Here is a 111,549-nt window from a genome sequence, read left to right as displayed (position 1 = left end):
GGCCTGCGGATCGCCTATGTCATCAATTCCGTCGAGGGCGGCGGGGCGGCGTTTCCGGTGCCGCGCATCTGCGCGGTGCTGCGCGACAACGGCGCGGAGGTGCGAATTCTCGCGCTGACCCGCCGCGACGGGCGCGCGGCGGGTCCGATCGAGGCGGCCGGGTTCGAGCTGCGCGTGCGCCCCGGCGGCCGCGGCGATCATCTCGCCGCCCTGCGCTGGCTCGATGCCGAGATCGCCGACCTTCGCCCCACCCATCTGTGGACCTCGCTGAGCCGCGCGACCCTGCTCGGCCAGCTCGTCGGGCTGCGGCGCGGCCTGCCCGTCGTGAGCTGGCAGCACGCCGCCTGGCTCAGGCCCGCCAACCGCCTTCTGCTGCGCGCCACCCGGCGTCTGAGCACGCTGTGGATCGCCGATTCGCAACAGGTGTTCGAGCTCACCCATGTGCGGCTCGGCGTGCCGTATGAGCGCCTGGTGTGCTGGCCGATCTTTGCCGCCGACCCGGATGCGCCCCGCGCGGCGCCCTGGCGCCCGGGCGAGGTGGTGCGCGTCGGCAGTCTCGGCCGGCTGCATCCGGTGAAGGGCTATGACCTGCTGATCGAGGCCCTGGCCCGGCTCGCTGACGGCGCGACCCCGTTCGAGGTGGTGATCGGCGGCGATGGCGAGCAGCGCGCCGCCCTGCAATCCCTCGCCACCGTGCGCGGCGTACGCAACCTCCGCTTCGCGGGCTTTGTCGAGGACACGCGCGGCTTCCTCGCCGGGCTGCATCTGTATGTGCAGCCGTCGCGCTCGGAAGGCTTCTGCGTCGGCGCGCATGAGGCGATGGCCGCCGGAGTGCCGGTGCTGGCTTCGTCGGTCGGCGAGCTTCCACATTCGATCATCCCGGGCGCGACCGGCGCGCTGGTTCCGCCCGGCGATCCCGTCGCGCTCGCGGCGGCGCTCGCCGGCCTGCTCGGCCGGCCGGAGCATCTGGCGGCGATGGGCGAGGCGGGGCGGACGCGGGTGCTGGAACGCGCCAGTGCCGCGGCATTTGCCGACACGGGCGCGGCGATCGTCGCGCGGTTGCGCGGCGCCGGTTGAACCGCCGCGTCCACCCGCTCGCCTCCGTCAACACCATCGCCGATCCCGATCGCGGGCGGACGTTTCTCAACATCGCCAGCGGCGTGGGTTCGCTGGCAGCGGCTGCGCATGCCGCTCGCATCGCTGGCCAGACCTGCATCGAGGGTTCGACCGTCGGCTTCCGGCGGCTCGACAGTCTTTCGCAGCTCCCGCCGCCCTCCTGACCCTCAGGGCAGGGCGCCCCTGAGCGCTGCACGGTGCACCGCCTCCGCCGCACGTTCCGAAGACGGCGTCTCGGTCAGGTCGAAGCTGGCGGCGAACAGTCTCTCCTGCGCCGGCCGCCAGTCCCCATGCAAGGCAAACGCGCGGTCGAGGGCGGGGCCGAGGGCGGCAGCACCCTCGATCACCTCGCCGGCCTGCCAGTGCCGGTAGTCGCGGCTGTCGCGCCAGGCGGTGCGGTGGCTGTCGATGAACAGGCACGGGCGGGGCGTGCGCAGGAACTCGTAGACCTGCGAGCTGACGTCGCCGAGATACAGATCGGCGGCGTTGGTGTAGCTCATGTCGGTGCTCGACGGGCTGCCGAGGTCGACGTGGATATTGGGTGCGTCACGCACCGCGCGGGCGATGCGGCCGGTCAGAGCCAGGCCCGGCGGGTCGATCGACAGCACGGCGCGCCGCGCGAACAGCATCACATGCGGCGCGAAGATCAGGTTGAGGTGCGGGTTGGCCACGAACCAGTCCAGAACGCGCCGCCCGTCGCGATACCATGACGACAGTTTCGGCGAGGGATGCGGGTTGTAGAGCACCACCGGTCTTGACGGGTCGGCGAACAGGCGCTCGCGCAGGGATGGCGCGGGCGGAAGATCGAATTTCGGGTAGCCGACGACCGAGATGCGGTCGGCCGGCACGCCCGCATCGGCGATCAGCCGGGCACGGATCTTCTCCCCGGCGGCCAGCACGTGATCGAATCGCGCGCTGGCGCGGTTGAAGCCGTTGGCGCGGTCGCCGGCGCCGTGGCGGGTGTGGATCAGCACCAGCCGGTCGAGCCGGTAACGGGTGTGCAGGATCGCCGACGTCTTCTCCGCCACCACCAGCGCATCGAGCGCGCGGAACCGTTCGAGCTGGTCGCCATAGATGCCGAGCTTGCGGATCGGCAGCAGCCCATCGAGTGCTGCGGCCAGCGCGCGGGTCAGCGGATGGCGCAGTTCGAGCCGCTCGACCGGTACCGTGGCGCCCAGCCGCCGCTGCAGGCGCGCGATCTCCGCCTCCAGTGCGGCACTCGTCGCCAGCAGCCGGATCTCATGCTCCGGGTGCAGCCGCGCGAGGGAGGCGGCCACCGGCAGGCTGTGTGCAACCTGGTGGAGCTGGTCGTGGTTGAAGAGGAAACCGATCTTCATCGCGCCTGCGATGCGGGCAGACGCGGCGCAACGCAACCTCGGGCGGATAAACGCGGTGTCATGCTTCTCACGTGATCCTGAAGCGACAGGACAGGGTCCGAAGACATTAATGAGTTCGGTGAACTAACCAAAGAAGGGGTTATCATGAGTCGCAATGTCGCCCAGATGATGGTCGAGACCCTGGCCGGTGCGGGTGTGCAGCGCTGCTACGGCGTGCCAGGCGATACGCTGAACCATTTCACCGACGCGCTGCATGCGAGCGCGATCCGGTTCGTGCATGTCCGGCACGAGGAAGTCGGCGCCTTTGCCGCGGGCGCCGAGGCGCTGCTCGCCGACCGGCTGACGCTGTGTGCCGGCTCCTGCGGACCGGGCAGCCTGCACTTCATCAATGGATTGTGGGAGAGCAACCGCAACCGCGCTCCGGTGCTGCTGATCGCCAGCCAGATCATGCGTGACCAGCTTGGCTTCGAGTTCCCGCAGGAGGTGGATTTCCGCTCCGTCTACAGGGCCGGCACCGTTTTCTGCGAGGAGATCCGTACGCCGGCCCAGGCGCAGCGCATGACGGTCATGGCCGCCCAGGCGGCGGTGGCGCGACGTGGCGTGGCAGTGCTGATCGTGCCGGCCGACATCTTCAGCGCCAAGGCCGAGACCGATCTCGACTACCGCACCCATTTCGCCCGGCCGGTCAGCATTCCGCGGGCCGACGAGCTCGATGTGATGGCGGAGATGCTCAATTCCGCCGGGCGGGTCACGATCTATGGGGGCTCGGGCTGCGAGCATGCGCATGACCAGGTGGTCCGGCTCGCCGATGTGCTCAAGGCGCCGGTCGCGCGGACCTCGCGCGCCAAGGATTTCCTCGAACACGACAATCCGTTCGACGTCGGCATGACCGGCATGATCGGCACCCAGGGCGGGCTGCATGCGGTGTCGTCGTGCGACACCCTGCTGCTGCTGGGCTGCGATTTCGCCTGGACACAGTTCTACCCGTCGAAGGCGAGGATCATCCAGCTCGACCTCGATCCGACCCATCTGGGCCGCCGCCATCCGATCGATCTGGGGGTGTCGGGCGATGTCGCGGCCACGATCGAGGCGCTGCTGCCGCGTCTGCAGGCGCGCACCGATCGCGGCTTTCTCGACGAAGCGCTCGATCATGCGGCCCGCGCCCAGCACAAGCTCGAGGAGCGCGCGGTGGAGGGTCATCGCGGCGTGATCCATCCGCAATATCTGACGGCGACGCTGGCCCGCCATGCCGACCGTGACGCGATCTTCACGGCCGATGGCGGCTCGCCGATGGTCTGGCTGCTGCGCCATGTCCCGGCCAATGGCCACAACCGCACGCTCACCAGCCTCAGTCACGGCACGATGGCCAACGCGATGCCGCAGGCGCTGGGCGCGCAGGCGGCCTTTCCCGGACGGCAGGTGATCTCGCTGTCGGGCGATGGCGGGCTGAGCATGCTGCTGGGCGACCTGCTGACGGTCATCCAGGAGAAGCTGCCGGTCAAGGTGGTGGTGTTCAACAATGGCTCGCTGAACTTCGTCGAGCTCGAGCAGAAGGTCGAGGGCCTGCTCGACAACTACACCGATCTCGTCAATCCGGATTTCGCGAAGGTGGCGGCGGCGATCGGACTGTGGAGCCGTCGCGTCGAGGATCCGGCCGATCTGGACGCCGCCGTGGTGGCGTTCCTCGCCGCCCCCGGACCGGCCCTGCTCGATGTGGTGACCGACCGCTACGAGCTGGTGATGCCGCCCACGGTGCAGGCCGCAGAGGTCGCCGGCATGGCGCTCTATACCGTCAAGGGCGTGCTCGGCGGTCGCGTGCGCGAGGTGGCGGGGCTGCTGGGCGGCGCCCTGCGCACCTGAATTGCCGGTTGCTGGACAGCCTCGTCGGCTGGGCGCAGACAGGCCGCTCCCAGCCCCAGCTTCCGGACCCTGACCCTGATCGCAGACCCGGCTACAGTGAGCCCGCCGCGCTCGGACCTGCGTCGGGTGCTGCGCAATTTCGGCAAGCTGCTGAGCGGCAAGGCGCTGGCTGGGATCCTCAGCCTGTGCACGCTGATGATGATCACGCGCAGCCTGGGTGCCACGGGCTACGGCGTCCTCACGCTGATCAGCGGCTATACCGTGCTGGTGGGCGACCTGATCGCGCTGTCGGGATTTCATGCCGTGGTCCGCTACGGCTCCGAGGCCCGCGCCCAGGGCGATCACGGCCGGCTGGTGCGTCTGCTGCGCTTCGCCGCGGGGTTGGAACTTGGTTTCGGGGCGGTGGCGGTGGCGGTGGCGGCCACGCTCGCGCCCCTGGTGGGGCCGCGGCTGGGCTGGTCGACGGTTGCGGTGTCGCTGGCCGTGCCGTTCAGCCTCGCCGCCCTGGCCGGGGTGCGCGCCACGCCGCAGGGCGTCCTGCAGATTGCCGGGCGGTTCGACCTGATCGCCTGGCATCAATCCGTGCAGCCGCTGGTGCGGCTGTGCGGCAGCGCGCTCGGCTGGGTTCTTGGCTGGCATCTGGCCGGGTTCCTCGGGGTGTGGCTGGCGGCCGCCCTGGCCGAATGTGCCTCGATGTGGCTGCTGGCCCTGTGGGTGCTGCGGCGGTTGCGGCCGGAGGCGGACGGGGCGGCCCGCGGCCGTGGTGCCGCGGGGGGCGTGCGTGGCGAGAATGACGGGCTGCTGCGCTTCATCATGGCCGCCAATGTCGACCAGACGCTCCAGGACCTCGCCCCGAACCTCACCCCGCTGACCGTCGGCTGGATGCTCGGGCCCGAGGCGGCGGGGCTGTTCGCGCTGTCGCAGCGTGCCTGCAACGTGCTCCAGCAGCCGGCGGTGCTGCTCGGGCAGGCGATCTTCTCGACGCTGGCCGGGCAGTCGGCGCGCAGCGAATGGGGCTCGCTGGGCCGGCTGGTGCGGCGCAGCGTGCTGATCGCGCTCGCCGCCTCGGTGCCGCTGCTGGCGGTGTTCGGCCTGTTCGGCCGGCCGATCCTGCATCTGCTCGGCGGACGAGGGTTCTCGGCCAAGCCGGAGCTGCTGATGCTGCTGGCCGGCTCGCGCGTGCTCAAGCTGGGGGCGAAGCCGCTCAGTGCGGGGCTGGTGGCGATCGGCAAGCCGGGCCGCTCGGTGCGCATCTCGGTATTGACCGATCTCGTGCTCTACCCGCTGTTGCCGCTGCTGCTTGCGCTGACCGGGCTGGTGGGCGCGGGCTGGCACAGCCTGATCCAGGATGCGGGTGCCTTCGCGCTGCGGGCGACCAGTTTCCGGCGCTGGCTGCGGCGCATGCCGCCCGGCGACTCGGCTCGGCAGGACCCTCGCGCCCCCTGCGCCGAATCCCCGCCGGATCAGGCGAATGTGACCGAATTACGTCATATTTCTTGACACGTCGGGTCGGGGAGAACATCTGAGGGCCGGGAGAACATGATGTATCACCGTTGGCTGACCGATGGTCGGAGCTTCAATCTCGGCCGGATGTCCCTTCGCGACCTCTGGGTTGCCTACCTCACCCATCCTGCGGTCCATCTCTATGTCGCGCTGACGGTGATCTGCTGCGCGCTGGCGGTGCACCTGCATCCGTCGTGGCTGCAGACGGCGATCGCGGTCGGGGTGACGCTGCTGGCCTATCCGCTGGCCTGGTACCTGATCCACCGCTACATCCTGCACGCGCGGTTCCTCTACCGGTCGCGTCTGACGGCGGCCCTGTGGAAGCGCATCCATTTCGATCACCATCAGGATCCCAACCGGATGGACGTGCTGTTCGGCGCGCCGGTGACCACCCTGCCGACGATCATCGGCATCCTGGCTCCGATCGGCTGGCTCATCGGCGGGGCAGGGGCTGCGGCGGTCGCGGTCGCCACCGGGCTCGCCACCACCTGCGTCTACGAGTTCTGCCACTGTGTGCAGCATCTCAACTTCAAGCCGCGCTCGCGCCTGCTGCGGCGGATGAAGGAGCTGCATCTCGCTCATCATTTCCACGACGAGGGCAGCAATTACGGCATCACCTCGTTCGCCTTCGACCAGATCCTCGGCACCTATCGCGCCTCGCCCAAGGGCACGCCGCGCTCGGCGCATGTGTTCGATCTCGGCTACGACCTGGCGGAATCGGTGCGCTACCCCTGGGTGGCGCGGTTGACGGGCGCGCCCCCGCGCAGCGGGCCGCCGAGCCGGGCGCGCGCCTCCACCCCAGCCCAGGCCACGCGGTCAACGTGATGCCAGCTCCTGTGACAAGCGGCCTCACCGCCCTGGTCCTGGCCGGGCAGCGGCCAGGAGACGACGGGATGGCCCGTGCGCACGGCGTCGCGCTCAAGGCGCTGATCGAGATCGCGGGTACGCCGATGATCGCCCGCGTGGTCGCCGCCCTGCGCGCCAGCCCCTCGGTCGGCCGCATCGTGATCGCCGCGCAGCAGGTCGAGGCGCTGCGCGCCGTCCTGCCCGAGACAGACCGCATCGTGCTGCGCGAGGCTGAGGCCACCCCGGCCCGCACGGTGGGCGCGATCCTCGCCGAGACCGGTGCACCGCTGCTGGTCACCACCGCCGACCATCCGCTGCTCACCGCCGAGATGGTCGAGAGCTTCGTCGCCGGGCTGCCGGCGGGCGCGGACGCCGCCGCCGGCCTTGCGCGCGCCGAGATCATCCGCCGCGAGCTGCCGCAGACCCGGCGCACCTGGCTGCGTTTCGCTGATGGCGACTATTCCGGCTGCAACCTGTTCCTGCTCTCTACCCCGACGGCGTCGAACGCCGTCGCCTTCTGGCAGCGTCTCGAAGCGCGGCGCAAATCGCCGTGGCGGATGGCGCTGCTCGCCGGGCCGGTCACGCTGCTGCTCTATGCCAGCCGCCGCGCCACCCTCGCCACCATCCTGCGCCGGCTCGGCCGTCGCGCCGGGGCCCGTCTCGCCGCCATCGACCTGCCGTTCGCACGCGCCGCCGTCGATGTCGACAAGCCGGCCGATCTCGCCCTGGTCCAAACCCTGCTCGAACCCCTGGTCGAATCTTCCCTGGAGCACGCCTGATGTCGCTGCCTCTGCCTTCCGGCAACTCGATCCCCCAGCGCAAGGGCGACTTCCCGACCATCCTCGCAGCCCTCGACTACGCCGCCACCGGCGAGACCGGGCTCGACTTCTATGACGTGCGCGGCAACCTCGGCGCCTCGCTGTCCTACCGCCAGCTCCGCGACGATTCGCTCGACCTCGCCCGCCGGCTGCTCGGTCTCGGTCTCGGCCGGGGTGCGCGCGTCGCGTTGGTGGCGGAGACCAGCCCGGATTTCGTGCGCGCCTTCTTCGCCTGCCTCTATGCCGGGCTGGTTCCGGCACCGGTGCCGCTGCCGGCCGCCCTCGGCGGTCGCCAGGCCTATCTGGCCCATATCGGCAAGCTCGCCATCGACTCGCGCGCCTCCGTGTTGCTCGCGCCGGCCACCGTCGCCGCCTGGTTCGAGCCGGTCGCCGAGAGCATGGGCCTGCGCCTGTGCGGCACCGTCGCTTCGCTTGCCGCCGTCGAGCCGTCCACCGAGGCGTTGCCCGTGGCCGGTCCCGACGATCTCGCCTATCTGCAGTTCTCGTCCGGCAGTACCCGCTCGCCGGCCGGTGTTGCGGTGCTGCAGAAGGCGCTGATGGCCAATGTCGCCGGCATCCTGAGCCATGGCCTGCGCATCCGGCCCGGCGACCGGGCAATGTCGTGGCTGCCGCTGTATCACGACATGGGTCTGGTCGGCTTCCTGCTCGCCTCGTTGGGCGGGCAGATCACGGTGGATTTCCTCGCCACCCAGGATTTCGCGCGCCGCCCGCAGCTGTGGCTGTCGCTGATTTCCGACCGCCGCGCCACCATCTCCTACAGCCCCTCCTTCGGCTACGAGCTGTGTATCCGACGCGCCGAGCAGGTCGCAGCCCTGGGTCTCGACCTGTCCTGCTGGCGCGTCGCCGGCATCGGCGGCGACATGATCCGTCCCGAGGTGCTGCGCCGTTTCAGCGCGATCTTCGCCGGGCACGGTTTCGATCCGCGCGCCTTCGTGCCCAGCTACGGCATGGCCGAGGCAACGCTCGCGCTCACCTTCACCCCCGAGGGCCAGGGGCTGGAGGTCGACGAGATCGATGTCGATCGCATGGAGCATGACGAGATCGCCGTCGTGGCACACGGTGCGAGCCGCCGGCGCCGCAAGGTGGTGCTGTGCGGCACGCCGATCCCCGGCACCGAGCTGGAGATCCGCGATGCCGAGGGCCGTCCGCTCGGCGAACGGCGCATCGGCCGCATCTACGCCCGCGGCCCCAGCCTGATGGCCGGTTACGACGGCCGTCCCGAGGAGACCGCCGCCATCCTGTCGCCCGAGGGCTGGCTCGATACCGGCGATCTCGGTTACCGCCTCGCCGGCCAGCTCGTCATCACCGGTCGCGCGAAGGATCTCATCATCATCAACGGCCGCAACATCTGGCCGCAGGATCTCGAATGGTCGGTCGAGCAGGCCGTGCCCGAAATCCGCTCGGGCAAGATCGCCGCCTTCTCGATCGAGGACGAGGGCGAGGAGGTGGTGGTCATCGCCGCCGAGGCGCGCCCGTCCGCGGGTGCGGCCGAGGAACTCGAGCGCACCATCGCCGGCGCGCTGCGCGCCCAGCACGGCATCGCCGGCCGCGTGGTCCTGCTGCCCCCCGGTGCACTGCCCTACACCTCGTCGGGCAAGCTCAGCCGCACCGCCGCCCGCCAGCGCTATCTGACGGGGACCCTGCTCCCCGCCATCGAACGCGCCGCCTAGCCCGTCGGGGACTGCGCCCGGCACGGCCATCTCGCGCGCGCGTGCTTTGCTTCCGGTGCTCACGGCCATCAAGGCCGCTCCGCTCCGGCTCTCGCACGCATACCTCAACTGACCATCCCGGACACACTCCTCCCCAACGGGCCCCAGACGGTGCATGCCCGGACCGGAAAAAGTCGTGCGGACTGTGTCTGGAGGGGTCAGATGGCGTGAGGCCTGCGAGCATCGGCGCGGAGCGGCCTTCATGGCCGTGAGCACCGAAACGCAGTACGCGCGCGAGATGGCCGTGCCGGGCGCAGTCCCCAACGAGCCCAGACGGTGCATGCCCGGACCGGCAAAAGTCGTGCGGACTGGGGCTGGAGGGGTCAGATGGCGTGAGGCTTGCGAGCATCGGCGCGGAGCGGCCTTCATGGCCGTGAGCACCGAAGCGCAGCAAACGCGCGCCAGATGGCCCCTCCAGGCGCAGTCCGCCCCGCCGCTCAGGAGCGGGTGGCGTGAATGGTATAGCTGCAGGTCAGTCCGGCCTGGGCGTTCATGCGGCCGGAGGTGACCGTCTCGGTGCCGAGCAGGGTGGAGCCGGTGATGGTGCCGGCGAGCAGGCGGCTGGTATTGGGGCCGCCGAGGACGAAGCGGCCGTCTGCGGTCAGCGGGCCGGTCATCTCGTGTTTCGCGTGGTGGTGGTGCAGGCGCACGATGCCGTTCTCGACATGCAGCGTGATCGGCCCGGTGCCGGCGGCGCAGCGCGGGTCGGGGGTGTCGCCCATGGCGACGCTGCCGTTGTAGGTGCCGTTGAACATCGCGGTCGCGGCAGGGTTGCCTTCGCCGGGATCGACATTGGGGTCGTCGATCGTGCAGCCGGCGAGCAGTAGCAGGCCGGCGAGCAGGGGCGGGCGGACGCTCAAATCTCGCGCGCGGCGATGGCGGCGACCGTCGAGCAGGCGGCAGCAAGCGCCATCAGCAGGATGCCGTCGAAGATCAGGCCGCCGGCGGTGAACACATGCCCGCCGAGATCGATCGATGCCGGAATGGCATGGCTGGCGGTGGCCAGCATGTCGTGCACCTGGCCCGAATCGGCGGATGCCGTATCGACGCTGGCCGCGCCATGGCTGGCCATACCGAGCAGATGCGGCAGTGCCCACCAGCCCGCGCCCAGCACCAGCAGCACCGGGGCAGCGAGTTCGGCAACCTGCTGGACCAGGTAGAAACAGAAATGCGCCGTGCCCCAGAGCGCGATGCGGCCACCGGCGCCAAGCCGGCTGGAGAGAGGACTGCGCGCAGAGGAAGGCCGCGAAGGACGGTCGTCGTCTCGATAGGGGGACAAGCGCGGGGTCACCTTCCGTGTCAGGCAGCCCGACCGCACTACGCCAGCGCCTGCTCCGTGGCAACCTCGGCACGCCGCGGCGCGTCCACCTCGCCCGAGGCCCAGGTCAGCAGGCTGAGGAAGGTCTCGGCACAGGCCCGCCAGGAATAGCCCTCGGCGAAGCGCCGGCAGGCGGCGCGGTCGGCGGTGAGTGCGGCGAGGCAGGCCTCGCGCAGGTCGTCGCGATAGGCGCCGACATGCTCGGTCGCAGCCGAGAGCGTGTCGGCCGGCCCGGGCGTGTCGTAACAGGCGACAGGCGTGCCGCAGGCGAGCGATTCCAGCACCACCAGGCCGAACGTGTCGGTTTTCGACGGAAACACGAACACGTCCGCGCCTGCATAGGCGGCAGCGAGCGCGCCATCGGACAGCGAGCCGGTGAAACGCACGCCGGGATATTTCGCCTTGAGACCGGCGAGCTGCGGACCGCCGCCGACCACGACCTTGGAGCCGGGCAGGTCGAGGTCGAGGAATGCCTCGATGTTCTTCTCCACCGCCACGCGCCCGACATAGGCGAAGACCGGGCGGGCGAGGCCTTCCGCCGGCCAGTCGCGTCGCGGCTCGGGGGTGAAGCGGGCGAGATCCACACCGCGCGACCAGGCCGACAGGTGGCCGAAGCCGCGTCGCGTCAGGTCGGCGCGCAGCGAGGCAGTGGCGACCATGGTGGTTTCGGCGGGCGCGTGGAAGCGGCGCATCCAGGCGTAGGAAAGGGCGACCGGGAAGCCGGTGCGGGCGTGGATGTACTCGGGAAACAGGGTATGGAACGAGGTGGTGAAGCGGCGCCGGCGCCGGCGCGCCCAGCCGCGCGCGGCCAGGCCCAGCGGACCTTCGGTCGCGATATGCACCGCATCCGGCGCGAACCCTTCCAGTAGTGTGGAGAGCCGCCGCCGCGGCGCGAGCGACAGGCGGATGTCGGGATAGGTCGGGCAGGGGAGGGTGCGGAAGCGGTCGGGGCCGAACACCTCCACCACGTGGCCCATGGCGCGCAGTTGCCCCGCCACCGTGTCGAGCGTGCGCACGACGCCGTTGATCTGCGGTTTCCAGGCGTCGGAGACGATGGCGATCCGATAGGGCGCGGGGGCGATGACGTCGAGCATCAGGCAGCCTGCGCTTGGGCGGCGAGCGGTGCTGCCGGACGGCGGCGAGCGACGAAGGACAGTCGGTTGCGCTCGGCCCAGTCGATCAGTTCGAGACGGCCATCCTCGTGCTCCACCAGCGCGGTGCAGCTTTCCACCCAGTCGCCGTCATTGATGTATTCGATGCCGTCCACCACGCGCATCTCCGGATGATGGATATGGCCGCAGACCACGCCGTCGAGCCCGCGCCGGCGCGCCTCGGAGGCGAGTGCGGTCTCGAAACGGTCGATTGCCTTGACGGCTTCCTTGACCTGCCGCTTCAGCCAGGCCGACAGCGACCAGTATGGCAGGCCGAGACGGCGGCGGGCGAGGTTGAACCAGCGGTTGGCGGCCAGCGCGAAGGTGTAGGCGCTGTCGCCGAGCAGGGCGAGGACGCGGGCGTAGCGCACCACGGAATCGAATGCGTCGCCATGCACCACCAGCAGGCGGCGGCCATCGGCAGTGGTGTGCACCGCCTCGTCGCGCAGCTTGATGCCGGCGATGTCCAGCGGCATCCACTTGCGGAACATCTCGTCATGATTGCCGGGCAGGTAGAATACCTCGGTGCCGGACCGGGCCAGCTTGAGGATGCGGCGCAGCACGGCGTCGTGATGCTCGTCCCAGTACCAGCTCTTGCGCAGCCGCCAGCCATCGACGATGTCGCCGACCAGATAGAGCGTGTCGCACTGCACGCGGGAGAGAAAATCGGCAAGGAAGTCGCTGCGACAGCCACGGGTGCCGAGATGCGTGTCGGACAGGAACACGGTGCGGTAGCGGGTGGCTGACAGCGCGAGCGGATCGAACCCCATTTCCCTGCCTCCTGTCTTGCCGACCCGTGGTTGAGAACTGGAATCGGACAATTCCCGGCCGGCAGCGCCGCTCATAGCGAAAGTAATGATGAAGAAACGTGACGTTTTGGTGATGCCACACAACTGTCATCATCAAACGGCGGGTGGCGGTCCATAGATGGCGCATGCTTGTGATCTACAACCCGACAGCCGGCCGTCGTCGCGTGCGCCGGCTGTGGTCGGTGCTCGACCTGCTGATCGGCCACGGCGTGCGGCTCGACGTGGTGGAAACCCGCCATGAGGGCCATGCTGCCGGGATCGCCCGCGAGGCGGCCGAGACGGAGCGGGGGCGGCTGGTGGTGGCAGCCGGCGGTGACGGTACGGTCGCCGAGGTCGCGGCCGGGCTCGCAGGAACCTCAACCCGGCTCGGCATCATCCCGCTCGGAACCGCCAATGTGCTCGCCGCCGAGCTCGGCCTGCCGTCGACACCCAAGGCGGTGGCGGCGATGCTGGCTGGCGGCCGGGCGCGTCGGCTGTGGCCGGGACTGTGCGAATCCGATGCCGGACGGCGGCTGTTCGTGCAGATGCTCGGGGTGGGATTCGATGCGCACGTGGTTCATCACGTCTCGCGGCCGGTCAAGCGCGTGCTCGGCAAGGGCGCCTATGTCTGGCAGACGCTGCGCGAGCTGCCGCGCTACGATTTCGAGCCGATCGCACTGCGCGCCGACGGGCGCGAGTTCACCGCCGGCAGCGTGATCGTCGCCAAGGGGTGCCGCTATGGCGGACCCTACCGGCTCGCCCCCGAGGCCGATCCGTCGGCGCCGGGTTTCGCGGTGGTGATGTTCGAGCGCTCGGGGCGTGGCGCGGCACTGGCCTATGGCGCCGCGCTGCCGCTCGACCTGATGACCCGGATCCCCGGCATCCGTCGCATCCGCGCGCACGAGGTGGTGATCGATGCGCGCGCCGGACTGCCTGCCCAGGCCGATGGCGATGCCGCCGGGGCGACGCCGTTGCGGATCACCGATGGCGCCGCCCCGATCGACGTTCTCGTTGCCGCCTGACCCCTGCCGCTGACATAACGCCCCAATCCCGACGGAGCCGACGATGTCCGAAATCGCCGCCAACGCCCTGCCTGCCCGCCAGGCGCGAGGCGCACACAACCACCCGCTGAGCAGTCGACATCGGATCCCGGGCGGAAAATGGGTGTTCCTCGCCGTGCTGCTGGCGGGGCTCGCCTATCTGGTGCATGGCATCCATGCCGCCATCGCCTCGTCCGGCCAGGCGCCGATCGCCACCTCGGCGCTGGTGCTGCTGGGCATCGCGCTGGCGATTGCGCTGGGCTTCGAGTTCGTCAACGGTTTCCACGACACCGCCAATGCGGTGGCGACCGTGATCTATACCCGCTCGCTGCCGCCGACGATCGCGGTGGTGTGGTCGGGACTGTTCAACTTCCTCGGCGTGCTGACGTCGACCGGTGCGGTGGCCTATTCGATCGTCACCCTGCTGCCGTTCGATCTGGTGCTCAACGCCGGCGGACATGGCGGCACGGCGATGATCTTCGCGCTGCTGCTGGCGGCGATCATCTGGAATCTGGTCACCTGGGCGTTCGGTATCCCCAACAGCTCGAGTCACGCGCTGATCGGCTCGATCCTCGGTGTGGGCCTGGCGAACCAGCTCCTCGCCCCGGCCGGCGTGCCGACCGCCTCGGTGCCGTGGGATCAGGCGAAGAAGGTGATCTACTCGCTGCTGCTCAGCCCCCTGATCGGCTTCGTCGCCTCGGCGGTGCTGCTGCTGGTGCTGCGCGCGCTGGTGAAGATCCCGAGCCTCTATGCCGAGCCGCATGGCGAGCGGCCGCCGCCGGGCTGGATCCGCGGCCTGCTGATCGCCACCTGCACCGGCGTGTCCTTCACGCACGGTTCCAACGACGGCCAGAAGGGCATGGGCCTGATCATGCTGATCCTGATCGGCGCGGCCCCCACGGCGTTCGCGCTCAATCGCGCCGTGCCCGACAGCGCGGTGCCGGCCTTCATCGCCCATACCGAGGCGGCCGAGAAGGTGCTGCTGGCCCACGCGCAGGGCCAGGCCCTGCCAGACGCGGCGCGGGCGCGCGAGACCATCGCCGACGCGCTCAAGACCGGCGGCGAGGGCGAGGCCCCCAGGCCCGCGCTGGATGCGCCCCAGACATTCGCCGCCGCGGCCGCCCTCGCGCACGAGATCGAGGATCAGGTCAGAAGCTACGGCTCGATCGCGCATCTGCCGGCCGAGACGGTGCCGAACATGCGCAATGACATGTATCTGGCCTCTGAAACGGTCCGCAAGCTGCCGGGCTCCGGTGCGGCCTTCACCGCCGGCGAGCTCGGCACGCTGAAATCGTTCCGCGGGGGCCTGGAGAACGGCACTCGTTTCATCCCCGTCTGGGTGAAGGTGGCGGTGGCGATCGCCCTTGGCCTGGGCACCATGGTCGGCTGGAAGCGGATCGTGCAGACGGTGGGCGAGCGGATCGGCAAGAAGCACCTCACCTACGCACAGGGTGCGACCGCCGAGCTGGTGGCGATGGGCACGATCGGGCTCGCCGACAATTTCGGCATGCCGGTCTCCACCACCCATGTGCTGTCGAGCGGTGTCGCCGGCACCATGGCGGCGGCCGGGGCGGGTCTGCAGGGCTCGACGCTGCGCAACATGGCACTCGCCTGGGTGCTGACCCTGCCGGTGGCGATGCTGCTCGCGGGCGGTCTGTTCACGGCATTCCGACAGGTGATGTGACGGCCGGCCGCACGGCGGCGGCGATGGTGGCCGCGTCCAGCAGGTCGGCGAACGCGGCGATCGGCCGCGCCTGGCCGATATGGAAACCCTGCACGGTGCCGTGGGACAGCGCGCGCAGCGCCTGGAGCTGCGCGTGGGTCTCGACGCCCTCGACGGTGACCGACAGGTGCAGCGCGTCCGCCATGGTGTGGATCGCGCCGACGATCGCGGCGATCTCCGGATCGCGGTCGATGCCGATGACGAAGGCGCGGTCGATCTTGATCTTGTCGAAGGTGAACTGTCGCAGATAGCTCAGCGACGCATAGCCGGTGCCGAAATCGTCGAGCGCGATCCTCACCCCCAGGGCGCGCAGCCGCTCGACGGTGCCGGTGATCGCCGGGCCGCTCTCCATCAGCATCGATTCCGTCACCTCGATCTCGAGCCGGCAAGGCTCGATGGCGGTGGCGTCGAGCACGTGGCTCACCTCGTCGCAGAAGTCCGGCTGGCGGAAGTGGATCGGCGAGATGTTGACCGCAATGCCGAGGTCCGGCCACGCGCTCATGTCCCGGCAGGCGCGCATCAGCGCCCATCGGCCGATCTCGCGGACGAAGCCGGTCGCCTCGGCGATCGGGATGAGCTCCGACGGGGTGACCCACCCCTCGCCGGGCAGGTAAAAGCGCAGCAGCGCCTCCGCGCCGACGATGTGCCCGGTCTGGATGTCGACGATCGGCTGGTAGTGCAGGTCGAGACGGTCGCAGGCGAGCGCCTCGCGCATCGCGCCGTCGAGCATGCGTCGGCGGTGCACACGGGTTTCGAGCGCCGGATCGAATCGCGCCCACCGGCCCTTGCCGCCCGTCCTGGCGCCGTACAGGGCGAGATCCGCGCGATGCAGCAGGCTGGCGGGATCGTCGGCATCGGCGGGCGCGAGGGCGATGCCGACCGAGGCGCCGACCGTGAGGCTGAGCCCGTCGATGGCGAAGGGCTGGCCGAGTGCCGCGAGGGTGCCGTCTGCCAGGCGTTCCGCCTCCCGGGCGCAGGTGATGGGGAGGATGAGGGCGAACTCGTCGCCGCCGAGGCGATAGGCGGCGCAGGCCGGGTCGAGCTCGCGCAGCCGGTTCGCCACCGCGGTCAGCAGATGGTCGCCCAGCGTGTGGCCGTGGCTGTCATTGACGGCCTTGAAGCCGTCGAGATCGACGTAGAGCAGGGCGAAGGGCCGGGTGGCGCAGGCGTGGCAGGCCACTTCCATCGCATCGAGGAACGACGAGCGGTTCGGCATCGCCGTCAGCGTGTCGTGGCTGGCGAGATAGCCGATCCGCTCCTCGTCGCGCCGCATCTGGGTGATGTCGGAGCCGACGCCGCGATAGCCGGTGAAGGGGCCGTCCCGGTCGCCGGCGGGGCGGCCGGACAGGCGCCACCAGCGCAGCTCGCCGAGCGCGGTGCGAAGCTCGAGCGCGACATCCGAGAAGGGCTGGCGGAGTGCCATCGCCGTCACGATCGGCGCCGTTGCGGCCGCATCCGTCGCTGCGGCGGCCAGCAATCCGGTCAGCGTGGTGTCTTCCGGCAATGCGGCAACCGGCGCGCCGAGCATTGCGGCCATGCGGTCCGGCGCGATGCTGAGGCGGCCGCGCTCGTCGGTCTCCCACAACCAGTCGCTCGCCTCGAAGTGAAAATCGCGCAGCAGCAGGCCGATGGTCTCGTTCTGGACGAGGACGGTCGCCTTGCTCAGCTCGCGCTGGAAGGCGAGCACGCTGAGGCGGTGCGTGAATGTGGCCACCAGGGCGGCGTAGAGAACCAGCAGGATGGCGAGATACAGGCCGAACGGTTGCGGGCAATGGGCCAGGCCGAAGAAGCTGCCGCAGACGATCGGTGCGATGAACAGGCTCGACGCGTGCAGGATCGTGCCGATGACGTAGGTGTAGGCGATGACGCCGGTCGCGATCCCGACCACGACGAGATCGTATCCGACGGAGGTGCTGTCGAAGAGCACGGCCGGGATCGACGCCCAGGTGAGGCCGAACGCGGCGCTGAGGGTGCGGAAGAACACAAATCCCCGGCGCAGTCCTCGCAATACGGGGGGTGTTCCAGATGGCAGGCGGGTCAGGCGTCGGTAGTGGTTGGCGGCGATCAGCGCAATTGCGACGAGGATCGCCATCGTGACGTTGAGCCCGATCAGGTAGGCGGCCGAGGAGCCGCCCCTGAACAGCACGGCCGTCGCAAGCGTGGTCAGCAGATAGGACGGCGTGACCATCATCGTGAGCTGCGCGGTCTCGCCCAGGAGTCCGGCATTGGCCTGCTCGACAAGCCGACGGTCCGGCGGCGCTCCCTCCGCCCGCGAACTGTGAAAGGTGTCAGCCATGATCGCGGACGTGACCACGCGTCGGGGCCGGCCAGCCGCCGACGGTTGCTTGCGACACCATGTGGCGGTCTCCCGCCGGTTTTAAATTCAATGACATCGTCTCAATTTTACGACCTCGTGGCCACAGCAACGGGGTCCGGATCAGCGGGTGTTCCGAAAAAACTCTCGGTCCTGTGGCGATGTCCGCTTCATCCACTCATATGCATGGTCGGTGCAAGGGGTTTCGCAGCCGGCATCGCACGATAGGCAGTCCGGGCGGCAGGGTTTAGGCTGGGCGACGATGATGGCCGGCTGCCGGCCACGCAAGGAATGGTGACGTCAATGGATACCCTGCCCGATACCCAGGTCGCGATCGGTGCCGCACGCCTGCCGGATGCGGCCGAGGTGGCGGCAGCCGACCGGGCAGCGCGGCACTGGTCGAGCAGCGAGATCGGGCGTCTGCGGCCGGGCAGCGACGCGCATCGCCGCGCCATGTGCCGGATGTTTCACGAGACCTTCAACCCCTACAAGCCGTCGGTGATCGACTGGCCGAAGCTCGACGCGGAGACGCTCGAGAAGGTCACGTCGCTGCCGATCTGGGACATCGCCGTGCAGACCGAAGGCAAGGCGCGGCTGCGCATGGCGGCCTATGCGCGCTCGCTCGCCGATCCGGAGCTGGCCGGGGCGATCGGGCTCAACGGCTGGGAGGAGGGGCGCCACAAGGAGGTGCTGTCGCGGCTGGTCGAGGCCTACGGAATCAAGCTGGAGCCGGAGCCCGAGTACCACGAGCCGAGCGATCCCGAGCTCGCCTACATGATCACCGGCTACAGCGAGTGCATCGACAGCTTCTTTGCCTTCGGGCTGTTCGCGCTCGCCGAGCGGTCCGGTTTCTTTCCGGCCGAGCTGGTGGAGACCTTCGAGCCGGTGATGCAGGAGGAGTGCCGCCATATCCTGCTGTTCGCCAACTGGCTGGCCTGGCACCGTCGCCGCATGCCCCTGTGGCGGCGGCCGTGGTTCGAGGCGCGGGTGGCCGCGGTGTGGGTGTTCCTCGGCCTCGAGCGCATGGGGCTTGCCCGCGGCATGGGCGATGCCCAGGGGGCGGCAGAGGGGCACGACAACAACTTCACCGTCACCGGGTCGAAATCGGTTTCCGACGAGGAGATCGATGTCGCCGAGCTGATGGATCTGTGCCTGTCGGAGAACGACCGTCGCTTTTCCGGCTACGATCCGCGTCTGCTGCGGCCGACCACCATGCCGAACCTGGTGCGCTTTGCCCGCCGCTTCATCCGCAGCAAGGCCGAAAAGCAGCAGGCCGCCGAGCGACGTGCACTGCGCCGCCGTCGCGCGCCCGCCGCCGCCTGACACAGGGACAACGAGAGGACCATGACGATGCGCCACATTCCCAGCCCGGTGCGTGACGCCGAACGTGGCGGTGACTCCGCGCAGCTGCCGAGCTGGGATCTCGGCGACCTCTATCCGGGCCCCGACAGTGCCGCGCTGCGCGACGATCTCGATGCCGCCGAACGCGATGCGAAGGCATTTGCAGAACGTACCACCGGCCGGCTCGCGGAGCTGTCAGGCGTGGAGCTCGCCGCAGCGATCGCCCAGTACGAGCGCATCGAGGAAATCCTCGGCCGCGCCGGCTCCTATGCGCAGCTCACCTTCTCGTCCGACAACGAGAATCCCGAGAATGGCCAGTTCTACCAGCAGATCACGGAACGGGTGACATCGATCAGCACCTATCTGCTGGGCTTCTCGCTGGAGCTCAACAAGCTCGATGACGCCACGCTTGAGGCCAAGCTCGCCGAACCGGCACTGGCGCACTGGGCGCCGTTCCTGCGCGACCTGCGGGTGTTCCGCCCGCACCAGCTTTCCGACGAGATCGAGCGTGTTCTGCACGAGAAATCCGTCACTGGCGCGGCCGCCTGGCAGCGGCTGTTCGACGAGACTGTCGCCGGCATGCGGGTGCGCATCGGCGACGAGAAGCTGACCGTCAACGATGCGCTCAACCGACTGTCCGACAAGGACCGTGCGAGGCGCGAGGCGGCGGGGCATGCGGTGGGCGAGGCGTTCGCCGCCCAGATCAAGACCTTCTCGCTGATCACCAACACGCTCGCCAAGGACAAGGAAATCGTCGATGGCTGGCGCGGCTATCCGCGCCCGACCTCGGCGCGCAATCGCGGCAACATGGTCGAGGACGAGGTGGTGGATGCGCTGGTCGCCGCCGTGCGCGCCGATTATCCCCGCCTGTCGCACCGTTACTACGGCATGAAGGCGCGCTGGCTCGGCCTCGACAAGCTCCAGCATTGGGATCGCAACGCCCCGCTGCCGGGCGATGGCGACGCGCCGATCTCGTGGAGTGCGGCGCGCGACCATGTGCTGGGCGCTTATGGCGGCTTCTCGCCGGAGCTCGGCGGACTGGTGCAGCACTTCTTCGACCATGCCTGGATCGACGCGGCCTTGAGGCCGGGCAAGTCGGGCGGCGCGTTCGCCCATCCGACCGTGCCGTCGGTGCATCCTTACATCCTGATGAACTATCATGGCCGCAAGCGCGACGTGATGACGCTCGCGCATGAGCTCGGCCATGGCGTGCACCAGTTGCTGGCGCGCAGCCAGGGGTATTTCATGTCGGGCACGCCGCTGACGCTCGCCGAGACGGCGTCGGTGTTCGGCGAGATGCTGACCTTCCGCGCGCTGCTCGATGCCGAGACCGATCCGGCACGGCGGCGGCTGATGCTGGCGGCCAAGGTCGAGGACATGATCAATACCGTGGTTCGCCAGGTGGCGTTCTACCAGTTCGAGACGCTGGTGCACGAGGAGCGTCGCAAGGGTGAGCTGCTGCCGGAGCGGATCGGCGCGCTGTGGCGTCAGGTGCAGACCGAAAGCCTGGGGCCGGCCTTCGAGTTCTCGCCCGAATACGACGTCTTCTGGGCCTATGTGCCGCACTTCGTCCACTCGCCGTTCTATGTCTATGCCTATGCGTTCGGCGACTGCCTGGTGAATGCGCTCTACGGTGTGTATGCGTCGGGGCATGAGGGGTTCGAGGCAAAATATCTCGACATGCTGCGCGCCGGTGGCACGCTGCGCCACCGCGAACTGCTCGCGCCGTTCGGACTGGATGCCTCCGATCCGGCCTTCTGGCGCAAGGGGCTCGACGTGATCTCCGGGTTCATCGACGAGCTCGAGGCGGAGAGCTTTTCCTGACATGGCGGAGAAGAATTTCTCGCGCGGCTCCGTGTTCGGCGAGCTGCGCCGCTTCGCCCGCACCTCCGGCGCGGTGGGCGGCATCGCCGCCCGCATCGCCGGCGAGCGTATCGGACTGAAGACCGACCGCGCCGCCCATGCCGACGATCTGCGCGCGGTGCTCGGCGGCCTCAAGGGCCCGCTGATGAAGGTGGCCCAGCTTCTTTCCACCATTCCCGACGCGCTGCCGCCGGAATACGCCGCCGAACTCGCCCAGCTCCAGGCCAACGCGCCGCCGATGGGCTGGTCGTTCGTGCGCCGCCGCATGACCAGCGAGCTCGGGCCCGACTGGCCGGGAAAATTCGCGCAGTTCGGGCATGAGGCCGCCGCCGCCGCCTCGCTCGGTCAGGTGCATCGCGCCAGACTGGCGGACGGCACCGATCTGGCCTGCAAGCTCCAGTATCCCGACATGCCGAGCACGGTGGAGGCCGATCTGCGCCAGCTCCGGGTAGCGATGTCGATCTATCACCGCATGGACAATGCCATCCAGCACGACGAGATCTACAAGGAACTCTCCGAGCGCCTGCGCGAGGAGCTGGACTACCGCCGCGAGGCCGCGCATCTGCGCCTGTATCGGCTGATGCTGGCCGACCATCCGCAGGTGAGCGTGCCGGAGCCGTTCGAGGCGCTGTCCACCGGGCGGTTGCTGACCATGCGCTGGCTGGACGGGCAGTCGCTGAGCGCGCGTCTGGCCGAGGACCCGTCGCCCGACAGCCGCAATGCCATTGCGCGCGCGCTGTTCACCGGCTGGTATGTGCCGCTGTATCGCTACGGCGTGGTGCATGGCGACCCGCATATGGGCAATTTCCAGGTGCGGGCCGATGACGGTCTCAACCTGCTCGATTTCGGCGCCATCCGCATCTTCCCGCCGCGGTTCATCCGAGGCGTGATCGACCTGTTCTGCGCCATCCGGGACAGTGACGACGAACGCGCCCACCAGGCCTATCTCGACTGGGGATTCACCGATCTGTCGCGCGAGAAGATGGACGTGCTCAACGAATGGGGACGCTTCCTCTACGAGCCGCTGCTCGACGATCGCGTCCGCCGCATCCAGGAGAACGACGATCCGCAGTTCGGGCGTGCGGTGGCCGAGAAGGTTCATGCCGGGCTCAAGCGCACGGGGGGGATCAAGCCGCCGCGCGAGTTCGTGCTGATGGACCGCTCGGCGATCGGTCTCGGCAGCACCTTCCTGCGCCTGCGCGCCGAGCTGAACTGGTCGCGCATGTTCCACGAGCTGATCGAGGGGTTCGACGAGGCGGAGCTTGCCGCGCGCCAGACCGCGGCACTCGCTGCCGCGCAGGTGCCGCCGCCGCTCGGCGCAACCTGAGACGGACACTGGCGTTGACCGCCACGAAGCGCGGGTGGCGGGGGCGGTGATGAGGATCTGGTTTGTCCTGTGTCTTGCTGCTGTCTGCGTGCAGGCTGCCTCGGCCCAGACGCTCACCCGCACCACGCGAGGCGCGTGGACCGTGCAGACGGGCCGCGACGTCTCCCACGGTCAGGTGTGCGAGGCGGTCGCCATCGACCCGGTGCACAACGCCACGTTCGGCATCAACGGTTTGTATAACGGGCACACCGTGTTCGCGGCCAGCGCGCCGGGCTGGGAGCGCTTCGATCAGCGCCATCAGCGCGTTCTTCTGGGCCGTGCACAGGATGTGCTCTGGCAGGGAGAAGCGGTCGGCCGGGGCAATGCGCTGCTGGTGCGGCTGGGCTGGCCGGAGGCCAAGGCCGTGCTGGCGAAAGTCCAGACCGGCGACCATTTCGAACTCACCCTGGCCGGGGCGCCGTCGCCGGCAATGAGCATTCCGACCGACGGGCTGTCTGACGCGATCGGGCTGGTGCAGGCCTGCATGTGGAACACCGCCAGCACCGAGGATCGGCGGGGTCTCCAGGCCTATCTACCGCTGCCCTGAGACCCGCCGTGTCGTCAGCATGCCGGGCTGCGGGCGGCTACAGGCGTCCGTAGCCGAACGTGTCGCGTGGCAGCGGATAAAGTGCGGTGCGCAGTGCGGCCGGGGAGAGGTCGGGATGGCCGGGATCGACGACCGGCACGAGCACGTTGCGATCGGTCCAGATATAGTCTGCGAGCAGCGCTGCCGGCACCTCGGACAGGTGCACCAGGGTCAGGGTACGGCCATCTGCGAGACGATGCCGGCGAATCTGCCAGCGATCGCTCCAGCGGACGTCGTCGCTGCGGTCGCCGAAGGCCGGCTGGCTGCTGCGGGTGAGCAACCGGTAGCGACCTTCGGTATCGCCCGGCCGGCCGTCGAGAATCAGTTCGGTGCTGCGCGCAAAATCGTAGCCCAGGGCGCGCTGATAGCCGCGCCAGTCGCCGAGCACCGGAGCCTGTGGCGCGGTGCATCCGGCAAGCGTCAGCAGCCAGGGCAGCAGCCCATGCGTCAGGAGGCGGCGGTCCCGCATGCGGGCAGCATGGGCCCGGCCCGCCGCCGATGCAAACCGGGTTGCCGCCGCGCCGGCGCTGTGCCCGACTGCGCGTGATGAGTGCCCTGCCTGTCCTGCTGTCGAGACTCGGTGTGCTGGGTCTGTCCTTGCTGGCATGTGGCTGCACGGAGCCGGACGTATCCGCGGTGCGGGCCACCACCGCGCCGGGCGAGGCGCCCTGCATGCTGGCCGGAACCCAGATCCCGCTGCTCGGCGGTCCGGGCGACTCGCCGCTGGTCGCAGTCACCCTGCATGGTCAGCCGGCGGCGATGTTCTTTTCGCCCGGCTTTGCTCCGGTGCTGTTCCGACGCAATGGTGGGCTGTGGTTTCCGCACGGCCGCACGACCGATCTCCAGACCCAGGATGGCGGCTACAATACGGTGTGGGACACCCATCTGCGCGATTTCGCCATCGGCCCGCTGGAGCCGGCGCCGATCGACGGGCTGGTGCTGCCGGGGCGCGAGACGCGCAGCGTCGATGGCCGGCCGATCATCGGCGTCGTGGGCCGCGACGCGCTGGTGGACGATGCGGTGGTCGATCTCGACATTCCGCGCCGGCGCGTGGTGCTGGCGGTGCTGCGCAAGCCGCGTTGCCCCGCCTATCGGCGGCTGCTGGACGGCAGCCCGATGCAGATGCGGCGCGACCTGCTCAGCGTGATGGTGTCGGTCAACGGCCATGCGGTGCGCGCCGTGCTGGAGCCGGACCTGCCGGTGAGCGTGATCCCGACTCCGCTTGCCGCCGGGCTCGGGGTCGCGGACGAGGGTGGCCATTCGGTGCGCACCGAGTATGGCGCCCGGGTGCGTGGCCGGCGGGAGCGGGTGGCGCTGCTCGCCATCGGCGAGACGCGGCTGCACGATGTCGCATTCGATGTCGAGGACGGGGTCGATCAGGTCATGCTCGGCCTCGACATCTTCGCGCGTGGCGAGGCGGTGTTCGATTTCGAGGCCGGGCAGTTCTGGTTCCATCTGCTGACCGACCATGCGCCGCCACCGACGGGGCTGCATTTCAACGAGACACGGGTGGCGCACGCAGCCGTGCAGTAGGCCGGCCCAACTGGACGCGCGGGTGGTTGTGCGCGACACAGGGGCGTTGGTGTCGTCAGGGCGGCAGGGATGTCGGATTCGAGCAAAACCGTGCCGCGCGCGCTGAGTGTCGCGGTGGTGGTGATGGGGGTGATGCTGGTGTTCGGCACCATCGCCCTGGTTGTGGCGATCGTGTTGCGCGGGCATCTGCGCCCCGCTGCTGCGCCGGGGGGCGTTGGCGTGCCGGTGGCAGCGCCCGGGGATGCCGCGCCGATGGCCGCGTTCGATCCGCTGCATCTGGGCGAGCCGGCCGGCAGCCGGATCGTCTCGGTCAGCCAGGTGGACGGGTTGGTGGCCCTCACCGTGAGCGGTGGCGGGCCGGATCGCGTTCTGCTGGTGGACTGGCGTCATCGCCAGGTGGTCGCGCGCCTTGTCGTCGAATAGCAGCGCGGCGCAGCGTCTGATCCGGGTGGCCGATCGCTGGGCCGCCGGCGGCATCATCGCGCTGGCGCTGTTCTTCCTGTTCGGCGCGGCGATCACCACCATGAACGTTCGGGTCCTGCGTCGGGATGTGGCGGCGGTGGGGCATTCGCACGATGTCATCGTCGCACTCGACGGGCTGATGAGCGACATGCAGGACGCCGAGACCGGTCAGCGCGGTTATCTGCTGCTGGGCGAGGAGCGTTATCTGATCCCTTACGAGAACGCGCAGTCGCGTGCCGCGCCCGATCTCGATCGTCTGGCGCGACTGATCGAGGGAGACCCGGCGCAGGCGGAGTGGCTGGCGATGATGCGCCGTCATGTCGAGGCCAAGCTGGCCGAGCTGCGCCAGACCGTCGAGCTCGCCCGCGGCGGCGATCATGCGGGCGCGCTGGCGGCGGTGCGCACCGATCGTGGCCGCGTCGAGATGGATGCGATCCGCAGCGAACTGGCGGCGATGTCGCAGTCCGAGGCGGCGCAGCGGCTGCAGCGGCTGGACGAGATGGATTCCGCCTATGTCCGGGCGCTGGCCAGCGCGGTGCTGCTCGGCGTCCTGGGCGTGGCGATGACCGCGCTGGTCGGGCTGTCGCTGCGGCGTGTCGCAAGACGCCGGCGCGCCCAGCAATGGCAGCAGGGCGGGCTGGTGGCGCTGTCCGGCGAGTTGCTGGGCGAGGAGGGTCCCGCCTCGCTCGGCAGCCGCGTCGCCGCCGCGCTGTGCGACATCCTCGATGCCAAGGCGGCTGCCCTGTTCATGGCGGATGATGCCTCGGACGGATTCGTGCGCATCGCCACCAGCGGCGTTCCGGCCGATGCCGCGATCCTTCAGCGCTTCGCCACCGGCGAGGGCATGCTGGGCCGGGTGGCGGCCAGTCGCCGGACGCTGGTGCTCGACGACGTGCCGGATGATTTCCTGGTGTTCGGCTCCGCCATGGGGCGGCACACACCCCGGCACCTGCTGATCGCGCCGATCATGGCCGACGGGGTGCTGCAGGGGGTGGTCGAGCTTGGTTTCCGTACCGCTCCCACACCCGCGGTGATGGAATTCATGGCCGAGGCTGGTGCTGCGATCGCCGTCGCGCTGCGGACGGCGCGCTTCCGCGCCGAGCTCTCCCGCCTGCTGTCACAGGCGCAGCGCCAGACCGACGAGCTCCAGGTGCAGGGCGAGGAGCTGCGGGTCACCAACGAGGAGCTGGAGGAGCAGGGCCGGGCACTGCGCGAATCCTCGGCCCGCCTCGAACATCAGCAGGCCGAACTGGAGGCCAGCAACAACCAGCTCTCCGAGCAGGCGACGCAGCTCGAGGCGCAGCGTGACGAGCTGGAGCGGGCCAAGGCCGCCGTCGAGGCCAAGGCCGCCGAGCTGCAGCGCGCCAGCACCTACAAGTCCGCCTTCCTCGCCAACATGTCGCACGAGCTGCGCACGCCGCTGAATTCGTCGCTGATCCTCTCGCGGCTGCTGGCCGAGAACCCGGACGGCAACCTCAGCGCCGAACAGGTGCGTTTCGCGCAGACCATCGAGGCGTCCGGCAACGACCTGCTGACATTGATCAACGACATTCTCGACCTGTCGAAGATCGAGGCCGGCCATGTCGAACTCCGGCTGGAGCCGGTGGCGCTGTCGCGCCTGGCCGCCTCGTTGCGCGCGATGTTCGCCCCGCTCGCTGCCAGCAAGGGGCTGACGTTCGCGATCGACATCGCCGCTGACGCGCCCGAGGTGATCGAGACCGATCGGCAGCGCGTCGAACAGGTCCTGCGCAACCTGCTGGCCAATGCGCTGAAATTCACCGAGGCCGGAGGGGTGAGCCTGGCCATCGCGCCCGCGCCGGGGGGCGGCATCGCCTTCGCGGTGACCGACAGCGGCATCGGCATCGCACCCGAACAGAGCCAGGCGATCTTCGAGGCCTTCCAGCAGGCCGACGGCACCATCTCGCGCCGTTTCGGCGGCACCGGGCTGGGGTTGTCGATCTCGCGCGAGCTGGTGCGGCTGCTGGGCGGACAGATCTCTCTGCGCAGCACGCCGGGCGAGGGCAGCGTCTTCACCGTGACGCTGCCGGGCGCAGGCGCGTCGCCGTCCGTCGCCGTGCCCGACGGGCCGTCGCTCTCGGGGCCTGCGATCCCCGAGCACCCCGCGGCCGCTCCTGTCCCCGCTCGCGCTCACGTCCCGCTCTCGGTGGTGGAGGACGACCGTGCCCGGCTGAGCGGTCAACGCCGGGTGCTGCTGGTGGTGGAGGACGATGCCGGCTTCGCCACCGTGCTGCGCGACCGGGCACGGCACATGGGCTTCGAGGTGCTGGTCGCCGGCACCGCCGAGGACGCCCTCAATGTCGCAGCGAGCCTCGTGCCACACGCGGTGGTGCTGGATGTCGGCCTGCCCGACCAGTCCGGCCTCGCCGTGCTGGACCGGTTCAAGAGCGACGTGCGGACCCGCCACATTCCCGTTCATGTCGTCTCCGGCGCCGATCATGCGCAGACCGCACTGTCGCTGGGCGCGGTCGGCTATGCCCTCAAGCCGGTGCGGCCGGAGGAACTGGCGGCGGTGTTCACCGGGCTCGAACGCCGGCTCGCGCCGGGGACGCGCCGCGTGCTGGTGGTCGAGGACGATCCCGTGCAGCGCGAGGCGGTCAGCCGGCTGCTGGCCGCACCCGACGTGGAGATCGTCGGCGTCGGCACCGCCGCCGAATGTCTCGACCTGCTGCGTGCCGACGCGCAGCGCTTCGACTGCATGGTGCTCGATCTCGCGCTGCCGGACGCGTCCGGCTTCAGCCTGCTGGAGACGCTGAGCGGGGAGGGCGCCTATGCCCTGCCGCCGGTCATCGTCTATACCGGCCGCGACCTCGCCGCCGACGAGGAGCAGCGCCTGCGTCGCTACTCGAAATCGATCATCATCAAGGGTGCGAAGTCGCCCGAGCGCCTGCTCGACGAGGTCGCCCTGTTCCTGCATCAGGTGGTGGCCGAGCTGCCGCCCCAGCAACAGTCGATGATCCGCCGCGCGCGCAACCGCGACGCGATCCTCGAGGGCCGGCGCATCCTCATCGTCGAGGACGACATCCGCAACGTCTTCTCGCTGACCAACATCCTCGAGCCGCGCGGCGCCATCGTCGAGATCGCCCGCAACGGCGTCGAGGCGATCGAGGCTCTGGAGCGTGGTCACGCGGATGCGGGCAAGGCGATCGACCTGGTGCTGATGGACGTGATGATGCCGGTGATGGATGGACTGACGGCCATGCGGCGCATCCGCGAGCAGCCGCACTGGCGCAAATTGCCGATGATCGCGCTCACCGCCAAGGCGATGCCCGACGACCAGGCAAGCTGCATCGAGGCGGGGGCATCGGACTACATAGCCAAGCCGCTCGATGTGGACCGGCTGCTGTCGCTGGTGCGCGTGTGGATGCCGCCTGCGTGAGCGAGGCGGTCACGCAGGTCGAGGATATCGAGATCCGGCTGCTGCTGGATGCGCTGGTGCAGCGCTATCACTACGATTTCCGCCAGTATGCCTTTGCCTCGCTGCGCCGCCGCCTGCGCGCCGCGCGCGCCGCGCTGGGTTTTGCCAGCTACGGTGCGATGCAGGATGCGCTGCTGCACGACGAGACCGTGCTGCCGCGCCTGCTCGGCTACCTCACCGTGCAGGTCAGCGAGATGTTCCGCGACCCGGAGTATTTCCGCGCCATCCGCGAGAGCGTCGTGCCACACCTGCGCACCTATCCGTCGCTCAAGGTCTGGGTCGCGGGGTGTTCGACCGGCGAGGAGCTCTATTCGCTGGTGATCCTGTTCCGCGAGGAGGGACTCGAGAACCGCACCCTGTTCTACGCCACCGACATCAACCCCGAGGCCCTGCGCATGGCCCGCGACGGCGTCTATGCGCTCGACCGCATCCGCGGCTTCACCGAGAACCATCGCCGTTCCGGCGGCCGTTGGTCGCTGTCGGAGTACTACAGCGCCGCCTACGGGCGGGCGGTGTTCGCGCAGTCGCTGCGCGAGCGCGTGGTGTTTTCCGATCACTCCCTGGTGTCGGACGCGGTGTTCGGCGAGATGAACCTGATCTCGTGCCGCAACGTGATGATCTATTTCGACCGCACGCTCCAGGACCGCGCGGTCGGTCTGTTTCGCGACTCGCTGGCACGGCGGGGCTTTCTCGGCCTCGGCTCGCGCGAGAGCCTGCGCTTCTCCGCCCATGCCGGCGCGTTCCGTGCCTTCGCCGCCGATGAGCGGATCTATCAGAAGTGCGAGGCGTGAACGCACCGCGCGCAGTGGCGATCGGCGCCTCCGCCGGCGCGGTGCAGGCGCTGATGGCCCTGCTGCCGGCGCTGCCGGCCGATTTCGCGCTGCCGGTATTCGTGGTGGTGCATGTGCCACCCGGACGGCGCAACGCGCTGGCTGCGCTGTTTGCCGAGACCTGCGGGCTGACAGTACGCGAGGCCGAGGACAAGGACCCCATCCAGCCCGGCATCGTCTATTTCGCCCCGCCCGACTATCACCTGCTGGTCGAGACCCCCGAGTCGCTGGCGCTGTCGACCGACGAGGCGGTGTCGTTTTCCCGCCCTGCGGTGGATGTGCTGTTCGAGACCGCAGCCGCCGCCTATGGCACCGGGCTGGTCGCGATCGTGCTGACCGGCGCGAACGCCGATGGCGCCGCCGGACTGCGGTGCGTCGTGCAGGCGGGCGGGCTGGCGATCGTGCAGGACCCGGCCGAGGCTCAGGCCGATTTCATGCCGCGCGCCGCCATCGCTGCGGCACCCGCGGCGCGGGTTCTCGGCCTGGCGCAGATCGCCGGCTTGCTAAGCGGCCTGCCGGCGTGCAGGCTGGCGCCATGAGCCAGGTCTGCTGCCTGCTGGTCGACGATCTCGACGAGAATCTGCTGTCACTGGAGGCGCTGCTGCGCGGCGGCGACCTCCGGCTGCTCAAGGCGCGGTCCGGGGTGGAGGCGCTTGAGCTGCTGCTGCGTCACGAGGTGGCGCTCGCGCTGGTCGACGTGCAGATGCCGGGTATGGACGGCTTCGAACTCGCCGAGTTCATGCGCGGCAACGAGCGCACCCGCCATGTGCCGATCATCTTCGTCACCGCCGGCAGCACCGACCGTCAGCGTCGCTTCCGCGGCTACGAGGCGGGCGCGGTCGATTTCATCGGCAAGCCGATCGAGCCTGACATCCTGCGCAGCAAGGCGCGGGTGTTCTTCGATCTCGACCGTCAGCGCCAGCAGATCCTTGCCCAGCGCGACGAGCTCGAGGCCTATGCGGCGGCGCTGCGTCTGGCCGATCAGACCAAGGACCGCATGCTGGCGATCGTCGCGCACGAGCTTCGCAACCCGATCGCCTCGCTTCAGGCCGGGCTGCGGCTGCTGCTGCGCGCCGAGCCGTCCGACGACCGCCCCGTCCCGGACCGGACCGGACGGGTACGCGGGCTGATGGAGCAGCAACTCGACCATCTGGTCAGGCTGATCGACGACCTGCTCGACGTCTCGCGGGTGAGTGCGGGCAAGATTTCGCTGCAGCGCGAGAAGCTGGATCTGCTCGATGTGCTGACCGCCGCCGCCGACTCCGCGCAGCCGGTGATGGAGGCGGCGGGGCACAGCTTCACCTACATCCCGCCGGAACACACCGCCGCGATCGAGGCCGATCGCACCCGGCTGGCGCAGATCATCGCCAACTTGCTCGGCAATGCGGCCAAATATACCCCGCGTGGCGGGCGCATCACCCTGTCCGCCGAGATCGGTGAGGCATCGGTACGGATCGTGGTGAGCGACGACGGCATCGGTATCCCGCCCGACCAGCAGGCACAGATCTTCCAGATGTTCGCCCAGGTGGACGACCATCGCACCCATGCCCAGGGCGGCCTCGGCATCGGGCTCGCCCTGGTCAGGCAGCTCGTGCAGCTGCATGGCGGCAGCATCGAGGTGCACAGCCAGGGGGCCGGCTGCGGCAGTCGGTTCAGCGTGACGCTGCCGCGTCTTGACGTGGAGGCGATGGCACCGACCGGCACCGTACGGATGCGGGGCGCCGCCGGCTGACCCGCCACCGCGTCTTACAGCACTGCGGCGATCAGCCCCAGACGCAGCGCCTCGTTGGCCTCGATATACCAGTTTTCCGGCGCGCGTCGCAGGACTTCGTCCATGCTCACCGACGAACCGCGGATCAGGTTCTCGAAGCCCTCGTTTTGGATGACGATCGACGCCTCGATCTCGTGCAGCGTCGCCTTGAGCGAGGCGATGCAGGTGGTCAGCGGACCGTCCACCGTCATCTGCTTGCTCATCTTGCGCTCATGGATCATCAGTCGCGCGCCACGGGTGAGATAGCGGTTCTCGGTGGCGAAGAAGCTCATGAAGGTGGTGCCGGCCGAGTAGATCGCCGCCTTGCCGAGGAACACGAAGCGACGGTTCAGATCGAGGTCGCTGTGGAAGCGGACATCCTCGCCCATCATCCTCGCCACTTCGGGGTCGCCGCCCAGCGTGGACAGCTCGATCGCCACCACGCCCTCGAGCGGGGCGAGGGCAAGCTGCTGGCGGAAATTCTCGTACATCGTGTAGTCGACGCCGCCGGAAAGGCGGATCGGCGGGTTGCGGAACTGCTCGGCGCTGAGCAAGGGGGCGGTCATCGGTTCGGGTCTCCAATCTACGGGTCAGGCGCCAGACGCGGCGGCGCCATGCGAGTTCGCCCCTCACCGACGGGGAGCGGCCATGTGGTGGCCGCATCGCGGCATTGTGTTCGGAGCCTCCACGATCGCGCATGCTGCATTGCGTCATCGGCCACATCGGCTTATGTAGCCCCGCCAAGGTTGCAGCGGCCGGGGGCCGTCGCCTCAGGGGGTGTACCATGGCAGATTCCAGTCCTCTCGGCTTCCGTGAGCGCCTCGCGCAGAGCCGCATCGTCGAGGCGCTGGCCTTCGACGACGTGCTCGCCGAGCCCGGCTATTCCGAGGTCCTGCCCTCATCCACCCGCACCTCATCGCGCCTGACCCGCACCATCGGGCTCAACATCCCGCTGATGTCGTCGGCGATGGATACCGTCACCGAGGAGGGGATGGCGATCGCCATGGCCCAGCAGGGCGGCATCGGCGTCATCCACAAGAATCTGTCCATCGAGGAGCAGGCCGCCCAGGTCCGCCGGGTCAAGAAGTTCGAATCCGGCATGGTCGTCGATCCGCTGACCATCCATCCGCACCAGACGCTCGCCGAGGTGCGCGCGATCATGAGCAGCGCGCGCATCAGCGGCCTGCCGGTGGTCGAGCCCGGCACCGGCCGGCTGGTCGGCATGCTCACCAACCGCGACGTCCGCTTCGCCACCGACCCCGATGTTCGCGTCGACACGCTGATGACCCGCGACAACCTGGTCACCGTCACCCATGGTGCCACCCCCGACGAGGCCCGCACCCTGCTGCACCGCCACCGCATCGAGAAGCTGCTGGTGGTTGACGAGGCGGGTCGCTGCGTCGGTCTCATCACGGTGAAGGACATGGACAAGGCCGAGGCCTACCCGCTCGCCAACAAGGACGAGATGGGCCGCCTGCGCTGTGCCGCCGCCACCGGTGTCGGCGAGGACGGCTATGCCCGCGCCGCCGCCCTCATCGAGGCCGGCGTCGATGTTGTGGTGGTCGACACCGCGCACGGCCATTCGCGCGGCGTGATGGGCGCGGTCGACCGGCTCAAGCGGCTGTCGAACGCGGTGCAGGTCATCGCCGGCAACGTCGCCACCCCCGAGGCCGCGCTCGCGCTGATCGACGCCGGTGCCGACGCGGTCAAGATCGGCATCGGGCCGGGGTCGATCTGCACCACCCGCGTCGTCGCCGGTGTCGGCGTGCCGCAGTTCTCCGCCGTGATGGAGACGGCGGCTGCCTGTCACGAGCGCGATATCCCCGCCATCGCCGATGGCGGCGTGCGCACCTCGGGCGACATCGTCAAGGCGATCGGGGCAGGGGCCGATGTGGTGATGATCGGCTCGCTGCTGGCCGGCACCGAGGAGGCGCCGGGCGAGGTGTTCCTCTACCAGGGCCGGCAGTACAAATCCTATCGCGGCATGGGCAGCCTCGGCGCGATGGCGCGCGGCTCCGCCGACCGCTATTTCCAGCAGGAAATCAAGGACACGCTGAAGATGGTGCCCGAGGGCATCGAAGGGCGCGTCGCCTACAAGGGCCCGATGGCGGCCGTGGTGCACCAGCTCGTGGGCGGCTTGCGCGCCGGCATGGGCTATACCGGGTCGGGCACCATCGCCGATCTGCAGACCCGCACCCGCTTCCGCCGCATCACCGGGGCGGGGCTGCGCGAGAGCCATGTGCATGATGTCGCGATCACGCGCGAGGCGCCGAACTACAGGCAGGACTGAACGACCCCGCCCGGGCGGCGCCTGAGGCGCCTCCGACTCACCACGGCACAATCCCGAGTGGGGTCTGACGGCCGTTTTCTGGAAGTGCCGCTCATGACCCCCGCCGCCCGCACCGCCGCCGCCATCGACCTGCTCGACGAGATCGAGGGCCAGCCGCGCAAGCCGGCCGACGCAGTCGCCAACGCCTTCTTCCGCGATCGCCGCTACATCGGCTCCACCGATCGCCGCGAGATCTCAGCCCTGGTGTGGTCGGTGCTGCGCGCCCGCCGCCGGCTCGACTGGTGGCTCGCGCAGGGCTCCGCCGCCCGCGACTTCATCTCGCCGCGCCTGCTCGTCGCCGCCCACCAGATGCTCGACGGCCGCCCGCTCGATTCCGTCGCGCGCGGCTTCTCCGGCGGCCGCTATGCCCCGGCCGAACTCGACGCCGAGGAACTGCGCCGCCTCCGCCCCCTCGACGGCCACACGCTCGACCACCCTGGCATGCCGCTCGCCGTGCGTCACGAGATCCCCGACTGGATCGTGCCGAACCTCACTGCCCGTTTCGGCCCCGCACTCGAAAGCGAACTTGCAGCACTGGCCGCGCCCGCTCCGCTCGACCTGCGCGTCAACCTGCTCAAGGCTACCCGCGACGACGCGCGCACCGCCCTGGCCCGCGACGGCATCACCGCCGAGCCCACCAGCCTGTCGCCGTGGGGCCTGCGCGTCTCCGGCCGCCAGGCGGTGACGTCAGCCGCCGCCTTCCGCGACGGGCTGGTCGAGATCCAGGACGAGGGCAGCCAGCTCCTGGTCGGCCTGGTCGAGGCCACCCCCGAGATGCGCGTCGTGGACTACTGCGCCGGTGCGGGCGGCAAGACGCTGGCCCTGGCGATGACCATGCAGAACCGCGGCCAGATCGTCGCCTGCGACGTCTCTGCCCCGAGACTTGAGGGGGCCGTCAAACGCCTCCGCCGCGCTGGCGTGCACAACGTCGAACGCCATCTGCTGGAGCCCGGCGACAAATGGGCCAAGCGGCGGGCCGGCAGTTTCGACCGAGTGCTGGTCGACGCGCCCTGCACCGGCACCGGCACTTGGCGCCGCAACCCCGACGCCCGCCTGCGCCTGCGTCCCGAAGACCTCGCCGAATTGACCGTCAAGCAGTCCCAGATTCTCGATACCGCCGCCCGCCTCGTCAAACCCGGTGGCAAGCTGATCTACGGCACCTGCTCGCTGCTGGCAGAGGAAAACGACGCCCAGATCGACGCCTTCCTCACCCGCACGCAGGGCTTCACGCTGATGCGCACCCTGTCGCTGACCCCGCATGCCAATGGCACCGACGGCTTCTTCGGCGCCGTGCTGCAGAGACAGGCCTCATCCCCCGACCCGGACCCCGCCGATCAGCCATAGGCGCGTCGCGAGGTCGATATCGACGGGCTGTCCGCCGCCTCACAGCACCGGCCCCACGGTCGCCAGCGCATTGTTGGCTAGGACCCGCCAGGCCGGCCACGCATCGACCTGTTCGGTGGTGACCTCGCTCGACGCACCCAGATAGCTCTGCTGCCGTGCGCGGATCGTCGCGGTGAACGCCGCGTCGTAGAGCAGCACGTTGTTCTCGAAATTCAGGTCGAAGCTGCGCCGGTCCATGTTGGCCGAGCCGATCAGGGTGATGTGGCCGTCGATGGTCATCGTCTTGGCATGCAGCAGGCCGAGCGGGTATTCGAAGATCCGCACGCCGGCATCGAGCAGTTCGCGATAGAAGCTGCGCGCCGCACCCGCGACGATCCAGGAATCATTGCGCGCCGGCATGATCATCGTCACCGCCACGCCCCGACGTGCGGTGGCACACAGCGAGCCCTGCAGGATCTCGTCGGGCACGTAATACGGCGTGGTGATCATCAGCTCGCCCTGGGCCGCGGCGATTAGGGTGGCGAACAGTTCCGGCATCGCCGCATAGCGCACCGCGGCCGAGGTGCCGACCGCGGAGGCGACGAACCCGCCCTCGATCGCCGGCGCCGGATCGGCGAACAGTGGCGAAAGGTCCTCGTCCACCTGTCCCATCCAGTCGGTGGCGAACAGATGCTGGTTCTGCGCCACCACCGGCCCCTCCAGCCGCAGCCATACATCCACCCAGGGTGCGTATTTCGCCTTGATGCGGAAGGCGGCATCGGCACAGTTCTGGCTGCCGCAGAAGCCGATGCGGTTGTCGATCACCACGATCTTGCGGTGGTTGCGCATGTCGAAGCGCCCGTGAGCGAGGTTCTTCAGCACGCTGCCGACCGGCAGGGCACGCACCAGCCGCACGCCGGCATGCTGCATCGCCGACCAGTGCGGCGATTTGACGATGTGGCGGCCGCCGATATCGTCGACCATCACCCGGCACACCACGCCACGCGATGCCGCGCGTACCAGCGCCTCGGCGATCAGGCTGCCATTGCCGTCCGGCAGCCAGATGTAGAATGCCACATGCACCGTCTCGCGCGCTGCATCGATTGCGGCCGCGAGGGCCACCATCGCGACCTCCGAGTCGGGATACAGCTCGCCGCGATTGCCCGGCACCGCCGGGTAGCCGTTGATCGATTGCGCGATGCGGAACAGCGGCACCATCTCGGTTGGCAGATGGTAGTGCGCGGCGACATCGAGCAGCCCTTGCCCCGACGCGCCCGGGATCGGCAGGTCGTGCATCGCGCGCCGGATGCGGTCGATGATCTTCCGGTTCGGATCGACCTCGCCGAGAGCCACATAGGCCAGCATGCCAATGACCGGCAGCGCGCCGATGATCGCGATCCAGGCGATGCGCGAACTCGGCAGCCGGTGCGGCCGCAGCAGCACTCGGATGATGAACGCGAACTGCAGCAGCAGATGCGCGAGGATGCCGATCCAGTGCCAGGCCATGTGTACACTCTCTTCTCAAAGCCGATGGATCGCCGGATTGCCGGCCAGGACCGCGAATCGCTCGCCCGTCCGCATCACGCCTCCCGGCTGCAACGCGGTCGAGAGCAGCCGTGTTTCCACCGTCAGGCTGGCGGCCGTGAAGTGACACAGCAGATAGCCGCGATGGGCCGGGTCGTAGTGCAGGACATGCGGGTTGGCGGACAGGGCGGAGCGGATTGGATCGGCCAGCGGCTCCGGCCAGAGCGAGCTGATCGAGGTGCCGAGGAATTCCGGCAGTAGGCTGCGGCGCGGGTCGTCGCCGGCGCGTTCGACGACCTGCGCGACCAGCGTGGAATGCAGATCTCCCGACAGCGCCACCGGATTGGCGACCCCGAGACGACGAAGCGTGGCCAGCAAACGGCGACGATCCTGCGGATAGCCGCTCCAGCTCGCCGGATAGACATAGGCGTCCGCTCCGTTGCGAAGGGCGAGCGGCGAGACCAGGACGGTGGAGACCAGCGCGTTCCACACCGCCGGGCTGGTCGCGAGGTCGTGGGCGAGCCATTGCTCCTGGACTTTGCCGAGCATCGAGCGGGTCGGGTTCGCGAGCTCCTCGCAGGCGCGCTGGTAGACGCCGAGACCGAAAGCCGGGTCCGAGCTGCTGGCGCAGGCGAACTCGTCACGCCGGACCTGACGCGTATCCATCAGATACAGCCGCGCCAGCCGGCCGATATCGACGCTGCGATGGATCGGCAGCCAGTCCGATCCGCGCCGGGCCCTGCGTCGCAACGGCAGGAACTCGCCATAGGCCTGCCAGGCGGCCGCGCGACGGCGACGCTGGGCGGGATCGTCGCTGTCCTGTTCCAGCGCGTCGTGATTGTCGGGGATGAGGGCGAAGGTGAGCGATTCGTGGGCGGCCTGGAGTGCCGGATCGCTGCGATACAGCGCATGACGCGCGCGGTAGTCCGCGAGCGTCATCGGCAATCGCTGCGTCTCGTGCGCGCGGACGCCGCCGCCCCGGGTGACGTCATAGATGTAGTCCCCGACATGCAGGACAAGGTCGGGGTCGTCGGCGACCATGCCCCGGTAGGCGTCGAAAAAGCCGCTCTCCCAATCCTGGCAGCTCGCGAGCGCGATGCGGGCGCCGGACGGCAGGCGCCGGCGGTCCGGCAGGGTCCGGGTGCGTCCGACCGGGCTCTGAAGTCCGCCCAGGCGGAAGGCGTAGAAATATGGCCGATCGGGTTCGAGCCCCGTGACGTCGACATGCACGCTGAAGCCGTTGCAAGGCAGGGCATGCGCGTTTCCACGCCGGACCGCGCGCGACAGATGCCTGTCCTCGGCAAGGCACCATTCGACCGTCACCGGGCCGGCGGCGACCGGCTCGGGGTCATGCGTGGCGCGGGCGAGCCGGGTCCAGAGGATGACGGAGCTGTCGGTGGGATCGCCGGAGGCGACCGAGAAGGGAAAGCTGGTGCCTGGGGCTGCTTCGGCGCGCAGGGGTCGGGTGCAGAGCGCCGGCGCTGCGCGCAGCACCGTCCGTCGCGAGAGCCGCATCAGGAGCTCGCCCCGAATCCGCCGCCACCGGGGGTGGCGATGCCGAGGATGTCGCCCGCGGCACACTCGACGCGCACTCGCCCGGGCAGCGCCGCGATGCGGCCGTCGGCGCGTTCGACCCATTGCCGCCCCGTCGCACCGTCATCGCCGCCCGCCAGCCCCGCCGGGGCGAGGGTGCGCCGCGAGGCGACCACCACCGCGGTCATCGGTTCGAGGAAGCGCAGCCGGCGGACCGCGCCGTCGCCGCCGCGATGGAGGCCATCGCCACCCGAGCCGCGCCGGATGGAGAATTCCTCCACCCGCACCGGATAGCGAAGCTCCATCACTTCCGGATCGGTCATCCGCGTGTTGGTCATGTGCGTCTGCACCGCCGACGCACCGTCGAAGCCCGGACCGGCCCCCGCACCGCCGCAGATCGTCTCGTAATATTGTCGCGTCGCATCGCCGAACAGCAGGTTGTTCATCGTCCCCTGCGAACAGGCGAGCGCGCCGAGGGCTAGGAACAGCGCGTTGCACACCGCCTGGCTGATCTCGGTGTTGCCGGCCACCACCGCGGCACCCGGAAGCGGCGCGAGGAAACTGCCTTCGGGAATGACGATCTCGAGCGGCCGCAGGCAGCCCTCGTTGAGCGGGATGTCCGCGCCCACCAGGCAGCGGAACACATACAGCACCACGGCGCGGGTGACCGCCGGGGGTGCGTTGAAATTGCCCTCGTCCTGCGCCGAGGTGCCGGTGAAATCGATCCGCGCCCGGCGCGCCTCGCGATCGATGCTGACCGCGACATGCAGTTCGCGCCCGTCATCCATCGGATAGACGATCCGCCCGTCGGTCAGACGGTCGATCACCTGGCGGATGCGGGCTTCGGCATTGTCCTGCACATGCCCCAGATAGGCGCACACCACCTCCCAGCCATGATGCGCGACGATCGTCTCCAGTGCCGCCACCCCGTTGGCATTGGCGGCGATCTGGGCGACGAGATCGGCGACATTGGTGTCGGGCGAGCGTGCCGGGAAGCGCGCGCCGGCCAGCAGGTCGCAAAACTCCGCCTCGCGCAGGCGCCCTTCGGACACGATCAGGAAATCGTCGATCACCACCCCTTCCTCGTCGAGGCTGCGGGAGTCGGGCGGGGTCGAGCCGGGGGTGGCGCCGCCGATATCGGCATGATGGCCGCGCGCGCCCATCCAGAAGCGCAGCGTGCGCCCGTCCGGGCCGAACACCGGGGTAAGCACGGTGATGTCCGGCAGATGCGTGCCGCCCGCATAGGGATCGTTGAGCGCGATGACGTCGCCAGGCCGCAGCATTCCGGCGCGCTTTTTCAGGATATGACGCACGCTTTCGCCCATCGCGCCGAGATGCACCGGTACATGCGGTGCGTTGGCGACCAGCCCGCCTGTCGCATCGAAGATCGCGCAGGAAAAATCCAGCCGCTCGCGGATGTTGACGCTGCGCGCCGTCTGCCGCAGCACCAGCCCGCATTGTTCCGCGACATGCATGAACAGGTTGGCGAACATCTCCAGCCGCACCGGGTCGGGCGCGGTATCGTCGCAGCGCCCGGTGCCGGCGGCGCGTGCGGCGACCCGGTCGAGCACGATCTCGCCACCGCCGCCCATCCCGGCCCGCCAGCCGGGGGCGATGAAGATGGTGCCGATCGCTTCGGCGATGAGCGCTGGCCCGTCGATCACGTCGCCGGCGCGCAGGTCGTCGCGTCGCAACACGCGGCTGCGATGCGCCGCGCCGTCATGCCAGATCGAGACCTCGTCGATCGCCACCAGCGGCGTCTCGCCGCGCGCCGGCAGCAGCGGTGTCTCGAACGTCTCGGCGATCGCCTCCGCCTCGACCAGCACGGCTTCGGCGACCAGAACCTGATCCGGGCTGCCGAACCCGAACCGCCGCAGATGCTGCCCGGCAAAATCCGCCTGCATGGTCGCCAGATCGGCGAGGCGCACCGCCAGCGCCGCATCGGACCCCGCCCGGCGCAGCAATACGCGCCGTTCGCCGCGCCAGTGCCGCACCCCCTGCGCGGCCAGTGCCGCTCCGGCCTCGGCTTCGAGCCGGATGGCGATTGTGTCGAGCTCCGCCAGCGCCGCCGCGTCCAGCGTGCGTTCCACCGCCTGCTCGCGCAGCACCGCCGGCTCGGCCAGCCCCATCCCGTAGGCCGACAGCACCCCGGCCAGCGGATGCAGCAGGATGCGCGTGAGACCAAGCTCGTCGGCGACGCCGCAGACATGCTGCCCGGCAGCACCGCCGAAACCGTGCAGCACGAATCCGTCGAGATCCTGCCCCAGTCCCGTCGAGATCTCGCGGATCGCCGACGCCATCGCCGCGACCGCGATGCGGATCGCGCCCTCCGCCACGTCGCGCGGGTCGATCGTCCGTCCGGTGGCGTCCCCGATCTCGGCCGCGAGCCGCTCGAAGCGCTCCTCCACGATTGCGGTATCGAGCGGCTCCGTGCCCGTCGCACCGAACAGGGCGGGAAAATGTGCCGGCTGCAGGCGCCCGAGCCGCAGATTGGCATCGGTGATGGTCAGTGGCCCGTCGCGCCGATAGGCCGCCGGTCCCGGATCGGCGCCGGCGCTCTCGGGGCCCACCGACAGCCGCGCGCCGTCGAACCGCACGATCGAGCCGCCGCCCGCCGCCACGGTATGGATCGCCAGCATCGGCACCCGTAGCCGCACTCCGGCGATCTCGCTGTCGAGCCGGCGTATGAAGCGGCCGTCGAACAGGCACACATCGGTCGAGGTCCCGCCCATGTCGAAGCCGATGATGCGCTGGAAGCCGGCGCGTTGCGCGGTGCGCGCAGCCCCCACGATGCCGCCTGCCGGACCCGACAGGATCGCGTGCCTGCCGCTGAACGACGCCGCATCGGCGAGGCCGCCATGCGACTGCATGAACAGCAGCCGGGTCTTTCCCAGTCCGGCGGCGACGCGATCGACATGCCGGCGGAGCACCGGCGAGAGATAGGCGTCGGCAAGCGTGGTGTCGGCGCGCGGCACCAAGCGTAGCGACGGGCTGGTGGCATGGCTGGTGCAGACATGCGCGAACCCGGCCTCGACGGCGAGTTCGGCGAGGCGCTGCTCCATCTGCGGGTGGCGCCAGGCATGGATCAGCGCGATCGCGCAGGAAGCGATGCCGTCGGCCCGGGCGCGTGCGAGGTGGTCGCGGGCCGCGTCCTCATCGAGCGCCTCGACGATCGCCCCGTCCACATCGACGCGCCCGGCGATGCCGATGGCCCGCTCGTACAGCACCGGTGGGCGGATGATGTCGAGATCGAACAGGCGCGGCCGGCTCTGCGGGCCGATCTCGAGCAGGTCCTCGAAGCCGCGATTGACCAGCAGCAGCGTGCGCGCCCCGCGCCGTTCCAGCAGCGCGTTGGTCGCCACCGTGGTGCCCATGCGCACGTCGTCGATGACGCCGGCGGGGATCGCCGCGTTCGGTGCGAGGCCGAGGAAGCCGCGGATACCGGCGAGGGCCGCGTCCTCGCCATCTGCGCGCGCGGCACTGAGCAGCTTGGCCGTCGACAGCCGTCCGTCCGGGTGCCGTGCAACGATGTCGGTGAAGGTGCCGCCGCGATCGATCCAGAACCGCCAGCCCGTTTCGTGCCCGGACGAATTGTCTGGCATGCTCTCAGCTTCCATCCGCCGGAGCCCCCCGTTCATGCTGGTCCTGTCAGGTGTCGCGGTCATCATTATCGGTTTCGCGCTCGGAGTGAACCCGCTGCTGGTGACAGTCCTCGCAGCCCTCGCCAGCGGGTTGGCGTCGGGGCAGGGGGTGGGTGCGACCGTCGCGGCACTCGGCCACGCTTTCGTGCACGACGATTTCATCGCCATCGGCTGGCTGGTGCTGCCGGTGATCGGGCTGCTGGAAAGTCGCGGCCTGCGCGAGCGGGTGCGCCTGCTGGTGGCGCGACGGGCTGGCGTGCGCGTCGGTCGGCTGCTGGTCTCCTACCTCGCCGTGCGTCAGGTCAGTGCGGCGATCGGGCTGAGCGCGATCGGCGGCCAGGCGCAAAGCGTGCGGCCGGTGCTCGCGCCGATGGTGGAGGCGGCGGCCGAAACCGCCGGGCCGCTCGATGCGTCTGCGCGCCCACGCCTGCGTGCCTGGGCGGCGGCGACCGACAATATCGGCCTGTTCTTTGGCGAGGATGTCTTTCTCGCCATGGGCGCGGTGCTGCTGATGCGCGGCATGCTGCTACAGGCCGGGGTAGCGGCCGATCCGTGGCGACTGTCGCTGTGGGCGGTGCCGGTGGCGGTGTTCGCCTTCCTCGCCCATGCGGCCCGCCTGCTGCGGCGCGACCGCCGATGATCGGCACGCAATGGGCCTGCGCGCTGACCGGGGCGATGTTCGCCGGCTTCGCGCTGCTGCACCTGTTCGGCCGCTTCGACCGTGCGCGCTGGCGCAGTGCGGCGTTCTGGGGCGTGTATGCGGTGCTGCTGATGGTGGGGCCTTACCTGCCCGACCTGCTCGACGGCAGCCTCGTGCTGGTGATGGTCGGCCTGGCCGCGATCGGACTGCGTCCGGGGCGGATCGGCGACGAGGACGCCCGCCGCCGGCGCGACAGCGCGCGCAGGCTGCGCGGGCGACTGCTGGTGCCGGCCCTGCTGGTGCCGCTGCTGGCCGGGCTGTTCAGTCTCCTGCTGCGTCCGCTGCGCTGGCAGGGGCGGGCGCTGGTCGATCCCGCCCAGGTCACGCTGGTGGCCCTCAGCCTCGCCTGCATCATCGCGCTGGTGGCGGCGATGTGGCTGACGCGGCGTCCGCGCTATGCGCTGCTGCTGATGCGCCGCCATCAGCGCCTGCCACACCAGATGCTGGCACCACTGGTCGAGGGGCGGCGGCTGGCGGACGCGATGGGCTGGGCGGCGGTGCTGCCGCAGATGCTGGCCGCCCTGGGCGCGGTGTTCGTCGCCTGCGGGGTGGGCGAGGCGGTGTCGCGTCTGGCGGCAGGCGTGCTGCCGGAGGCAGCGCCGGGCCTCGCCCTGCTCGCCTACGGGCTGGGCATGGTCGCGCTGACCATCGTCACCGGCAATGCCTTCGCCGCCTTCCCGGTGATGACCGCCGGCATCGGCCTGCCGCTGGTGGTGGGCCGCTATGGCGGCGATCCGGTGGCGATGTCGTCGCTCGGCATGCTGGCCGGCTATTGCGGCACGCTGCTGACCCCGATGGCGGCGACCTTCAACATCGTCCCCGTCGCCCTGCTGGGCCTGCCCTCGCGCTGGTCGGTGATCCGCGTGCAGGCCCCGACCGGTGCCGCGGTGCTGGTCTTCATCCTGATCCTGATGCAGTGCGTGGTGTATCGATCAGCGACATAGGCCGAAGCCGCCGGCCTGAAGATGCAGGTGTCCAGCGTGATCGGCGTTGTAGTCCGGTGAGAGCACGAGGCCGAAATCCTGGCAGGCCAGGTCGCGCAGCGCATGCAGCAGCGCGCCGTCGGCCCCGCTCTCCCGCCAGTCCGAGACCGACAGCCGACGCCCGTCGGCGAACACGAAGGCCGAAACATCGATCGCATCCGCCCGCCCGTGGCTGCTCTCCACCCCCGGCCGCCCGCGCACGTCGCGACACGCATAGCTGCCGAGATGGTCGATCCCGGTCAGCGTGCGTCCGAACCGGCTGTGTGCGAGGGCGGCGGCATCGCGTGCGAACATCGCCCAGTCCACCGCCAGCCGGCAGGAGGCGAGAAAGCTCGACGGATGCGTCGCCACCACGCCGCCGCTGACACGCACCGCATCGCGCAGCGGACACGCGCCGAAGCTGTCCGGCACCCGGCGCACGCCGAGCGGTGCGGTCGCCAGCGCTGCCGCGCACAGGCCGGGATCCGCCTCCAGCAGCCGTTTCTTGAGCGGCGTGACGAGGGTGACCGTTGCCCGCAGATCGAGCGGCTGCGTGGGGTCCCAGGGCGCTGGCAGCCAGCGCCGATGCTGCGCTGCGGCGATCGCGACAGCGAGCACCACGATTCCCAGCAGGATCCGACGTATCGGCACGATGTCCGCAACGCCTGCGCTCGCCGGCGGGTTCGCGCAGGCGATGTCCTCGCGTGCGGCGCCGTGACATGCTCCGCCCCATGATCTTCCCGTCGGGCTTCGTCACCTCCCGCCTGCGTCTGCGACCGATCGCCGCCGGGGATGCGGAAGCGATCTTCGCTGCCTACGCACGCGATGCCGAGGTCACCCGCTACCTGACCTGGCGCCCGCACGCCTCGCTGCATGAGACCGAAGCGTTCGTTGCCGCGTCGATCGACGGGCCGGCGCATCGCACCTACGTCCTGACCGACCCTGATGGCGGCAGCGCATTCGGCGCGTTCGACCTGCGTGCGCCGGCAGCGGGCCACCTGTCCTTCGGCTATGTGCTGGCCCGTGCGCATTGGGGGCAGGGCCTGATGACCGAGGCGCTGACCCCTGTCGTGCGCTGGGCCCTTGCACGTCCTGGGATCTGGCGGATCGGTGCGGTGGCGGACATCGACAACATTGCGTCCGCGCGCGTGATGCAGAAGGCCGGACTGGTGCGCGAAGGGATCCTGCGCCGCTGGCTGGTGCACCCGAGTCTCTCCGCCGCGCCGCGGGACTGCGTCAGTTACGCCGCGGTCCGCGACTGAGCCTGTCACGACGGCGGTTTGACCGCCGGGCGTGCCCTGCGTCATGCTTGCGCCGAAGGGCGAGGTGGCCGATGCGGCGACCCCGTCCTTGCCGTGTCGCCGGCACATTGACCGGTTGACGCTTCGGGTCCGGCTTGCCGCCAGGGCCACAACCTCCATCGACGGGATGCGCATGGAAATCGGAATAGCGATCGCCGTCCTGTGCGTCGTACTCGGCGGGGTGGTCGCACAATGGTTCGCCTGGCGGCTGCGGCTACCGGCGATCGTGCTGCTGTTCGCCACCGGGCTGATCCTCGGCCCCGGGCTGCGCATCATCCAGCCCAGCCACGTGCTCGGCCCGATGATGCAGCCGCTGGTGGGCCTGTGCGTGGCGATCATCGTCTTCGAGGGTGGCCTGGCGCTCGACCTGCGCGAGTTGCGGGCGGCGGGCGAGGGGGTGTTGCGGCTGACCGTGATCGCGCTGCCGCTGAACTGGGTGCTGGGCTCGGCGGCGGCGCACTGGATCGGCGGGCTGGCGATCGGCCCGTCGCTGCTGTTCGGCGCCATCGTCACCGTGACCGGGCCGACCGTGGTGCTGCCGCTGCTGCGTCACACGCGCCTGCGCAAGCGCCCGGCCGCATTCCTGCGCTGGGAGGCGATCCTCAACGATCCGGTGGGCGCGATCCTGGCCACCCTCGTGCTGCAGGTGCTGCTGTTCCGGGCCAAATCCGGCTACGGCACGCTGGCGATCGGCGCGGTGGTGGCCAAGCTGGTGGTCAGCGTCGGCATCTCCGCCGCCGTCGGCTTCGCCCTCGCGCTGGGCGTGCGGCGGCTGTTCACCCGCGACCTGCTGCCGGAGACGCTCAAGACACCGATCCTGCTCGCCTTCGCACTGTCGGCCTATGCGGTGTGCAACTGCATCATGGAGGGCGCCGGCCTCGTCGCGTCCACCGCCTTCGGCCTGGCACTCGCCAACCTGCACGTCACCGGGCTGGGCGAATTGCGGCGGTTCAAGGAATCGCTGGTGGTGCTGATCGTATCGTGCCTGTTCATCGTGCTGACCTCCGATCTCGACCGCGCGGTGCTGGCGCATCTGTCGTGGCCGATCCTGGGGCTGACGCTGGCGGTGCTGTTCGTGGTGCGACCGGTGGCGATCGCGCTGTCGACGCTGTTTTCGGGCCTGTCGTGGCAGGAGCGCGCGCTCAGCGGCTGGATCGCGCCGCGCGGCATCGTCGCCGCCGCCGTCGCCGGCGTCGCCGGGCTGCGCCTCGAGGAGGCGGGATATCCCACCGCGCAACTGGTGATGCCGGCGGTGTTCGCGGTGATCGCGGCGACGATGGTGCTGCATGGATTCTCGCTCGCGCCGCTGGCGCGCAGGCTGCGCCTCACGCTCAGCGACACCCCCGGTTTCGCCATCGTCGGTGCGACCCCCTGGACGACGGGGCTGAGCCGGGTACTCAACGCCGCCGGCATGCCCACCTTGCTGGTGGACACCTATCCCGGCGCGCTGTCCGAGGCGCGCGAGACGGGGGTGCCGGTGCTGCAGGGAGAGCTGATCTCCAATCATGGCTCTGAGGCGCTGATGGAGCGGCCGGTGGACTACCTGCTCGCCGCTACCCCCGACCCGATGTACAACGGCCTGGTCTGCGCGCGTCTCGCTCCCGAACTCGGTCGCGAGCGGGTGTTCCAGCTCAGCCCCGGCGCCTACCGGCTCGACCTGCACCGCGGCATCTCGCGCGAGATGCGCGGCAAGGTGTTCGGCCGCGAGGATTTCGATTTCGACCTGTTCGAGCGGCTGTGGAAGGCCGGCTGGCGCTTCTCGGTCGAGGCGCCGGACGATGCGCCGGAGACCGGCGCCGACGGCCAGCGCCATGCCATCCGGCTGATGCTGCTGCGGGCCAATGGTGCGCTGGCGATCTCGTCGCCGGAGGATACCGAAAAGCCGCTCTCACGCCCCGGCGACCGGGCGGTCATGATGCGTGCTCTCGACAGCGCGGTGGCCTGACGGGCGCGGCCGCCGCGGCGCGAAGCCGACCAGCAGTGCCGACAGCCCGTAGGGCAACGCATAGAGCCACAGCGGACCGCTCGCGCGATCGAAGCCGCTGCCCATCGCCAGCACGAAGGCGGAGCCGGACAGCGCCTCGGCCACCGTGTGCGCCGCCAGCATGCGGCCGAAGGCGCCGACATCCTCGTCGGCGCCACAGATGTCCTGCGTCAGCGCGAAGCAGTTGGTGAAGACGCCGCTGACCACCATGCCGTAGAGCAGCGACAGCAGCGCCTCGATGCCCGGGCCGGGCGTGCCGAGAGCACCGAACAGCGCGCTGCCGAGACCCGCGCCGAGGGCGAGCAGCAGCAGCACGCCGCCACGGCGTCCCCAGCGGTCGAGGATCTGCCCGACCGGCGCGCCGCCGAGAATGGTGCCCAGCCCGTAGCAGCCGAACACGCCGGCGGCACTCATCGCCGACAGGCCCAGCGCGACATGCGCATAGAGCTGGAACATGCCGATATAGGCGAAGCCGCAGAAGCCGTTGACGATCGTCGCCAGCAATACGGCCGGCCATAGACCGGGCCCGGCGGCAGGCGTCTGCGCCGGTGCGGAGGCCGCCGGTGGCGGCGCCGCCCGGCCGGCGGGATCGGCGCGCAGGGTGATGCGGAGCAGCCCCACCGCAGCCAGGCTGAGCGCGCCCAGGCCCAGATTGGGCGCCCGCCAGCCACCGCCCGCCGCGGCCAGCCAGACGATCAGCGCCGGGCCGCTGAACAAGGCCAGGCCGAAGATCGACGAGGCCAGGCCCATCACCGTGCTGCGCCAGCCCGGCAGCAGCCGGCCCAGATAGGCGAACATCGCCACGCAATAGGCCCCTTCGCCGATGCCGGTGCCGACCCGGGTCAGCAGCAGGCTGCGATAGCCCGGCGCGAGGCCGGCCAGCAGCGTGCAGACCGAAAACGTCGCCGCACTGCCCACCAGCAGCGTGCCGAGTCCGACCCGCCGGCCCACCGCACCGGCCGCCAGCGCACCGGCCGCCGAGCCGAGCATGAAGATGCCGGCCAGCAGACCCATCGCGGCGACGCCTGCGCCGAGATCGTGCCGGATCGGCGCCAGCATGGTCGGGATGATCATCTGCTCCCAGCCATAGAGGACGTAGACGGCGAGGATCGCCAGCGGTGCGGCGATGCGCGCCCCACCGCGACCGCGTTGCCGTGCCGGCGATGTGTTCGCATCATGGGCGGGAACCGCTCCGTCAGGCGACGGTGCGATCGTGCGGGAGACCGGCATGCGTCTGCGCCTTTCCTCTCTGGCGGTGGTGTATTTCGACACGGTGCGGGTCAGCGGATCGATCCGTCAGGCGGCGCGGCATCTCAATGTCGCATCGTCGGCGGTCAACCGGCAGATCCTCAATCTCGAGGCCGATATCGGCATGAAGCTGTTCGACCGGCTGCCGGGCGGGCTGCGCCTGACACCCGCCGGCGAGGTGCTGGCGCGCCATGTGACCGGTGCGATGCGCGACGCGCGCGAGACCGTCGCCGAACTGGCGGCCCTGGAGGGCGGCCAGTCCGGCGAGATCGGCCTGGCCGCGATCGAGACTGCCAATGTGCGCATCATTCCCGAGGCGATGGCGGCGATGGCCACCCGTTTTCCGTCCGTGCGGGTCCGGGTGCGCACCGTGGGCTCGCATGCGGTGCCGCCGATGGTCGCGTCCGGCGAGGCCGATCTCGGACTGTCGTTCTGGGCGCCCGAGAACGCCGCCCTGACCCGTCTCGCGCTCCATCGCAGCGCGGTCGGCGCGGTGCTGCGCGAGGATCACCCGCTCGCCGCCGAGGATGGTCCGTTGCGCTTCGAGGCGCTGCTCGGCTCGCCGCTGATCCTCGGCACGCCGGATGTGTCGATCAACACCCATCTGTCCACCTTTCTGGCCCGCCATCGCGAGCGGCTGCACGTGATCGCCGAAGTCGGCTCCTACGAGCTGATGCGCGCTTTGGTCCGGCGCACTGGCGCGGTCGGGTTCCAGGCCCGGCTGGGCCTTTCGGCGCGCGGCGATGGGCTGGTGCACCGCGCCATCCTCGGCGAGGCGGAGACGGGCGAGCTGAGTTCCGCGCTCGCCCTCTATCGCCGCCCCGACGGCTTCGTCTCCGGCGCGCTGGCCGCCTTCATCGAGCTGCTGCGCATGGCGCTTGCCGATGACGGCGTCAGACCGCCGCCATGACTGGGGCACTGACGGGGGCACTGGCGGGGGCGGCGATCGGGACCTCGCCGCGGGTCCAGGCGCGATGCAGCCGGCGACGCTCGCGCTTCGTGTCGTAAGGCAGCCCGACATGGATCAGGAAGCGGTTGTCCCAGGCCACCAGATCGCCCGGCCGCCAGTCATGGATCAGCACGCCGCGACCGTCGTCGGAGGCGAGGGCGAACATCTCGGCGACGAAGTCCCGCGCCTCCGCATCGTCCATGCCCTCGATGCCGACCAGGTCGTTGTCGTTGATGTAGAGGCACTCCTCGCCCGTCTCCGGATGCAGCCGCACCAGCGGATGCGTCACCTCCGGATAGAGCGCGCGTTCCTCGGCGCTGACCGGTCCGCTCTGCCTGTGGAACAGCCGACAGGCGCTGTAGGTGGCCCGCCTGCCGCGCAGCTGCGCGCGTCGCGCCTCACCGATCGCGCGCCAGGCGCGGCGCAGATCGCCGAAGGCGGTGCCGCCGCCGCTCGCAGGCACCTCGATGCCATGCAGCACGGTGTAGGCGGCGGGCTGGGCGGTATAGGCGGAATCGGTGTGCCAGGCGCGGCCGGCCACGGCGCTGCCCATCGCCATGCCGTTCTCGACCACGTTCGACAGCACGGTGATCTCGTTCTGGCCGTCGAGCTCGAAGCTGCGTCCGGCATTGGGCACCGGCTCGCCCAGCAGCCGGGTAAAGGCGACCTGTCCGGCCGGCGACAGGGCCTCCTGGCCACCGAAGACCACCACCCCGCGCCGCGCCAGCAGACGACGCAGCATCGTGCCGAACGCCGGGGTGAGGTGGTCGCGGAGGTCGAGGCCATCGAACCGCGTGCCAAGCGGCTCGGTCAGCTCGGTCCGGCGACTGGCGGCGATGCTGTCGATAACGGCTGTGTCGGTCATGATCGGTCCCCTGCGGTGCGTTCTGCTCGCGCAAGGACAGGCGATCGGACCCCGGCCGGTCCAGCATCATTTCCAGAGCGGCCCGAGCGCGGATTGCGCCCAGGCCGCACCGGTCAGGGATGGCTCAGTGAATGGCGAGCAGCTTGATGTCGAAGATCAGCGTCGCCCCGCCCGGGATCGGACCCGCACCCTGCGGCCCGTAGCCGAGGTCCGGCGGGATCACCAGCGTGCGCTCGCCGCCGACATGCATCGTCGACACCCCCATCTCCCAGCCGCGGATCACCTGGTCGGCGCCGAGCGTGAAGCTGAACGGCTTGGCGGGGTCGGTGGAGTGGTCGAACATCTTCCCCTTGGTGTGCTGCGGGGTCATCAGCCAGCCCGTGTAGAGCACCTCCACCGTCTGCCCCTTCACCGGCTCCGGTCCGCTGCCACGCACGTCGTCATGAAAACGGATGCCGGTCGCGGTGCGCACGAAGCTGTCATCGATCACATCCGATGCCTGTGCTGCACCGGTGGCGCAGAGCAGCAGGGCGGACAGGGCGGCAAACGCGGAGCGACGCATCGATGGGATCTCCCTCAGGCAAGGCGGCACTCACACAGCAGGCACGTCGATCGCCGTCAATCCCGCCGCCAGCACCGCCAGCAGATCGTCGCGCTCGAGCGCGATGCAGCCCTCGGTCGGTCGCCGGTCGGGGCGCAGCAGATGCAGGAAGATCGCCGAGCCGCGCCCCGGCACCACGGGTGCGTCGTTCCAGCCGAGCACGCCGATCACGTCATAGACCGCATCCTGGCGCCACAGCGCCTCGTGCCGCCCGGGATGCGGGAGCTGCACCGCGCGGTTGTAGTCTTCATGCGCGGGATCGTCGCACCAGCCATCCGCCGGCGCCAGCGGCGAGCGCGGCACCGCACAGACGGGTGCGGGCAGCCGGTCCGCCCGCCACAGCACCCGCCGTAGCGCCAGGCGCCCCACCGGGGTCGCGTTGTCGCCCTCGTGCTTGTCGGCGCGGATGCCCGCCGCGCCCAGCATCGCCCGCCATCGCTGGCGACCCACCCGGAGGACGGCCTGACTGCCCGCGATCTCGCCGATCTCGCCGATCATCGCCGATCCGCCCCTGCAACTTCCGGGCGCATGCGCCGTTGCTGCTCACGGATTTTTGTCTTGATTGAGGCTGACATGGGTGGTGAGCGCCTGATCCTGGTTGTCGATGACGATGACACGCTGCGCCAGCTCCTCATCGAGCAGCTTCAGGTCGACGGGGAATTCAACGTCGCGGGTGCGGCCAGCGTCAAGCAGGCGCAGGGTCTGCTCGACAACCGCGACGCGCATTTCGACGCGGTGATCCTCGATGTCGGCCTGCCCGACGGCGACGGCCGCGATTTCTGCGCCACCCTGCGCGAGCAGGGTTTCCGCATGCCGATCATCATGCTCACCGGCTCGGACGACGAGGCCGATGTGGTGCGTGGTCTCGATGCGGGTGCCAACGACTACGTCGCCAAGCCCTTCCGCATCGCCGAGCTGATCGCCCGCCTGCGTGCCCAGCGTCGCATCTTCGAGAACACCGAGGATGCGGTATTCACCATCGGTCCCTACATCTTCCGCCCGTCGGCCAAGACGCTTACCGAGGTCCCGCGCAACCGCCGCATCCGGCTGACCGAGAAGGAAGTGGCGATCCTGAAATTTCTCTACCGCGCCGGTGCGAGCCCCGTGACCCGCCAGGTGCTGCTCGACGAGGTCTGGGGTTACAACGCCTCGGTCACCACCCACACGCTGGAGACCCACATCTACCGCCTGCGTCAGAAGATCGAGCCCAACCCGGCTTCGGCCTCGCTGCTGCTCACCGAAGGTGGCGGCTACCGCCTCGCCCCCTGAGGGTTCACAGGTCGATGTCAACCGCGACCGGCACGTGGTCCGAAGGCCCGTCCCAGTCGCGCGCCTCGCGCAGGATCCGGTAGCCGCCCAGGTTCGGCCTGAGGTCCGGCGAGACCCACACATGGTCCAGCCGCCGCCCGCGATCCGACGCCTTCCAGTCGCGGTTTCGATACGACCACCACGTGTAGAGCTTCTGGTCCTCCGGCACGAAATGCCGGACCGCGTCGACAAACCCGCTGTCGCGCCAGGCATTGAGCCGCTCGACCTCCGGCGGCGTATGGCTCACCACGCCCAGGAGCTGCTTGTGGCTCCACACGTCATGTTCCAGCGGCGCGATGTTGAGATCGCCCACTAGCACGCACCGTCGCCTCGGCCCCGTGGCCCGGAACCACGCCGTCGCCTCGTCGACGAAATCCAGCTTGTGGGCGAATTTTGGGTTCACCGTCCGGTCAGGTACATCGCCCCCTGCCGGCACATAGAAATTGTGCAGGTCCAGCACCTCTCCGCCCGGCAGCGACACCGACGCCGCCAGATGCCGGCAATCCCCACGCCCGCCCCAGTCGGGTGCGGCCTCATCGACGACAAGCGGATGCCGCGACAGCACCGCCACCCCGTTGTACCCCTTCATCCCCCGCCGCGCGACATGCCCGAACCCCAGCGCCCCGGGTGCTGCATCCGGAAACAGTGCATCCGGCACCTTGGTCTCCTGCAGGCACAGCACGTCCGGCGCGAGCGCATCCACCAGATGCCGCAACAGGCCCAGCCGCAGCCGCAACGAATTGATGTTCCAGGTCACGATACGCATCCCCCCGCACTCGCCCACATCGCGTCGTCGTGCAAGAGGCAGGGGGCGCTGCCCCCCGCACCCCCCGGCAGGAGGCTCGCCTCCTGCACCTCGCTCTTCAAGTCAGGAGGGGGATGGGCGCGCCCATCCCCCTCCTGACTTCATCAGCGGATTGCAAAGGGCGAGCCCTTTGCCAGGGGGCGTGGGGGACAGCGTCCCCCACCTCTTGCGCGCCGGAGCGTGTTGCGCTTGCGTGGTGGGGATGGATGCGTTGCATGCGGGGCTGCTGGCCCTCGATTCCCATATCGACATTCCGTGGCCGGTGACGGACGACCCGACCGGCATCACGTCGCGTTGTGTCGACTTCCCCAAGATGCGCGCAGGCGGGGTCACGGCGGGGTGTTTTGCCGCCTATATCCCGCAAGGGGCGCTCGACGATGCCGGTCATGGCGATGCGGTGGTGCGGGCGACGGCGATGCTGGCCGAGATCGGCAGGATGGGTCGGGCCGAGGGTGTGCGGCTGTGCGAGACGGCGGACGAGGTGCGTGCGGCGTTCGGCGAGGGCGCACGCGCGGTGGTGGCGTGCATCGAGAACGGCTACGCGATGGGTCGCGACCTGTCGCGTCTGGAGCGGTTCCGCCGCGCAGGCGTGCGCTACATCACGCTGACCCATAACGGGCACAATCTGCTGGCCGATTCCGCGATACCGCGTCGCGATCTCGGCGACTCCGTCATCCGGCATGGGGGCTTGAGCAGACTGGGCCGGGCGGCGATCGTCGAGATGAACATTCTCGGCATCCTGATCGATGTCTCGCACGCGCATCGCGACACGATGTTGCAGGCGGCGAAGCTGTCGAAGACACCGGTGGTGGCGACGCATGCCTGCGTCCGCGCCCTGTGCGACCACCCGCGCAATCTCGACGACGAGCAGTTGCGGGTGTTGAAGGATACGGGCGGGCTGATCCAGATTACCGCCATGGGCAGCTTCCTGCGCCGCGGTGGCAAGCGTCTCGACGGCACGCCGGTCGGGATCGCCGATTTCGTCGACCACATCGACTATGTGATCGAGAAGATCGGTGTCGCCCATGTTGGCATCGGCTCCGATTTCGACGGCGGCGGTGGTATCGAGGGCTTCACCACCATCGCCGATAGCCCCAACGTGACGGCGGAGTTCCGCAGGCGGGGCTATGACGACGATTCGATCGCGGCGATCTGGGGTGGCAATTTCCTCACCCTGATGGAACGCGCGGAGCGCGCCTGAGAGCCCTCAGGGGCACGCTGGCATCAGGGGACGCCTCTCGCCGCGATGGCGACGATCACCGGCGTCGTCGCGCGGGTGGGTGTCGGTCATGGCCGGGCGTAGGTCGCGACCTCGAAACGGGTCGAGAAGCGATCGAACAGGTCACGCTCGAGCGCGCGGGGTGCGGTGAAGGTGTCGCTGGCGGTGACGCCGAAGCCGATTTCGGTGCTGTGTCGGTCGCACAGTGCGGGGAAGACGGCGTCGCAGAAGGCGTCCAGCGGGGCGCCGTGGGTGGCGGAGGGGCCCGCGAGCCCGGTGGCGACGGCGGGCGGGATCAATTCCTTGACCAAGATCCGGGTGTCGGCCAGCGCGTGGCGCAGGGTAACCGTATGGCTGTGGAGCGCGGCCTTGCAGGCGGCGTAGACGGGGGCGAAGGGCTGCGGGACGATCGCCCCGCCGGAAGTCACGTTGACGATGGTGGCGTCGCCGCCGATGCGCAGCATGGCGGGAACCAGCAGGCTGCTCAGGTGGACCGGGGCGGCGAGCAGGATGTCGATCTCGGCCTGCCGCTCCGCCCAGGGGGCGACGTCGCGGGCGAGCGGGACGCGGCGCTGGATACCGGCGTTGTTGATCAGCACCGAAAGGCGCGGCAGCACCGTTAGTACATCCAGGGCGAGGGTCTCGCGGGCGTCGGGGTTGGCCAGGTCGGACATGCAGGTGAGCAGGCCGGGGTGGGATGCGGCGGCGTCATCGAGACGGCTGCGGTCGCGGCCTGTCACGAGGACGCGGGCGCCTGCGGCGAGATAGCGTCTCGCGAGGCCGAGGCCGATGCCCGCGGAGCCGCCGGTGATGAGGACGTGAGGTGGGTCGCATGCCGTGGTTGTCATAGCAACCTCGTAAGACGACTGGATTGGAATGAAAACGGGCGCCCCCAGGGGTGGAGCAGCTTACTCGGTTCTGACGGGCTGGCCGGCTGTCGTGCCTCCTCGTAGCCCGAAGCGCCGGGTGAGGACCGATTCAAGCCGTGCACGGGGCAGGGCACGCTTCATCGCCGGCAGCAGCCGCGCATGCGTGCCGAGATGGATCACCGGGGGCGGGGTTCGGCGCAGCAGTAGTGCGACGACACGACGGGCGAACGTGTCGGCGGGCATCGCGCCGTGCTGGCTGGCCCTGGCGCGCGCGGCGATCGCGTCGGCCCAGGGGGCGTAGGCGGAGCCGGGGGCGAGCGTGGCACCCGCCGAGGCCGTGTCGCCGAACGAGGAGGCGATGCCGCCCGGCAGGACCGACACCACCTTCACCCCGAAGGGTGCCAGTTCCATCCGCAGCACGTCGGAGGCGGCGTTGAAGGCCGCCTTGCTGGCGCAATACGCACCCGAGAACGGTGTCGGCACCTCGCCGGAGATGCTACCGATATTGACGATGCAGCCGGTCCGTCGCGCGATCATCCGCGGCAGCACCAGCCGCGTCAGCGCCATCGGTGCGAACAGGTTGACGTCGAACTGCCGCCGCCACTGTGCATCGCTCAGCTCGGCCAGCGGCCCCATCGCGCCGAAGCCGGCATTGTTGACCAGCATGTCGATCTCGATGCCGTCCGCCGCCAGCACCGCGAGCAGGTTCTCGGCCGCCCCGCGATCGGTGATGTCGAGGGCTGCGACCGTCGCGCCGAGTGCGGACAGCGGCGTGAGATCGGTGCTGCGCCGGGCGGTGGCGACCACGGGCTGGCCGCGGCGGAGGAATTCCTCCGCCAGCGCCCGCCCGATACCGGACGAGCAGCCGGTGATCAGCACCACCGGAGGCGGCGGAGAAGTGCGTCGCTTCCTCATTCCTGCGCGGGGCGCAGCTTGTAGAACATGCCGGCGACCTTCTCGATGGTCAGGCCCTGCACGATGATGGTGAACACCACCACAGCGTAGCAAATGGTCAGCAGCGTGCCGCGATACGGACTGTCGGGCAAGGCCAGCGCGAGGGCCACCGAAATGCCGCCGCGCAGGCCGCCCCAGGCCAGCACCACCAGCGTGCCGAGCCGGTGACTGCCGGCCACACTGCCACCGACGATGTTGATCGGCAGGGTGGCCAGCGCAACGGACAGCGCGCGGGCGGCGACGGCGATCGCGATCGCCACCACGGCCACCCCGATCAGTCCCGGGTGCAGCGGCAGGTCCAGCACCTCGAAGCCGATCAGCAGGAACAGCATCGCATTGAGCACCTCGTCGATCAGCGACCAGAACTGCCGCATCTCGTGGCGGCCATGCTCGCTGATCCAGCGTTCGGAATGCCGCGTCCCCAGCACCAGCCCCGCGACCACGGTGGCGATCGGCCCAGACATGTGCAGCGCGCCTGCCAGGCTGAACGTGCCGGCGGCGAGGGCCAGGGTGATGATCAGTTCGACCTGTGCATCGCGGGCGATGCGCAGCAGGGCGAGGGCGATCCAGCCAAGCGCGAAACCGAGCAGCACGCCGCCGATCGCTTCGAGGCAGAACACCTCCCCGATGCTGCGCAGGCCGTGGTCCGCGGTGCCGGTGGCGAGTTCGAGGGCCACGCCATAGGCGACGATGCCGACGCCGTCATTGAACAGGCTCTCGCCGGCGAACACCGCCTGCAGCCCTTCCGGCAGGCCGAGCCGGCGCAGCATGCCGACCACGGACACCGGATCGGTGGGGGCGAGGATCGCACCCAGCACGATGCACCAGATCAGCGGCACCTCGACGCCGAACAGCGGAAAGGCGAACCAGGTCGCGACCGCCAGCAGCCCCACCGCAAGCAGCGTGCCGATCAGCGCCAGCGTCACGATGGACAGCTTGCGGTTCAGCATCTGGCCGAGATCGACCTGCAGCGCGCCCGCGAACAGCAGGAACGACAGCGCGCCGTTCATCAGCGCTTCCGGCAGGTTGATGCTGCCGAGCAGCGATTTCGCCAGGCCGTGCAGGTCGATTGCCGGCAGCACGCTGTTGACCACCAGCAGCACGATCGAGCCGAGCATCGCGAACACCAGCACGCCAATCGTGTTCGGCAGCCGCAGGGTGAGCTGGTTCGCCACCCCGAACAGCGCCGACAGGGTCAGCAGGATGGCGAGGACCGAAAGCGCGGTCATCGTGTGGTCTGGGGTGCGGCGGGCTTCGCGGGCTCCATCAGCTTCTTCGTCAGATAGGTGTATTCGAGCGCCTCCTGCTCGGCCACCTCGCGCTGGTTCGCGCCCGCATGGTGGCCGCCCTCGGTCTCCTCGTAATAGAGGAACGGCAGCCCCATCGCCTCCATGCGTGCGGCGAAGCGGCGCGCATGCACCGGACCGACGCGATCGTCCTTGGTGGTGGTGAAGATGAACGGCTCCGGATAATGCCCGTCCGCGTGCAGGTTCTGCAGCGGCGAGATGCGGGCGAGGAACGCGCGCTGCTCGGGGACCGACACCGAGCCGTATTCACCGACCCAGCTCGCGCCCGCCGACATGGTCTCGAAATTCAGCATGTCGAGCAGCGGCACCTCGATGATCACCGCGTGCCACAGCTCGGGATGCTGGGTGAACTCCACCCCCATCAGCAGGCCGCCATTGGAGCCGCCGCGAATGCCCAGATGCGCCGCGTCGGCGATGCCGCGTGTCGCGAGGTCACGCGCGACGGCGGCGAAATCGTCATAGATGAGCTGTCGGTGTGTCTTGAGACCGGCATCGTGCCATTTCGGTCCGAACTCGCCGCCGCCGCGGATGTTGGCCAGCACGTAGACCCCGCCGTGATCGAGCCAGAGCTTGCCCAGCACGCCAGAATAGCGCGGCAGCATCGAGACCCCGAACCCGCCATAGGCGTAGAGCATGGTCGGGTTGGAGCCATCCTTCGCCCAGTCGCGGCGATGGACGACGAAATAGGGGATCATCGTCCCGTCGGAGGATTTCGCCTCGTACTGATCCACCACCATGCCGCTCGCATCGAACTGGGCGGGCAGGGCACGGACCTTCCTCACCGTCGGGATGGCGGTGTCGGCATGCCAGAGCTCGGTCGGGGTGAGGAACCCGGCCACGGTCAGGAAGCCGCTGTCGGAATGGGTGTCGGCCGCGACCACGTTGACCGCGACATTGCCCGGCAGGTCGAGGCTCTGCGCCCGCCAGCCCGCACCGTCGGGTGCGAACACCATCCCCCGACCGCGCACGTTGTCATAGACCGAGGCGAGAACGCGGCTCTTCGTCACCGCCACATCCTCGACCGACTGTCGCGGTCCGGGCGCGAAGATCACCGACGCAGCCGCGTCGGGATGGTCGAGATCGAGTGCGATCAGCGCCCCCGCACCGATCTTCGCCGCCCCTTTCGGCGCCCAGTCCTCGTTGAGATGAACGATCAGCCGGTTGTCGAGCAGCCCTTCCAGATCGGCCTGCTCGGGCAGGTCGAGCAGCCGCAGCCCCTGTGGGGTCCAGACCCGGTAGGCATAGTGGAACGTCGCCAGCTCGGTCATGAGGATGTCGACTCTGTGGCCCTGGCCGTCGGCGAACTGCAGCGGATCGACGCCGATCTGCATTGGGCCGGCGCGATAGACCTCCTTCGCCTGCGCGAGGCTCTCGCCGCGATGCAGGAGCTTGACCACGAACGGGTAGCCGGACGCGGTCAGCGTGCCGGCGCCCCAGTCGCGCGCCACCAGCAGCGTGTCGTCATCGACCCAGGCGATGGTCTGCTTGGAATGCGGCAGCGTGAACCCGCCTTTGACGAACTGCCCCGAGGCCAGGTCGAACTCGCGCTCGGTGGTCGCATCCTCGCCGCCATCCGACAGCGACACCAGACACCGTGTCTCGCCCGGCTCGGCGCAGTTCAGCCCTTCGTAGACCCAGTTCGCGTGCTCCCGGCGGGTCAGCGCATCGAGATCGAGCACCGTGCGCCAGTCCGGCGTGCTGCCCAGGAACGAGACCTGCGTCGTGCGGCGCAGGATGCCGCGTACATGGTCCTTGTCGCGCCAGAAATTGAAGATCGCGCCTGCGAGCGGCATCGGCATTGCGAGACGGTCATGCGACTGCTCGATCGCCAGCGCCTGCGCGTAGAAGCCTGCGTAATGCGGGTCAGACTGCAACACCTTCAGGGAGCGCGCATTCTGGGCTCGCACCCAACCCATCGCCCTCGCGCCGTCGATCTGGCTCAGCCAGGGATGCACGTCGTCGGGCACCGCGGACGGCTCTTCGGGCAGCTTCGCCGACGAGGCGGGCGAGGCGAAGCCCGGGCCTGCCTGCATCGGCGGCGGCGAGGCCTGCGCCGCGGTGATGGCCAGACACAAGGCTCCCCCGACCCAGGCGGCGCGGCCGCGACAACGGCCTCCTGCGTGGCGGCTCTGATGTCGCATGCGTTCGGTACTCCCGGGCGGATGTCGGTCGATCCGTCAGCCATAGGTGAGCCGACCGCCGCGCTCAACGCCACATCCCCTCGTCGGGATGTCTCCCGCCTGCGCTTCAGCCGCGCTGCGTGTCCGATGGGTCACATGACGCGCATGCACCTTCGGCTGCTCGGGTGCGCGACCGCGCTCCTGCTGAGCGCTCCGTTCTCCAGCCTGCCGGTGGAGGCGCTGTTCCGCTTCGTCGATGCCACCCGCCGGACGGTGTGGGCGCGGGGATGTGGTCGATGCGTATCGGGTTGATCGACCAGACGCGGCTCGGTCTGATCGTCGGCGCGCTGATCCCGTTCGCCGGCCACGACCTGGCCCGGACCATCACGCCGCAGGCCGCCCTCAATCCCGCTTTCCGAGGGCGGCGGAGGCGGCGCGCTCAGTTCTCGTCGTTGTCGCCGTCGGTCTCGACCTCGATCTCGTTGCCGATCGCATCGGCATCGTCATCGAGATCGTCCGCATCCTCCTCGATCGCCGCATCGTCCTCGGCGTCGTCGTCCTCGGCCACGTCGGCATCCACGTCCACGTCGCCGTCGGCCGGCAGCGGGGCGGCCTTCTTGAGACGGCGCTCGTCGGCGAGATTGCCGCTGCGCAGGCGCGGCTGCTCGACCGGCTGCTCGGTGCCGCATTTCGGGCACTCGGCGGGGACGCGGCCGAGATCGTAGAACTTCGCGCCGCAACTGACGCAAGTACGCTTGAGGCCGAGTTCAGGCTTCGCCATGGTGCTTCCCGACAAGTGATGCGCCTTCGCGGAGCGGGTCCGCCAAGGGAAGAGGTCCGATAAGGAGGCGCGCCCCATGCCAGACGCCCGCCGCGCTGTCAATTCGGTCGACCCGTTCCACGCCGCCCCCTCGTCAAGCCGGCATGGCCGGGCTATGCGGCCGGCATGACCGAGCAGACCGGCGCCGATTCCGCCAACCCCTCCCATGCGCGCCTGGTGATCGCGGTCGACGGCCCGGCCGCCGCCGGCAAGGGCACGCTGGCCAAGCTGCTCGCCGCGCGGCTCGGCCTGCCGCATCTCGATACCGGGCTGCTCTACCGCGCCACCGCCGCGAGGCTGATCGATGCCGGCTGGCCCGAGGATGCGGCCCAGGCCGCCAGCCGTGCCGCCGAACTCGCTGCCTCGCTCGGGACCGCCGATCTGGCCCGCACCGACCTGCGCACGCCGCCCGTCGATCGTGGCGCCTCCGCGGTGGCGGCGATGCCGGCGGTGCGTGCCGCCCTGCTCGACCTGCAGCGCAGCTTCGCCGCCCATCACGGCGCTGTGCTCGACGGGCGCGACATCGGCACCGTGATCTTCCCGCACGCACCGGTGAAGCTGTTCGTCACCGCCAGCCCCGCCGCGCGGGCCCGGCGCCGCTGGGCGCAGCTCAACCCGGGTGCGGATCCGACCACCGACGCCGCGCGGACCGCGATCGCCGCCACCGAAGCGGCCCTGGTGGCCCGCGACGCGGCCGATGCCGGCCGCGCCGATGCGCCGCTGGCGCGCGCGATGGACGCAGTCGAGCTCGACAGCTCCACGCTCGACATCGAAGCGGTGCTGGAACGCGCGCTTGCCATCGTCGCCGAGCGGGCAGGGGCGCCAAGGACCGATTATTCTTGACTTTCCGGCGCGTCGGGACAATGACGGCCCAGCCTGACAGGCGTGCCTCGAAACCGGCGCGTCCGATCAGGGCCTTTCAGTGCAATCGGCGCTCGCGACTGACCTTCCTCGAGAGGGCAGCGGGCGCAAGTCGTATCGCAGGCGCGACGATCGCGTCCCGGCGGTGCGCAGGACAGAAAGATGTGGCGCCCGCTGAGCTTCCCGGCGCCCATTGAACAGGACAAACCGCTTGGCTTCAAACGCCCCCGCCGTCGATCATTTCCGCGGCGAAGATTTCTCCACCCTCCTCGACGAGACGCTGGGCCGTGACACCGGCTTCGATGGCTCCGTCGTCACCGGCCGCGTGCTGCGGCTGACCGACGAGTTCGCCATCGTCGATGTCGGCCTCAAGAGCGAGGGCCGCGTCGCGCTGAAGGAATTTGGCGTCCCCGGCGCGCCGCACGAGGTGCAGCCCGGCGACGTGATCGAGCTCTATGTCGAGCGCTACGAGGATCGTGACGGCTCCATCGTGCTGTCGCGCGAGAAGGCGCGCCGCGAGGAGGCCTGGACCTCGCTCGAGAAGGCCTTCGAGGCCAACCAGCGCGTCAACGGCACCATCTATGGCCGCGTCAAGGGCGGCTTCACCGTCGATCTCGGCGGCGCGATGGCGTTCCTGCCCGGCTCCCAGGTCGATATCCGCCCGGTGCGCGATGCCGGCCCGCTGATGGGCACCCCGCAGCCGTTCCAGATCCTCAAGATGGACCGTGCGCGCGGCAACATCGTGGTGTCGCGTCGTGCGGTTCTGGAAGAGACCCGCGCGGAGCAGCGCAGCGAGCTGATCCAGGGCCTCAAGGAAGGCATGATCCTCGACGGCGTGGTCAAGAACATCACCGATTACGGTGCGTTCGTGGACCTCGGCGGCGTCGACGGCCTGCTGCATGTCACCGACATCGCCTGGAAGCGCATCAACCACCCCTCCGAGGCGCTGCAGATCGGCCAGCAGGTCCGCGTGCAGGTCATCCGCTTCAACTCGGAGACCCAGCGCATCAGCCTCGGCATGAAGCAGCTCGAAGCCGATCCGTGGGAAGGCGTGGCGATCAAGTATCCGCCGGGAGCCCGCTACAGCGGCCGCGTGACCAACATCACCGATTACGGCGCCTTCGTGGAGCTGGAACCGGGTGTGGAGGGTCTGGTGCACGTCTCCGAGATGAGCTGGACCAAGAAGAACGTCCATCCGGGCAAGATCGTCGCCACCTCGCAGGAGGTCGACGTGATGGTGCTGGATGTCGACAGCTCCAAGCGCCGGATCTCGCTGGGCCTCAAGCAGGTGCAGCGCAATCCGTGGGAGGTGTTCGCCGAGGAGCATCGCATCGGCTCGACGGTCGAGGGCGAGGTCCGCAACGTCACCGAGTTCGGCCTGTTCATCGGGCTCTCGGCCGACATCGACGGCATGGTCCACATGTCCGACCTGTCCTGGGACGAGCCCGGCGAGACCGCCATGGCCCGCTTCGAGAAGGGCCAGGTCGTGCAGGCCAAGGTGCTCGATGTCGATGTCGAGAAGGAGCGCATCTCGCTCGGCATCAAGCAGCTCGCCGAGGATCCGGCCGCCGACACGCTCACCCGTGTCAACAAGGGCCAGATCGTCACCTGCACCGTGACCGCCGTTCAGTCCAACGGCATCGAGGTGAAGGTCGACGAGGTGCTGACCGGCTTCATCCGCCGCGCCGAGCTGGCCCGCGACAAGGGCGAGCAGCGTCCGGAGCGTTTCGCCGTCGGCGAGCGCGTCGATGCCAAGGTGGTGTCGGTGGACCGCGCCTCGCGCAAGGTCCAGCTCACCATCAAGGGCCGCGAGATGGACGACGACAAGCAGGCGATCTCCGACTACGGCTCCGCCGACAGCGGCGCCTCGCTCGGCGACATCCTCGGTGCGGCGATCCGTCGCCGCAACCAGACCGAGGTCTGATCACCTCCACCCTGTGTGGTGCAATCAGCAAAGGCGGCCCCTCGGGGCCGCCTTTTTTGTTATCGTCGTCCGGCACAGGACCGGAGAGGCGAATGCGGCGTGTTCATCTTGCGGGTCTGTGTCTCGCGGTGATCGCCCACGGCACCGCACGGGCGTCACCCGGGCCGGTCGACTGGTCCGCGCGACTGGTCGAGGACGCCCGGGCGATCCACGACGGTATCGCGCTCAACACCCCCGGTCCGGTCGATCGCTGGCAGCCGGGGTTCAACGCCCTCAGCGACGCGGCCCTCGCGCTCGTCAGGCAGCGCGCCGCCCGGGTCCATGACGAGGCCGGCTATGTCGCGGCCCTGGACGCGCAGATTGCCAGCTATAACGACGGTCATGTCGAACTCGCCCTCGACTTGCCGCCCTTGCCGGCGCGGTGGCCAGGCTTTCTGGTCGGGGAGCGGGGTGACGGGGTGTGGCGCGTGCTCACCCGTGCCGCGGACGCACCGGTCGGAACGGGTGCGGTGCTGCGCGCCTGTGACGGTGTCCCGGCCGCAACGCTGGCCGAGCGCAATGTCGCGCCGTTCGTCGGGCGCTGGCAGCTGGCCACGGCGCGGATCTTCCGTGGTGGTCGGCTGCTGCTCGATCGCGGCAACCCGTTCATCGCCCGTCCGGTCGATTGCGTCTTCGATGAGGCCGGTCTCGAGCGCAGCGTGCATCTGCACTGGCGCGACCTGCCAGCGAGCGAGATCGACCGGCGGCTGGCTGAGACCGCGCCCCGTGCGCATCCACCGATCGGCAGCCACGTTCTTGCCGACGGCACGCGCTGGTTCAACCTATCGCATTTCGAAGCCGACCCGGGCACCCCGGTCGGCCGCGCGCTGGTCGCCCTGATCGCGCAGATGACCCGTGACCGTGCGGCGATCCGGGCTGCGCCGGCGGTCGTCCTCGACCTGCGCGGCAACGATGGCGGCTCGTCCGACTGGTCGGATCAGATTGCCGACGTGCTCTGGGGTCGCGCGGCCAACGCTGCCTTCGACCGCAGTGGCGCATCCATCCTCACCGAATGGCGTGTCTCACCCGCCAATCAGGCCCTGCTCGACGCTGATGAGAAAATGCTGTCCTCGGCCCCCGGGGCCAGCGCGACCGACCGTGCTCTGGTTGCGAGCATCGCCGCAGGCATGAAGGCGGCGGCGGGCAGGGGCGTTTCGCTGTGGCGGGAGCCCGATACCGCACCCGCAGCGCCCGAGGCCGTGACGGAGCCTACCCCCCGCGCGGTGATCTATGTCCTGACCGATTTCCTGTGCCAGTCGGCCTGCCTTGATGCGGTGGACCGGTGGCGCGGGCTTGGCGCGGTGCAGATCGGTCAGCAGACCGGCGGCGACACCTATGACCTGGATGCACGCGTCGACCCGCTGCCGAGTGGTGCGGGCACGCTCTACAGCCCGATGAAGGTGTATCGAAACCGCCCCCGTGGCTGGAACGTCCCCGTCACCCCGACCTATCTGTATCCGGGCGACATGCGCGACACTGCAGCACTCGAGGCCTGGGTGGCGGCGCTGCCGCGCTGAGTGAGCGGGTGCCGCGCCGCCCGCACGCTCAGCCGGCGAGGCCGAAATGTTTCACGATCGCCGGGTTGAAGGCGTCGAGATCGTCCGGCGAGCGCGAGAACAGCAGGTTGCCGTCGATCACCACCGCCTCGTCGACCCAGGTCGCGCCGGCATTGGCGAGATCGGTACGGATTGCCGGCCAGGAGGTGCCACGGCGCCCCTGGAGCACGCCAGCCTCGATCAGGCTCTGCGAGCCGTGGCAGATCGTCGCCACCGGTTTGCCGGCGGTGGCGAGGTCGCGGATGAAGTCGACCGCCACCGGGTCCATGCGCAGCTTGTCGGGCGAGAACACACCGCCGGGCAGCAGCAGCGCGTCGTAATCGGCCGGGCTCGAATCGGCCACGGCGCGTTCGGCGGTAATCCTGTTCGACGGGTAGATGTCGCCCTTCACCGCCTGGAATTCACCTTTCTGCAGCGAGATGATCGTCACCTCCGCCCCCGCCACGCGCAAAACGGCGACCGGCGAGGTCAGCTCGATTTCCTCTGTACCATCGGCGGCCAGCACCGCGACACGGACAGTCATGTTGTTCGTCTTTCCGAAATGGGTCCGGCCCGTGATCTGAGGAGCCGGGCCGCGCGCGGCAACTGACAAGTCATCAGCATGGGGCTCACAGGATCAGACGGGAGGCGGCAAGTGCGGGGGTGTCACGGGAGGACGCTCGTCCTATCCTGTGCGGATGCACGTGCGCGCGCTGCTGTCCTTCATCGAGGTTGCGCGGTCCGGTTCGATCCGTCAGGCCGCGCAGCGGCTCGGGATCGCGCCCACCGCCCTGAACCGGCAGCTCGCCAGCCTCGAATACTTCTTCCGCGCCGAGTTGCTCGACCGCCGGGCGGCCGGCGTCGCGCTCACCGAGGCCGGGCGGCTGCTGGCTGCCCGCGCCGCGATGATCGGCGCCGAGATCGACACCACGCGTGCGCTGATCGACGACCTGCGCGGGCTGGAACGCGGGCATGCCAGTATCCGCGCCGCCGGGGCGGTGGTGGGCGGGCTGCTCGCGCCGGTGCTCGCCCGGCTGCATGGGCGCCATCCGCGCCTGCGCTTCTCGGTCGACGTTACCAGCGCCGCCGAGCTGGTGGCCGGTGTCGCCGACGGCACGGTCGATGTCGGCGTGACCATCTTCGCTCCCGACTCCGCCGCCCCGCTGATCGCAGCCCGCCATCCGATCGCGCATTCGGCGATCGTCTCGCCGGGCCATCCGCTCGCGGGGCTGGAGCGCGTGTCGCTTGCCGAACTCACCCGCCACGCGCTGGCCCTGCCGGGGGCAGGGTTCGGTGCGCGCCAGGACCTCGACCGGATCGCGCGCGCGGCCAGCCGGCGGCTCGACCCGGTGTTCATCACCGGCTCGCTCGACATGCAGAAGGCGCTGGCCCTGCGCGGCGCGGCGGTGCTGATCCTGCCGCCCCTGTGCTGTGCCGACGAGATCGAGGCCGGACGTCTGGTGGCGGTGGCCCTCGCCGAGGACAGCCTCATCGAGACCTCGCTGGTGATCTGCCGCGCCCCGGACCGGGTCCTGCCCCACGCCGCCGAAGCGGTGATCGCCGAGCTGGAGCGTTTTCTGGTCGGATGACTGCTCATATCATGACCATCTGCCCAACTGGTGGGCGGTGATGCGCAGGCGGGTACGGCCAGAGCACAAGATTGAACTTCCCGTCGATCGGTTCGCACCCCTAACGTTTGCGCCACGCGACCCTTACAGCCGAAGAGGAGCTGGTGATGCCCCTGACCGCATCCGTCTGCCGCCATGTCGCCCGCCGCGCACCTCTGCTGGCCGGGGTCGCCCTGCTGTCGCTCGACGCCGCTGCGCAGACCGCGACCACGCCGGTGCCGACACCGAAACCCACAACCGACAACGGCATCGAACAGATCACCGTCACCTCCGAGCGCCGCTCGCAGAGTGCGCAGAGCGTCGGCGCCTCGATCAGCGTCATTTCCGGCAAGACGCTGGCCGCCCGCAACGTCAACAACGTCTTCGACCTGCAATACCTCACCCCCTCGCTGCAGGTGACGCCGCAGTTCGGCTCGGGCCAGCCCTCCTTCGCCATCCGCGGCATGGGCTTCAACGACTATGCTTCCAACAACGCACCGACCGTCGGCATCTATGTCGACGAGGTCGCCTATCCGGTGCCGTTCGGCACCAACGGCGCGATGTTCGACATCGCCCGCGTCGAGGTGCTGCGCGGCCCGCAGGGGACGCTGTATGGCCGCAACACCACTGCGGGTGCGATCAACTACATCCTCAACAAGCCGACCTCTTACTGGACCGGCAATCTCTCCGCGCAGTACGCCCGCTTCAATTCCACCAAGATCGACGGCTTCCTCTCCGGCCCGCTCGGCGACAAGGCGCAGATCCGCATCGCCGGCCAGACCCAGCAGGGCGGGGCGTGGCAGCATTCGCGCGACAATTCCGACCGCCTCGGCGACGTCGACCGCAGCGGCCTGCGCGTCATGCTCGATGTCGAGCCCACCGACACGCTCAAGATCGAACTCGAAGGCCATGGCAGCCACGACCGTTCCGATGCGGTCGGCCTGCATCTCTACGCACCGCTGACCTCTCTGGTGACCTATCTCGGCGCGGGCCAGCCCATCTTTCCGGCCGATACCGATCGCCAGATCACCGGCTGGGGCACCTCGCCGCAATTCGCGAAACTGATCGGCATCCGCCCCGACGCCAAGCCGTTCAGCCATATCGACACCGGTGGCGTCAGCCTGCGTGCCGACCAGAGCCTCGCTTTCGCTACCCTGACCGATCTGGTCAGCTACGACTACATGCAGCGCCAGGAATACGACAATTTCGACGCCTCCTCGCTGGCCATCGCGGATGTGTTCTTCAATTCCCGCGCCAACGTGTTCGCCAACGAGCTGCGCCTGACCTCGCATGATTCCGGACGCCTCAAATGGGTCGGCGGCATCTACTACGCCAACCAGTATCTTGCCGACATCTACGATTCCGGTTTTCAGAGCGTCTACAAGTTCGACCGCACCGTGCAGTATTCGCAGAAGGTCAACACCATCAGCGGCTTCGGCCAGGCGACCTACGCGCTCACCCACCGCCTTAGCCTCACCGGCGGTCTGCGCGTGGAGCACGAGGTGCGCGATCTGAACAATTTCCGCGCCGCCTATGCCGACAGCGCCACCCAGACCGCGGTCACCACGCTCGGTCACCGCAGCACCGACTTCACCGAACCGACTGGAAAGATCGAGCTGCAATATACACCGTTCACACACGACATGCTCTACGCCTCGGTCAGCCGTGGTGTGAAATCGGGCGGATTTACCACCTACAACTCCGTCTCCGCCCAGGTCTCGACCGCACCTTTCGCGCCCGAGAAGGTCTGGGCCTACGAGATCGGCAACAAGGCCGATTTCCCCCGACAGCATCTGCGTCTCAACGTCTCCGCGTTCTACTACGACTATCACGACGAGCAGATCCAGTCGGCGGTTGTCAATCCGCTCACCGGTCTGGTCGGTGCGATCATCAACGCGCCGCGCTCGCATCTCTATGGCGGCGAGATGCAGGCGGACTGGTCGCCGATCCCGCATCTGCTGCTGACCCAGTCTGCGGGATGGGCGACCGGTCAGTTCGACCGCTTCAACTCGGTGGTCTCGGCGGTACGCGAAGGCGGCGTCTTCGTCGGCGTCTATCGCGACCGCAAGGGCGACAGCCTGCCCTCGCCGAAAATCACCCTGAACGGCTCGGCCAGCTACACCTTCGATCTCGGCCGCTACGACCTCACCACCGGTATCGATTATTCACTGCGCTCCACCTACCGCTCGCTGTTCGGCAAGCTCTACGATGTCGCCGGCTACACGTTGTTCAACGCCAACATCGCACTGTCGCCGAAGAACCATCGCTGGATGCTGGCCGCGTTCGGCCAGAATATCCTCGACAAGCACTACGACGTCACCCGCAACTATTTCGTCTCCGGCGACAACATCGCCCAGTCCGGCCTGCCGGCGGTCTGGGGCGTGCGCGCTTCGGTAGGGTTCTGAGCCTGATGCAACTTGCCGATCTCGATGCCGCCCAGCTCGCCGCAGGCTATGCAGAGGCCACCTTCACCCCCGTCGATGTCATCGAGGCGCTCGATGCGCGCATCGCCGCCTGGGAGCCGAGCCTGCACGCGCTCTACGCCTACGACCCGGCCTCGGCGCGCGCGCAGGCCGAGGCATCCGCCCGCCGCTGGTCGGACCGCGCCGCCCTCGGCCCGCTCGACGGCGTGCCGGTCAGCCTCAAGGAACTGATCCACACGCGCGGCACGCCCACTCCGGTCGGCACCGCCGCGACGGTCCTGCTCCCCGAGCCCGACGACGCGCCACCCGCCGCCCGCCTGCGCGAGGCCGGGGCGGTCCTGTTCGCCAAGACCACCGTGCCTGACTTCGGCATGCTCTCCTCCGGCCTGTCGAGCTTCCATCCGCTGGCCCGCAACCCGTGGAACCTCGCCAACAACCCCGGCGGGTCCAGCGCCGGTGCCGCCGCCGCTGCCGCGGCCGGCTACGGGCCGCTGCATGTGGGCACCGATATCGGCGGCTCCGTGCGTCTGCCCGCCGCCTGGTGCGGCCTGGTCGGCTTCAAGCCCACGCTCGGCCGCATCCCGATCGACCCCTACTACACCGGCCGCTGCGCCGGACCGATGACCCGCACGGTGGATGATGCCGCACGCATGATGGCGGTACTGAGCCTTCCAGACGCGCGCGATGCCACCAGCCTGCCGCCCGAGACGATCGACTGGCTGGCGCCGATCGACGGCGTGCGGTCCTTGCGCATCGGCGTGATGATGGAGGCCGGCTGCGGCATGGCGCTCGACGCCGAGATCGGCGAAGCCGTGCGCGCGGCGGCCGAGACCTTCGCCGCCGCCGGCGCGACGCTGGTCGAGGTCGCGCCGGTGCTCACCCGCGACATGCTCGACGGTCTCGACCGGTTCTGGCGCGCCCGCGCCTGGGCCGAGATCTCTGTCCTGCCGCCCGAACGCCGCGCGCTGATCCTGCCCTATATCCTGCACTGGGCGGAGAGCGGGGCAGGGGTGTCGGGTGCGCAGGCCGTCACCGGCTTCGGCCGCACCTTCGATATGCGCGCCGCCTGCGGCGCGCTGATGTCCTCGGTCGACGCGGTACTCTCGCCCACCACCCCGAACCTCGCCTTTCCCGCCGAATACGCCTCCCCGATCGACGACTGGCAGCGCCCGTTCGAGCACATCGCCTACACCTTGCCGTGGAACATGGGCGAGCAGCCGGCGGTCTCGCTCAACTGCGGCTTCTCGCGCGACGGCACGCCGATCGGCCTGCAGATCGTCACCCCGCGCTTCGCCGACGCCCGGGCCCTCCAGCTCGCCCGCTGGTACGAGTCGCAGCGCGGCCCGATCACGGACTGGCCGCTCCCGCCCGGGGAGCGCTGCTGATGCGACGGCGCACGCTTCTCACCGCGTTCGGCGGCCTCGCCGCGGCCACGACCCTCGGCGCACGCGCCGCGGGCGGGCCTGGCCGGCCGGGGCCGCGCAACCTGATCACCGATGTCGAGGGGCTCAGCGTCGGCCAGGCGCAGGACGCGCGTGTGCGCAGCGGCGTCAGCGTCATCCTGCCCGACCGCCGCGCGGTCTGTGCGGTGGACGTGCGTGGCGGCGGCCCCGGCACGCGCGAGACCGACGCGCTCGACGCTTGGGATCTGGTCCGGTCGGTCGATGCGGTGGTGCTGTCGGGTGGCTCCGTCTACGGGCTGGCCGCGGCCGACGGGGTCGCCGCCTGGCTCGGCGCGCATGGGCGCGGCTTCGTCATGGCGCCGCTGCCGGGCGTGCCGCCGTCGCCGATCGTGCCGGCGGCGATCCTGTTCGACCTCGCCAATGGCGGCGACAAGGGCTGGGGGATGCAACCGCCCTATCGCGATCTCGGCGTCGAAGCGGTCGCCTCCGCCGGCGCCGGGTTCGCGCTCGGCACCGCCGGTGCGGGCTATGGGGCCACGGCCGGCACGCTCAAGGGCGGCATCGGCTCGGCCTCTCTGGTCACCGCCGACGGCATGACCGTCGGCGCCATCGTCGCCGTCAACAGCCTCGGCACGCCGCTGGTGCCGGGGGGGCGGCATTTCTGGGCCGCACCGTTCGAGCTGAACCGGGAGTTCGGTGGCCTCGGGCCCAGCCCCGACCTGGTTGCCGGCGAGGATTGGGGCGACACCCGCATCAATCCCGGTGCGCGCGCCAACACCACCATCGCCTGTGTGGCGACCGACGTGATCCTCGACCCCGACGAGATCAAGCGGGTGGCGATGATGGCGCAGGACGGTCTCGCCCGTGCGATCCGGCCGATCCATTCACCGTTCGACGGCGACGTGGTGTTCGCGCTGTCCACGGGCCGGCGCCCGGCGCCCGGTCCACGCCGGGAGTTCGCCGTCGCGCGGATCGGCGCGGCGGCGGCGGACGTGCTGGCGCGTGCGGTGGCGCGCGGCGTGTACGAGGCCACCCTGCCGCCGGGAATGCAAGGCCGCACCTGGCATTCGCTGCCCGCGCGGTGAGACCGGCCGTCCGTCTGGCGCTCGGCCTCGGCCTGCCGGTCCTGCTGGTGGTGCCCACCATCCCGCTGCTGTCGCGGCTGCCGTACGTCTGGCTCGGCCTGCCGGTTGCCGCCTGGTGGCTGTTCGCCTGCATCCCGCTCACCTCCGCCTGCCTCGCCGCCTGCTGGTGGTGGCACGACCGGCATCTGCCTGGGGACCAGGCGTGACGGCGGCGGTGTTCGTCTTGCTGATCGCCCTGGCGATGGCCGCCTCCCTCTGGGGTGGTCGTGGCGGCGCGCATCAGAAGCCGGAGGACTTCTTTGTCGCCTCGGGGCGCTTCGGCTCGCTGCTGTTCTTCGTGCTCGCCGTTGGCGAGACCTACTCGATCGCCACCATCCTCGGCGTGCCGAGCGGGGTGTATGCGCACGGCACCGGCTTCCTCGCCTGGTTCCTGGGCTACATCCTGCTCGCCTTCCCGGTCGGCTATTTTCTCTACCCGGCGATCTGGCGGGCCGGACGCCGCCATGGTGCGGTGACACTGCCCGACCTGTTCGGCCGCCATTTCCGCAGCCGCGCGCTGGAACGGATCGTCGCGCTCAACTGCATCGCCTTCCTGCTGCCGCTCGGCGTGCTGCAGTTCGTCGGTCTCGGCACCGTGCTGGCCGCGCTGCACCTCACCGTGCCGCCGCTGGCCCTGCTCGGCATCGCCGGGGCACTGGTGTTCGCGATGGTGGCGGTGTCCGGCATCCGCGGCCCGGCCCAGGTCGCGGTGCTGAAGGACGCGCTGATGCTACTCGCGGTGGTCGCCACCGGCGGTGCGGCGATCGCCTGGGCGAGCGGGCAGGGGGACGGACCCGCACATGCCGCATCCCCGCCGCCACCGGCGCCGACCGCGTGGCCAGTCGACATCTTCGCGATGTCGACGATCGTGTTGCAAGCCATCGGCTTCTGCCTGGTGCCGCAGACCGTGGCGGCGGTGTTCACCGCCCGCTCGGCCGCCACCCTGCGTCGCGCGCAATGCGCGATGCCGCTCTACATGTTGATGTTCCCGCTGCTGGTCGCCATCGCCACGGTCGCGCGACACCTGCCCTCGGCCCCGGCCGATGCCAACGCGGTGTTCGTCACCCTCGCCGGCGCCCTGCTGCCGCCCTGGGCGTTCGGCCTGGTGCTGGCGGGGGCGACGCTGTCGGCGCTGGTGGTGCTGGCCGGCATCTGCCTCGCCCTCGGCCCGCTGGTCGCCCGCAACATTCTCCCCGGTCTCGACGGCGACGCCCAGCGACGCGCCGCCAAGATGGTGATGGCGCTGTATCTGCTCGCCTCGATCTGGGGCGCGGCCCGGTTCCACGGCCTGATGGTCTCGATCAACAACCTGTTCTATTTCGGAATCACCCAGACCTTCCCCGGTCTCGTCGCGCTGCTGGCAGGCTGGCGGGTCCGCGCGTCGGCGATCGTCATCGCCTTGCTCGCCGGCGACGCGCTGGCAATCTGGCTTTATGAAGCCGCCATCGGGCTCGGCGGCGTCAATCCCGGGCTGGTCGGCCTGGGGCTGAACGCCGCGATCCTGGGGCTGCTGTCACGCCTTTGGCCGGCCCGCAGCCCGCCCTGATCCGCCTCAGGCGGTCTGCAGTCCGAGATTGCGCGGTTCGTTCGGCAATGCGCGCGGCCGTTCATCCCCCTCCGCCTGCCCGAACGACAGTCCCGCTGCCCGGAACCGCCCGGTCCCCGAGCCGTACAGTACGCCGAAACCCAGATAACTCGCGGTTTCCGGCACCTCGATGGTGACATGACGCTCCGTCCAGCCGGTGGTGCCGGTGATCGGGCCATTCGCGGTCGCCTCGAGACCGAGATTGTCGAACACGAGGGCCTCGCGCGCCCCGTTGCGGGCATGAATCCACAGCCGCCCGCTCCCGGTCGCCTGCTCGCAGCGCAAACGGGCGCGGAAACTGACCATCCGCCCGCGCCATGGCTCGGCGGAGATGCGCTGCATGATGGTGAGGAACTCTCCTGATCCGGCGACCGGCGCATTCGGATCGGCGGGAGCGAGGCTGTCGATGCTCAGCGCGGCCTCACCATCCGGGCCGCCCTGGGTCAGCAACCCGGCACGGAAGAGGTCGCTGCGGCCGCTGACATGCCACCCTTCGGGGAGCGGTCCGCCGCCTGCTGGCGTGGGGATCGCAGCCGAGGGTGTCGCAGGCTGCGCCGACAGCACGTTCCAGTCGGCATGGCCGAGCTGCCGGGCGACGATCTCCAGCGCGGTCGAGTGGCTGATCGACAGCGCGCGCTCGGCCAGCGCCTCGCGCAGGATCCGGGCCATGGTCTTGGGGTATGGGGTCTGCATCCTGGGTCTCCGTCTGCGGCGAACGAACTGTCGAGACCGGGGCCTGCATTGCCGAACTCCGTCCGCCACATCCGAAGCGAGATGTCTTTCGCAGACGCGATACGTTCACCGATCCGGGCCGGAACCCAGTGCAGGCGGCGGGCCGCATCGCGGGCCCTGCCGGCAGCATGACCGCGTCAGCCTGCCGCGGGCAAGCCAGAAAGACAGGGCGGGGGCGATCGGCGTCGGATCGGGCCTGTGGCCGAGCCTGAGACGAGCGTCTGCACTCTGGTCACCGGGCGGCGGTGCTGCCATCTGCATCCACCATGAGCCCGAATCCCCCCGAGATGACCCGCGCCCTAAACCTGTTCTTCGCCCTGGCCTGCGGGGTGGTCGTCGCCAATCTCTATTACGCGCAGCCGCTGGCCGGCCCGATCGCCGCCTCGCTCGGCCTGCCGCCCGCCCATGCCGGGCTGATCGTCACACTCACCCAGCTCGGCTATGCGCTCGGGCTGGTGCTGCTGGTGCCACTGGGCGATCTGGTCGAGAACCGCCGCCTGGTGGTGAGTATCCTGGTCCTCGGCACGCTGGCGGTGGCGGCGGCCGCACTGTCCACCCACCCCGGGCCGTTCCTGCTCGCCTGTCTCGCGATCGGCATCGGCTCGGTCTCGGTGCAGGTGCTGGTGCCGTTCGCCGCCCATCTCGCCCCCGAGGCGAGCCGGGGCAGGGTGGTCGGCAACGTGATGAGCGGGCTGATGGTCGGCATCATGCTCGCCCGTCCGGTCGGCAGCCTGATCGCCTCGGTGTCGTCGTGGCATGTGGTGTTCGTCGTCGCCACCGTGCTGATGGTGGCGATCGGGGTCGCGATGCGGATCAGGCTGCCGCGCTGGGAGCCGGAGCCGGGACATTCCTATGGTTCGCTGCTCGCCTCGCTGGCCGGGCTGCTGTGGCGCACGAAGGTGCTGCAGAGGCGCGCCTTCTACCATTTCTTCCTGTTCGGGGCGTTCAGCCTGTTCTGGACCGTCACCCCGCTGTGGCTGGCGCAGAATTTCGGCATCGGCCAGGCCGGCATCGCGCTGTTCGCGCTGATCGGGGTCGCCGGCACCATCGCGGCTCCGCTGGCCGGCCGGCTGGCCGATGCCGGGCATACGCGGATCGCGACGTTCGGTGCGATGATCTGCGTGGCGACCGGCCTGTCGCTGTGCCTGCTGGCCGGCGGGACGGAGCATTGGCGCCTGGGCGTGCTCGCACTGGCCGGCGTGGTGCTGGATTTCGGCGTCAGCGGCAATCTCGTGCTCGGCCAGCGCGCCCTGTTCGCCCTCGGGCCGGCCACCCGCGCGCGGCTGAACGGGCTGTATCTGGCGGTCTTCTTTCTCGGCGGTGCGTGCGGCTCGGCGCTTGGCGGCTGGGCCTACGGGAGCGGCGGCTGGGCAGCGGCGGTCGGCACCGGGCTGGGGCTGGTGGGCGTGGCGCTGGCCGCGTTTGCCCTCTGGCGCGGCGCCTGAGCCTCAGAAATCGAAGCAGCGCCCGTTGCGCTCCCAGTCTCCATAGCGCGTGGGTTCGAGTCCTTTCGGGCCACCCGTTTCCACCCCGGGTTTCGCTTTGGGCTCCGCCTCCAGCTCATCGGGGGTGAGGGCGGACGGTTCGGGCCTGGGATCGTCACTCATCACCCATCAATGGGGCGCCGCTTCCGCCTCCACAAGTCTTTCCTGCGCCAGTCCCCGCCATGGCGCGTCCGCCGGCCCTTCGGCCAGTGCACGCCGGAACAGCGCGGCCGAGTCCGCGCTCACCCGCCCGTCCGCCCGGCACTGTGCCTCCGCAGCCGAGACCGCGAGCGCGGGGTCGAAGCGCGCATCGACCGCCTTGCGCCAGGCGCGGGCTGCGTCGCTCCAGTGTCCCTGCGTCGCCTCGACCCGGCCGAGCAGGGTGTAGCCCTCGCGTCCCTGTGGCGATGCCGGATCGAGCCCGGCGAGCCGTGCGCGCAGCGTTGCCACGAGCTGCGCGTCGCGCGCCGTCTGCGGGTCGTCGGCCCGCGCCTGCTCGCGCAGCGCCATCGGCGCCGACGGCAACAGCGGATGGCCCACCGAAAGATAGAGCGCGAGGCTCGCGAGCGGCATCGCCACTGCCGCCCCGATCAGCCACCCGCGTCCCGATGCCACCGGCGCGCCCGCCGGTTCGACCCGGTCGGCTTCGGTCAACAACTGGCGCTGGATCTCGAGCCGTGCTGCGTCGGCGTCCTCCGGCGCGATCAGCCCGATGTCGCGGTCGCGCTCGACCGAAGCCAGACGCGCCCGGTGCAGTGCCAGCGCCGGCACCCGTCGTCCTTGCGGCTCGGCGCCGCCGCGCAGCGCCAGCAGGCAGGCCACGGTGAGGGCGGCCAGCAGCAATGTGCCCGCGATCATCCAGCCGATCACCGCAGCCGCTCCAGCCGTGCCCGCTCCGTGTCGCTCAACGGCGCCGGCGGCTCGCCCCGCCGACGGCGCAGCGCCACCAGCGCGACCGCCAGCCCGGCCAGCACTGCCAGCCCCGGCATCGCGTAGAGTGGCAGGGTCAGCCAGTCGAGGCGCGGCCGCAGGCGGATGAAATCGCCATAGCGGCTCACCATCCAGCCGACGATCTGCCGGTCGGTCTCGCCAGCCGCGACATGCGCGCGCACCACGTGGCGCAGGTCGCGCGCCAGTGCTGCGCGACTGTCCTCGATGCTCTCGTTCTGGCACACCAGACAGCGCAACTGCCGCCCGATCGCCTCCGCGCGGGCCTCCTGTTTCGGATCGGGCAGCATCTCGGCAGGGCTGTCCACCGCCCAGGCCACCGTCCGGGCCGCCGGACCCGCCAGCAGCAGCGCGACTGCCAGCACGACCCTAACCCTGACCACGTGCCAGCCTCTCCACATCGGCCGCCGTCAGACCGCCCGCCTTGTGCCAGACGATGCGCCCGCCGGGGGCGACCAGAAAGCTTTCCGGCACGCCGCTCACCCCCCAGTCGATCGCCGCCAGCCCGTCGCGATCGGCGACCAGACGCGCATACGGATCACCAGTGCGGCGGACGAAATCCGTCGCCGCGGCGTCGGGGTCCTTGTAGGCGATCCCCCAGACCGGCAGATGCGTCGACAGCGCCAGCAGCGCCTCGGCTTCCTCCACGCAGGGCACGCACCACGAGGCGAAGACGTTCACCAGCACCGGTCGCGGCTGCGCGCGCAGGGCAGCCGCATCGAAGCCGGGGCCCGGCGGGAGCGCCGGCAGGGCGAAGTCCGGCACCATCCGGCCCAGCACCGGCGCATCCACGGCATGCGGGTCGAATTGTCCGTCCGGCATCCGCCGCAGCATCGCGAATGCGCCCATCCCGGCCGCGCCCGCGACAGCGAACGGGGCCGCGAACAGCACCCGCCGGCGCATCAGCGGCGTCACGCCAGCCGTCGCCCGGCCGCAGGATGTGCGCGCCTCGGCGCCCCCACCCGCAGCCGCCGGTCGGACAGCGACAGCCCGCCACCGAGCGCCATCACCAGCGCGCCCAGCCACAGGAACGGGGCGAGCGGATTGACATGCAGCCGCAGCACCACGCCGCCGGGGGCGGTGTCGCCCAGCACGGCATAGAGATCGACCAGGAGGTTGGTATGGATCGCCGTCTCCTGCGTGGTCTGTGCGCCCTGCGCGAAGCGTCGCTCTGCCGGATGCAGCGCCGTCACCAGCCGGCCACCCTCGCGCACGGAAATCGTGGCGATGCGAGCGCTGTAGTTCGGCCCCGGCGCCTCGCTGACCGCATCGAGCGTCCAGCGATAGCCGCCGAAATCCACCTCCTGACCGGGCTGGACGGCGACGATGTCGGTCCGCGCCTGGCTCATCGCGGCGAGGCCCAGCACGGTCAGGCCCAGCCCCAGATGCGCCACCGCCGCGCCCACCACCCCGCGCGGCAGATGCGCCAGCCGCGCGCCCGCCTCGCGCCAGCCCCCGGCCAGCACGCGGGCGGCGAGATCGGCGAGACTGCCGGCGATGATCCACACCCCGAGCGCGAACACCGCGATCGGCACCGCGCCCACCATCCCCCACATCGCCCCGGCGAGTGCTGCGAGTGCGACGACAAGCGGCACCCGTGCCCTGCGCAGCAGCGCGCGCGTGCGTCCGCGTTTCCACGGCAGCATCGGTCCGAGGGCGACGAGCGCGAACAGCGGGATCGCCAGCGGCAGGGTGGCAAGGTTGAAGAACGGTGCACCGACCGAGATCGCACGGTCGAACAGCAGGGCGGAGAACGGCGGATACATCGTTCCGGTCAGCACCACCGCGCAGATCGCGCACAGCCCGATATTGTTGGCCACCAGCGCGCCCTCGCGCGACAGCGGCGCGAACAGACCCGCGCCAGCGCGCTGCATCAGCACCGGCGCGCGCCAGGCGAACAGGGCGAGCGCCCCGCCGCTGACCAGCGCGAGCAGGGTGAGGATGAACACCCCTCGCGTCGGGTCGTTGGCGAATTCATGAACGGAGTTGAGGATGCCCGAGCGCACCAGGAACGTGCCCGACAGCGACAGCGAGAAGGTGGCGATCGCCAGCAGCACGGTCCAGATCTTCAAGGCGGCGCGTTTCTCCACCACGATCGCCGAATGGATCAGCGCGGTGCCGGTCAGCCAGGGCAGCAGCGAGGCATTCTCCACCGGGTCCCAGAACCAGTAGCCGCCCCAGCCGAGGATGTAGTACGACCACCACGACCCCAGCGCGATGCCGCAGGTGAGCATCGCCCACGCCGCCACCGCCCATGGCCGCACCCAGCGTCCCCAGGCTGCATCCACCTCGCCCTCGATCAGCGCGGCGACGGCGAACGCGAACGGCACCGCGAAGCCGACATAGCCGCAGTAGAGGATCGGCGGATGGATCGCGAGCCCGGGGTCCTGCAGCAGCGGGTTCATCCCCGACCCGTCCATGGGCGGCGGCCAGACCCGCGAGAACGGGTTCGAGGTCAGCAGGCAGAACAGCAGGAATCCCGCGGACGTGCCGCCCAGCACCGCCAGCACCCGCGCACGCAGCGCATCGGGCAATTCGCGTCCGAACACCGCCACCGCCCCGCCGCACAGCGCCAGGATCAACCCCCACAGCAGGATCGACCCCTCATGATTGCCCCAGACCCCGGCGATCTTGTAGGCCAGCGGCTTGGCGATCGCGCTGTTCGCCGCCACCGAGCCGACCGAGAAATCATCCGCTACCGACGCCGCGACCAGACAGACGAAAGACAGCGCCAGACAGAAGAGCTGCGCCCCCGCCAGCGTCGCGCCCGCCCGCATCAGCCGCGCATGGCCACGCTGTGCGCCGATCATCGGCAGCACCGCCTGCACCAGCGCCACCACACAGGCACAGGCCAGCGCCAGCGTGCCGAGTTCCGGCCCGAAGATCGTCTCGAAGCCCATCAGCCGCCCGATCCGGTCCCCGCCCTGGTCTCCGCAGACGCCGCCGTCATCCGGTCCCAGCTCGCCGGATCGGGTGCGGGGCCGAAGCGCGGGTCCCATTTGCCCGACCGGCGCAGTGCGTCGGCGACTTCCCTGGGCATGTAGGTCTGGTCATGCTTGGCCAGCACCTCCGAGGCGGTGAAGCGGCCATCCTGCCCCAGCGACCCCAGCGCCACCACGCTCTGTCCCTCGCGAAACAGCCCCGGCAGAATCCCGTCGTAGTGCACCGCCACATCCGCCTGCCCGTCGGTAACGCGAAAGCTCGCCTCCGGCCCCGACAGGCCCTCGGCGGTGCGCACCGACCCGGCTTCGACCATCCCGCCCAGCCGCACCACCTGCTTCGGCGAGGGATGCGTGGCCAGCAGCTGCGACGGTGCCATGAAATAGACGATGTTGCCCGACAGCGCCCAGAGCGACAGGCCGAGCGCGGCCGACAGCCCCGCGCCGCAACACCCGATCATCCAGATCCGCCGCGACTTTCGCGTCATGATCCCTCGATCCGCGCCAGCGCCCGCCGCGCCCGTCGCAGCCGCAGCGCCGCGCCCACGCCCAGCCACAGCCCGAGCGCGGCGCACAGCCCATAGGCCGCGTCCACATAGGCCCAGACCCCGCTCATCGCTCCGCCATCCGTGCCCGACGCTGCATAGCGACCCGCACCCGCTGTTCGAGGATCGCCGCCCGCACGCGCGCGACCACGATCGCCGCAAAGCCGAAACTGAACCCCAGCGCGGTGACCAGCAGCGGCCACAGCATCGACAGCGACATCGCAGGTGCGGCGGTCAGCGTGATGCTGTCCGGCTGGTGCAGCGTGTTCCACCACTGCACCGAGAACTTGATGATCGGCAGGTCCAGCACGCCCACCAGGGCGAGGATCGCCGCCGAGCGCGCCCCGCGCGCCGGATCGTCGAACGAGCGCACCAGCACCACATGGCCGAGAAACAGGAAGAACAGCACCAGCACCGAGGTCAGCCGCGCATCCCACACCCACCACGCACCCCACATCGGCCTGCCCCACAGCGAGCCCGAGGCGAGGCACAGCGCGGTGACACCCGCCCCCACCGGCCCGATCTCGACCGCGGCCAGATCGGCCAGCGGATGCCGCCATACCAGCGATGCGAAACCACAGGCGGCGAGGGCGAGATAGGCCGCCGAGGCCAGCCAGGCCGCCGGCACATGCACATACATGATCCGCACCGCGTCGCCCTGCTGCCAGTCGGCCGGTGCGATGAACAGCCCCCAGCCCAGCCCGGCCAGCGTCAGGATCAACCCGGCCGCGCTCAGCCAGGGCTGCACCGTCGCGCCGAGGCGCAGGAAGCGGCCGGGATGGGCGTAGCGGTGCAGCCAGCCGGTCGCGGGCACGGCGGTGGTGGTCAGTTCTGGTGGCATCGGTTCGGGTGAGGGGGCTCGCTTCGGGGGATCGGTCGTGACAGCATGCCGCGAACCGCGCCGGCGCGGTATCCCCTCCACCAGTCCTTCCCCCATCCGATCGGGCGCCTTCGATGCATTTCGTGCTGATCTATCGCTTTCCCGCCACGGCCGCGCCGCAGCGCGCCGCCGCCCGCCCGGCGCACGGCGCCTATGTCGATTCGCTCGGCGAGGCGCTGATCGAGGCCGGACCGCTGCTCGACGAGAACGACACCGCCATCGGCACCATGCTGCTGGTCACCGCCCCCGACCTCGAGACCGCACGCCGCATCGGCGAGAACGACCCCTACGCCTCGTTCCGCACCTCGCTGGAGGTGTTCGCCTACACCCCGGTCTTCGTCGGCGGAAAGCGGGTGTGATGGCCCACTGGCTGGTCAAGTCCGAGCCCGACGCCTTCTCCTGGGACCAGCAGGTCGCCAACGGGGTCGAGCCGTGGACCGGGGTGCGCAACCACCTCGCGAAGCGGAACCTGGCCAGCATGGCCCTCGGCGACCGCGCGTTCTTCTATCATTCCAATATCGGCAAGGAGATCGTCGGCGTCGTCGAGGTCGTCCGCACGGCCTATCCCGACCCGACGGTCGAGCCGGGCGAGAAGGGCGACTGGGTCTGCGTGGACATGAAGGCCGTCGCACCCTTTCCCCACCCGGTGACGTTGAAGCAGGTCAAGGCCGCCCCCGCACTCGCGGAGATGTCGCTGGTCACCACATCGAGGCTGTCGGTGATGCCGGTGAGCGACGAACACTGGCGCCATATCTGCGCGCTGGGCGGCTACGAAGAAAAGAAGGGCAAGCGTCGATGAGTGTTTCCGATACCCGGCCGGTCTGGTTCATCACCGGCTGCTCCACCGGCTTCGGCCGCGAATTCGCGCTTCAATGCCTCGAGCGCGGCCTGCGCGTGGTCGCCACCGCCCGGCGCCTGTCCAATCTCGACGGTCTCGACGCGCCGTCGGAACGTCTGCTCAAGATCGAACTCGATGTGACCGACCCGTCGGCGATCACCGATGCCATCGCCCGCACCCGTGAGGCGTTCGGCCGCATCGACGTTCTCGTCAACAACGCGGGCTATGGCTACCTCACCTCCGCCGAGGAAGGCGAGGAGGCCGAGATCCGGGCGATGTTCGACGCCAACGTGTTCGGCCTGTTCGCGATGACGCGCGCGGTGCTGCCGCTGATGCGCGCGCAGAGATCCGGCACCGTGGTCAACATCTCGTCCATTGCCGGCCTCGTCGCCCGCGCCGCCTCGTCCTACTACGGTGCGAGCAAATACGCGGTCGAAGGCTTTACCAGCGGCCTGCACGCCGAGGTCGCGCATCTGGGGATCCGCGCCATGGCGGTCGAACCCGGCCCGTTCCGCACCGACTGGGCCGGCCGCTCGCTGCGCACCACCGAGGTGGGGATCGAGGACTATCGCCAAAGCGTCGGCGCCCGCCTGTCGGGCACCGCCGAAATCTCCGGCCGCCAGCAGGGCGACCCGGTGCGGGCGGTGACCGCCATCATCGAGGCGGCGTCGAGCGACAACCCGCCGCTGCACCTGGTTCTTGGTGCCTATGCGGTGGATGCCACCCGCGAGCGCTGGATGCAGAGCATAAAGGAACTCGACACCTGGGAAGCCGTGGGCCGCGCCACCGACTTCCCTGACTGAGGCGTTACGGGATCGGCGCCGGATTGGCCGGGATGTCCTGCCCCTGCGCACCGGTGGACATCATCTGCGCCGACATCGCCTGGCCGCGGCCGTTGGCTGGCTGGCCGGCGACGGTGCTGTAGGTGCCCGCACCGTTATAGGCGGGTGTGACCGGTGCGCGTACCCGCACCGGCAACGAGCCGATATGGGCGATCGCGTGGTCCTGCGGCAGCGGGTGACGCTCGAAATCCTCGCGCGTGCCTGGCGCATAGGTGCGGTTGTCCAGCGTCGAGGGTAGAGGCTTCGCCGCCCCGGCGGTGGTTTTCGCGGCGTTCGCTCCGGTGGTGGTCTGGCCGATCATGCCCGGCGCCCCCTGCGCGAACGCCACCGGGGTGCCGAGGAGGGATAGTGTCAGGATCAGGGCGCCACGCATTGTCTTGGTCTCCGCAGGAGCCACAGTATGGCCCGTATATGGAGCGCAACGAAACCGCCGCCTTGCGGTTCGCTCGGCCTCCGTTTGCCGAGGCTCAATGTTCGGCGTCACGCATCGCCAGCAAGGCGCGGCGCAGCCGCGCGATGCCGCCGCGGAAGCGACCTGCGCGGCACATCTCCTCGCCCTCGCTGCGCAGCTCCTGCACGATGCGGGGCGGATTGACATAGGCATCGAGCTTGGCGTGCAGGCGCTGGCAGTATTCGGCTGAATCCGTGGTCACATCCAGCTCGCCGCCCTCCGGTGTCGCAGCCTGCACCGTCGGGCCTGCCGGCGTGATACGGCCGTCGGCCTGGGCATCCGCCCTTTGCGACAGTGTGCTGCCGCAAAGGGCAAGCAGCAGCAATCCGAGCGCCAGCCATGCCTGCCCCGCCTGGCGGGAGCTTGCCGTGTTCCAACGTATCATCACGCCGATTTTGCCTGCGCCGGATTTGCCCGAGCATGGGATGAAGATGACAGAGTTGTCATGCGCGTCGGGGGCAGATGCGGCTCATGGCGGCGAGGATGCGCCAGGCGGGGAGGGGGCGGCAAGCGAGCCCTCCAGCCGCCTCGGCTCCGGCTCGGCGCGCAGCGTCAGCGTGCAGCGCAGACCCGGATGGACGTTCTCCAGCATCAGCGTTCCGCCATGCAGATGCGCCACCGCCTCCACCAGGGCCAGGCCAAGGCCCGAACCGCGCGTCGAGCGGGCACGCTCGCTGCGAAAGAAGCGCTCGGTGGCGCGGGCGAGATCGGCCTCGTCCATGCCGATGCCGCAATCCGTCACCACGATGCGGGCGGCGAACGCGTCGCGCCCCTCGCCGGCGCGGATCTCGCGACTCGCCGACAGCGTCACCACACCGCCGGGTGCGGCACAGGCGGAGAATTTCATCGCGTTGTCGAGCAGGTTCGACACCGCCTGCTGGATCAGGCTGCGGTCGCCCAGCACGCGCAGCGTCTGAGGCACCGTCAGCACCAGCTCCAGCCCCTGATCCTCGGCCACCGCCGCATACAGCTCGCCGAGATCCTCCAGCAGCGGGCCCAGGTCGATCTCCGCGAAGGCCGAGCGCCGCGACCCGGCCTCGATCTCGGCGATGCGCAGCAGGGCTTCGAACACGGCGGTGATGTCGTCGAGTTCGCCCACCGCGCGCTCGATCGCGGCCCGCAGCTCGCCCTCGCCCTGCGCATGCAGGGCGGCATCCTCCAGCCGCGTGCGCGCCCGGGTGATCGGCGTGCGCAGGTCGTGCGCGATGGCATTGGAGACCTGCTTCACCCCGTCCATCAGATGCGCGATGCGGTCGAGCATGTGATTGATGGTGTTCGACACGTTGTCGAACTCGTCGCCGGTGCCCGACAGCGGCAGGCGCTGGTCGAGCCGCCCCGAGGCGATCGCTTCCGTGGTGCGCGAGATGTTGCGGATCATGCGCCGAAACAGCCCGCGCACCGCTACCGCACCGACCAGCCCCAGCGCCGTGACCAGCAGCATCGCGTAGAACAGCGTGTCGGCCAGCAGATGCCGCAGCGTGTCGCGCGCACGTACGTCGCGTCCGACCAGCAGCCTGAACCCGTCCGGCAGCCCGACCACGCGGATTTCCGCCATCGCGAAGGTGCCGGCCCGATGCACCCGGCCCTGATACCACTGGCTGGGATCATTGAACCCGGTCGGCCACACGGTGAGATTGCCGGCCAGCGGATGACCGGACGCATCCATCAGCAGGTACAGCGTATCGTCATCGACATCCTGCTCGACGCGGTCGCCGATCGACACCGCGACCGCGCTCGGGCCGCCCTCCTGCCAGCGTTCGGTCAGTGCGAGCACATCGGCGTCGATCGCCACCCGCACCTGCTCCTGGAGCAGGTTCACCGTACGCCACCAGATGAACAGCATGAACGACAGCGCGGCGATCGCGAACACCGCCCCGAAGATCAGTGCGAGGCGCAGGCTGGTCGAGCGCCACAGCCGCAGCAGCACGCCCCTCGCACTGCGTAACCGCCGCCTCATTCGGCGCGGAGGATATAGCCCGCGTTGCGCACGGTGTGGATCAGCGGCAGCTCGAACGGCTTGTCGATCTTCTGGCGCAGCCGCGAGACATGCACGTCGATCACATTGGTCTGCGGATCGAAATGATAGTCCCACACGCCCTCGAGCAGCATGGTGCGGGTCACCACCTGGCCGGCATGGCGCATCAGATATTCCAGCAGCCGGAACTCGCGTGGCTGCAGGTCGATCTTCTGGCCCGCCCGCTTCACCTGCCGCGACAGCAGGTCCATCTCCAGATCGGCCACCACCAGTCGGGTCTGCGGCCCGTCGCCTTTCGAGCGCCGCGACAGCGCCTCGACACGGGCCAGCAACTCGGCGAACGCGAACGGCTTGGTCAGATAATCGTCGCCCCCCGCCTTGAGCCCGGCGACGCGTTCGTCGACCTGGCTGAGGGCGGAGAGCAGCACCACGGGGGTGGCGTTGCCCTGCGCGCGCAGTGTTTCCAGCAGCCGCAGCCCGTCGATGCCGCCGGGCAGCATGCGGTCGAGAATGATCACGTCGAACACGTCGGAGACGGCGAGGAACAGCCCGTCCTTGCCGTTGTCGGCGGTCTCCAGCACATGGCCGGCCTCGCGCAGCCCCTTGGCGACGAAGCCGCGGACGGTGGGATCATCTTCTACAAGCAGGATGCGCATCGCGCCTTCCGATCACAGCGGGTGATGCGGATCCGACCTGCGAGGGCCGAATCCGGAGTGGACAGTCCGTGACCGTAACGCATGAACGCCCGGCACGCATGTGCTGCTAGACGCCTGCGCCTTGTGCGAACTGCGTCGCAAGGATGAAAACGCCGACAGGTAGTCGACGCATCGGCCTCGTGCCATCTGTGGCACGCTCAGAACGTCGTCGTCACGTTCAGCCCGAGCACGACGGCATTCCGGATCCTGTCGCCGGACGGCGTGGTCTGGGTGCCGCCGCCGACATTCCAGAAATACTGCAGGTCGGGCTGGACATTCAGCCAGCGGGTCGCGGCGGCCTGGTAGGTCAGTTCGAGATGATGTTCCGGCCGCAGCCGGGACCCGCCGGGCGGGATCGCGAAGCGACCGAGATCGTCGCCGTGAAGCCGCGCGCGTCGGCTGTAGGTCGCGACCCCCCAGGCGATGCCGAACGTGTCGTCGGGGCGTCCGGGCAGCAGCTCGTCGAAGGTCAGGCCGGCCTGCACCTCGCGGTCGAACAGGTTGCGGCCGCCTGCGCCCGCCATCGCGCGGACGAACAGGTTGATGGTCTTGTCCGAGCCGACCCGCTCACGCCAGATCATCTGGTCAATGACCAGATAGGCGAGCCAGTTGCCGCGATGCTGCAGCGGCAGGCCGCTGCTCGACGGTGCGGCCAGCAGGCCGCCCGCGGCGTCGTAGCGCTGGTCGGGGAAGGTCGCGCTGTCGTACAGCGCGCCGAGTTTCCATGTGCCGGGCAGGGCGGGGGCGTTGCTGCCCGACAGGTGGCGGGCGAGATCGAGCCAGTACTGCGCCTCGGCGATGAACAGCGCGCCGGTATCAAGCGAGAAGCGCGTACCGGACGCGTCGCCCCCGTGGCCGCCGGAAAACGGTCCGCCGGTCGGGTTGTCGTCGCCGACCGCCGCCATCAGCACGAGCGGAGAGAGCGGATTCCACTTCACCCGCACCGCCGGGGCGGAGTACGGCCACGACGGTCCGCCGGAATAGAGATCGCTGGACGGCGACAGCGGCCAGCCGAAGCTCGCATTGAGGAAGAAAGAGGCGTTCTGGCTGACCAGGAACTCGGTATCGAGGTCCAGAGTGCCGGCGCGGATCGCGAGGCGGTTGCCGAAGAGGCCCTGCTCGTACCAGAGCTCGAACAGCCGGGTCGAGCGTGCGGCGTCATAGCCGCTGACGGCGTTGAGCGCGCCGAGGCGGTCGTCGGCGAACGAGCGGCCGCGGATCTGCAGCGCGCTGATGTTGAACAGCCCGTCCGGCCAGCCGAGCAGCGGCCCGGTCTGCGCGGTCAGCGCCGCCGCGGTGATGCCGTCGTAGCTCGCGCCGCGACGCAGCCCGCCGCGCGCCAGCCCCCAGACCTCCTCGACGTCGAACGCCGTCAGCCGCAGCCCGTGTCGCGCCAGCCAGTCCCTTGCCCCCCAGCCGGAGCCGAACAGACGGGTGCCGTCATCGTCGGGCGGCAGCTCGAAGCGGGGCGCGGGCACCGGCAGCGGCACGCCGGACGGCAGGATGTCGGTGGTCAACGGCAGGTCCGCCGCACCCGCCTGGGCCGACAGGACCGCAAGGACGACCACCGACAGACGCAGCGATCCGGATCGACGGTGGACCCGCAGGCTCACGCCCGGCGCTTGCAGGCGCTCATGCCGCCGGCGGTCGCGGCGGGCGTTGCGATCAGCAGCGATCCCAGTGCCGCCGCCATCGCGACGAAGGCGAACACGCTGCCTTCCGGCCCGACCGCGCCGCCGGTGAGCCACACCGGCCCGGTCGGGGTGAAATCCAGCAGATGGCCCCGATCGAGATAGCCGCTGCCAGCGGCGCCGAACAGCGGCGCGCTCGCCCAGTTCCACCCCGTGTGATACCCCACCGCCCACCAGACCGAACGCGTCCGATAGGTGGCATAGGCCAGCAACATGCCCTGGACGGCAATGCGCAGCAGCCACACGACGCTGACGCCGGGATTGGCCAGATGCAGGGCCGCGAACAGCAGCCCCGACACGAGGATCGCGCCACGCCAGCCGACGAACCGCTCGGCGACCAGCAGCAGGGCCACGCGACCGCAGAACTCCTCGCCGGTCGCGCCGACCAGGTCGAACAGCATCCATCCCGTGCCGTAGGCGAGGGCGGCGCCGGGGCGTTGTGGGGCGAGCGTGGCGCTTGCCGCACCGGTAACGATGATGGCGCAGATGGCGGCGGCCATCACGACGACACCGGTCAGCACGCCGATCAGCACGGCGCGCACGGCGTGTCGGTCGCCGATCGGTGCAGCGGTCGGCGTGCGCCCCAGCGCGGCGCAGATCGCCAGCACCAGCAGGCCGTTCCACACCAACCGCCAGACCATCAGCGCGGCATAGGCGACGGGATTCATCATGCCGCCGGAGATCATCTGCAGTCCGGTCCAGCGCGCGAAGGGATGGTAGACGAGCGTCTCGACCGGAAATGCAGACACCAGCGCGCCCACCAGGATCGCCAAGGCAAGCCAGCGTCGCCAGCGATACCGCCCCTCCACCGGCGCGCAGGCGAATGCCCTCAGGTCCGGCGCCGTCGGACCTGTCGGCTCACGCATTGGCGGCGAGCGTCCTTTCCATGAACAGGCTGTAGGGGCCGGGCTCGTAGCCGCCGAACGGCCCACGTTCGACGTAGCCCGCGCGCCGGTAGAGCTCGATCGCTGCCGGGTTGAGCGGGCCGGTCTCGAGCCGGATCACCGTCAGCCCCAGTTCGAGCGCATGGGCTTCGAGCGCTGCGATCAGCCGCAATCCAAGCTTGGCGCCGCGCGCGGCTGGGGAGACATAGACGCTCTTCATCTCGCCCCAGGCGGGCACGTCCCCCGGCACCGCCAGCAGACCGATGCAGCCGAGTGCGCTCCCGTCTGCGCCGCGCGCGACCAGGACATGCGCATTCGGCCCGCCGAAGGCGGCCGGATCGAGGGCGAAATTGCCCTCCACCGGATACAGCGATGCGCTGAGCGCGCTGTTGGCGGCGAGCAGGCGCGCCACGTCGGTCTGTTGCGGCGATTCGGGGCGGATGGTGATCGCAGGGCTAATCGGTGCGGTCCTCCGGACGGCGCCCGACGATCACCGGCACGTCGGACGCGTGCCCGTGATGCGACACCCGCAGGCTGATCGGGCTGCCCGGCGCGATCGCCGCCACCGCGCGGATCACCGAGCGCGCGGTGTCCACCTTCGTCCCGTTCACCGCCAGCACCACGTCGCCGACATGCAGCCCGGCATGTGCCGCCGGCCCGTCGCGGTCGACGCTGACGATGTCCACCCCCGGATCGTCGTCGCTCGACGGGTCGTCGAGCGTCACGCCGAGCCAGCCGCGGTCGATATGCCCCTTGAGCCGGAGCTGGGCGACGATCGGGGCGACAATCTCGCTCGGGATGGCGAAGCCCAGGCCCACCGAGCCGCCGGTCGGCGAGACGATGGCGGTGTTGAGTGCCACCACGTCGCCGCGCATGTCGAAGCTCGGCCCGCCCGAATTGCCCGGATTGATCGGCGCGTCGAGCTGAAGGAAATCGTCGAACGGCCCCGCACCGATGTCGCGCCCGCGCGCCGAGAGGATGCCGGCGGTCACCGAGCTGCCCAGCCCGAACGGGTTGCCGGCGGCCAGCACCCAGTCGCCGACCTGGAGCGCGCGGCTGTCGCCCCAGCGCACTGCCGGCAGCGGCTTCTTCGGGTGCACCCGGATGACCGCGATGTCGGTGAGGTCGTCGGAGCCGACCATGGTCGCGTCCAGTCGGGTTCCGTCAGCCAGCGACACCACGATGCGCTCGGCATTGCCGACCACATGGTTGTTGGTGACGATGATTCCCGATGGATCGATGATGAAGCCCGATCCCGCGCCCACCACCTCGTCGGTGTCCTGCTTCATCCGTTCACGGAACTGCTTTTCGAACGGCGTGCCCTTCAGCGCCGGCGGGATCTTCGGCGTCTTCGCGCTGTCCGCGTCGTCGTCCTGCTCGGTGACCGCGATATTGACCACCGACGGCACCACCCGGCGCACCAGGGGCGCGAAGCTCGGCGGGGTGAGGCGCACCAGCGGCGCGGTCAGATCGCGGCGCAGCTTCTCGCCGAACACCGCGGGCGCGGCCAGCTCACGCGAACCCTGCTCCGTCGTCGCCGACAGCGGCTGGCCGATCGCCGCGGCGACCGTCGGGTCCGGGGCAGGGGGCGGCGCGCGCTCGAAGCTGACGATGCCCGCCCCGGCCAGATAGCCGCCGCCGAGCGCGACCAGCACCACCACACCGCCCAGCAGCATCGGCCACAGATGATGCGTCCGGTGATGCGGTGGCGGGTGCGACGGGTCGGGTGCTGTCTGGCCTGAATCCGTGCTCATCGCTCGCCGCTCTTCCCCGAGGAGACGTCCATCCTAGCCCGCTCCGCCCGATTCGCCGATCACCCGCGCGGCGTGCCGCCGAGTGCCGGGTTTTCCGGCCAGTCGTGCCTGGGATAGCGCCCGCGCATCTCGCGCCGCGTCTCGCCCCAGGCTCCGGTCCAGAAGCCGGCCAGATCGGAGGTGATCGCGCAAGGCCGCCCCGCCGGCGACAGCAGCTCCACCTGCAATCCGACCCGCCCGTCCATCAGCTTCGGCAACTGCCTCATGCCATAGAACGTCTGCGCCTTCGCCGACGCGGTCGGCACCGGCCGCGTATAGTCGATCGGCACCCGTCTCTCCCCCGCCAGCGTCAGTGCGGGCGGCAAGTCCCGGTCCAGCGCCGCCGCGGCAGCGCGCTCCAGCATCCCGCGCAGGATCGGCGCCAGCGCCACCCGCCCGACCTCCGTCAGCCGCGTGATCCCGTGCAGATGCGGCGCCAGCCAGTCTGGATCGGCGGCGAGTGCCTCATCCGACAGGTCCGGCAGCGACGGGTCGAACCGCCGCGCGAGGCTCACCCGCGCCTGCATCTGTCGCGCCGCCTCGTTCCAGTCCAGCACGCCGGGCCTGGCCAGGGCCGCGCGCGCCAGGATCAGCGCCGTCTGCGCGGGATCGGCCGGCAGCGTGCGGTCCGACAGTACCAGCGCGCCGAGCCGCACGCGCCTGCGGTTCAGCACCGCGCCCGAGACCGGATCGAGGCTGCTCTCGTCCTGCGTGCTCGCCCGCGCCAGCAGGCTTGCGGGCAGCGCTTCCGGCTCCAGCGCCGCCGCCAGCACGATCTGCGTGCTCTGCCGCACATGCAGCCCCGCCGCCACCATTAGCGAGGCGCGGGCGAGGGGGTCGAGAGCGGGCAGCTTCGCCCCGCCGCCGCCCCACAGGCGATACGATCCGGGCTCGCCACGCGCTTGCGCGATCCGGTCCGGAAATGCCGCTGCCAGCAGCCCCGCCTCGCTGCCCGGCAGCCCGGCCAGCCGTTCCGGCACGCCCAGCCGCCGCCGGTAACGCGCTGCCCCGTCGCGGATGCGCGACAGCGCGCCTCGATCCACCGTCTCGCCCGCGGCGGTGCTCCCGGCGATCAGTTCCAGCCGCAGCCCGATCTCCGCCGGCGGTGCCACCGGCAGCCCGCGCCGGTCGCGGCCGGGACGTATTGGGTCGCGCTCCTCCAGCAGCGCCGCCAGTTCCGCTGCCCGCGCCTTCTCGGGCGGGGTCGTGGCGGCCAGCATCATCGCCGCCAGCCGCGGATGCGCGCCGAGCGACGCCATCGCCCGCCCCGTCGCACTGATCGCACCGTCTCCGTCGAGCGCCTCGAGTTCGACCAGCAGGGCGCGCGCCGCCGCCCAGGCCCCCGGCGGCGGCGTATCCGGCAGCACCAGCGCGTCGGGCTCCGATCCCCATTCCCGGCACCAGGCGGCAATGTCGAGCGCCGGGCCGGCGAGATCGGCGTCGAGCAGTTTCGGCCGGTCATGCGGCGCGAGCGCACGCTGCGTCGCGGCGGTCCACAGCCGGATTGCCAGCCCCGGCGCCTCGCGGCCTGCGCGCCCCGCGCGCTGGTCGGCCGCCGCCCGGCTGACCCGCAGCGTGGTCAGCCGCGACAGCCCGCTGCCCGGGTCGAAGCGGGGGCTGCGCCGCCAGCCGCCATCCACCACCACCCGCACCCCCGGCACGGTCAGCGAGGTCTCGGCGATCGAGGTCGCCAGCACCACCCGCCGCCCCGTATCGGTGAGCGCGCGGTCCTGCTCGGCTGCCGACAGCTCGCCGTGCAGGGGCAGCACCTCCACCCCGCAGCCCGAAAGTGCGGCCTGGGTGCGCGCGATCTCGCCGCGCCCGGGCAGGAACGCCAGCACCGAGCCTTTCGTCTCGCCCAGCACCTCGCGGATCGCTGCCGCCAAGCGATCGGGCAGGTCGCGCAGATGCGGCGGATCGGAGCGGGCCTGGCGGATCTCGACCTCGAACATCCGGCCCGCGCTCTCGATCACCTCCGCCCCCATCAGCGCCGAGAGCCGCGCGGCATCGAGGGTCGCCGACATCGCCAGCAGCCGCAGCTCCGGCCGCAGCCGCTTCTGCAGATCGAGGCAGAAGGCCAAAGCGAGATCGGCATCCGCGCTGCGCTCATGGATCTCGTCGAGGATCACGCAGGCCACCCCGGCCAGCGTCGGATCGGCCAGCAGCCGGCGCACCAGCAGCCCCTCGGTGATCACCTCGATCCGCGTCGCCGCCGAGATCGCGCTGTCGGTCCGCGTCCGGTAGCCGACCCGACCGCCCGGCGCCTCGCCGAGCAGCGACGCCATCCTCGATGCCGCCGCCCGCGCGGCGATGCGGCGCGGCTCCAGCATCACGATCCGCTCCTGTGGCCCCCGCCACGGCGCATCGAGCAGCGCGAGCGGCACGGTGGTGGTCTTGCCCGCGCCGGGGGGTGCGACCAGCACGGCGTTCGGGCTGCGCTCGAGCGCCGCCTTCAGCGCCGGCAGCGCGTCGTGCACCGGAAGATGCATCGTCTAGAGTTCGCCGGCCTTCGCGCGCCGTATCGCGGCACGGCAGTAAAGGGCATGGCTGACCAGCAGCACCGCCGCGATGACGCTCATGATCGCGAATCCGCTTTCCTGCGCCGACGCCCCTGTCGCCCAGACCGGCACCAGTGCCGCCAGGCCGAAGATCGGCGCGATCACCAGCCCCAGCCAGCGCGGCGGACCGTCGGCCCGCACCGGCGATGGCCCGCGCAGATGCGGCCAGGCGCTGGCCGACAGCGCGACCAGCAGCACCAGCGTGCCGAACGTGACCAGGGCGGCGAGGGTGGAAAGCATGAGGGTGGGTGTTATCCGGTTTCGTCGCGCATCGCGAGACCGAAGGCCGTGCAGATGCGTGCGGCGCTCTCCTGCGGCGTGCTGTCGCTGGTGTCGATGTCCAGCCCGTAGCTCTGCCCGCGGTGCACGCGTCCGAACTGCCCGCGCGCCAGCCCCGGCTCACGGTCGCCGCGGGCACGCTCGCGCGCCTCCAGCACCGCGAGCGGCGCATGCAGCCCGACGAAATGCAGCGTGTGACGGCGCAGGACCCGCCGCCAGTCCTCCGCCTCGCAAGGATCGAGCATCACGTCGTCGATCACCAGATGGTTGCCCGCATCGGCGAGGGCGGCGGCGGCCTGCCGCATCCCGTCCAGCACCCGGCGCAGCACCGGCCCGACCTGCGTGCGCATCACCCGGCCCTCGGGCGTGTCGACGGGTTCGAACACCAGCCCGTCCGGATCGCCGAAATACCGCTCCGGCAGCATGGCGATGAAATCGTCCATCGCGACATGCAGCAGCGGCTCGGCCGAAAGCACCTGCAATGCCTTCGCCGTCGAACTCTTGCCCACGCTGCCGACGCCGTTGAGGAGAATGACCTGCATGCACGAAGCTGGACCACGGACACCGGCTGTGCGCAATGCTCTTGGTCATGATCCGCCTGCTGCTCGCCGTCCTGCTGTGCCTGTCCGTCGCCGCGACCGCGCGGGCGTCGTCGTCCTTCACCTCCGAGCACGACACGGTCACCCTGATCGCCGGCGAGACGGCGGCAAGCGAGGGCCATGCGCCGATGCTGGCCCTGCGCTTCGCGATGCAGCCGAAATGGCACACCTACTGGTCCAATCCCGGCGATGCGGGCGCGGCCGCCGATGCCAGGATCGCCTATGACGGGGGTGCGGCGCAGCCGGTGAGCTTCCTGTGGCCGACGCCGCAGCGCCTGCCCGACGGTCCGCTGATGAGTTACGGCTATACCGGCACCGTCACCCTGCCGATCACCGCGCCTGCACCCGGGCGAGTGGACGCGCACGGTCTCGACATCACGCTCACCGCCGAGTGGCTGGTCTGCGCCGATGTCTGCGTGCCGGAGAACGCCATCTTCACCCTGCATCTGCCGAAGGGCGTGCCGCAGCCCAGTGCCGATCGCGCCAGCATCCTCGCCGCCCGCGCCGCGCTGCCGGCCGAGCATGGTCCGGCCGTGCGTCTGGGTTCCGATGGGCGGCTGTCGGTCGATCAGTCACTGCCGGACGGTGGTGATGCCTGGTTTCTGCCATCGACCCCGGGGGTGATCGACCAACTCGCCGCACAGACCATTGCGACTACGCCCGACAGCTTCATCCTGCAGTTGAAGCCGGCAGCGCCGGGATCGCTGAAGGCGCCGCTCGATGGCGTGCTGGTGATCCGTGACCACAGCGGTGCCGAACACGCCAGCATGGTCCGTGCCGACACCGCCGCGCCGGCCTCCGCTGCAACCCCGCCACCCGTCCTGCGCCCCGCCTCGTCGCCGATGGCCCTGCTGCGCGCGCTGCTGCTGGCGGTGGCCGGTGGCCTGGTCCTCAACCTGATGCCCTGCGTGTTTCCGGTGCTGGCAATGAAGGCGATGGCGGTGGCGCGCATGTCGGGCGCCGAGCGCCGCCATGTCCGTCTCGGCGCGCTGTTCTACACCGCCGGCGTGCTGGTCGCCTTCGCCGCCATCGGCGCCCTCACGCTGATCCTGCGCGGCGCCGGAGGCTCCGTGGGGTGGGGATTCCAGTTCCAGTCGGTCGCCTTCGTGGGCGCGACCGCCTGGCTGCTGTTCGCGGTGGGCCTCAACCTCTCCGGCCTGTTCGAGATCGGCACCTCGGCGATGGGCATCGGCCAGGGCCTCGCCACGCGCGGCGGCCATCTCGGCGAGGCGGCGACCGGGCTGCTGGCCGTGCTGGTTGCCACCCCCTGCACCGCACCGTTCATGGGTGTCGCACTGGCCACCGCGCTCGCCGCCCCGGCCGCGGAGGCGATGGTGATCTTCCTCGCCCTCGGTCTCGGTCTCGCACTGCCCTATCTGCTGCTCGCCCTGATCCCGCGCCTCGCCGCATTGCTGCCGAAGCCCGGCGCCTGGATGGATGTGTTCCGCCGCGCGCTGGCCTTTCCGGTCTATGCGGCGGTGGTCTGGCTGGTCTGGGTCGCGACCCAGCAGGGCGGGGCCGCGGCGGTGCTGTGCCTGGGTGCGGGCATGGTGCTGATCGCCCTTGCCGCCTGGCTCTACGGTCTCGCCCAGCACCTGCGCACCGAAGGGGGTGACGAGCGCACCGCCCATCGCCGCATCCGTCGCGCGCGCCTCTCCGGCGTGCTGGCGCTGGCATCGCTGCTGACCGCGCTTGCCCTGCTGCCGCGCCTCGCCCAGACCGCGAACGCACCACCATCGGGGGCCGCGCAGGCCACGACGCTCTCCGGCCTGCCCACCGAACCGTTCAGCGAATCCCGCCTCGCCGAACTGCGCTCCGCCCACCGCCCGGTCTTCGTCGACATGTCGGCGGCGTGGTGCGTGACCTGCCTGGTCAACGAGAAGGTCGCGTTCAGCTCGCCCGACGTTCGCTGTGCGTTCAAGGCCGGCGGCGTCAGTGTGCTGCGCGGCGACTGGACGCGCTACGACCCCGCCATCACCCGCTTTCTCGCCAGCCTCGGCCGCGACGGCGTGCCGCTCTATGCGTGGTATCCCGCCGATGGCGGCGAGCCAAAACTGCTGCCGCAGGTGCTGACCCCCGGCGTCCTGCTGGGCCTGACGCGGCCCTGCCCGGCGGGCTGAAACGGGGCGAACGTCCCGTTTCAGCCGCGAGGCTCAGCGCGCGCAGCTCAGCGTGCCGTCATTGTTGCCGATATCGCCGTGACAGCCGGCGAAATCGCCCAGCGTCGACCATTGCCAGCTTCCGCTCTTTTTGCGGCAGAAGGCGATCAGCAGGCCGGAATTGTTGAACATGCCGTTGCAGCTCTTCCGATAGGAGCCTGCCGGGATCGCCAGCCCGTTGGCACAGTTGAGATTGCCGTCATTGTTGCCGATATCGCCGGTGCAGAGATGGAAATCGCGGATGAAGCTGTTGGTGTAGGCGCCGTTCTTGCGGCGGCAGCTCGCATAGAGCGCAGCGCCGGAGACCGAGCGGTTGTTGCAGCTCTGCGTGTAGCTGCCGGCGGGCGGACCGTTCTTCGGGCAGTCGAGGCGTCCGTCCTGGTTGGAGATGTCGCCGGTGCAGCTCTTGTAGGCGGCGAGCTGGGTACGGTTCCAGGCGCCGCCCCTGGTGCGGCAGGTGGCGGCGAGCATCACGTCGTCGATGGCGAAGTCGCGGCAGCTGTTGCGGTAGGAGCCGGCGGGCGCGGGAAAGGCGCCACAATCGAGACGGCCGTCGAGATTGCTCGGGCCGACCGGGCAGGCCTTCCAGTTCGACAGTGCGGTGCGCCACCACCTCCCGTCCTTGGCGCGACAGTTGGCATAGAGGCGCTGGGTGTCGGCGGTGATGGTGTTGCAGGTCTGGCGGTAGCTGCCGGCGGGTGGCGGCACCAGGGCGGCGGGCGGGGTGCCGTAGAACTGGCGCACGCCGGCGATGTCGGTCGCACTCAGTGCGCCGTAATTGTTCCATTGCGGATTGCAGTAGTTCATCACCGAGGACAGGTCGGCGAGGCCGACCCATTCGTCGCCGTCGCCGCCCTGGGCCTGGCTCTCGCAGGCCGCGTCGGGGCGGTTCTGCTCGTGCGCGAAGCCGAGGGCGTGGCCGAACTCGTGCACCGCGACCGAGCGGATGCAGCTCATCCGCACCGCATCGGAGGAGGAGCAGCTTGAGCTCCAGTTCCTGAAATCGAAATTCAGCACCATCCCCGGCGCGCGGCCGTCGAGGTCGCGGCCGAGCGCGACCGTATGCGGGTTCTTGCCCGCCGCATCCTCGATCGAGATCTGGATGTTCGCGCCGTGGCTGTCACAACGACTCCATCCGGTGAAGCGCACCGCCGACTGGGTCTCCCAGGTATTGGCGATCACCTGCTGCACGGCGATCTTTTCGACGTCGCGGCCATCGAACATCCAGCAGACCGACACCGGCGCGCTCCAGACCAGGCCGGTGGCGACATTGAGGGGCTGCGAGACGGTGCCGACCGTCTCGGCATGGGCAAGGCGGCCCGGATGTATTGCCAGCAACAGCCCGAGTGCCACCGCCGGAAGGCGACAGCACCGCAGCAGATTATGAAACAGGGTCATGTTGGACGCCTCCTTATATGTGGAAGTCGTCCTTCGTTACACGATATCGCGTGATAGTTACAAACAGGTAACGAACCGTCACGGGTGAGTGGATCTCAGTCCGAGACGGTGATCTGCAGTTTCACATCGTCCGGCCGGCCGGCGGCGGCGCGCTCGAACGCGGCGACCGAGTCCTCGAAATCGAACGTGCCGGTAATCAGCGGTTTCAGATCCACCTTGCCGGCGGAAATCAGCGCCAGCGCGCGGTCGAAGATGTTGGCATAGCGGAACACCGTCTCGATGCGCGCCTCGCGGGCGATCGCCGCGGCAATCGACACCGGCACCTCGCCCGGCGGCAGGCCCACCAGCACCACCGTGCCGCCCGGCCGAATCAGCTCGAAGATACCCTTGAACGCATCCGGATGGCCGCTCGCCTCGAACACGAGATCGACCCCCCAGCCGCCGGTTTCGCGGCGGACCGCCTCTCCCATGGACACTTGACGCAGATCGACCGGGACGATGCCGTCATAGCGCGCGGCGATCGCCAGTTTCTCCTTGCTGAAATCGGCGACGATCACGCGCGCACAGCCGCCGGACAGCGCGGCCAGCGCGGTCATGATGCCGATCGGCCCGGCGCCGAGCACGGCTGCCGTGTCGCCGGGCGCGATCGCGGCGCGGGCGGCGGCCTGCATGCCGATCGCGAACGGCTCGACCATCGCCCCCTCGGCGAACGAGACGTTGTCGGGCAGGTGATAGGTGAAGGCTGCGGGATGCACGACATACGGGGTCAGTACGCCATGCACCGGCGGTGTCGCCCAGAAGCGCACCGCGGGGTCGACATTGTAGCGGCCCAGCTTGGCTGCGCGCGAGGTGAGGTCGGGAATGCCAGGCTCCATGCACACCCGATCGCCGATCGCGAAGCCGCTGACACCGGCGCCGATCCCCACCACCACTCCGGCGGCCTCATGGCCGAGCACCATCGGCGCGGCCACCACATAGGCGCCGATGCGGCCGTGCTTGTAATAGTGGATGTCGCTGCCGCAGATGCCGACGGTGCGGATGGCGATCTTCAGCTCCCCCGCACGGGGCTCGGTCGGCAGGTCGATGTCGCGCAGCGCCAGCTCGCCCTGGCGCTCGAGCACCAGCGCCCTCACTGCACGCACCCGCGCCGCAGGATGCCGGTCGTGTTCATGGTCGTTCCCCTCGTGTCGCGATCTCTGGCGGATCGCCTCGACCCCGATTGTGTCACACCGCCGGCATGACCTGTCGAGAGCCGCTTCAGCGGCGGCGGACGAGCAGCACGACGATGACGGCGATCAGCACGATCACCAGGCCGCCAAGCCCGAGAACGACCGGGTTGGTGCCACGTGGCGGCGACGCGACCGCGGGCTGCGGGAGAGGCGCTGCCGAGGTCTGCGGGGCAGGGGTAGGGGCAGGGGCCGGAGCCGCGGCGGGCGGAGCGGCCAGTGCGGCGGCGTCCGCATCCGACAGGAACCCGTCGGCCGTCGGGCGTTGAGCGGCGCGCTGCCAGGCGGCGATCGCGGCCCGTGTCGCCTCGCCATAGACGCCATCCACTTTCGTGTCGGCCGGCAGATACCCCAGCTCGACCAGCCTCTGCTGGAGTGCGAGATGCGTGTCGATATCGCGGCGGGATTCCTCGAGCGGGCTGCCCGACAGGCGTTGGCGATAGCGGTCGGCCAGGCGGTCGGAGGCGGCGATCCAGCAGGCGCTCGCCTGCGCGGGCATCGTCTGGTCGGGCGCGCCCGGCACCGGAAGTCCGCAGGCGCGGTCGGCCTCGTTCTCGTCGCGGATCACGTCCGCCTTCAGCGCCGCCCAGCCCTCAGGCCCGATCTGTTGGCGCAGCGCGTAATAGACCTGGTCGAACTGCAATTGATGCTTCGCCGCATCGCCGTCGCTGCACAGCATCGCCGCGATGGCATTGTCCGCCGGTGGCGGATCGCAGGGGAAATCCGGACGATAGCGCGGCGCGCCGGGACCTGCCGTATGGCCTGACAGATCACGCGCCTGCGCCTCGGTGAGATAGCCGGCATGGACCAGAAGTAGCGATAGTCCCTGTGGGAACGGCACCGCCTTCTTCTGCGCATCGGTGCAGGTGTGCTGGGCCTGCCCGAGCATCTCGCAGGGTGTGGGCGTCACAGCGCCGGGGCTGCGGTCCTGGCCGGCCAGCATCGCCCGCCAGGCCGGCGCGGGATCGCCGAGATTGGCTGCGGTGGCGACGGCGTAGGCGAGGAAGCCGTTCGGCTCCGACCGGCCGCCGGCGATCCAATTGCTGCGCTGCCGGTCGAGATCGGCCTCAAGCACGGACCGGTTGGCCGGATCGCGCGTCACGTCGCGCAGCGCCCCGTCCGCATAGCCCAGCAGCACCAGCGGCAGGTAAGAACCCGCATGCGAGGCGAAGGTGTAGTTGAACCGGCCGTCATGGGTGACGAGCACCGGGGCGGCACCTTGCCCCGGAGCGACGATTTCGGGCTGGTTGCCGTCATCCTCGGTGACCGGCGGTGTCGCCTGCCATGTGCCGTCGGCCCGGCGTCCGACGATCGAGGTGATTTCGCAGCAATGCGCCCCGCCGCTGTAAACCGAGACCATCACCTGCGGGATCGGGGAAGTGGGGTCGAGCCGCACCAGCGAGACGACCGGAAACGACATCTCGTCGGGAATGGTGAGCGGCAGGCTCGCCGGCGCATCGCCGTCGTGGCGGATGCCCAGGCGCAGCACCGTGCAGCGTGCCGGCGGGCGGCCGTCGGGTGCGTCGTCCAGGATCATCGGGCCGGCGCAGGCCGTGGAACTCGCCAGGTTCAGGCTCGCCTGCACCCCTTGGGCGGCGATCGCGACATGCGTGGCGCCGCGATCGAGCGAGGCCTTGGCCAGCGGCGCGACCGGGGCTGCGTGGGCGGCTGTCGCCGCGAACAGCGCGGCGCCCAGCGCGAGGGAGAACCGCCCGCGCGGGTTCAATGCGCGGGCGCCGGCCGGGTCGCGACCAGGTTCGCCGCCGCGCGGGCCGCGGCATAGAGGTTGAGCCGCGAATACAGCCCGAACGCCGAGCCATCATCGAGGAAGCCGCCGCCCGGACCCTCGGTCGCGGTCAGGATGCGGTCGGCCTCCTCTAAGGTCAGGCTGGGATAGGCGGCGGTCAGCAGATACCCGGCTTCGGGGGCGACCTTGCCCACATCCTCGGGCGCGAGCGCTGTCTCGGGATGCGTGCCGGGGATCGAGTAGGTCAGTGTCGAGGAGAAGAAGGCCGCATCGGCGCCGTCGTCGCGGAAACGGCCGATATCCTCGCGCGCGCAGGCGGCGACCGGCTTGCCACAGGCCGCCGACAGCACGGAGCCGATCTCGTCGCGGGCCACCTTCACCGCGGCCTGGAAGTCCGCGATCGGCCCTTCCGCGCGCTTGAGGTCGCGGTTCATGTAGGCCGGGTCGTTGGCCAGCAGGTGCGCCATGTCATACATCGCCACCGTTCGCCCGCCGATCACGTCCATCGCGTAATGCGCGCCGACGATGATGCGGTCGGTGCCGTATTCGGCGGCGCGCGCCAGCATCTGCGGATAGCGCTGCGGCACCAGGATGCCGAGCAGGATGCCGCCCATGTAGCCATAGGTGGTGTGCCCCGACGGGTAGGAGGGGGAGTTGGTCAGGTCCATGTAGGGACCGCGATTGTAGGTCACGTTGGTAGCCGGCGCGCCGAAATAGTCCAGCCCGGTGATCGTCACCTGCTCGGTCTCGGTCTGGAAGGGGCGCGAATCACCGTATTTGTCGGCATCCGGATGGCCGCCGAGATGGGTGTAGGCGCGGCCGAACGGGTTGGCCTCGCCGTTGATGTCGCTGTAGATCGCCGCCACCTTCGACGACACCTTGTCGGTGCCGTTGGTGGTGCCGTTGGCGAAGAAATACTTGCCGGCCTGCGAATCCGAGCCGGTCGTCGCATCCGCGTAGGCGATCAGCGCATGCACCGCCGGTGAGATCATCGTGTAGTGCGTGCGGTCGAGGTAGTGCGCCCGCGCCAGATAGGCTGCACCCAGCGTGGTACCAAGGCCGTCGGCGAGTTCGGCGAGATTGCCGTCGGTGATGAACACATCGCGCAAAGCCTGCTGCTGCTGCTCGGTGAACGGCAGCAGCGTCGGCAGCCGGATGGTGCCGGTCTGGATTCCGCCCGTTACCACATAGTTCGCCGCCAGCGCCGCATTGCCGGGATAGCTGCCCGACAGGGCCGAGACCGGCGCGAGCCCCTTGAGCACGGTCATCGTGATCGCCGGGGTCGGCTCCTCGACCACCGGCTTGGCCAGCGCCGTCCCCGTCATCAGCGCGCCCAGGGCAACCGCTGGCGCGAGCGTGGCACCGAGGCGACGGCAGTGGCGGCGTGTCATGCAAATCTCTCCGCTGAGGGGTCGAACAGGGTGCTTCGTCTCTAGCAGCCCGACCCGGGACTGGACAGGCCGACGGCAGTTTGTTGACTCGATCAACGTTCCGGCATCACCTGTGGCCATGCACGATGCGATCGACGCCATCCGCCGCTTCAACCGCTTCTTCACCCGCCATGTCGGCGCGATGGACGCCCGTTTCCTCGGCGCCGACGCGAGCCTCGCCACCATCCGCCTGCTATGGGAGATCGACCGCCGCGCGCCGGTGCTGGCCAGTACGCTCCAGGGCGCGCTCGGCCTCGATCGCGGTCATCTGAGCCGACTGGTCGCAAGCCTGGAACGACGTGGCTGGATCACGCGTGACCGCACCGCCGCCGACGCCCGCGCCCGCCCGATCCGACTCACCGAGGCCGGCGCATCGGTGCTGGCGATCACCGACCGGCGCCAGCGCGACGTCGTGCAGGCCGATCTCGACCGGCTCGACCCGTCGGCGCGCCGCGACCTCGTCGAGGCCCTCGGTCATGCCCGCCATCTGCTCGAACCGGATGCCGGTGCGGCGACTGCCCTGCGCACCCTGCGCGGCGGCGATCTCGGCTGGATCGCCTCGCGGCAGGCGCGTCTCTATGCCGAGACCCAGGGGTGGGGCGCCGGGCTGGAAGCCAACGTGCTGCGCAGTGCGGGGGACTTCCTCGCCGGCTTCACCCCCGGCCGCAGCCAGGGCTGGATCGCCGAATTCGACGGCGTGCCGGCCGGCGCGGTGCTGCTCAGCGACGAAGGCGAAGGGGTCGCGCGCCTGCGCCTGCTGCATGTCGAGAGCTTCGCCCGCCGTCGCGGCATCGGCGAGGCGCTGGTCGGTGCCTGTATCGCCTTTGCCCGCGATGCCGGCTACCGCGAGCTCACCTTATGGACCCACACCGTGCTCGGACCGGCCCGTCGGCTCTATGCGCGGGCGGGCTTCGTGCAGGTGTCCAGCGAGGAGCACCACGTCTTCGGCGTGCCGGTGATGGGCGAGACCTGGCGGCTGGACCTGCGCCCTCAATAGCCCCAGGGCTGCGTGTTGGGCGCCGGATTGGCGGTCGCCGGTCCCTGGGTCGGCAGGTTCGACGGCACATCGAAGGTCGAGGGCGGGATCACCCCGGTCCGTTTCGCAGGCACGGCGACCGCCCCTTTCGGCGGGACCAGATAACTCGGCTGTGGCGAGGTCGCGACCGCGGGCGGCGCCAGCGGTGTTGGCGTCGCCACGGTGCCGCCGGCCACCGGCGCGGCGGGCTGCACGGGTGCGACGGTGCCGGGTGGCGCCAGCGTGGTGGTGCTCACCGTCGCGTTCACCGGCGCGCCGGACGCGGTCAGCAGCCAGTCCTTCAGCGAGCGCCGCACCTGATATTCGAACTCGACATTCATGTCGGCCATCATCTGCTTGACCATCGCATACAGAGCCGCCTTCGAATCGCCTGTGCCGGTGAACTGCCGCGACACCTGCGCCTGGGCGAGGCCGAGCTTCGTTCCGTTCGCGCCGATGATGTCGAGATGCACGGCGAGATGGCCGTCGAGCGTGTCTCCGTCGGCGGTGATCGAAGCCCGGTCGATGCTGAACACCGCCGTCGCATTGCCGCCCGATGCCACCAGCCGCTGATTGGCCATCGCGGTCAGCGCTTCGGCTGGCGGCTCTGGCGCTTTCGCCGCGAGGCCGCCATCGGATGCGGTCTCGTTGTCCTGAACGGTCACGCTGCCGACATTGAGGTGCAGCACCGTCAGATAGGAGAAATCGAGCGGCCGGAAATCCTGGGCTGCCTCGCTTGCCGGACCGCCGCCGCAGCCTGCCAGCGGCAGACAGGCGAGGGCAGGGATCATGATCGCGGCGGCCAGCGGCAACAGGCGCATGGGGATGTCTCGAAGCTCCGTTCAGGCGCCGCGCACGCTGTCGCGGGCGAAGCGGAAATCATAGTTGCAGAACTCGCAGGTCATGACGATGTCGCGTCCGACCGTCATGTGGTCGAGATCGTCCGGCGGAAACGTCTCCAGGATGCCGGCCAGACGCGAGCGCGAGCACCGGCAGCCATAGGCCAGCGCGCGCGGTCGGTCCACCGCGACCCCGTTCTCGTGGAACAGCCGGTACAGCACGTCCTCGGCCATCAGCTCGTCGTCGAGCAGTTCGTCATCGGTCACCGTCGCGGCGAGTGCGGTGGCCTCGCGCCATGCCTCGTCCCAGGCGGCGTCGTTCTCCGGCAGGTCGTCGTCACCCTCGGGCTGGTCGTCGTTGGCAGGCAGATCGGCCGAGCCGGCCAGACCGCCGGCACGCGCGACCCGCTCGATCACCAGGGCCGCAGCGCGCCACTGCCCGTCGCGGCGTGCGCAGGACAACCGTACTTCGCAGGCGAGCTGTTCGGAGGTCTCGAAATAATGCATCGCCATGTCCGAGAGGCTGTCGCCCTCGATCGCGACGATGCCCTGCTGGCGCTCGCTCGCGCCTCCCTGATCGACAGTGAAGGCGAGATAGCCCGACCCCAGCAGCTCTGCCGCACTCGGCTCCGGGCTGCGTTCGAGCAGGGCCTCCAGCTTCTCGGCATCGACCCGTGCATAGCCGCGCAGCGCCCCGGCCTCGGTGCAGTCGGCGAGCAGCATCGGCACCGGCCCGTCGCCCTTGCTCTGCAGCGAGAACGAGCCCTGGAACTTCAGTGCGGTGGCCAGCCCCGCCACCAGGGCCAGCGCCTCGCCGGTGAGTGCTGTGACCGGATCGGGATTGTCGTGCCGGGTGAGCAGCGCATCGGCCAGCGGCCCGAGCCGCACCAGCCGCCCGCGCACCGGACGGTTGGGCAGATGAAACGGCAGCACCCCGCGCGAGACCACCAGATCGGGCACGGCGGGACGGTTGCTATCAAGAAAGGCAGGAGTATCGACCATCCCGCTCAAGATAGGCGCAAGTGCGGCTCAGGCAAGCGTGGCGCAGGCAACCGTCCTGCGCCGGCCGGCTACAGCGAGGCCAGCTTCACCCAGTCGCGACCGCCGAGTGCCCAGGCGAGCAGCGCCTTCTGCACGTGCAGCCGGGCTTCCGCCTCGTCGAACACCACCGATTGCGGGCCGTCGATCACCGAATCGGTCACCTCCTCGCCGCGATGCGCCGGCAGGCAGTGCATGAACAGCGCATCGGGGCCGGCCGCCTGCATCACGCGCTCGTCCACCTGGAACGCGCTGAGCAGGTCGAAGCGTCGGTCGGCATCCTCGTCGCCCATGCTGACCCAGGTATCGGTCACAACGCAGTCGGCGCCGCGCGCGGCCTCAAGCTTGTCGTGGCTGGTCTCGATCCGCGCCCCCTGTGCGCGCGCCCAGTCGATGGTCTCCGCACAGGGCGGCAGTGCCTCGGGCGTGGCCAGCGCGAGCCGGTAGCCGAATTGTGCCGCACCCTCGATCAGGCTGCGCGCGACGTTGTTGCCATCTCCGATCCAGGCCCAGCGACTGCCCTGCACCGGTCCGCGATGCGTCTCGAAGGCCAGCACCTCGGCGAGGATCTGCACCGGATGCGAGCGGCTGGTCAGCCCGTTGATGACCGGCACGGTGGCGTAATCGGCCAGCTCGCGCAGCTTGTCGTGACCCGAGGTGCGCAGCACCAGCGCATCGACATAGCGCGACAGCACGCGCGCGGTGTCGGCGATGGTCTCGCCGCGGCCGAGCTGCATGTCGCGCGACGACAGCACCACCGCATCGCCGCCCATCTGCCGGATCGCCACCTCGAACGATACCCGGGTGCGTGTCGAGGGTTTCTCCAGCACGATGCCCAACGTGCAGCCATCGAGCGGCCGGCGCGGATGCGCACGCCCGCCGATGCGGCTGAACTCCTGATACGACCGCGCCAGGTCGACGATGCCGCGCAGCATCGCCGGCGTATGGTCGCGCAGGTCGAGGAAATGGCGCGGCGGCTCCGCCACGGTCGTGAGTGCCGGCGCGGCCTGCCTGACCGCGCTCATGACCGCACCGTCTCGACCACGGCTTCGGCCCCGACCGGCGGCAGTCCGGCATAACCGGCGCCGAACGCCTCCGCACCCTGTTCCATCACCCGCTGCCCGGCCCGTCCGAGCCGCGCGACCGCCTCGTCGCACTCCGCTTCGGTGACGATCAGCGGTGGCAGCAGACGCAGCACGTTGTCGCCCGCGGCCACCACCAGCAGCCCCTCGGCGAGAGCCGCGGCCTGCAGCGCCGTGTTGGGCACGTTGGCTCTGATCCCGGCCAGCAACCCCATCCCGCGCACACTGTCCGGGCCGCCGAACACCTCCGGCATCGCCCCGGCGAGGGCGGCGAGGCGACGGTGCAGATGGGCTGCGACCTGCTGCACGCCCTCGAGGAAGCCGGGCGCGAGGATCACGTCCAGCACCGCGTTGCCGGCCGCGCAGGCAAGCGGATTGCCGCCGAATGTGGTGCCATGCGTGCCGGCCGTCATGTGCCGAGCGAGCTCCTCGCGGGCGAGGATCGCGCCGAGCGGAAAGCCGCCGCCGATCCCCTTGGCGGTCGAGATCGCATCGGGAATCACGCCGGACCATTCATGAGCGAACAGCTTGCCGGTGCGGCCCATGCCGGTCTGCACCTCGTCGAAGGCCAGGAACAGCCCGAACTCGTCCGCCGCGGCGCGCAGGCCCCGCAGGAAGGCCGTGTCGGCCGGCCGCACGCCGCCCTCGCCCTGAATCGGCTCGCACAGGATCCCTGCCGTCTGCGGCCCGATCGCGTCGCGCAGCGCATTGAGATTGCCGAACGGGACATGGTCGAACCCGTCCACCTCCGGGCCAAAGCCGTCGAGATATTTCGCATTTCCCGTCGCTGCCAGCGTCGCCAGCGTGCGTCCATGGAAGGCGCCGTCGAAACAGATCACCCGGTAGCGCTCCGGATGGCCGGACTTCGCCTGCGCGCGGCGCAGCAGCTTGATCAGCCCCTCATTGGCCTCCGCGCCCGAATTGCAGAAGAACACCTGGCTGGCGAAGCTCGCCGCACACAGCCGCTCGGCGAGACGCTCGGCCTCGGGCACGCGGTAGAGATTGGAGACGTGCATCACCCGCGCCGCCTGTTCCGTGATGGTGCGCACCAGATGCGGATGCGCGTGCCCGAGCGAGATCGTGGCGATGCCCGAGGCGAAGTCGAGGAATCGTCGGCCCTCCGCCGTGTACAGCCACACGCCCTCGCCCCGCTCGAAAGCGAGGTCGGCGCGGTTGTAGGTCGGCATCAGCGCGGAAGTCATCGTGTCCGGTTCAGTCAGAAAAGGGAGGGAAGGGATCGTCCGCCAGGGACGAAGCAGCGACAATGACCGCCGCACCTTCCTGCTTCAAGCGTTTCCTCCTGCTACAGTGTCGTGATGCCGCCCGCCGTGCCCAGCCGCCGCCCCCCCGGACCACCCCCGTCAGGGCACGTACTGCATGAGGCGGCCCTGCGTCATCTGGCCCGCTTCGCCGCCACCCGTGCGGGGTTGCTGCGCGTGCTCGACCGCCGCATCGCGCGCTGGGCGCGGCGGATGCAGGACGACGGACAGGTGGTGCCGGAGACCACGCTGCGCGAGGCGCGTGAGGCGGCCGCGACGGTGGTCTCCGCACTCGCGGCCGAGGGGCTGGTCGACGACGCCGCCTTCGCCGCCGCCCGGGCGCGGCGGCTGTCGCGCGGCGGACGGTCCGGCCGCGCGATCGGTGCTGCGCTGGCTCGCGCCGGGGTCGGCGAGACGGAGGCCCGCGAAGCGGTCGCCGACGACGTGGAGGCCGAGTTCGACCGCGCCGTGCTGGCGGCGCGCCGGCGGCGGGTCGGGCCGTTCGCCCCTGGCGCCGGTGTCGAGCCCGACGAGGCGGCTCCGGACGATCCGCGCGTGCTCGGGTGGTTTGCCCGCGCCGGCTTCACCCGTGATGTCGCGCAACGCGTGCTGGCGCTGAGCCCCGAGGAGGCCGCCGAGCGGGTGCTGGCCGCGCGTCGCTAGCCTGCTGGCGTGCTTGCGCCAAAACTTCGCTTGCAACCCATCCCGCGGGGGGCCAAATCACCTGTTCATCGCATCGGGCTCAACCGGGGCGATGGGTCTTTTGGGAGATTGGGGTGCCATGGGAAGCATGAGCATCTGGCACTGGTTGATCGTGCTGGCGGTGGTGCTGGTGCTGTTCGGCGGCGGCAGCAAGATCAGCAGCCTGATGGGCGATTTCGGCAAAGGTCTGAAATCGTTCAAGAAGAACATCGCCGAGGACGATACCCCGGCCCAGCCGACCCAGGTGACGCAGGACGCTTCCTATCACGCGCCGCAGCCCGGCTCTGTCTCTGCGGCGGCCGAGCCTGTCGTGCGCGAGCCCGCGCGCCCGGTCTGAAGATGGACGGCGAGACCACGCGCGACCTCGCCTGGGAGCACGCTGCGGCGTCGATTATCGACGCCGGGCGGCGTCTGGACCGGCGCGGCTGGGTGCCGGCCACGGCGGGCAACATCTCCGTTCGTCTCGCCGATGGCCGCATCGCCATCACCCGTAGCGGCGGCCACAAGGGCTATCTCACCCACGAGCACGTGATCGAGATCGACATCGACGGATGCGCGGTCCGCGCCGGTGACCGGCCGAGCGCGGAGACCGGCCTGCACACCCAGGTCTACGGCCGTTTTCCGCAAATCGGGGCCGTGCTGCACGGCCATTCCGTCGCTGCCACCGTGTTGAGCCGCGCCACCGATGGCGACGCGCTGTATCTCGAGGGCTACGAGCTGCAGAAGGCCTTCGCCGGGCAGACCACCCATCTCGCTCGGCTGCGCCTGCCGGTGTTCGACAACGATCAGGACATTGCGCGGCTGGCGCGGCGCATTGAGCCCGAGTTGCACGACTGTCCGATGGGCTACGTGCTGCGCGGCCACGGCGTGTACGCCTGGGGCGAGGACATGCCCACCGCGCTCGCCCGTCACGAGGCCCTTGAATTCCTGCTCGACTGCGAGCTCCAGCACCGCAAGCTGCGCTGATCCGCGAGACCCGACACCATGAGCCAACTGACCATCTACAGCGATGCCGCTCCCGATGCGCCGGAGCTGCGCAGCAACGATCCGGTGGTGATCGCCGAAGCGTTGCGCGCGATCGGCGTGCGCTTCGAGCGCTGGGAGAGTCCTGTCGTGCTCTCGCCGGACGACCCGGCCGAGACGATCCTCGCCGCCTATCGCCCGCATCTCGATGCGCTGATGGGGCAGAGCGGCGCGGGCTCGGCCGACGTGATCAAGATCAATGCCGCAACGCCGAACAAGCAGGCGCTTCGCGACAAGTTTCTCTCCGAGCATCAGCACACCGAGGACGAGGTGCGCTTCTTCGTGCACGGCAGCGGCAATTTCATCATGCATGTCGATGGCCGCGTCTATGATGCGCATTGCACCCAGGGCGACCTGATCTCGGTGCCCGCCTCGACGAAGCACTGGTTCGATGCCGGCACGGAGCCGTTCGTCACCGCCCTGCGCGTGTTCACCGACACCTCCGGCTGGATCGCGCATTACACCGGCGACGACATCTCGGACCGCTTTCCTGCCGCAGCCGAGCCGCGCGCCGAAACCGTCACCGGCTGAGCACGTCTTCCATGACCCGACCCGTCGCGGTGCTCACCGATATCGAGGGCACCACAACGCCGATCGCCTATGTGCATCGCGTGCTGTTCGGTCATGCGCGCCGTCATCTCGACGCCTTCGTCAGCGACCATGGCGATGATCCGCAGGTTGCCGCCTGCCTTGCCGAGACCCGTGCGCTGGCCCCCGGCATGGAGCTGCTGGCGAGGCTGCACGCCTGGATGGACGAGGACGCCAAGATCGCCCCGCTCAAGACGCTTCAGGGTCTGATCTGGAAGCAGGGCTACCAGTCGGGCGAACTGCGCGCCGAGATGTTCCCCGACGTCGCGCCCGCGCTGCGGCGCTGGCACGCGGCGGGGGTGCGCCTGGCGGTGTACTCGTCGGGTTCGGCCGAAGCGCAGCGGCTGATCTTCGGCCATGCGCAGGCGGGCGATCTTTCCGGCCTGTTCGAGGCCTTCTTCGACACCGCGATCGGTGCCAAGCGCGAGGCGGCCAGTTACGCGGCGATCGCCGCCGCCCTGCATCTGCCGCCGGCCGATATCCTGTTCCTGTCCGATGTCGGCGCCGAACTCGACGCCGCCGCCGCCGCCGGCCTGCGCACCATCCAGATCGCTCGTCCCGAGGACGGCACCGTCGCGGTCAGCGATCATGAGGTGGCGGCCGATTTCGATGCGGTCGCCATCCTCGCCGGACTGGGCTGATGGCGCTGACCGTCTATCGCGACTGGCAGGCGATCCCGGCCGAGGGCAGGGGGGCGGCGGTGGCCCTCGGCAATCTCGATGGGGTGCATCGCGGCCACGCGCATCTGATCGCGACGCTGCACAAGGCGCGCCCCGATCTCCCGCTCGGCGTGCTGACCTTCGAGCCGCATCCGCGTGCCCTGTTCCGCCCGCAGGACCCGCCCTTCCGTCTCAGCCACCCGGCCGAACGCGACGCGGCACTGGCAGCGCTCGGCGTACGCTTCGTCTACGCGCTGCCGTTCGATGCGTCCTTCGCCGCGATGGACGCGCCGGATTTCGTGAGGCAGGTGCTGCATGAGGGGCTGGGGGCTAAGCATCTCGCCTGCGGTGCCGATTTCGGCTTCGGCCGCCGTCGCGGCGGCGATATCGGCCTGCTCGCCGCCGAAGCCGAGCGCCTCGGCATCGGCCTGACGGTGGTGCCGGCCCTCGGTGACGCGCGTGGGCCGTTTTCCTCCACCCGCGTGCGACGCGAACTCCTCGACGGCTATCCAGAGCGTGCCGCCGAGCTGCTCGGACGCCCCTGGAGCGTGCGCGGCGAGGTCATCCATGGCGACAAGCGGGGCCGCCAGCTCGGCTTTCCCACCGCCAACATCGCGCTTGGCGAGCATGTCGAGCCCGCCCGTGGTGTCTACGCCGTGCGCGTCACCCTGCCCGACGGGAGGGTAATCCCGGGTGTGGCCAATATCGGCCGCCGACCGACCATCGCCGACGGCACCCAGAGCCGTCTCGAAGTGCATCTATTCGATTTCGACGACGATCTCTACGGGCAGGAACTCACGGTGTCGCTGATCGCCATGCTGCGTCCCGAGACCCGCTTTGCCTCTCTCGACGAGCTTCGCGCCCAGATCGCCCGCGACAGCGCCGCCGCCCGCGCCCTGCTGGAGAACCGCTGATGTCGCCTGTGTGGCCTGTTTCGATCCCTGGTTGCGTTTTCGCCATCCTGCTCGCTGTCTCGTGCGCGGTCCCCGCCCTCGCTGCCGAGCCCTGCGCACCCCCCGGCTGGACGGCGGCGCCGATCCTCTCCGCCGCCGTCCTTCCGACGGAACAGCCGGTGCATGCAAGGCTTGAGCCGGTTGGCGCGCTGCATCTGCCCGCCGGCACCCGCTCACCCTCGGGCGGTTACGGCACTGTGCTCGCCTTCGACACCACTCGGCCCGGCCGCTGGCGCATCCTGCTCTCCGCCAAGGCCTGGATCGACGTCATCGAGGGCAGCACGCCGATCGCTTCCGTGGCCCATCAGCATGGCGCCGCCTGCAGCCCGGTTCGCAAGATGGTCGATTTCGAAATGAACGCCGGCCATCATCTGATCGTGCTGACCGGCGCTCCGGCACAGGAGCTGGTGCTCGAGGTCGCAGCTCAGAGTGCCAGATAGGCGGCCTGCCGGTCCGGCGCGTGCAGCGTCGGCCGGCCCAGCAGGAATCCCTGCCCGAAGGCGATGCCGTTGAGACGCAGCCAGTCGAGTTGCTCCCTGGTCTCGACACCTTCTGCGACCACATAGACATTCAGTTCCATCGCCAGCCGCGCGACCATGCGGCAGATGGCGCGGACCTTGTTGGAGCCGAGCTTGCCGGTGAAGCTGGCGTCGATCTTGATGCCATCGACATCGATGTCTTGTAGATAGCTCAGCGACGAATAGCCGCTGCCGAAATCGTCCAGGATCAGCTTGACGCCCATTGCGCGGATATCTGCGAGCTGCCGGCGCGTGCTCTCGTCGTCATCGAGCAGCGTGCGCTCCGTCACCTCGATCCCCAGCCGCGTTGGCGGCAGGCCGCTGTCGTGCAGGGCCTCGGCGAGGATGCGCACGAAATTGCCGCGCTGGAGCTGTCGCGGCGAGAGGTTGACGTTGACCTGGATCAGGCTGTTCCAGCTGACCGCCTCGTGGCAGGCGACACGCAGGACGCGTTCGCCGATATGGTCGATGAGGTCGATGCGTTCGGCGATCTCGATGAAGGCGCCGGGGAGCAGCAGGCCACGCTCGGGATGTTGCCAGCGGGCGAGCGCCTCGCAGGCGACGGTCTGACCGCTGACGACATCGACGATCGCCTGATACGCGACGATGATCTGGCCGCGTGCGATCGCATCGCCGAGTTCGGATTCGCAGCGAAGACGCTCGGTATAGTCCTGCTCCATCGCGACGCTGAACAGCCTGAAGCGGTTCTTGCCCTCGCGCTTCGCGCTGTAGAGGGCGAGGTCAGCCTGAAGCATCAATTGCTGGTGGTCGCCGCCACCGGGGGCGAGACAGGTCAGGCCCATGCTCGCAGCCGGCGTCAGCACGATGTCGGGTGACGTCACCCTGTCCGACAGGCTGCGATGCAACGCATCGAGGCGCGGTATGGCCTGGTCCGGGCCGGCATCGATCACCATGGCGGCGAATTCGTCGCCGCCGAGACGGGCGACGACGATGCCTGTCCCGGCGGCAGCGAGGCGCTGCGCGGTCTGTCGCAGCAGCAGGTCGCCGATTGCGTGGCCATAGGTGTCGTTGACGGCCTTGAAATTGTCGAGATCGATCAGGGCCAGGGTGACGGGTGTGCCGGAAGCGGCTGCATCGGCCAGGCGTGCCAGGAAGGCCGGCCGGTTCAGAAGGCCGGTCAGGCCGTCATGTTCGGCCATGAAGGCAATATCGCTCTGCGCCTGATGCTGGGTGGTGATGTCGCGCCCGATGCCGCGGAAACCGGCCGGCTGGCCCTGTTCGTCATAGACGGGATGTCCGGTAAGGCTCAGCCACCGTGGCGCAGGGGCATCGCCGACGGCGACGACGAGATCGCGAAACGGTGTCGCGTGGGCGAGGTGATGTGCCAGCTTGTCCGCCGCATCGGGCGTCAGCGTGCCGAAACAGCCCGCGAGCGATTGGCCATGCAGCCCGTCCGTCCCGCGTCCGAGAGCGGTTGCCATGTTGCGGTTGGCGCGTGCGATCCGGCCCTGCGCTTCGGTCTCCCACAGCCAGTCCGGCGTGCCTTCCTCGTATTCGCGCAGGAAGACCTGTACCGTCTCCATCTCCCGCTGGAGCGCCGCGCGCGCCTCGGAGCGGCCCCGGAATGTCTGATTGGTGAAGTAGATACCGACGGCAACGTAAATGACAAAAAAGAGATATGCGATCACTGTGAAGATATCGGCGGTCGGAAACCCGAAAGCGACAGCAATGACAGACAATCCCGCGCAGGGCAGAAAGAAGCCGTAGGGCTGGGACCCATAAAGTGGATTCCCACGATGGCTTCGACGTGATTCAAGGTCCCCGGAAGGAGACCACCGTTGGACCGAGACCATTTCTGGCTCAGCGATCGCCAGTTCGCCCGACTTGAGCCGCATCTTCCGACCGACACGCGCGGCAAGCCCCGCGTCGATGACCGGCGCGTGGTCAGCGGCATCATCCATGTCCTTTTGTCCGGGTGCCGGTGGAAGGACGCACCGGCCGTCTACGGGCCGCGCAAGACGCTCTACAATCGCTTCCGGCGCTGGGCTGCCAAGGGTGTGTGGTCGAACCTGTTTCACGCGCTTGCCACAGCCGGCGGACCGCCCGCCGAAATCCTGATCGATTCCTCCGCCGTGAAAGCGCATCGCTGTGCTTCGGGTGGAAAAGGGGGGAGTGCCGCCAGGCCATCGGCCGCTCCCGTGGCGGACGCACGACCAAAATCCACGCCCTGACCGACCGTGACTGC

The 111,549-nt window shown here is 69.9% G+C and carries 103 protein-coding genes and 1 pseudogene (1 of these 104 only partly in view); 52 read left to right on the top strand and 52 right to left on the bottom strand.

The window, feature by feature from the left end:
- Nucleotides 1–1,077, top strand: partial view of a glycosyltransferase family 4 protein gene (locus FHR90_RS09730; RefSeq protein ID WP_246330166.1) — the 3' portion only. The gene continues 9 nt to the left of window position 1, outside the view; the window shows 1,077 of its 1,086 coding nt (coding positions 10–1,086); the start codon falls outside the window, past its left edge; its stop codon occupies nucleotides 1,075–1,077.
- Nucleotides 1,074–1,280, top strand: coding sequence for a hypothetical protein (locus FHR90_RS09725; RefSeq protein ID WP_176625140.1), 207 nt, complete (start codon nucleotides 1,074–1,076; stop codon nucleotides 1,278–1,280). The genes FHR90_RS09730 and FHR90_RS09725 overlap by 4 nt, the downstream gene beginning before the upstream one ends.
- A 3-nt stretch (nucleotides 1,281–1,283) precedes the next feature.
- Here the strand turns inward: FHR90_RS09725 and FHR90_RS09720 are convergent, their stop codons facing one another.
- Complete coding sequence (locus tag FHR90_RS09720) at nucleotides 1,284–2,453, bottom strand: glycosyltransferase family protein (protein ID WP_176625138.1); 1,170 nt, start codon at nucleotides 2,451–2,453, stop codon at nucleotides 1,284–1,286.
- 144 nt (nucleotides 2,454–2,597) lie between these two features.
- Between FHR90_RS09720 and FHR90_RS09715 the strand changes: the two genes are divergently transcribed.
- The 5 genes from FHR90_RS09715 to FHR90_RS09695 all read left to right on the top strand — a co-directional run bounded on the left by FHR90_RS09715 (nucleotide 2,598) and on the right by FHR90_RS09695 (nucleotide 9,171).
- The gene (locus FHR90_RS09715) at nucleotides 2,598–4,313 is read left to right on the top strand and encodes a thiamine pyrophosphate-dependent enzyme (protein ID WP_176625136.1); all 1,716 of its coding nucleotides are present in this window, start codon (nucleotides 2,598–2,600) and stop codon (nucleotides 4,311–4,313) included.
- 96 nt (nucleotides 4,314–4,409) lie between these two features.
- Nucleotides 4,410–5,813 (top strand): oligosaccharide flippase family protein, encoded by a 1,404-nt coding sequence (locus FHR90_RS09710; RefSeq protein WP_183275139.1) that lies wholly within the window; start codon nucleotides 4,410–4,412, stop codon nucleotides 5,811–5,813.
- Between the two features lie 42 nt (nucleotides 5,814–5,855).
- Nucleotides 5,856–6,641 carry a sterol desaturase family protein gene (locus FHR90_RS09705; protein WP_183275138.1) on the top strand — a complete coding sequence of 262 codons (786 nt, stop codon included), beginning with the start codon at nucleotides 5,856–5,858 and terminating at the stop codon, nucleotides 6,639–6,641.
- Between the two features lie 68 nt (nucleotides 6,642–6,709).
- Nucleotides 6,710–7,441, top strand: a complete 732-nt coding sequence (locus FHR90_RS09700) for an NTP transferase domain-containing protein (RefSeq protein WP_246330165.1) — start codon at nucleotides 6,710–6,712, stop codon at nucleotides 7,439–7,441.
- Entirely contained in the window at nucleotides 7,441–9,171 is a 1,731-nt protein-coding gene (locus FHR90_RS09695) for a fatty acyl-AMP ligase (protein ID WP_183275137.1), read from the top strand. Before FHR90_RS09700 ends, FHR90_RS09695 begins: the two co-directional genes overlap by 1 nt.
- 476 nt (nucleotides 9,172–9,647) lie before the next feature.
- Here FHR90_RS09695 and FHR90_RS09690 read toward each other — a convergent pair whose 3' ends face one another.
- Genes FHR90_RS09690 through FHR90_RS09675 form a run of 4 tightly spaced genes read right to left on the bottom strand, consistent with a single transcriptional unit; the run spans nucleotide 9,648 to nucleotide 12,449 of the window.
- Nucleotides 9,648–10,070, bottom strand: coding sequence for a hypothetical protein (locus FHR90_RS09690; protein WP_176624256.1), 423 nt, complete (start codon nucleotides 10,068–10,070; stop codon nucleotides 9,648–9,650).
- Complete coding sequence (locus FHR90_RS09685) at nucleotides 10,067–10,489, bottom strand: hypothetical protein (RefSeq protein ID WP_176624255.1); 423 nt, start codon at nucleotides 10,487–10,489, stop codon at nucleotides 10,067–10,069. Before FHR90_RS09685 ends, FHR90_RS09690 begins: the two co-directional genes overlap by 4 nt.
- Before the next feature lie 38 nt (nucleotides 10,490–10,527).
- Nucleotides 10,528–11,622 carry a glycosyltransferase family 4 protein gene (locus FHR90_RS09680; RefSeq protein WP_176624253.1) on the bottom strand — a complete coding sequence of 365 codons (1,095 nt, stop codon included), beginning with the start codon at nucleotides 11,620–11,622 and terminating at the stop codon, nucleotides 10,528–10,530.
- On the bottom strand, nucleotides 11,622–12,449 hold the full coding sequence (locus FHR90_RS09675; protein WP_176624251.1) for a UDP-2,3-diacylglucosamine diphosphatase: 828 nt from the start codon (nucleotides 12,447–12,449) through the stop codon (nucleotides 11,622–11,624). The genes FHR90_RS09680 and FHR90_RS09675 overlap by 1 nt, the downstream gene beginning before the upstream one ends.
- A gap of 164 nt (nucleotides 12,450–12,613) precedes the next feature.
- Between FHR90_RS09675 and FHR90_RS09670 the strand changes: the two genes are divergently transcribed.
- The gene (locus FHR90_RS09670) at nucleotides 12,614–13,489 is read left to right on the top strand and encodes a diacylglycerol/lipid kinase family protein (protein WP_176624249.1); all 876 of its coding nucleotides are present in this window, start codon (nucleotides 12,614–12,616) and stop codon (nucleotides 13,487–13,489) included.
- A 43-nt stretch (nucleotides 13,490–13,532) separates the two neighbouring features.
- A complete protein-coding gene (locus tag FHR90_RS09665) occupies nucleotides 13,533–15,191 on the top strand; it encodes an inorganic phosphate transporter (RefSeq protein WP_183275136.1) in 1,659 nt (552 codons plus the stop codon).
- Here FHR90_RS09665 and FHR90_RS09660 read toward each other — a convergent pair.
- Complete coding sequence (locus tag FHR90_RS09660; RefSeq protein WP_176622586.1) at nucleotides 15,166–17,526, bottom strand: putative bifunctional diguanylate cyclase/phosphodiesterase; 2,361 nt, start codon at nucleotides 17,524–17,526, stop codon at nucleotides 15,166–15,168. The two genes, FHR90_RS09665 and FHR90_RS09660, sit on opposite strands and share 26 nt — an antisense overlap.
- A 321-nt stretch (nucleotides 17,527–17,847) precedes the next feature.
- On the opposite strand from FHR90_RS09660, the gene FHR90_RS09655 reads away from it, so the two are divergent.
- From FHR90_RS09655 to FHR90_RS09640, 4 genes are read left to right on the top strand one after another with little or no spacing between them, the layout of a single operon-like run.
- Nucleotides 17,848–18,867, top strand: a complete 1,020-nt coding sequence (locus FHR90_RS09655) for a ferritin-like domain-containing protein (RefSeq protein ID WP_246330164.1) — start codon at nucleotides 17,848–17,850, stop codon at nucleotides 18,865–18,867.
- Nucleotides 18,868–18,894: 27 nt separating this feature from the next.
- Complete coding sequence (locus FHR90_RS09650) at nucleotides 18,895–20,709, top strand: M3 family oligoendopeptidase (RefSeq protein ID WP_246330163.1); 1,815 nt, start codon at nucleotides 18,895–18,897, stop codon at nucleotides 20,707–20,709.
- Between the two features lies 1 nt (nucleotide 20,710).
- Entirely contained in the window at nucleotides 20,711–22,075 is a 1,365-nt protein-coding gene (locus FHR90_RS09645; RefSeq protein ID WP_176622591.1) for an ABC1 kinase family protein, read from the top strand.
- A 49-nt stretch (nucleotides 22,076–22,124) separates the two neighbouring features.
- The gene (locus FHR90_RS09640; RefSeq protein ID WP_176622593.1) at nucleotides 22,125–22,661 is read left to right on the top strand and encodes a hypothetical protein; all 537 of its coding nucleotides are present in this window, start codon (nucleotides 22,125–22,127) and stop codon (nucleotides 22,659–22,661) included.
- A 37-nt stretch (nucleotides 22,662–22,698) separates the two neighbouring features.
- On the opposite strand, the gene FHR90_RS09635 is transcribed toward FHR90_RS09640, so the two are convergent.
- On the bottom strand, nucleotides 22,699–23,169 hold the full coding sequence (locus FHR90_RS09635; protein ID WP_176622595.1) for a hypothetical protein: 471 nt from the start codon (nucleotides 23,167–23,169) through the stop codon (nucleotides 22,699–22,701).
- Between the two features lie 77 nt (nucleotides 23,170–23,246).
- Here FHR90_RS09635 and FHR90_RS09630 point away from each other — a divergent pair, with 77 nt between their 5' ends.
- The 6 genes from FHR90_RS09630 to FHR90_RS09605 all read left to right on the top strand — a co-directional run bounded on the left by FHR90_RS09630 (nucleotide 23,247) and on the right by FHR90_RS09605 (nucleotide 30,693).
- Entirely contained in the window at nucleotides 23,247–24,233 is a 987-nt protein-coding gene (locus FHR90_RS09630) for a retropepsin-like aspartic protease (RefSeq protein WP_176622596.1), read from the top strand.
- Nucleotides 24,234–24,302: 69 nt separating this feature from the next.
- A complete protein-coding gene (locus tag FHR90_RS09625; RefSeq protein WP_176622598.1) occupies nucleotides 24,303–24,656 on the top strand; it encodes a hypothetical protein in 354 nt (117 codons plus the stop codon).
- Nucleotides 24,643–28,092, top strand: a complete 3,450-nt coding sequence (locus tag FHR90_RS09620) for a response regulator (RefSeq protein WP_221188247.1) — start codon at nucleotides 24,643–24,645, stop codon at nucleotides 28,090–28,092. The genes FHR90_RS09625 and FHR90_RS09620 overlap by 14 nt, the downstream gene beginning before the upstream one ends.
- Nucleotides 28,089–28,922: a CheR family methyltransferase gene (locus FHR90_RS09615; RefSeq protein WP_266152631.1), complete on the top strand. Its 834-nt coding sequence runs from the start codon at nucleotides 28,089–28,091 to the stop codon at nucleotides 28,920–28,922. Before FHR90_RS09620 ends, FHR90_RS09615 begins: the two co-directional genes overlap by 4 nt.
- Nucleotides 28,919–29,500: a chemotaxis protein CheB gene (locus FHR90_RS09610; RefSeq protein ID WP_266152630.1), complete on the top strand. Its 582-nt coding sequence runs from the start codon at nucleotides 28,919–28,921 to the stop codon at nucleotides 29,498–29,500. Before FHR90_RS09615 ends, FHR90_RS09610 begins: the two co-directional genes overlap by 4 nt.
- Complete coding sequence (locus FHR90_RS09605; protein WP_176621965.1) at nucleotides 29,497–30,693, top strand: hybrid sensor histidine kinase/response regulator; 1,197 nt, start codon at nucleotides 29,497–29,499, stop codon at nucleotides 30,691–30,693. The genes FHR90_RS09610 and FHR90_RS09605 overlap by 4 nt, the downstream gene beginning before the upstream one ends.
- Nucleotides 30,694–30,707: 14 nt before the next feature.
- Here the strand turns inward: FHR90_RS09605 and FHR90_RS09600 are convergent, their stop codons facing one another.
- Complete coding sequence (locus FHR90_RS09600) at nucleotides 30,708–31,277, bottom strand: peptidase S14 (RefSeq protein WP_176621964.1); 570 nt, start codon at nucleotides 31,275–31,277, stop codon at nucleotides 30,708–30,710.
- Nucleotides 31,278–31,495: 218 nt separating this feature from the next.
- Between FHR90_RS09600 and guaB the strand changes: the two genes are divergently transcribed.
- Both guaB and FHR90_RS09590 read left to right on the top strand, forming a co-directional pair.
- Nucleotides 31,496–33,001 (top strand): IMP dehydrogenase, encoded by a 1,506-nt coding sequence (guaB, locus tag FHR90_RS09595; RefSeq protein ID WP_176621963.1) that lies wholly within the window; start codon nucleotides 31,496–31,498, stop codon nucleotides 32,999–33,001.
- A 93-nt stretch (nucleotides 33,002–33,094) separates the two neighbouring features.
- Nucleotides 33,095–34,384 (top strand): RsmB/NOP family class I SAM-dependent RNA methyltransferase, encoded by a 1,290-nt coding sequence (locus FHR90_RS09590; RefSeq protein WP_176621962.1) that lies wholly within the window; start codon nucleotides 33,095–33,097, stop codon nucleotides 34,382–34,384.
- A 39-nt stretch (nucleotides 34,385–34,423) separates the two neighbouring features.
- Here FHR90_RS09590 and cls read toward each other — a convergent pair whose 3' ends face one another.
- From cls to FHR90_RS09575, 3 genes are read right to left on the bottom strand one after another with little or no spacing between them, the layout of a single operon-like run.
- On the bottom strand, nucleotides 34,424–35,869 hold the full coding sequence (gene cls / locus FHR90_RS09585; protein WP_176621961.1) for a cardiolipin synthase: 1,446 nt from the start codon (nucleotides 35,867–35,869) through the stop codon (nucleotides 34,424–34,426).
- A 15-nt stretch (nucleotides 35,870–35,884) separates the two neighbouring features.
- Nucleotides 35,885–37,402 carry an alkaline phosphatase D family protein gene (locus FHR90_RS09580; protein ID WP_183275134.1) on the bottom strand — a complete coding sequence of 506 codons (1,518 nt, stop codon included), beginning with the start codon at nucleotides 37,400–37,402 and terminating at the stop codon, nucleotides 35,885–35,887.
- On the bottom strand, nucleotides 37,402–41,022 hold the full coding sequence (locus FHR90_RS09575) for a hydantoinase B/oxoprolinase family protein (protein ID WP_183275133.1): 3,621 nt from the start codon (nucleotides 41,020–41,022) through the stop codon (nucleotides 37,402–37,404). The genes FHR90_RS09580 and FHR90_RS09575 overlap by 1 nt, the downstream gene beginning before the upstream one ends.
- Before the next feature lie 34 nt (nucleotides 41,023–41,056).
- Here FHR90_RS09575 and FHR90_RS09570 point away from each other — a divergent pair, with 34 nt between their 5' ends.
- Both FHR90_RS09570 and FHR90_RS09565 read left to right on the top strand, forming a co-directional pair.
- Complete coding sequence (locus FHR90_RS09570; RefSeq protein ID WP_183275132.1) at nucleotides 41,057–41,701, top strand: 5-oxoproline transporter, DUF969 family subunit; 645 nt, start codon at nucleotides 41,057–41,059, stop codon at nucleotides 41,699–41,701.
- Complete coding sequence (locus FHR90_RS09565; protein ID WP_183275131.1) at nucleotides 41,698–42,705, top strand: 5-oxoproline transporter, DUF979 family subunit; 1,008 nt, start codon at nucleotides 41,698–41,700, stop codon at nucleotides 42,703–42,705. Before FHR90_RS09570 ends, FHR90_RS09565 begins: the two co-directional genes overlap by 4 nt.
- Here FHR90_RS09565 and FHR90_RS09560 read toward each other — a convergent pair.
- Nucleotides 42,694–43,374, bottom strand: coding sequence for an extensin family protein (locus FHR90_RS09560; protein WP_183275130.1), 681 nt, complete (start codon nucleotides 43,372–43,374; stop codon nucleotides 42,694–42,696). The two genes, FHR90_RS09565 and FHR90_RS09560, sit on opposite strands and share 12 nt — an antisense overlap.
- Before the next feature lie 68 nt (nucleotides 43,375–43,442).
- On the opposite strand from FHR90_RS09560, the gene FHR90_RS09555 reads away from it, so the two are divergent.
- Together FHR90_RS09555 and FHR90_RS09550 are read left to right on the top strand one after the other, a co-directional pair.
- Nucleotides 43,443–43,985 carry a GNAT family N-acetyltransferase gene (locus tag FHR90_RS09555; protein ID WP_183275129.1) on the top strand — a complete coding sequence of 181 codons (543 nt, stop codon included), beginning with the start codon at nucleotides 43,443–43,445 and terminating at the stop codon, nucleotides 43,983–43,985.
- A gap of 172 nt (nucleotides 43,986–44,157) precedes the next feature.
- The gene (locus FHR90_RS09550; RefSeq protein WP_176625367.1) at nucleotides 44,158–45,969 is read left to right on the top strand and encodes a cation:proton antiporter; all 1,812 of its coding nucleotides are present in this window, start codon (nucleotides 44,158–44,160) and stop codon (nucleotides 45,967–45,969) included.
- Here FHR90_RS09550 and FHR90_RS09545 read toward each other — a convergent pair.
- Nucleotides 45,913–47,238: an MFS transporter gene (locus tag FHR90_RS09545; RefSeq protein WP_183275128.1), complete on the bottom strand. Its 1,326-nt coding sequence runs from the start codon at nucleotides 47,236–47,238 to the stop codon at nucleotides 45,913–45,915. The two genes, FHR90_RS09550 and FHR90_RS09545, sit on opposite strands and share 57 nt — an antisense overlap.
- Between FHR90_RS09545 and FHR90_RS09540 the strand changes: the two genes are divergently transcribed.
- Nucleotides 47,237–48,166 carry a LysR family transcriptional regulator gene (locus FHR90_RS09540; RefSeq protein WP_176625337.1) on the top strand — a complete coding sequence of 310 codons (930 nt, stop codon included), beginning with the start codon at nucleotides 47,237–47,239 and terminating at the stop codon, nucleotides 48,164–48,166. The genes FHR90_RS09545 and FHR90_RS09540 overlap by 2 nt on opposite strands.
- On the opposite strand, the gene FHR90_RS09535 is transcribed toward FHR90_RS09540, so the two are convergent.
- The 3 genes from FHR90_RS09535 to FHR90_RS09525 form a co-directional block, all read right to left on the bottom strand.
- On the bottom strand, nucleotides 48,150–49,070 hold the full coding sequence (locus FHR90_RS09535; RefSeq protein WP_176625340.1) for a TauD/TfdA dioxygenase family protein: 921 nt from the start codon (nucleotides 49,068–49,070) through the stop codon (nucleotides 48,150–48,152). The genes FHR90_RS09540 and FHR90_RS09535 overlap by 17 nt on opposite strands.
- A gap of 124 nt (nucleotides 49,071–49,194) precedes the next feature.
- Entirely contained in the window at nucleotides 49,195–49,632 is a 438-nt protein-coding gene (locus FHR90_RS09530; RefSeq protein WP_176625342.1) for an FKBP-type peptidyl-prolyl cis-trans isomerase, read from the bottom strand.
- Between the two features lie 30 nt (nucleotides 49,633–49,662).
- Nucleotides 49,663–50,169 carry a L,D-transpeptidase family protein gene (locus tag FHR90_RS09525; protein ID WP_183275127.1) on the bottom strand — a complete coding sequence of 169 codons (507 nt, stop codon included), beginning with the start codon at nucleotides 50,167–50,169 and terminating at the stop codon, nucleotides 49,663–49,665.
- A gap of 75 nt (nucleotides 50,170–50,244) precedes the next feature.
- Between FHR90_RS09525 and FHR90_RS09520 the strand changes: the two genes are divergently transcribed.
- Entirely contained in the window at nucleotides 50,245–50,940 is a 696-nt protein-coding gene (locus FHR90_RS09520) for a response regulator transcription factor (RefSeq protein ID WP_176624932.1), read from the top strand.
- A gap of 4 nt (nucleotides 50,941–50,944) precedes the next feature.
- Here FHR90_RS09520 and FHR90_RS09515 read toward each other — a convergent pair whose 3' ends face one another.
- Nucleotides 50,945–51,745, bottom strand: coding sequence for an exodeoxyribonuclease III (locus FHR90_RS09515; protein WP_176624930.1), 801 nt, complete (start codon nucleotides 51,743–51,745; stop codon nucleotides 50,945–50,947).
- A 241-nt stretch (nucleotides 51,746–51,986) separates the two neighbouring features.
- Here FHR90_RS09515 and FHR90_RS09510 point away from each other — a divergent pair, with 241 nt between their 5' ends.
- On the top strand, nucleotides 51,987–52,985 hold the full coding sequence (locus tag FHR90_RS09510) for a dipeptidase (RefSeq protein WP_176624928.1): 999 nt from the start codon (nucleotides 51,987–51,989) through the stop codon (nucleotides 52,983–52,985).
- 86 nt (nucleotides 52,986–53,071) lie between these two features.
- On the opposite strand, the gene FHR90_RS09505 is transcribed toward FHR90_RS09510, so the two are convergent.
- The 4 genes from FHR90_RS09505 to FHR90_RS09490 are packed head-to-tail and all read right to left on the bottom strand — an operon-like array spanning nucleotide 53,072 to nucleotide 58,274.
- Entirely contained in the window at nucleotides 53,072–53,851 is a 780-nt protein-coding gene (locus FHR90_RS09505; RefSeq protein WP_176624926.1) for an SDR family oxidoreductase, read from the bottom strand.
- 60 nt (nucleotides 53,852–53,911) lie between these two features.
- Entirely contained in the window at nucleotides 53,912–54,754 is an 843-nt protein-coding gene (locus FHR90_RS09500) for an SDR family NAD(P)-dependent oxidoreductase (RefSeq protein ID WP_221188246.1), read from the bottom strand.
- A 29-nt stretch (nucleotides 54,755–54,783) separates the two neighbouring features.
- Nucleotides 54,784–56,055 (bottom strand): cation:proton antiporter, encoded by a 1,272-nt coding sequence (locus FHR90_RS09495; RefSeq protein WP_176624371.1) that lies wholly within the window; start codon nucleotides 56,053–56,055, stop codon nucleotides 54,784–54,786.
- Complete coding sequence (locus FHR90_RS09490) at nucleotides 56,052–58,274, bottom strand: prolyl oligopeptidase family serine peptidase (protein WP_246330162.1); 2,223 nt, start codon at nucleotides 58,272–58,274, stop codon at nucleotides 56,052–56,054. Before FHR90_RS09490 ends, FHR90_RS09495 begins: the two co-directional genes overlap by 4 nt.
- Nucleotides 58,275–58,409: 135 nt before the next feature.
- Here FHR90_RS09490 and FHR90_RS09485 point away from each other — a divergent pair, with 135 nt between their 5' ends.
- Nucleotides 58,410–58,565, top strand: coding sequence for a hypothetical protein (locus FHR90_RS09485; protein WP_176624373.1), 156 nt, complete (start codon nucleotides 58,410–58,412; stop codon nucleotides 58,563–58,565).
- Between the two features lie 127 nt (nucleotides 58,566–58,692).
- On the opposite strand, the gene FHR90_RS09480 is transcribed toward FHR90_RS09485, so the two are convergent.
- Nucleotides 58,693–59,034, bottom strand: coding sequence for an FYDLN acid domain-containing protein (locus tag FHR90_RS09480; RefSeq protein WP_176624375.1), 342 nt, complete (start codon nucleotides 59,032–59,034; stop codon nucleotides 58,693–58,695).
- Nucleotides 59,035–59,199: 165 nt separating this feature from the next.
- Here FHR90_RS09480 and cmk point away from each other — a divergent pair, with 165 nt between their 5' ends.
- The 3 genes from cmk to FHR90_RS09465 all read left to right on the top strand — a co-directional run bounded on the left by cmk (nucleotide 59,200) and on the right by FHR90_RS09465 (nucleotide 63,414).
- Nucleotides 59,200–59,916, top strand: coding sequence for a (d)CMP kinase (gene cmk / locus FHR90_RS09475; RefSeq protein WP_183275125.1), 717 nt, complete (start codon nucleotides 59,200–59,202; stop codon nucleotides 59,914–59,916).
- A 229-nt stretch (nucleotides 59,917–60,145) separates the two neighbouring features.
- Nucleotides 60,146–61,858 carry a 30S ribosomal protein S1 gene (gene rpsA / locus FHR90_RS09470; RefSeq protein ID WP_176624704.1) on the top strand — a complete coding sequence of 571 codons (1,713 nt, stop codon included), beginning with the start codon at nucleotides 60,146–60,148 and terminating at the stop codon, nucleotides 61,856–61,858.
- 92 nt (nucleotides 61,859–61,950) lie between these two features.
- Nucleotides 61,951–63,414, top strand: a complete 1,464-nt coding sequence (locus tag FHR90_RS09465) for a S41 family peptidase (protein WP_176624706.1) — start codon at nucleotides 61,951–61,953, stop codon at nucleotides 63,412–63,414.
- A gap of 28 nt (nucleotides 63,415–63,442) precedes the next feature.
- On the opposite strand, the gene FHR90_RS09460 is transcribed toward FHR90_RS09465, so the two are convergent.
- Nucleotides 63,443–63,976, bottom strand: a complete 534-nt coding sequence (locus FHR90_RS09460) for a type 1 glutamine amidotransferase domain-containing protein (RefSeq protein WP_176624708.1) — start codon at nucleotides 63,974–63,976, stop codon at nucleotides 63,443–63,445.
- A 160-nt stretch (nucleotides 63,977–64,136) separates the two neighbouring features.
- Between FHR90_RS09460 and FHR90_RS09455 the strand changes: the two genes are divergently transcribed.
- From FHR90_RS09455 to FHR90_RS09430, 6 genes are all read left to right on the top strand, one after another.
- The gene (locus FHR90_RS09455; RefSeq protein ID WP_183275124.1) at nucleotides 64,137–65,021 is read left to right on the top strand and encodes a LysR substrate-binding domain-containing protein; all 885 of its coding nucleotides are present in this window, start codon (nucleotides 64,137–64,139) and stop codon (nucleotides 65,019–65,021) included.
- Nucleotides 65,022–65,167: 146 nt separating this feature from the next.
- Nucleotides 65,168–67,444 carry a TonB-dependent receptor gene (locus FHR90_RS09450; protein ID WP_176625613.1) on the top strand — a complete coding sequence of 759 codons (2,277 nt, stop codon included), beginning with the start codon at nucleotides 65,168–65,170 and terminating at the stop codon, nucleotides 67,442–67,444.
- 5 nt (nucleotides 67,445–67,449) lie between these two features.
- Nucleotides 67,450–68,847: an amidase gene (locus FHR90_RS09445; protein WP_183275123.1), complete on the top strand. Its 1,398-nt coding sequence runs from the start codon at nucleotides 67,450–67,452 to the stop codon at nucleotides 68,845–68,847.
- Entirely contained in the window at nucleotides 68,847–69,950 is a 1,104-nt protein-coding gene (locus FHR90_RS09440; protein WP_183275122.1) for a P1 family peptidase, read from the top strand. The genes FHR90_RS09445 and FHR90_RS09440 overlap by 1 nt, the downstream gene beginning before the upstream one ends.
- Complete coding sequence (locus tag FHR90_RS09435) at nucleotides 69,947–70,156, top strand: DUF3311 domain-containing protein (RefSeq protein WP_176627023.1); 210 nt, start codon at nucleotides 69,947–69,949, stop codon at nucleotides 70,154–70,156. Before FHR90_RS09440 ends, FHR90_RS09435 begins: the two co-directional genes overlap by 4 nt.
- A complete protein-coding gene (locus FHR90_RS09430) occupies nucleotides 70,153–71,535 on the top strand; it encodes a sodium:solute symporter family transporter (protein ID WP_183275121.1) in 1,383 nt (460 codons plus the stop codon). Before FHR90_RS09435 ends, FHR90_RS09430 begins: the two co-directional genes overlap by 4 nt.
- 6 nt (nucleotides 71,536–71,541) lie before the next feature.
- Here the strand turns inward: FHR90_RS09430 and FHR90_RS09425 are convergent, their stop codons facing one another.
- Entirely contained in the window at nucleotides 71,542–72,267 is a 726-nt protein-coding gene (locus FHR90_RS09425) for a glyoxalase superfamily protein (RefSeq protein WP_176625675.1), read from the bottom strand.
- A gap of 305 nt (nucleotides 72,268–72,572) precedes the next feature.
- On the opposite strand from FHR90_RS09425, the gene FHR90_RS09420 reads away from it, so the two are divergent.
- Nucleotides 72,573–73,751 (top strand): MFS transporter, encoded by a 1,179-nt coding sequence (locus FHR90_RS09420; RefSeq protein ID WP_183275120.1) that lies wholly within the window; start codon nucleotides 72,573–72,575, stop codon nucleotides 73,749–73,751.
- A 3-nt stretch (nucleotides 73,752–73,754) separates the two neighbouring features.
- Here FHR90_RS09420 and FHR90_RS09415 read toward each other — a convergent pair whose 3' ends face one another.
- From FHR90_RS09415 to ccmC, 8 genes are read right to left on the bottom strand one after another with little or no spacing between them, the layout of a single operon-like run.
- Nucleotides 73,755–73,913, bottom strand: coding sequence for a DUF1674 domain-containing protein (locus tag FHR90_RS09415; protein ID WP_183275119.1), 159 nt, complete (start codon nucleotides 73,911–73,913; stop codon nucleotides 73,755–73,757).
- Between the two features lie 6 nt (nucleotides 73,914–73,919).
- A complete protein-coding gene (gene ccmI, locus FHR90_RS09410; RefSeq protein ID WP_183275118.1) occupies nucleotides 73,920–74,660 on the bottom strand; it encodes a c-type cytochrome biogenesis protein CcmI in 741 nt (246 codons plus the stop codon).
- Entirely contained in the window at nucleotides 74,657–75,139 is a 483-nt protein-coding gene (locus FHR90_RS09405) for a cytochrome c-type biogenesis protein (protein WP_176626789.1), read from the bottom strand. The genes ccmI and FHR90_RS09405 overlap by 4 nt, the downstream gene beginning before the upstream one ends.
- Complete coding sequence (locus FHR90_RS09400) at nucleotides 75,108–75,641, bottom strand: redoxin family protein (protein ID WP_183275187.1); 534 nt, start codon at nucleotides 75,639–75,641, stop codon at nucleotides 75,108–75,110. Before FHR90_RS09400 ends, FHR90_RS09405 begins: the two co-directional genes overlap by 32 nt.
- 8 nt (nucleotides 75,642–75,649) lie before the next feature.
- Complete coding sequence (locus FHR90_RS09395) at nucleotides 75,650–77,638, bottom strand: heme lyase CcmF/NrfE family subunit (protein ID WP_221188245.1); 1,989 nt, start codon at nucleotides 77,636–77,638, stop codon at nucleotides 75,650–75,652.
- Nucleotides 77,638–78,165 carry a cytochrome c maturation protein CcmE gene (ccmE, locus tag FHR90_RS09390; RefSeq protein ID WP_176626180.1) on the bottom strand — a complete coding sequence of 176 codons (528 nt, stop codon included), beginning with the start codon at nucleotides 78,163–78,165 and terminating at the stop codon, nucleotides 77,638–77,640. The genes FHR90_RS09395 and ccmE overlap by 1 nt, the downstream gene beginning before the upstream one ends.
- Nucleotides 78,162–78,293, bottom strand: coding sequence for a hypothetical protein (locus tag FHR90_RS17650; RefSeq protein WP_266152836.1), 132 nt, complete (start codon nucleotides 78,291–78,293; stop codon nucleotides 78,162–78,164). The genes ccmE and FHR90_RS17650 overlap by 4 nt, the downstream gene beginning before the upstream one ends.
- Entirely contained in the window at nucleotides 78,290–79,063 is a 774-nt protein-coding gene (ccmC, locus tag FHR90_RS09385) for a heme ABC transporter permease CcmC (protein WP_176623676.1), read from the bottom strand. Before ccmC ends, FHR90_RS17650 begins: the two co-directional genes overlap by 4 nt.
- Before the next feature lie 113 nt (nucleotides 79,064–79,176).
- On the opposite strand from ccmC, the gene FHR90_RS09380 reads away from it, so the two are divergent.
- The 3 genes from FHR90_RS09380 to FHR90_RS09370 are packed head-to-tail and all read left to right on the top strand — an operon-like array spanning nucleotide 79,177 to nucleotide 80,743.
- Complete coding sequence (locus FHR90_RS09380; RefSeq protein WP_176623674.1) at nucleotides 79,177–79,461, top strand: YciI family protein; 285 nt, start codon at nucleotides 79,177–79,179, stop codon at nucleotides 79,459–79,461.
- The gene (locus FHR90_RS09375) at nucleotides 79,461–79,901 is read left to right on the top strand and encodes an EVE domain-containing protein (protein ID WP_176623672.1); all 441 of its coding nucleotides are present in this window, start codon (nucleotides 79,461–79,463) and stop codon (nucleotides 79,899–79,901) included. Before FHR90_RS09380 ends, FHR90_RS09375 begins: the two co-directional genes overlap by 1 nt.
- Nucleotides 79,898–80,743, top strand: a complete 846-nt coding sequence (locus FHR90_RS09370) for an oxidoreductase (RefSeq protein ID WP_176623670.1) — start codon at nucleotides 79,898–79,900, stop codon at nucleotides 80,741–80,743. Before FHR90_RS09375 ends, FHR90_RS09370 begins: the two co-directional genes overlap by 4 nt.
- Nucleotides 80,744–80,747: 4 nt before the next feature.
- Here FHR90_RS09370 and FHR90_RS09365 read toward each other — a convergent pair whose 3' ends face one another.
- From FHR90_RS09365 to FHR90_RS09315, 11 genes are all read right to left on the bottom strand, one after another.
- Nucleotides 80,748–81,155 carry a hypothetical protein gene (locus FHR90_RS09365; RefSeq protein WP_176623668.1) on the bottom strand — a complete coding sequence of 136 codons (408 nt, stop codon included), beginning with the start codon at nucleotides 81,153–81,155 and terminating at the stop codon, nucleotides 80,748–80,750.
- A gap of 94 nt (nucleotides 81,156–81,249) precedes the next feature.
- Nucleotides 81,250–81,618, bottom strand: a complete 369-nt coding sequence (locus tag FHR90_RS09360; RefSeq protein WP_176623666.1) for a hypothetical protein — start codon at nucleotides 81,616–81,618, stop codon at nucleotides 81,250–81,252.
- A gap of 84 nt (nucleotides 81,619–81,702) precedes the next feature.
- Nucleotides 81,703–83,160 carry a sensor histidine kinase gene (locus FHR90_RS09355; RefSeq protein ID WP_266152835.1) on the bottom strand — a complete coding sequence of 486 codons (1,458 nt, stop codon included), beginning with the start codon at nucleotides 83,158–83,160 and terminating at the stop codon, nucleotides 81,703–81,705.
- Nucleotides 83,161–83,186: 26 nt separating this feature from the next.
- A complete protein-coding gene (locus FHR90_RS09350) occupies nucleotides 83,187–83,864 on the bottom strand; it encodes a winged helix-turn-helix domain-containing protein (protein ID WP_176623662.1) in 678 nt (225 codons plus the stop codon).
- A 197-nt stretch (nucleotides 83,865–84,061) separates the two neighbouring features.
- Nucleotides 84,062–85,516 carry a carbohydrate porin gene (locus tag FHR90_RS09345; protein WP_183275117.1) on the bottom strand — a complete coding sequence of 485 codons (1,455 nt, stop codon included), beginning with the start codon at nucleotides 85,514–85,516 and terminating at the stop codon, nucleotides 84,062–84,064.
- The gene (locus FHR90_RS09340) at nucleotides 85,513–86,460 is read right to left on the bottom strand and encodes a CPBP family intramembrane glutamic endopeptidase (RefSeq protein ID WP_183275116.1); all 948 of its coding nucleotides are present in this window, start codon (nucleotides 86,458–86,460) and stop codon (nucleotides 85,513–85,515) included. Before FHR90_RS09340 ends, FHR90_RS09345 begins: the two co-directional genes overlap by 4 nt.
- Nucleotides 86,453–86,890 (bottom strand): GNAT family N-acetyltransferase, encoded by a 438-nt coding sequence (locus tag FHR90_RS09335; RefSeq protein ID WP_218062151.1) that lies wholly within the window; start codon nucleotides 86,888–86,890, stop codon nucleotides 86,453–86,455. The genes FHR90_RS09340 and FHR90_RS09335 overlap by 8 nt, the downstream gene beginning before the upstream one ends.
- 43 nt (nucleotides 86,891–86,933) lie before the next feature.
- Nucleotides 86,934–88,232, bottom strand: a complete 1,299-nt coding sequence (locus tag FHR90_RS09330) for a S1C family serine protease (RefSeq protein ID WP_246330161.1) — start codon at nucleotides 88,230–88,232, stop codon at nucleotides 86,934–86,936.
- Between the two features lie 59 nt (nucleotides 88,233–88,291).
- The gene (gene hrpB / locus FHR90_RS09325; RefSeq protein WP_183275115.1) at nucleotides 88,292–90,760 is read right to left on the bottom strand and encodes an ATP-dependent helicase HrpB; all 2,469 of its coding nucleotides are present in this window, start codon (nucleotides 90,758–90,760) and stop codon (nucleotides 88,292–88,294) included.
- A gap of 3 nt (nucleotides 90,761–90,763) precedes the next feature.
- Complete coding sequence (locus tag FHR90_RS09320; RefSeq protein ID WP_176627269.1) at nucleotides 90,764–91,069, bottom strand: hypothetical protein; 306 nt, start codon at nucleotides 91,067–91,069, stop codon at nucleotides 90,764–90,766.
- A gap of 11 nt (nucleotides 91,070–91,080) precedes the next feature.
- A complete protein-coding gene (locus FHR90_RS09315; RefSeq protein WP_183275114.1) occupies nucleotides 91,081–91,650 on the bottom strand; it encodes a chloramphenicol phosphotransferase CPT family protein in 570 nt (189 codons plus the stop codon).
- A gap of 47 nt (nucleotides 91,651–91,697) precedes the next feature.
- On the opposite strand from FHR90_RS09315, the gene FHR90_RS09310 reads away from it, so the two are divergent.
- Nucleotides 91,698–93,827: a protein-disulfide reductase DsbD family protein gene (locus tag FHR90_RS09310; RefSeq protein ID WP_183275113.1), complete on the top strand. Its 2,130-nt coding sequence runs from the start codon at nucleotides 91,698–91,700 to the stop codon at nucleotides 93,825–93,827.
- A gap of 33 nt (nucleotides 93,828–93,860) precedes the next feature.
- Here FHR90_RS09310 and FHR90_RS09305 read toward each other — a convergent pair whose 3' ends face one another.
- From FHR90_RS09305 to FHR90_RS09290, 4 genes are all read right to left on the bottom strand, one after another.
- Nucleotides 93,861–95,264, bottom strand: a complete 1,404-nt coding sequence (locus tag FHR90_RS09305; RefSeq protein WP_176624657.1) for a CVNH domain-containing protein — start codon at nucleotides 95,262–95,264, stop codon at nucleotides 93,861–93,863.
- A gap of 95 nt (nucleotides 95,265–95,359) precedes the next feature.
- Entirely contained in the window at nucleotides 95,360–96,397 is a 1,038-nt protein-coding gene (locus FHR90_RS09300) for an alcohol dehydrogenase catalytic domain-containing protein (RefSeq protein WP_183275184.1), read from the bottom strand.
- A 124-nt stretch (nucleotides 96,398–96,521) separates the two neighbouring features.
- Nucleotides 96,522–98,216 carry a peptidoglycan-binding domain-containing protein gene (locus tag FHR90_RS09295; protein WP_183275112.1) on the bottom strand — a complete coding sequence of 565 codons (1,695 nt, stop codon included), beginning with the start codon at nucleotides 98,214–98,216 and terminating at the stop codon, nucleotides 96,522–96,524.
- Nucleotides 98,213–99,628, bottom strand: coding sequence for a phosphatase PAP2 family protein (locus FHR90_RS09290; RefSeq protein ID WP_218062168.1), 1,416 nt, complete (start codon nucleotides 99,626–99,628; stop codon nucleotides 98,213–98,215). The genes FHR90_RS09295 and FHR90_RS09290 overlap by 4 nt, the downstream gene beginning before the upstream one ends.
- Nucleotides 99,629–99,746: 118 nt before the next feature.
- Between FHR90_RS09290 and FHR90_RS09285 the strand changes: the two genes are divergently transcribed.
- Nucleotides 99,747–100,664, top strand: coding sequence for a bifunctional helix-turn-helix transcriptional regulator/GNAT family N-acetyltransferase (locus tag FHR90_RS09285; RefSeq protein WP_183275111.1), 918 nt, complete (start codon nucleotides 99,747–99,749; stop codon nucleotides 100,662–100,664).
- Here the strand turns inward: FHR90_RS09285 and FHR90_RS09280 are convergent.
- From FHR90_RS09280 to FHR90_RS09265, 4 genes are all read right to left on the bottom strand, one after another.
- Entirely contained in the window at nucleotides 100,658–101,503 is an 846-nt protein-coding gene (locus FHR90_RS09280) for a hypothetical protein (protein WP_183275110.1), read from the bottom strand. The two genes, FHR90_RS09285 and FHR90_RS09280, sit on opposite strands and share 7 nt — an antisense overlap.
- 21 nt (nucleotides 101,504–101,524) lie before the next feature.
- Nucleotides 101,525–102,523, bottom strand: a complete 999-nt coding sequence (locus tag FHR90_RS09275) for an Hsp33 family molecular chaperone HslO (RefSeq protein ID WP_176624849.1) — start codon at nucleotides 102,521–102,523, stop codon at nucleotides 101,525–101,527.
- 68 nt (nucleotides 102,524–102,591) lie between these two features.
- Nucleotides 102,592–103,584 (bottom strand): ornithine carbamoyltransferase, encoded by a 993-nt coding sequence (argF, locus tag FHR90_RS09270; RefSeq protein ID WP_176624851.1) that lies wholly within the window; start codon nucleotides 103,582–103,584, stop codon nucleotides 102,592–102,594.
- Nucleotides 103,581–104,843: an aspartate aminotransferase family protein gene (locus FHR90_RS09265; RefSeq protein ID WP_176624853.1), complete on the bottom strand. Its 1,263-nt coding sequence runs from the start codon at nucleotides 104,841–104,843 to the stop codon at nucleotides 103,581–103,583. The genes argF and FHR90_RS09265 overlap by 4 nt, the downstream gene beginning before the upstream one ends.
- 126 nt (nucleotides 104,844–104,969) lie before the next feature.
- On the opposite strand from FHR90_RS09265, the gene FHR90_RS09260 reads away from it, so the two are divergent.
- The 7 genes from FHR90_RS09260 to FHR90_RS09230 all read left to right on the top strand — a co-directional run bounded on the left by FHR90_RS09260 (nucleotide 104,970) and on the right by FHR90_RS09230 (nucleotide 109,265).
- Entirely contained in the window at nucleotides 104,970–105,563 is a 594-nt protein-coding gene (locus tag FHR90_RS09260; RefSeq protein WP_266153120.1) for a RecX family transcriptional regulator, read from the top strand.
- A gap of 118 nt (nucleotides 105,564–105,681) precedes the next feature.
- A complete protein-coding gene (locus FHR90_RS17800) occupies nucleotides 105,682–105,939 on the top strand; it encodes a twin-arginine translocase TatA/TatE family subunit (RefSeq protein ID WP_176624095.1) in 258 nt (85 codons plus the stop codon).
- A gap of 2 nt (nucleotides 105,940–105,941) precedes the next feature.
- Nucleotides 105,942–106,568 (top strand): methylthioribulose 1-phosphate dehydratase, encoded by a 627-nt coding sequence (locus FHR90_RS09250; RefSeq protein ID WP_176624097.1) that lies wholly within the window; start codon nucleotides 105,942–105,944, stop codon nucleotides 106,566–106,568.
- 18 nt (nucleotides 106,569–106,586) lie between these two features.
- Complete coding sequence (locus tag FHR90_RS09245; RefSeq protein WP_176624099.1) at nucleotides 106,587–107,156, top strand: 1,2-dihydroxy-3-keto-5-methylthiopentene dioxygenase; 570 nt, start codon at nucleotides 106,587–106,589, stop codon at nucleotides 107,154–107,156.
- An 11-nt stretch (nucleotides 107,157–107,167) separates the two neighbouring features.
- Nucleotides 107,168–107,854, top strand: a complete 687-nt coding sequence (gene mtnC / locus FHR90_RS09240; protein WP_176624101.1) for an acireductone synthase — start codon at nucleotides 107,168–107,170, stop codon at nucleotides 107,852–107,854.
- Nucleotides 107,854–108,786 carry a bifunctional riboflavin kinase/FAD synthetase gene (locus FHR90_RS09235; protein ID WP_176624103.1) on the top strand — a complete coding sequence of 311 codons (933 nt, stop codon included), beginning with the start codon at nucleotides 107,854–107,856 and terminating at the stop codon, nucleotides 108,784–108,786. The genes mtnC and FHR90_RS09235 overlap by 1 nt, the downstream gene beginning before the upstream one ends.
- Nucleotides 108,786–109,265, top strand: a complete 480-nt coding sequence (locus FHR90_RS09230) for a hypothetical protein (RefSeq protein ID WP_176624105.1) — start codon at nucleotides 108,786–108,788, stop codon at nucleotides 109,263–109,265. Before FHR90_RS09235 ends, FHR90_RS09230 begins: the two co-directional genes overlap by 1 nt.
- On the opposite strand, the gene FHR90_RS09225 is transcribed toward FHR90_RS09230, so the two are convergent.
- Nucleotides 109,250–110,887 carry a putative bifunctional diguanylate cyclase/phosphodiesterase gene (locus FHR90_RS09225; protein WP_176624107.1) on the bottom strand — a complete coding sequence of 546 codons (1,638 nt, stop codon included), beginning with the start codon at nucleotides 110,885–110,887 and terminating at the stop codon, nucleotides 109,250–109,252. The genes FHR90_RS09230 and FHR90_RS09225 overlap by 16 nt on opposite strands.
- A 255-nt stretch (nucleotides 110,888–111,142) precedes the next feature.
- Here FHR90_RS09225 and FHR90_RS09220 point away from each other — a divergent pair.
- A pseudogene (locus tag FHR90_RS09220) lies at nucleotides 111,143–111,549 on the top strand (IS5 family transposase); the annotation flags it as partial.

It is taken from the genome of Endobacter medicaginis (assembly GCF_014192375.1).
GTDB lineage: Bacteria > Pseudomonadota > Alphaproteobacteria > Acetobacterales > Acetobacteraceae > Endobacter > Endobacter medicaginis.
Note: the sequence above shows the minus strand (reverse complement) of the source record. Positions and strands in the feature narration are given on the sequence as shown.

What these genes read in the sequence shown, in the direction of transcription:
- FHR90_RS09720 (WP_176625138.1), bottom strand. Translation starts at nt 2,453, where the DNA reads ATGAAGATCGGTTTCCTCTTCAACCACGACCAGCTCCACCAGGTTGCA.
- FHR90_RS09715 (WP_176625136.1), top strand. Translation starts at nt 2,598, where the DNA reads ATGAGTCGCAATGTCGCCCAGATGATGGTCGAGACCCTGGCCGGTGCG.
- FHR90_RS09705 (WP_183275138.1), top strand. Translation starts at nt 5,856, where the DNA reads ATGTATCACCGTTGGCTGACCGATGGTCGGAGCTTCAATCTCGGCCGG.
- FHR90_RS09700 (WP_246330165.1), top strand. Translation starts at nt 6,710, where the DNA reads ATGGCCCGTGCGCACGGCGTCGCGCTCAAGGCGCTGATCGAGATCGCG.
- FHR90_RS09695 (WP_183275137.1), top strand. Translation starts at nt 7,441, where the DNA reads ATGTCGCTGCCTCTGCCTTCCGGCAACTCGATCCCCCAGCGCAAGGGC.
- FHR90_RS09680 (WP_176624253.1), bottom strand. Translation starts at nt 11,622, where the DNA reads ATGCTCGACGTCATCGCCCCCGCGCCCTATCGGATCGCCATCGTCTCC.
- FHR90_RS09675 (WP_176624251.1), bottom strand. Translation starts at nt 12,449, where the DNA reads ATGGGGTTCGATCCGCTCGCGCTGTCAGCCACCCGCTACCGCACCGTG.
- FHR90_RS09670 (WP_176624249.1), top strand. Translation starts at nt 12,614, where the DNA reads ATGCTTGTGATCTACAACCCGACAGCCGGCCGTCGTCGCGTGCGCCGG.
- FHR90_RS09665 (WP_183275136.1), top strand. Translation starts at nt 13,533, where the DNA reads ATGTCCGAAATCGCCGCCAACGCCCTGCCTGCCCGCCAGGCGCGAGGC.
- FHR90_RS09660 (WP_176622586.1), bottom strand. Translation starts at nt 17,526, where the DNA reads ATGGCTGACACCTTTCACAGTTCGCGGGCGGAGGGAGCGCCGCCGGAC.
- FHR90_RS09655 (WP_246330164.1), top strand. Translation starts at nt 17,848, where the DNA reads ATGGATACCCTGCCCGATACCCAGGTCGCGATCGGTGCCGCACGCCTG.
- FHR90_RS09650 (WP_246330163.1), top strand. Translation starts at nt 18,895, where the DNA reads ATGCGCCACATTCCCAGCCCGGTGCGTGACGCCGAACGTGGCGGTGAC.
- FHR90_RS09645 (WP_176622591.1), top strand. Translation starts at nt 20,711, where the DNA reads ATGGCGGAGAAGAATTTCTCGCGCGGCTCCGTGTTCGGCGAGCTGCGC.
- FHR90_RS09640 (WP_176622593.1), top strand. Translation starts at nt 22,125, where the DNA reads ATGAGGATCTGGTTTGTCCTGTGTCTTGCTGCTGTCTGCGTGCAGGCT.
- FHR90_RS09635 (WP_176622595.1), bottom strand. Translation starts at nt 23,169, where the DNA reads ATGCGGGACCGCCGCCTCCTGACGCATGGGCTGCTGCCCTGGCTGCTG.
- FHR90_RS09630 (WP_176622596.1), top strand. Translation starts at nt 23,247, where the DNA reads ATGAGTGCCCTGCCTGTCCTGCTGTCGAGACTCGGTGTGCTGGGTCTG.
- FHR90_RS09625 (WP_176622598.1), top strand. Translation starts at nt 24,303, where the DNA reads ATGTCGGATTCGAGCAAAACCGTGCCGCGCGCGCTGAGTGTCGCGGTG.
- FHR90_RS09605 (WP_176621965.1), top strand. Translation starts at nt 29,497, where the DNA reads ATGAGCCAGGTCTGCTGCCTGCTGGTCGACGATCTCGACGAGAATCTG.
- FHR90_RS09600 (WP_176621964.1), bottom strand. Translation starts at nt 31,277, where the DNA reads ATGACCGCCCCCTTGCTCAGCGCCGAGCAGTTCCGCAACCCGCCGATC.
- guaB (WP_176621963.1), top strand. Translation starts at nt 31,496, where the DNA reads ATGGCAGATTCCAGTCCTCTCGGCTTCCGTGAGCGCCTCGCGCAGAGC.
- FHR90_RS09590 (WP_176621962.1), top strand. Translation starts at nt 33,095, where the DNA reads ATGACCCCCGCCGCCCGCACCGCCGCCGCCATCGACCTGCTCGACGAG.
- cls (WP_176621961.1), bottom strand. Translation starts at nt 35,869, where the DNA reads ATGGCCTGGCACTGGATCGGCATCCTCGCGCATCTGCTGCTGCAGTTC.
- FHR90_RS09580 (WP_183275134.1), bottom strand. Translation starts at nt 37,402, where the DNA reads ATGCGGCTCTCGCGACGGACGGTGCTGCGCGCAGCGCCGGCGCTCTGC.
- FHR90_RS09575 (WP_183275133.1), bottom strand. Translation starts at nt 41,022, where the DNA reads ATGCCAGACAATTCGTCCGGGCACGAAACGGGCTGGCGGTTCTGGATC.
- FHR90_RS09570 (WP_183275132.1), top strand. Translation starts at nt 41,057, where the DNA reads ATGCTGGTCCTGTCAGGTGTCGCGGTCATCATTATCGGTTTCGCGCTC.
- FHR90_RS09565 (WP_183275131.1), top strand. Translation starts at nt 41,698, where the DNA reads ATGATCGGCACGCAATGGGCCTGCGCGCTGACCGGGGCGATGTTCGCC.
- FHR90_RS09555 (WP_183275129.1), top strand. Translation starts at nt 43,443, where the DNA reads ATGCTCCGCCCCATGATCTTCCCGTCGGGCTTCGTCACCTCCCGCCTG.
- FHR90_RS09550 (WP_176625367.1), top strand. Translation starts at nt 44,158, where the DNA reads ATGGAAATCGGAATAGCGATCGCCGTCCTGTGCGTCGTACTCGGCGGG.
- FHR90_RS09540 (WP_176625337.1), top strand. Translation starts at nt 47,237, where the DNA reads ATGCGTCTGCGCCTTTCCTCTCTGGCGGTGGTGTATTTCGACACGGTG.
- FHR90_RS09545 (WP_183275128.1), bottom strand. Translation starts at nt 47,238, where the DNA reads ATGCCGGTCTCCCGCACGATCGCACCGTCGCCTGACGGAGCGGTTCCC.
- FHR90_RS09535 (WP_176625340.1), bottom strand. Translation starts at nt 49,070, where the DNA reads ATGACCGACACAGCCGTTATCGACAGCATCGCCGCCAGTCGCCGGACC.
- FHR90_RS09530 (WP_176625342.1), bottom strand. Translation starts at nt 49,632, where the DNA reads ATGCGTCGCTCCGCGTTTGCCGCCCTGTCCGCCCTGCTGCTCTGCGCC.
- FHR90_RS09525 (WP_183275127.1), bottom strand. Translation starts at nt 50,169, where the DNA reads ATGATCGGCGAGATCGGCGAGATCGCGGGCAGTCAGGCCGTCCTCCGG.
- FHR90_RS09520 (WP_176624932.1), top strand. Translation starts at nt 50,245, where the DNA reads ATGGGTGGTGAGCGCCTGATCCTGGTTGTCGATGACGATGACACGCTG.
- FHR90_RS09515 (WP_176624930.1), bottom strand. Translation starts at nt 51,745, where the DNA reads ATGCGTATCGTGACCTGGAACATCAATTCGTTGCGGCTGCGGCTGGGC.
- FHR90_RS09510 (WP_176624928.1), top strand. Translation starts at nt 51,987, where the DNA reads ATGGATGCGTTGCATGCGGGGCTGCTGGCCCTCGATTCCCATATCGAC.
- FHR90_RS09505 (WP_176624926.1), bottom strand. Translation starts at nt 53,851, where the DNA reads ATGACAACCACGGCATGCGACCCACCTCACGTCCTCATCACCGGCGGC.
- FHR90_RS09495 (WP_176624371.1), bottom strand. Translation starts at nt 56,055, where the DNA reads ATGACCGCGCTTTCGGTCCTCGCCATCCTGCTGACCCTGTCGGCGCTG.
- FHR90_RS09490 (WP_246330162.1), bottom strand. Translation starts at nt 58,274, where the DNA reads ATGCGACATCAGAGCCGCCACGCAGGAGGCCGTTGTCGCGGCCGCGCC.
- FHR90_RS09485 (WP_176624373.1), top strand. Translation starts at nt 58,410, where the DNA reads ATGACGCGCATGCACCTTCGGCTGCTCGGGTGCGCGACCGCGCTCCTG.
- FHR90_RS09480 (WP_176624375.1), bottom strand. Translation starts at nt 59,034, where the DNA reads ATGGCGAAGCCTGAACTCGGCCTCAAGCGTACTTGCGTCAGTTGCGGC.
- cmk (WP_183275125.1), top strand. Translation starts at nt 59,200, where the DNA reads ATGACCGAGCAGACCGGCGCCGATTCCGCCAACCCCTCCCATGCGCGC.
- FHR90_RS09465 (WP_176624706.1), top strand. Translation starts at nt 61,951, where the DNA reads ATGCGGCGTGTTCATCTTGCGGGTCTGTGTCTCGCGGTGATCGCCCAC.
- FHR90_RS09460 (WP_176624708.1), bottom strand. Translation starts at nt 63,976, where the DNA reads ATGACTGTCCGTGTCGCGGTGCTGGCCGCCGATGGTACAGAGGAAATC.
- FHR90_RS09450 (WP_176625613.1), top strand. Translation starts at nt 65,168, where the DNA reads ATGCCCCTGACCGCATCCGTCTGCCGCCATGTCGCCCGCCGCGCACCT.
- FHR90_RS09445 (WP_183275123.1), top strand. Translation starts at nt 67,450, where the DNA reads ATGCAACTTGCCGATCTCGATGCCGCCCAGCTCGCCGCAGGCTATGCA.
- FHR90_RS09440 (WP_183275122.1), top strand. Translation starts at nt 68,847, where the DNA reads ATGCGACGGCGCACGCTTCTCACCGCGTTCGGCGGCCTCGCCGCGGCC.
- FHR90_RS09425 (WP_176625675.1), bottom strand. Translation starts at nt 72,267, where the DNA reads ATGCAGACCCCATACCCCAAGACCATGGCCCGGATCCTGCGCGAGGCG.
- FHR90_RS09420 (WP_183275120.1), top strand. Translation starts at nt 72,573, where the DNA reads ATGAGCCCGAATCCCCCCGAGATGACCCGCGCCCTAAACCTGTTCTTC.
- FHR90_RS09415 (WP_183275119.1), bottom strand. Translation starts at nt 73,913, where the DNA reads ATGAGTGACGATCCCAGGCCCGAACCGTCCGCCCTCACCCCCGATGAG.
- FHR90_RS09405 (WP_176626789.1), bottom strand. Translation starts at nt 75,139, where the DNA reads ATGTGGAGAGGCTGGCACGTGGTCAGGGTTAGGGTCGTGCTGGCAGTC.
- FHR90_RS09400 (WP_183275187.1), bottom strand. Translation starts at nt 75,641, where the DNA reads ATGCGCCGGCGGGTGCTGTTCGCGGCCCCGTTCGCTGTCGCGGGCGCG.
- FHR90_RS09395 (WP_221188245.1), bottom strand. Translation starts at nt 77,638, where the DNA reads ATGGGCTTCGAGACGATCTTCGGGCCGGAACTCGGCACGCTGGCGCTG.
- ccmE (WP_176626180.1), bottom strand. Translation starts at nt 78,165, where the DNA reads ATGACGCGAAAGTCGCGGCGGATCTGGATGATCGGGTGTTGCGGCGCG.
- FHR90_RS17650 (WP_266152836.1), bottom strand. Translation starts at nt 78,293, where the DNA reads ATGAGCGGGGTCTGGGCCTATGTGGACGCGGCCTATGGGCTGTGCGCC.
- ccmC (WP_176623676.1), bottom strand. Translation starts at nt 79,063, where the DNA reads ATGCCACCAGAACTGACCACCACCGCCGTGCCCGCGACCGGCTGGCTG.
- FHR90_RS09380 (WP_176623674.1), top strand. Translation starts at nt 79,177, where the DNA reads ATGCATTTCGTGCTGATCTATCGCTTTCCCGCCACGGCCGCGCCGCAG.
- FHR90_RS09375 (WP_176623672.1), top strand. Translation starts at nt 79,461, where the DNA reads ATGGCCCACTGGCTGGTCAAGTCCGAGCCCGACGCCTTCTCCTGGGAC.
- FHR90_RS09370 (WP_176623670.1), top strand. Translation starts at nt 79,898, where the DNA reads ATGAGTGTTTCCGATACCCGGCCGGTCTGGTTCATCACCGGCTGCTCC.
- FHR90_RS09365 (WP_176623668.1), bottom strand. Translation starts at nt 81,155, where the DNA reads ATGCGTGGCGCCCTGATCCTGACACTATCCCTCCTCGGCACCCCGGTG.
- FHR90_RS09360 (WP_176623666.1), bottom strand. Translation starts at nt 81,618, where the DNA reads ATGATACGTTGGAACACGGCAAGCTCCCGCCAGGCGGGGCAGGCATGG.
- FHR90_RS09350 (WP_176623662.1), bottom strand. Translation starts at nt 83,864, where the DNA reads ATGCGCATCCTGCTTGTAGAAGATGATCCCACCGTCCGCGGCTTCGTC.
- FHR90_RS09340 (WP_183275116.1), bottom strand. Translation starts at nt 86,460, where the DNA reads ATGCGTGAGCCGACAGGTCCGACGGCGCCGGACCTGAGGGCATTCGCC.
- FHR90_RS09330 (WP_246330161.1), bottom strand. Translation starts at nt 88,232, where the DNA reads ATGAGCACGGATTCAGGCCAGACAGCACCCGACCCGTCGCACCCGCCA.
- hrpB (WP_183275115.1), bottom strand. Translation starts at nt 90,760, where the DNA reads ATGCATCTTCCGGTGCACGACGCGCTGCCGGCGCTGAAGGCGGCGCTC.
- FHR90_RS09320 (WP_176627269.1), bottom strand. Translation starts at nt 91,069, where the DNA reads ATGCTTTCCACCCTCGCCGCCCTGGTCACGTTCGGCACGCTGGTGCTG.
- FHR90_RS09315 (WP_183275114.1), bottom strand. Translation starts at nt 91,650, where the DNA reads ATGCAGGTCATTCTCCTCAACGGCGTCGGCAGCGTGGGCAAGAGTTCG.
- FHR90_RS09310 (WP_183275113.1), top strand. Translation starts at nt 91,698, where the DNA reads ATGATCCGCCTGCTGCTCGCCGTCCTGCTGTGCCTGTCCGTCGCCGCG.
- FHR90_RS09305 (WP_176624657.1), bottom strand. Translation starts at nt 95,264, where the DNA reads ATGACCCTGTTTCATAATCTGCTGCGGTGCTGTCGCCTTCCGGCGGTG.
- FHR90_RS09290 (WP_218062168.1), bottom strand. Translation starts at nt 99,628, where the DNA reads ATGACACGCCGCCACTGCCGTCGCCTCGGTGCCACGCTCGCGCCAGCG.
- FHR90_RS09285 (WP_183275111.1), top strand. Translation starts at nt 99,747, where the DNA reads ATGCACGATGCGATCGACGCCATCCGCCGCTTCAACCGCTTCTTCACC.
- FHR90_RS09280 (WP_183275110.1), bottom strand. Translation starts at nt 101,503, where the DNA reads ATGCGCCTGTTGCCGCTGGCCGCCGCGATCATGATCCCTGCCCTCGCC.
- FHR90_RS09275 (WP_176624849.1), bottom strand. Translation starts at nt 102,523, where the DNA reads ATGGTCGATACTCCTGCCTTTCTTGATAGCAACCGTCCCGCCGTGCCC.
- argF (WP_176624851.1), bottom strand. Translation starts at nt 103,584, where the DNA reads ATGAGCGCGGTCAGGCAGGCCGCGCCGGCACTCACGACCGTGGCGGAG.
- FHR90_RS09265 (WP_176624853.1), bottom strand. Translation starts at nt 104,843, where the DNA reads ATGACTTCCGCGCTGATGCCGACCTACAACCGCGCCGACCTCGCTTTC.
- FHR90_RS17800 (WP_176624095.1), top strand. Translation starts at nt 105,682, where the DNA reads ATGGGAAGCATGAGCATCTGGCACTGGTTGATCGTGCTGGCGGTGGTG.
- FHR90_RS09250 (WP_176624097.1), top strand. Translation starts at nt 105,942, where the DNA reads ATGGACGGCGAGACCACGCGCGACCTCGCCTGGGAGCACGCTGCGGCG.
- FHR90_RS09245 (WP_176624099.1), top strand. Translation starts at nt 106,587, where the DNA reads ATGAGCCAACTGACCATCTACAGCGATGCCGCTCCCGATGCGCCGGAG.
- mtnC (WP_176624101.1), top strand. Translation starts at nt 107,168, where the DNA reads ATGACCCGACCCGTCGCGGTGCTCACCGATATCGAGGGCACCACAACG.
- FHR90_RS09235 (WP_176624103.1), top strand. Translation starts at nt 107,854, where the DNA reads ATGGCGCTGACCGTCTATCGCGACTGGCAGGCGATCCCGGCCGAGGGC.
- FHR90_RS09230 (WP_176624105.1), top strand. Translation starts at nt 108,786, where the DNA reads ATGTCGCCTGTGTGGCCTGTTTCGATCCCTGGTTGCGTTTTCGCCATC.
- FHR90_RS09225 (WP_176624107.1), bottom strand. Translation starts at nt 110,887, where the DNA reads ATGGAGACGGTACAGGTCTTCCTGCGCGAATACGAGGAAGGCACGCCG.